This is a genomic window from Nonomuraea sp. B10E15, from assembly GCF_039871615.1.
Lineage (GTDB): Bacteria > Actinomycetota > Actinomycetes > Streptosporangiales > Streptosporangiaceae > Nonomuraea.
The window spans coordinates 1-110130 of sequence record NZ_JBDPMB010000023.1 but is presented as its reverse complement, the minus strand read 5'-3'; the positions used below and the strand labels follow the sequence as shown (position 1 = coordinate 110130).

The 110130-nt window shown below is 70.6% G+C and carries 113 protein-coding genes, 3 tRNA genes and 1 pseudogene (1 of these 117 only partly in view); 61 read left to right on the top strand and 56 right to left on the bottom strand.

Annotated elements, in window-relative coordinates; genetic code table 11:
* The 4 genes in view from ABGB14_RS40945 to ABGB14_RS40930 are tightly spaced (at most 51 nt apart) and all read left to right on the top strand, a layout consistent with a single transcriptional unit that may run on beyond the window.
* A protein-coding gene (locus ABGB14_RS40945; RefSeq protein WP_347649251.1) for a sugar ABC transporter substrate-binding protein crosses the window boundary here: on the top strand, window positions 1–88 show its 3' end. 1223 nt of this gene lie to the left of the window's left edge; 88 of the gene's 1311 nt are visible here — the last part of the coding sequence; its start codon lies beyond the left edge, outside the window; its stop codon occupies window positions 86–88.
* Window positions 85–999, top strand: a complete 915-nt coding sequence (locus ABGB14_RS40940; protein WP_347649250.1) for a sugar ABC transporter permease — start codon at window positions 85–87, stop codon at window positions 997–999. Before ABGB14_RS40945 ends, ABGB14_RS40940 begins: the two co-directional genes overlap by 4 nt.
* Window positions 996–1847 (top strand): carbohydrate ABC transporter permease, encoded by an 852-nt coding sequence (locus ABGB14_RS40935; RefSeq protein WP_347649249.1) that lies wholly within the window; start codon window positions 996–998, stop codon window positions 1845–1847. The genes ABGB14_RS40940 and ABGB14_RS40935 overlap by 4 nt, the downstream gene beginning before the upstream one ends.
* Window positions 1848–1898: 51 nt before the next feature.
* Window positions 1899–4013 (top strand): alpha-galactosidase, encoded by a 2115-nt coding sequence (locus ABGB14_RS40930; protein WP_347649248.1) that lies wholly within the window; start codon window positions 1899–1901, stop codon window positions 4011–4013.
* 30 nt (window positions 4014–4043) lie between these two features.
* On the opposite strand, the gene ABGB14_RS40925 is transcribed toward ABGB14_RS40930, so the two are convergent.
* Window positions 4044–5399, bottom strand: coding sequence for a serine hydrolase domain-containing protein (locus ABGB14_RS40925; RefSeq protein ID WP_347649247.1), 1356 nt, complete (start codon window positions 5397–5399; stop codon window positions 4044–4046).
* A 100-nt stretch (window positions 5400–5499) separates the two neighbouring features.
* Between ABGB14_RS40925 and ABGB14_RS40920 the strand changes: the two genes are divergently transcribed.
* Window positions 5500–6051, top strand: a complete 552-nt coding sequence (locus ABGB14_RS40920) for a helix-turn-helix domain-containing protein (RefSeq protein ID WP_347649246.1) — start codon at window positions 5500–5502, stop codon at window positions 6049–6051.
* Here the strand turns inward: ABGB14_RS40920 and ABGB14_RS40915 are convergent.
* A complete protein-coding gene (locus ABGB14_RS40915; protein ID WP_347649245.1) occupies window positions 6038–6841 on the bottom strand; it encodes an aminotransferase class IV family protein in 804 nt (267 codons plus the stop codon). The genes ABGB14_RS40920 and ABGB14_RS40915 overlap by 14 nt on opposite strands.
* A gap of 84 nt (window positions 6842–6925) precedes the next feature.
* Here ABGB14_RS40915 and ABGB14_RS40910 point away from each other — a divergent pair, with 84 nt between their 5' ends.
* Window positions 6926–7270: a MerR family transcriptional regulator gene (locus ABGB14_RS40910; protein WP_347649244.1), complete on the top strand. Its 345-nt coding sequence runs from the start codon at window positions 6926–6928 to the stop codon at window positions 7268–7270.
* Between the two features lies 1 nt (window position 7271).
* Here the strand turns inward: ABGB14_RS40910 and ABGB14_RS40905 are convergent, their stop codons facing one another.
* The gene (locus tag ABGB14_RS40905) at window positions 7272–8075 is read right to left on the bottom strand and encodes a class I SAM-dependent methyltransferase (RefSeq protein ID WP_347649243.1); all 804 of its coding nucleotides are present in this window, start codon (window positions 8073–8075) and stop codon (window positions 7272–7274) included.
* 75 nt (window positions 8076–8150) lie between these two features.
* On the opposite strand from ABGB14_RS40905, the gene ABGB14_RS40900 reads away from it, so the two are divergent.
* Window positions 8151–8750, top strand: coding sequence for a TetR/AcrR family transcriptional regulator (locus ABGB14_RS40900; RefSeq protein ID WP_347649242.1), 600 nt, complete (start codon window positions 8151–8153; stop codon window positions 8748–8750).
* A gap of 16 nt (window positions 8751–8766) precedes the next feature.
* Here ABGB14_RS40900 and ABGB14_RS40895 read toward each other — a convergent pair whose 3' ends face one another.
* Both ABGB14_RS40895 and ABGB14_RS40890 read right to left on the bottom strand, forming a co-directional pair.
* On the bottom strand, window positions 8767–9315 hold the full coding sequence (locus ABGB14_RS40895) for a dihydrofolate reductase family protein (protein ID WP_347649241.1): 549 nt from the start codon (window positions 9313–9315) through the stop codon (window positions 8767–8769).
* 77 nt (window positions 9316–9392) lie between these two features.
* Window positions 9393–10094: a helix-turn-helix domain-containing protein gene (locus ABGB14_RS40890; RefSeq protein ID WP_347649240.1), complete on the bottom strand. Its 702-nt coding sequence runs from the start codon at window positions 10092–10094 to the stop codon at window positions 9393–9395.
* A 139-nt stretch (window positions 10095–10233) separates the two neighbouring features.
* Here ABGB14_RS40890 and ABGB14_RS40885 point away from each other — a divergent pair, with 139 nt between their 5' ends.
* Window positions 10234–10734, top strand: a complete 501-nt coding sequence (locus ABGB14_RS40885) for a MarR family transcriptional regulator (protein WP_347649239.1) — start codon at window positions 10234–10236, stop codon at window positions 10732–10734.
* A 13-nt stretch (window positions 10735–10747) separates the two neighbouring features.
* Here ABGB14_RS40885 and ABGB14_RS40880 read toward each other — a convergent pair whose 3' ends face one another.
* On the bottom strand, window positions 10748–11131 hold the full coding sequence (locus ABGB14_RS40880) for a hypothetical protein (protein WP_347649238.1): 384 nt from the start codon (window positions 11129–11131) through the stop codon (window positions 10748–10750).
* A 149-nt stretch (window positions 11132–11280) separates the two neighbouring features.
* On the opposite strand from ABGB14_RS40880, the gene ABGB14_RS40875 reads away from it, so the two are divergent.
* A complete protein-coding gene (locus ABGB14_RS40875) occupies window positions 11281–11964 on the top strand; it encodes a flavin reductase family protein (protein WP_347649237.1) in 684 nt (227 codons plus the stop codon).
* Here the strand turns inward: ABGB14_RS40875 and ABGB14_RS40870 are convergent.
* Genes ABGB14_RS40870 through ABGB14_RS40860 form a run of 3 tightly spaced genes read right to left on the bottom strand, consistent with a single transcriptional unit; the run spans window position 11926 to window position 14120 of the window.
* Complete coding sequence (locus ABGB14_RS40870; RefSeq protein ID WP_347649236.1) at window positions 11926–12435, bottom strand: NUDIX domain-containing protein; 510 nt, start codon at window positions 12433–12435, stop codon at window positions 11926–11928. The two genes, ABGB14_RS40875 and ABGB14_RS40870, sit on opposite strands and share 39 nt — an antisense overlap.
* 19 nt (window positions 12436–12454) lie before the next feature.
* Complete coding sequence (locus ABGB14_RS40865) at window positions 12455–13198, bottom strand: ABC transporter permease (RefSeq protein ID WP_347649235.1); 744 nt, start codon at window positions 13196–13198, stop codon at window positions 12455–12457.
* Complete coding sequence (locus ABGB14_RS40860; protein ID WP_347649234.1) at window positions 13179–14120, bottom strand: ATP-binding cassette domain-containing protein; 942 nt, start codon at window positions 14118–14120, stop codon at window positions 13179–13181. The genes ABGB14_RS40865 and ABGB14_RS40860 overlap by 20 nt, the downstream gene beginning before the upstream one ends.
* Window positions 14121–14379: 259 nt before the next feature.
* Between ABGB14_RS40860 and ABGB14_RS40855 the strand changes: the two genes are divergently transcribed.
* From ABGB14_RS40855 to ABGB14_RS40795, 13 genes are all read left to right on the top strand, one after another.
* Entirely contained in the window at window positions 14380–14931 is a 552-nt protein-coding gene (locus tag ABGB14_RS40855; protein WP_347649233.1) for an AAA family ATPase, read from the top strand.
* Entirely contained in the window at window positions 14928–15932 is a 1005-nt protein-coding gene (locus tag ABGB14_RS40850; protein WP_347649232.1) for a lysozyme, read from the top strand. The genes ABGB14_RS40855 and ABGB14_RS40850 overlap by 4 nt, the downstream gene beginning before the upstream one ends.
* A 42-nt stretch (window positions 15933–15974) precedes the next feature.
* Window positions 15975–16517 carry an NlpC/P60 family protein gene (locus tag ABGB14_RS40845; RefSeq protein ID WP_347649231.1) on the top strand — a complete coding sequence of 181 codons (543 nt, stop codon included), beginning with the start codon at window positions 15975–15977 and terminating at the stop codon, window positions 16515–16517.
* A gap of 50 nt (window positions 16518–16567) precedes the next feature.
* A complete protein-coding gene (locus ABGB14_RS40840; RefSeq protein ID WP_347649230.1) occupies window positions 16568–16798 on the top strand; it encodes a transposase in 231 nt (76 codons plus the stop codon).
* 39 nt (window positions 16799–16837) lie between these two features.
* A tRNA-Thr gene (locus tag ABGB14_RS40835) sits at window positions 16838–16910 on the top strand.
* 880 nt (window positions 16911–17790) lie between these two features.
* Window positions 17791–18237, top strand: coding sequence for a hypothetical protein (locus ABGB14_RS40830; RefSeq protein ID WP_347649229.1), 447 nt, complete (start codon window positions 17791–17793; stop codon window positions 18235–18237).
* Between the two features lie 481 nt (window positions 18238–18718).
* Window positions 18719–18792, top strand: a tRNA-Met gene (locus tag ABGB14_RS40825).
* Window positions 18793–18862: 70 nt separating this feature from the next.
* Window positions 18863–19027, top strand: coding sequence for a 50S ribosomal protein L33 (rpmG, locus tag ABGB14_RS40820; RefSeq protein ID WP_019632658.1), 165 nt, complete (start codon window positions 18863–18865; stop codon window positions 19025–19027).
* Between the two features lie 189 nt (window positions 19028–19216).
* Window positions 19217–19666, top strand: coding sequence for a MaoC family dehydratase N-terminal domain-containing protein (locus ABGB14_RS40815; RefSeq protein WP_347649228.1), 450 nt, complete (start codon window positions 19217–19219; stop codon window positions 19664–19666).
* Window positions 19666–20094 carry a MaoC family dehydratase gene (locus ABGB14_RS40810; RefSeq protein WP_347649227.1) on the top strand — a complete coding sequence of 143 codons (429 nt, stop codon included), beginning with the start codon at window positions 19666–19668 and terminating at the stop codon, window positions 20092–20094. The genes ABGB14_RS40815 and ABGB14_RS40810 overlap by 1 nt, the downstream gene beginning before the upstream one ends.
* Before the next feature lie 54 nt (window positions 20095–20148).
* Entirely contained in the window at window positions 20149–21213 is a 1065-nt protein-coding gene (locus ABGB14_RS40805; RefSeq protein WP_347649226.1) for a hypothetical protein, read from the top strand.
* Between the two features lie 142 nt (window positions 21214–21355).
* Window positions 21356–22393, top strand: a complete 1038-nt coding sequence (locus ABGB14_RS40800; protein ID WP_347649225.1) for a UDP-N-acetylmuramate dehydrogenase — start codon at window positions 21356–21358, stop codon at window positions 22391–22393.
* Between the two features lie 223 nt (window positions 22394–22616).
* Window positions 22617–23183, top strand: a complete 567-nt coding sequence (locus ABGB14_RS40795; protein ID WP_347649224.1) for a TMEM165/GDT1 family protein — start codon at window positions 22617–22619, stop codon at window positions 23181–23183.
* Between the two features lie 65 nt (window positions 23184–23248).
* Here the strand turns inward: ABGB14_RS40795 and ABGB14_RS40790 are convergent, their stop codons facing one another.
* Window positions 23249–26110, bottom strand: coding sequence for an AAA family ATPase (locus ABGB14_RS40790; protein WP_347649223.1), 2862 nt, complete (start codon window positions 26108–26110; stop codon window positions 23249–23251).
* A 111-nt stretch (window positions 26111–26221) separates the two neighbouring features.
* Complete coding sequence (locus tag ABGB14_RS40785; protein ID WP_347649222.1) at window positions 26222–26368, bottom strand: hypothetical protein; 147 nt, start codon at window positions 26366–26368, stop codon at window positions 26222–26224.
* Between the two features lie 197 nt (window positions 26369–26565).
* On the opposite strand from ABGB14_RS40785, the gene deoC reads away from it, so the two are divergent.
* From deoC to ABGB14_RS40765, 4 genes are read left to right on the top strand one after another with little or no spacing between them, the layout of a single operon-like run.
* Window positions 26566–27495: a deoxyribose-phosphate aldolase gene (gene deoC / locus ABGB14_RS40780; protein WP_347649221.1), complete on the top strand. Its 930-nt coding sequence runs from the start codon at window positions 26566–26568 to the stop codon at window positions 27493–27495.
* A 2-nt stretch (window positions 27496–27497) separates the two neighbouring features.
* A complete protein-coding gene (locus ABGB14_RS40775; RefSeq protein ID WP_347649292.1) occupies window positions 27498–28925 on the top strand; it encodes an aldehyde dehydrogenase family protein in 1428 nt (475 codons plus the stop codon).
* Window positions 28918–29139, top strand: a complete 222-nt coding sequence (locus ABGB14_RS40770) for a hypothetical protein (RefSeq protein ID WP_347649220.1) — start codon at window positions 28918–28920, stop codon at window positions 29137–29139. The genes ABGB14_RS40775 and ABGB14_RS40770 overlap by 8 nt, the downstream gene beginning before the upstream one ends.
* Window positions 29132–29977, top strand: coding sequence for an aldehyde dehydrogenase family protein (locus ABGB14_RS40765; protein WP_347649219.1), 846 nt, complete (start codon window positions 29132–29134; stop codon window positions 29975–29977). Before ABGB14_RS40770 ends, ABGB14_RS40765 begins: the two co-directional genes overlap by 8 nt.
* A 71-nt stretch (window positions 29978–30048) precedes the next feature.
* Here the strand turns inward: ABGB14_RS40765 and ABGB14_RS40760 are convergent, their stop codons facing one another.
* Entirely contained in the window at window positions 30049–31491 is a 1443-nt protein-coding gene (locus tag ABGB14_RS40760; protein WP_347649218.1) for an amidase family protein, read from the bottom strand.
* 56 nt (window positions 31492–31547) lie between these two features.
* Between ABGB14_RS40760 and ABGB14_RS40755 the strand changes: the two genes are divergently transcribed.
* Window positions 31548–32726 carry a pyridoxal-phosphate dependent enzyme gene (locus tag ABGB14_RS40755; protein ID WP_347649217.1) on the top strand — a complete coding sequence of 393 codons (1179 nt, stop codon included), beginning with the start codon at window positions 31548–31550 and terminating at the stop codon, window positions 32724–32726.
* Window positions 32727–32823: 97 nt separating this feature from the next.
* Here the strand turns inward: ABGB14_RS40755 and ABGB14_RS40750 are convergent, their stop codons facing one another.
* From ABGB14_RS40750 to ABGB14_RS40730, 5 genes are all read right to left on the bottom strand, one after another.
* Entirely contained in the window at window positions 32824–33579 is a 756-nt protein-coding gene (locus tag ABGB14_RS40750; protein WP_347649216.1) for an ABC transporter ATP-binding protein, read from the bottom strand.
* Window positions 33576–36116, bottom strand: coding sequence for an ABC transporter permease (locus ABGB14_RS40745; protein ID WP_347649215.1), 2541 nt, complete (start codon window positions 36114–36116; stop codon window positions 33576–33578). Before ABGB14_RS40745 ends, ABGB14_RS40750 begins: the two co-directional genes overlap by 4 nt.
* Window positions 36117–36298: 182 nt before the next feature.
* A complete protein-coding gene (locus tag ABGB14_RS40740; protein ID WP_347649214.1) occupies window positions 36299–36988 on the bottom strand; it encodes a hypothetical protein in 690 nt (229 codons plus the stop codon).
* Entirely contained in the window at window positions 36985–39414 is a 2430-nt protein-coding gene (gene hrpB / locus ABGB14_RS40735; protein WP_347649213.1) for an ATP-dependent helicase HrpB, read from the bottom strand. Before hrpB ends, ABGB14_RS40740 begins: the two co-directional genes overlap by 4 nt.
* A 9-nt stretch (window positions 39415–39423) precedes the next feature.
* Window positions 39424–39801 carry a metalloregulator ArsR/SmtB family transcription factor gene (locus ABGB14_RS40730; protein ID WP_347649212.1) on the bottom strand — a complete coding sequence of 126 codons (378 nt, stop codon included), beginning with the start codon at window positions 39799–39801 and terminating at the stop codon, window positions 39424–39426.
* Between the two features lie 369 nt (window positions 39802–40170).
* Between ABGB14_RS40730 and ABGB14_RS40725 the strand changes: the two genes are divergently transcribed.
* Entirely contained in the window at window positions 40171–40488 is a 318-nt protein-coding gene (locus ABGB14_RS40725; protein WP_347649211.1) for a hypothetical protein, read from the top strand.
* Between the two features lie 48 nt (window positions 40489–40536).
* On the opposite strand, the gene ABGB14_RS40720 is transcribed toward ABGB14_RS40725, so the two are convergent.
* Window positions 40537–40797, bottom strand: coding sequence for a peptidase inhibitor family I36 protein (locus tag ABGB14_RS40720; RefSeq protein WP_347649210.1), 261 nt, complete (start codon window positions 40795–40797; stop codon window positions 40537–40539).
* Window positions 40798–41344: 547 nt separating this feature from the next.
* On the opposite strand from ABGB14_RS40720, the gene ABGB14_RS40715 reads away from it, so the two are divergent.
* Entirely contained in the window at window positions 41345–43906 is a 2562-nt protein-coding gene (locus ABGB14_RS40715) for a tetratricopeptide repeat protein (RefSeq protein WP_347649209.1), read from the top strand.
* 72 nt (window positions 43907–43978) lie between these two features.
* A complete protein-coding gene (locus ABGB14_RS40710) occupies window positions 43979–44443 on the top strand; it encodes a hypothetical protein (RefSeq protein WP_347649208.1) in 465 nt (154 codons plus the stop codon).
* Here ABGB14_RS40710 and ABGB14_RS40705 read toward each other — a convergent pair.
* Both ABGB14_RS40705 and ABGB14_RS40700 read right to left on the bottom strand, forming a co-directional pair.
* Window positions 44412–45242: an undecaprenyl-diphosphate phosphatase gene (locus ABGB14_RS40705; RefSeq protein WP_347649207.1), complete on the bottom strand. Its 831-nt coding sequence runs from the start codon at window positions 45240–45242 to the stop codon at window positions 44412–44414. The two genes, ABGB14_RS40710 and ABGB14_RS40705, sit on opposite strands and share 32 nt — an antisense overlap.
* 39 nt (window positions 45243–45281) lie before the next feature.
* Window positions 45282–46163: a MurR/RpiR family transcriptional regulator gene (locus ABGB14_RS40700; protein WP_347649206.1), complete on the bottom strand. Its 882-nt coding sequence runs from the start codon at window positions 46161–46163 to the stop codon at window positions 45282–45284.
* 111 nt (window positions 46164–46274) lie between these two features.
* On the opposite strand from ABGB14_RS40700, the gene ABGB14_RS40695 reads away from it, so the two are divergent.
* The 9 genes from ABGB14_RS40695 to ABGB14_RS40655 all read left to right on the top strand — a co-directional run bounded on the left by ABGB14_RS40695 (window position 46275) and on the right by ABGB14_RS40655 (window position 54214).
* Window positions 46275–47408 carry a C45 family peptidase gene (locus ABGB14_RS40695; RefSeq protein WP_347649205.1) on the top strand — a complete coding sequence of 378 codons (1134 nt, stop codon included), beginning with the start codon at window positions 46275–46277 and terminating at the stop codon, window positions 47406–47408.
* On the top strand, window positions 47405–49012 hold the full coding sequence (locus ABGB14_RS40690; protein WP_347649204.1) for an ABC transporter substrate-binding protein: 1608 nt from the start codon (window positions 47405–47407) through the stop codon (window positions 49010–49012). Before ABGB14_RS40695 ends, ABGB14_RS40690 begins: the two co-directional genes overlap by 4 nt.
* 3 nt (window positions 49013–49015) lie before the next feature.
* Window positions 49016–49933, top strand: coding sequence for an ABC transporter permease (locus ABGB14_RS40685; RefSeq protein WP_347649203.1), 918 nt, complete (start codon window positions 49016–49018; stop codon window positions 49931–49933).
* A complete protein-coding gene (locus ABGB14_RS40680) occupies window positions 49930–50772 on the top strand; it encodes an ABC transporter permease (RefSeq protein ID WP_347649202.1) in 843 nt (280 codons plus the stop codon). The genes ABGB14_RS40685 and ABGB14_RS40680 overlap by 4 nt, the downstream gene beginning before the upstream one ends.
* Window positions 50772–51713 (top strand): ABC transporter ATP-binding protein, encoded by a 942-nt coding sequence (locus ABGB14_RS40675; RefSeq protein ID WP_347649201.1) that lies wholly within the window; start codon window positions 50772–50774, stop codon window positions 51711–51713. The genes ABGB14_RS40680 and ABGB14_RS40675 overlap by 1 nt, the downstream gene beginning before the upstream one ends.
* A gap of 1 nt (window position 51714) precedes the next feature.
* Window positions 51715–52476 carry an ATP-binding cassette domain-containing protein gene (locus ABGB14_RS40670; RefSeq protein ID WP_347649200.1) on the top strand — a complete coding sequence of 254 codons (762 nt, stop codon included), beginning with the start codon at window positions 51715–51717 and terminating at the stop codon, window positions 52474–52476.
* Between the two features lie 60 nt (window positions 52477–52536).
* Window positions 52537–53457: an AraC family transcriptional regulator gene (locus tag ABGB14_RS40665; protein WP_347649199.1), complete on the top strand. Its 921-nt coding sequence runs from the start codon at window positions 52537–52539 to the stop codon at window positions 53455–53457.
* Window positions 53454–53960, top strand: coding sequence for an HAD domain-containing protein (locus tag ABGB14_RS40660; RefSeq protein ID WP_347649198.1), 507 nt, complete (start codon window positions 53454–53456; stop codon window positions 53958–53960). Before ABGB14_RS40665 ends, ABGB14_RS40660 begins: the two co-directional genes overlap by 4 nt.
* Window positions 53961–54022: 62 nt before the next feature.
* On the top strand, window positions 54023–54214 hold the full coding sequence (locus tag ABGB14_RS40655) for a PspC domain-containing protein (RefSeq protein ID WP_106243857.1): 192 nt from the start codon (window positions 54023–54025) through the stop codon (window positions 54212–54214).
* On the opposite strand, the gene ABGB14_RS40650 is transcribed toward ABGB14_RS40655, so the two are convergent.
* The 3 genes from ABGB14_RS40650 to ABGB14_RS40640 all read right to left on the bottom strand — a co-directional run bounded on the left by ABGB14_RS40650 (window position 54199) and on the right by ABGB14_RS40640 (window position 56462).
* The gene (locus tag ABGB14_RS40650) at window positions 54199–55074 is read right to left on the bottom strand and encodes a CPBP family glutamic-type intramembrane protease (RefSeq protein WP_347649197.1); all 876 of its coding nucleotides are present in this window, start codon (window positions 55072–55074) and stop codon (window positions 54199–54201) included. The two genes, ABGB14_RS40655 and ABGB14_RS40650, sit on opposite strands and share 16 nt — an antisense overlap.
* A 273-nt stretch (window positions 55075–55347) precedes the next feature.
* Window positions 55348–55917: a hypothetical protein gene (locus tag ABGB14_RS40645; protein ID WP_347649196.1), complete on the bottom strand. Its 570-nt coding sequence runs from the start codon at window positions 55915–55917 to the stop codon at window positions 55348–55350.
* The gene (locus ABGB14_RS40640) at window positions 55914–56462 is read right to left on the bottom strand and encodes a sigma-70 family RNA polymerase sigma factor (RefSeq protein ID WP_347649195.1); all 549 of its coding nucleotides are present in this window, start codon (window positions 56460–56462) and stop codon (window positions 55914–55916) included. Before ABGB14_RS40640 ends, ABGB14_RS40645 begins: the two co-directional genes overlap by 4 nt.
* A 119-nt stretch (window positions 56463–56581) precedes the next feature.
* Between ABGB14_RS40640 and lipB the strand changes: the two genes are divergently transcribed.
* Window positions 56582–57217: a lipoyl(octanoyl) transferase LipB gene (gene lipB / locus ABGB14_RS40635; protein ID WP_347649194.1), complete on the top strand. Its 636-nt coding sequence runs from the start codon at window positions 56582–56584 to the stop codon at window positions 57215–57217.
* Between the two features lie 6 nt (window positions 57218–57223).
* Here the strand turns inward: lipB and ABGB14_RS40630 are convergent, their stop codons facing one another.
* Together ABGB14_RS40630 and ABGB14_RS40625 are read right to left on the bottom strand one after the other, a co-directional pair.
* Window positions 57224–57547, bottom strand: a complete 324-nt coding sequence (locus tag ABGB14_RS40630; protein ID WP_347649193.1) for a type II toxin-antitoxin system VapC family toxin — start codon at window positions 57545–57547, stop codon at window positions 57224–57226.
* Window positions 57544–58632 (bottom strand): bifunctional NAD(P)H-dependent oxidoreductase/GNAT family N-acetyltransferase, encoded by a 1089-nt coding sequence (locus ABGB14_RS40625; protein ID WP_347649192.1) that lies wholly within the window; start codon window positions 58630–58632, stop codon window positions 57544–57546. The genes ABGB14_RS40630 and ABGB14_RS40625 overlap by 4 nt, the downstream gene beginning before the upstream one ends.
* A gap of 30 nt (window positions 58633–58662) precedes the next feature.
* Between ABGB14_RS40625 and ABGB14_RS40620 the strand changes: the two genes are divergently transcribed.
* Entirely contained in the window at window positions 58663–59127 is a 465-nt protein-coding gene (locus ABGB14_RS40620) for a MarR family transcriptional regulator (RefSeq protein ID WP_347649191.1), read from the top strand.
* Window positions 59128–59205: 78 nt separating this feature from the next.
* Here ABGB14_RS40620 and ABGB14_RS40615 read toward each other — a convergent pair whose 3' ends face one another.
* Entirely contained in the window at window positions 59206–60732 is a 1527-nt protein-coding gene (locus tag ABGB14_RS40615) for an amino acid permease (protein ID WP_347649190.1), read from the bottom strand.
* A gap of 156 nt (window positions 60733–60888) precedes the next feature.
* Window positions 60889–61431, bottom strand: coding sequence for a type 1 glutamine amidotransferase domain-containing protein (locus tag ABGB14_RS40610; RefSeq protein WP_347649189.1), 543 nt, complete (start codon window positions 61429–61431; stop codon window positions 60889–60891).
* Window positions 61432–61677: 246 nt separating this feature from the next.
* On the opposite strand from ABGB14_RS40610, the gene ABGB14_RS40605 reads away from it, so the two are divergent.
* From ABGB14_RS40605 to ABGB14_RS40585, 5 genes are read left to right on the top strand one after another with little or no spacing between them, the layout of a single operon-like run.
* A complete protein-coding gene (locus tag ABGB14_RS40605; RefSeq protein WP_347649188.1) occupies window positions 61678–63498 on the top strand; it encodes an ABC transporter substrate-binding protein in 1821 nt (606 codons plus the stop codon).
* Complete coding sequence (locus ABGB14_RS40600) at window positions 63495–64550, top strand: ABC transporter permease (protein WP_347649187.1); 1056 nt, start codon at window positions 63495–63497, stop codon at window positions 64548–64550. The genes ABGB14_RS40605 and ABGB14_RS40600 overlap by 4 nt, the downstream gene beginning before the upstream one ends.
* Window positions 64547–65428 carry an ABC transporter permease gene (locus ABGB14_RS40595; protein WP_347649186.1) on the top strand — a complete coding sequence of 294 codons (882 nt, stop codon included), beginning with the start codon at window positions 64547–64549 and terminating at the stop codon, window positions 65426–65428. The genes ABGB14_RS40600 and ABGB14_RS40595 overlap by 4 nt, the downstream gene beginning before the upstream one ends.
* A gap of 58 nt (window positions 65429–65486) precedes the next feature.
* Window positions 65487–66461, top strand: a complete 975-nt coding sequence (locus ABGB14_RS40590; protein WP_347649185.1) for an ABC transporter ATP-binding protein — start codon at window positions 65487–65489, stop codon at window positions 66459–66461.
* Entirely contained in the window at window positions 66458–67462 is a 1005-nt protein-coding gene (locus tag ABGB14_RS40585; protein WP_347649184.1) for an ABC transporter ATP-binding protein, read from the top strand. The genes ABGB14_RS40590 and ABGB14_RS40585 overlap by 4 nt, the downstream gene beginning before the upstream one ends.
* 34 nt (window positions 67463–67496) lie before the next feature.
* On the opposite strand, the gene ABGB14_RS40580 is transcribed toward ABGB14_RS40585, so the two are convergent.
* The 5 genes from ABGB14_RS40580 to ABGB14_RS40560 form a co-directional block, all read right to left on the bottom strand.
* Window positions 67497–68144: a response regulator transcription factor gene (locus ABGB14_RS40580; RefSeq protein WP_347649183.1), complete on the bottom strand. Its 648-nt coding sequence runs from the start codon at window positions 68142–68144 to the stop codon at window positions 67497–67499.
* Window positions 68145–68166: 22 nt separating this feature from the next.
* Window positions 68167–69300, bottom strand: coding sequence for a histidine kinase (locus tag ABGB14_RS40575; RefSeq protein ID WP_347649182.1), 1134 nt, complete (start codon window positions 69298–69300; stop codon window positions 68167–68169).
* Between the two features lie 84 nt (window positions 69301–69384).
* The gene (locus ABGB14_RS40570; RefSeq protein WP_347649181.1) at window positions 69385–70209 is read right to left on the bottom strand and encodes an NmrA family NAD(P)-binding protein; all 825 of its coding nucleotides are present in this window, start codon (window positions 70207–70209) and stop codon (window positions 69385–69387) included.
* Window positions 70210–70390: 181 nt separating this feature from the next.
* Window positions 70391–71029 (bottom strand): maleylpyruvate isomerase N-terminal domain-containing protein, encoded by a 639-nt coding sequence (locus ABGB14_RS40565; RefSeq protein ID WP_347649180.1) that lies wholly within the window; start codon window positions 71027–71029, stop codon window positions 70391–70393.
* 73 nt (window positions 71030–71102) lie between these two features.
* The gene (locus ABGB14_RS40560; RefSeq protein WP_347649179.1) at window positions 71103–71831 is read right to left on the bottom strand and encodes a nucleotidyltransferase domain-containing protein; all 729 of its coding nucleotides are present in this window, start codon (window positions 71829–71831) and stop codon (window positions 71103–71105) included.
* A 10-nt stretch (window positions 71832–71841) separates the two neighbouring features.
* Here ABGB14_RS40560 and ABGB14_RS40555 point away from each other — a divergent pair, with 10 nt between their 5' ends.
* The 3 genes from ABGB14_RS40555 (at window position 71842) to ABGB14_RS40545 (ending at window position 74127) form a co-directional block, all read left to right on the top strand.
* Window positions 71842–72609 (top strand): SDR family oxidoreductase, encoded by a 768-nt coding sequence (locus tag ABGB14_RS40555; protein ID WP_347649178.1) that lies wholly within the window; start codon window positions 71842–71844, stop codon window positions 72607–72609.
* A gap of 127 nt (window positions 72610–72736) precedes the next feature.
* Complete coding sequence (locus ABGB14_RS40550) at window positions 72737–73552, top strand: SDR family oxidoreductase (protein ID WP_347649177.1); 816 nt, start codon at window positions 72737–72739, stop codon at window positions 73550–73552.
* An 80-nt stretch (window positions 73553–73632) separates the two neighbouring features.
* Window positions 73633–74127, top strand: coding sequence for a hypothetical protein (locus ABGB14_RS40545; RefSeq protein WP_347649176.1), 495 nt, complete (start codon window positions 73633–73635; stop codon window positions 74125–74127).
* A 4-nt stretch (window positions 74128–74131) separates the two neighbouring features.
* Here the strand turns inward: ABGB14_RS40545 and ABGB14_RS40540 are convergent, their stop codons facing one another.
* Together ABGB14_RS40540 and ABGB14_RS40535 are read right to left on the bottom strand one after the other, a co-directional pair.
* Complete coding sequence (locus tag ABGB14_RS40540) at window positions 74132–75073, bottom strand: ribose-phosphate diphosphokinase (protein ID WP_347649175.1); 942 nt, start codon at window positions 75071–75073, stop codon at window positions 74132–74134.
* 33 nt (window positions 75074–75106) lie between these two features.
* Window positions 75107–75745: an HAD family phosphatase gene (locus ABGB14_RS40535; protein ID WP_347649174.1), complete on the bottom strand. Its 639-nt coding sequence runs from the start codon at window positions 75743–75745 to the stop codon at window positions 75107–75109.
* 126 nt (window positions 75746–75871) lie between these two features.
* On the opposite strand from ABGB14_RS40535, the gene ABGB14_RS40530 reads away from it, so the two are divergent.
* Entirely contained in the window at window positions 75872–77671 is a 1800-nt protein-coding gene (locus ABGB14_RS40530; RefSeq protein ID WP_347649173.1) for an alkyl sulfatase dimerization domain-containing protein, read from the top strand.
* A gap of 131 nt (window positions 77672–77802) precedes the next feature.
* Here ABGB14_RS40530 and ABGB14_RS40525 read toward each other — a convergent pair whose 3' ends face one another.
* Complete coding sequence (locus tag ABGB14_RS40525; RefSeq protein ID WP_347649172.1) at window positions 77803–80607, bottom strand: AAA family ATPase; 2805 nt, start codon at window positions 80605–80607, stop codon at window positions 77803–77805.
* Between the two features lie 133 nt (window positions 80608–80740).
* Between ABGB14_RS40525 and ABGB14_RS40520 the strand changes: the two genes are divergently transcribed.
* The gene (locus ABGB14_RS40520; RefSeq protein ID WP_347649171.1) at window positions 80741–81214 is read left to right on the top strand and encodes an SAM-dependent methyltransferase; all 474 of its coding nucleotides are present in this window, start codon (window positions 80741–80743) and stop codon (window positions 81212–81214) included.
* A gap of 293 nt (window positions 81215–81507) precedes the next feature.
* On the top strand, window positions 81508–82137 hold the full coding sequence (locus ABGB14_RS40515) for a pyridoxamine 5'-phosphate oxidase family protein (RefSeq protein WP_347649170.1): 630 nt from the start codon (window positions 81508–81510) through the stop codon (window positions 82135–82137).
* 3 nt (window positions 82138–82140) lie between these two features.
* Here ABGB14_RS40515 and ABGB14_RS40510 read toward each other — a convergent pair whose 3' ends face one another.
* Together ABGB14_RS40510 and ABGB14_RS40505 are read right to left on the bottom strand one after the other, a co-directional pair.
* Window positions 82141–83118 (bottom strand): proline dehydrogenase family protein, encoded by a 978-nt coding sequence (locus ABGB14_RS40510; protein ID WP_347649169.1) that lies wholly within the window; start codon window positions 83116–83118, stop codon window positions 82141–82143.
* An 85-nt stretch (window positions 83119–83203) separates the two neighbouring features.
* Window positions 83204–84382: a cytochrome P450 gene (locus ABGB14_RS40505; RefSeq protein ID WP_347649168.1), complete on the bottom strand. Its 1179-nt coding sequence runs from the start codon at window positions 84380–84382 to the stop codon at window positions 83204–83206.
* Window positions 84383–84427: 45 nt separating this feature from the next.
* On the opposite strand from ABGB14_RS40505, the gene ABGB14_RS40500 reads away from it, so the two are divergent.
* Window positions 84428–84946 carry a MarR family transcriptional regulator gene (locus tag ABGB14_RS40500; protein ID WP_347649167.1) on the top strand — a complete coding sequence of 173 codons (519 nt, stop codon included), beginning with the start codon at window positions 84428–84430 and terminating at the stop codon, window positions 84944–84946.
* Here ABGB14_RS40500 and ABGB14_RS40495 read toward each other — a convergent pair.
* The 3 genes from ABGB14_RS40495 to ABGB14_RS40485 form a co-directional block, all read right to left on the bottom strand.
* Window positions 84875–86464: a hypothetical protein gene (locus ABGB14_RS40495; protein WP_347649166.1), complete on the bottom strand. Its 1590-nt coding sequence runs from the start codon at window positions 86462–86464 to the stop codon at window positions 84875–84877. The two genes, ABGB14_RS40500 and ABGB14_RS40495, sit on opposite strands and share 72 nt — an antisense overlap.
* Window positions 86464–87381 carry an ABC transporter ATP-binding protein gene (locus tag ABGB14_RS40490; protein ID WP_347649165.1) on the bottom strand — a complete coding sequence of 306 codons (918 nt, stop codon included), beginning with the start codon at window positions 87379–87381 and terminating at the stop codon, window positions 86464–86466. The genes ABGB14_RS40495 and ABGB14_RS40490 overlap by 1 nt, the downstream gene beginning before the upstream one ends.
* A gap of 128 nt (window positions 87382–87509) precedes the next feature.
* A complete protein-coding gene (locus ABGB14_RS40485) occupies window positions 87510–87956 on the bottom strand; it encodes an SgcJ/EcaC family oxidoreductase (protein ID WP_347649291.1) in 447 nt (148 codons plus the stop codon).
* On the opposite strand from ABGB14_RS40485, the pseudogene ABGB14_RS40480 reads away from it, so the two are divergent.
* A pseudogene (locus ABGB14_RS40480) lies at window positions 87955–88314 on the top strand (helix-turn-helix domain-containing protein); the annotation flags it as partial. The gene ABGB14_RS40485 and the pseudogene ABGB14_RS40480 overlap by 2 nt on opposite strands.
* A 246-nt stretch (window positions 88315–88560) precedes the next feature.
* Here the strand turns inward: ABGB14_RS40480 and ABGB14_RS40475 are convergent.
* Window positions 88561–89028 (bottom strand): hypothetical protein, encoded by a 468-nt coding sequence (locus ABGB14_RS40475; RefSeq protein ID WP_347649164.1) that lies wholly within the window; start codon window positions 89026–89028, stop codon window positions 88561–88563.
* A gap of 73 nt (window positions 89029–89101) precedes the next feature.
* Window positions 89102–90550 (bottom strand): cytosine permease, encoded by a 1449-nt coding sequence (locus ABGB14_RS40470; RefSeq protein WP_347649163.1) that lies wholly within the window; start codon window positions 90548–90550, stop codon window positions 89102–89104.
* A 93-nt stretch (window positions 90551–90643) separates the two neighbouring features.
* Here ABGB14_RS40470 and ABGB14_RS40465 point away from each other — a divergent pair, with 93 nt between their 5' ends.
* Window positions 90644–92044 (top strand): MFS transporter, encoded by a 1401-nt coding sequence (locus tag ABGB14_RS40465; RefSeq protein ID WP_347649162.1) that lies wholly within the window; start codon window positions 90644–90646, stop codon window positions 92042–92044.
* A gap of 10 nt (window positions 92045–92054) precedes the next feature.
* Here ABGB14_RS40465 and ABGB14_RS40460 read toward each other — a convergent pair whose 3' ends face one another.
* Window positions 92055–93035 (bottom strand): NAD-dependent epimerase/dehydratase family protein, encoded by a 981-nt coding sequence (locus ABGB14_RS40460; RefSeq protein ID WP_347649161.1) that lies wholly within the window; start codon window positions 93033–93035, stop codon window positions 92055–92057.
* A gap of 209 nt (window positions 93036–93244) precedes the next feature.
* On the opposite strand from ABGB14_RS40460, the gene ABGB14_RS40455 reads away from it, so the two are divergent.
* Window positions 93245–94609 (top strand): HAMP domain-containing sensor histidine kinase, encoded by a 1365-nt coding sequence (locus ABGB14_RS40455; protein WP_347649160.1) that lies wholly within the window; start codon window positions 93245–93247, stop codon window positions 94607–94609.
* An 18-nt stretch (window positions 94610–94627) separates the two neighbouring features.
* Window positions 94628–94933 (top strand): pyrophosphatase, encoded by a 306-nt coding sequence (locus ABGB14_RS40450; RefSeq protein ID WP_347649159.1) that lies wholly within the window; start codon window positions 94628–94630, stop codon window positions 94931–94933.
* Between the two features lie 311 nt (window positions 94934–95244).
* Here the strand turns inward: ABGB14_RS40450 and ABGB14_RS40445 are convergent, their stop codons facing one another.
* Window positions 95245–97032, bottom strand: coding sequence for a bifunctional metallophosphatase/5'-nucleotidase (locus ABGB14_RS40445; protein WP_347649158.1), 1788 nt, complete (start codon window positions 97030–97032; stop codon window positions 95245–95247).
* A 108-nt stretch (window positions 97033–97140) separates the two neighbouring features.
* Here ABGB14_RS40445 and mshD point away from each other — a divergent pair, with 108 nt between their 5' ends.
* Complete coding sequence (gene mshD / locus ABGB14_RS40440; protein WP_347649157.1) at window positions 97141–98067, top strand: mycothiol synthase; 927 nt, start codon at window positions 97141–97143, stop codon at window positions 98065–98067.
* Between the two features lie 6 nt (window positions 98068–98073).
* Here mshD and ABGB14_RS40435 read toward each other — a convergent pair whose 3' ends face one another.
* The 3 genes from ABGB14_RS40435 to dcd form a co-directional block, all read right to left on the bottom strand.
* Entirely contained in the window at window positions 98074–99078 is a 1005-nt protein-coding gene (locus ABGB14_RS40435) for an inorganic phosphate transporter (RefSeq protein ID WP_347649156.1), read from the bottom strand.
* A gap of 5 nt (window positions 99079–99083) precedes the next feature.
* Entirely contained in the window at window positions 99084–99701 is a 618-nt protein-coding gene (locus ABGB14_RS40430) for a DUF47 family protein (RefSeq protein WP_106243913.1), read from the bottom strand.
* 251 nt (window positions 99702–99952) lie between these two features.
* Window positions 99953–100528, bottom strand: a complete 576-nt coding sequence (gene dcd, locus ABGB14_RS40425) for a dCTP deaminase (RefSeq protein WP_347649155.1) — start codon at window positions 100526–100528, stop codon at window positions 99953–99955.
* Window positions 100529–100627: 99 nt separating this feature from the next.
* Between dcd and ABGB14_RS40420 the strand changes: the two genes are divergently transcribed.
* A tRNA-Gly gene (locus tag ABGB14_RS40420) sits at window positions 100628–100698 on the top strand.
* A gap of 104 nt (window positions 100699–100802) precedes the next feature.
* On the opposite strand, the gene ABGB14_RS40415 is transcribed toward ABGB14_RS40420, so the two are convergent.
* The 9 genes from ABGB14_RS40415 to ABGB14_RS40375 form a co-directional block, all read right to left on the bottom strand.
* Complete coding sequence (locus ABGB14_RS40415) at window positions 100803–102131, bottom strand: site-specific integrase (protein ID WP_347649154.1); 1329 nt, start codon at window positions 102129–102131, stop codon at window positions 100803–100805.
* Window positions 102131–102337 carry a helix-turn-helix domain-containing protein gene (locus ABGB14_RS40410; RefSeq protein ID WP_347649153.1) on the bottom strand — a complete coding sequence of 69 codons (207 nt, stop codon included), beginning with the start codon at window positions 102335–102337 and terminating at the stop codon, window positions 102131–102133. Before ABGB14_RS40410 ends, ABGB14_RS40415 begins: the two co-directional genes overlap by 1 nt.
* Before the next feature lie 12 nt (window positions 102338–102349).
* Window positions 102350–103879, bottom strand: coding sequence for a replication initiator (locus ABGB14_RS40405; RefSeq protein ID WP_347649290.1), 1530 nt, complete (start codon window positions 103877–103879; stop codon window positions 102350–102352).
* A gap of 29 nt (window positions 103880–103908) precedes the next feature.
* Window positions 103909–104061, bottom strand: a complete 153-nt coding sequence (locus ABGB14_RS40400; RefSeq protein WP_347649152.1) for a hypothetical protein — start codon at window positions 104059–104061, stop codon at window positions 103909–103911.
* A complete protein-coding gene (locus ABGB14_RS40395) occupies window positions 104058–105467 on the bottom strand; it encodes an FtsK/SpoIIIE domain-containing protein (RefSeq protein ID WP_347649151.1) in 1410 nt (469 codons plus the stop codon). The genes ABGB14_RS40400 and ABGB14_RS40395 overlap by 4 nt, the downstream gene beginning before the upstream one ends.
* A gap of 88 nt (window positions 105468–105555) precedes the next feature.
* Window positions 105556–105858, bottom strand: coding sequence for a hypothetical protein (locus ABGB14_RS40390; RefSeq protein ID WP_347649150.1), 303 nt, complete (start codon window positions 105856–105858; stop codon window positions 105556–105558).
* Window positions 105855–106130: a hypothetical protein gene (locus ABGB14_RS40385; RefSeq protein WP_347649149.1), complete on the bottom strand. Its 276-nt coding sequence runs from the start codon at window positions 106128–106130 to the stop codon at window positions 105855–105857. The genes ABGB14_RS40390 and ABGB14_RS40385 overlap by 4 nt, the downstream gene beginning before the upstream one ends.
* A complete protein-coding gene (locus tag ABGB14_RS40380; RefSeq protein ID WP_347649148.1) occupies window positions 106130–106543 on the bottom strand; it encodes a plasmid replication, integration and excision activator in 414 nt (137 codons plus the stop codon). Before ABGB14_RS40380 ends, ABGB14_RS40385 begins: the two co-directional genes overlap by 1 nt.
* Window positions 106544–106799: 256 nt before the next feature.
* Window positions 106800–107531, bottom strand: coding sequence for a GntR family transcriptional regulator (locus ABGB14_RS40375; RefSeq protein ID WP_347649147.1), 732 nt, complete (start codon window positions 107529–107531; stop codon window positions 106800–106802).
* A 765-nt stretch (window positions 107532–108296) separates the two neighbouring features.
* On the opposite strand from ABGB14_RS40375, the gene ABGB14_RS40370 reads away from it, so the two are divergent.
* Both ABGB14_RS40370 and ABGB14_RS40365 read left to right on the top strand, forming a co-directional pair.
* Window positions 108297–109196 carry a DUF5919 domain-containing protein gene (locus tag ABGB14_RS40370; RefSeq protein ID WP_347649146.1) on the top strand — a complete coding sequence of 300 codons (900 nt, stop codon included), beginning with the start codon at window positions 108297–108299 and terminating at the stop codon, window positions 109194–109196.
* Window positions 109193–110023: an inositol monophosphatase gene (locus ABGB14_RS40365; protein WP_347649145.1), complete on the top strand. Its 831-nt coding sequence runs from the start codon at window positions 109193–109195 to the stop codon at window positions 110021–110023. Before ABGB14_RS40370 ends, ABGB14_RS40365 begins: the two co-directional genes overlap by 4 nt.
* Window positions 110024–110130 lie beyond the last annotated feature (107 nt).

Sequence of the window (110130 nt, the reverse complement as noted above, 5' to 3'; positions counted from 1 at the left end):
GACGCCGCTGGCCGACGCGCTGAAGAAGACGCAGCAGGCCGTGGTCGACGACATGAAGTCCACGGGATTCAAGGTCGCCGGCTCATGACCGCCGGCACCGGCGCCCGCCGCAGGACGCGGGCGCCGTACCTGTTCGTCGCGCCGGCCGTCCTGCTGTTCGTGGCCTTCCTGGCGATCCCCATCGGGTACGCGCTCTACCTCAGCGTCCGCGGCCTGCGGCTGACCGGCAAGGGCATCTTCGGCACGCGCGAGGAGGTCTTCGTCGGGCTCGACAACTACGCCAGGACGCTGACCGACCCGGAGTTCTTCGCCGGCTTCGGCAGGCTCGCCCTCTACGGGCTGATCAGCGTGCCGCTGACGCTCGGGCTGGCGCTGCTGTTCGCGCTCTTGCTCGACTACGCGGGTGCGCGCGGCCGCCGGTTCTCGCGTACGGCGATCTTCCTGCCGTACGCCATCCCGGGCGTGACCGCCTCCCTGTTGTGGGGCTTCATGTACCTGCCCTCGACCAGCCCCTTCAGCTTCGTCACCCGGGAGCTGGGACTCGGCGAGATCCCGTTCCTGGGCGCGGGCGTCATCTACCCGTCGCTGGCCAACGTCGCGGTGTGGGGCGGCGTCGGCTTCAACATGATCATCATCTTCACGTCGCTGCGCGGCATTCCCGCGGAGCTGTACGACGCCGCCCGCATCGACGGCGCCTCGGAATGGCAGATCGCCTGGCGGGTCAAGATCCCGCTGGTGGCGCCCGCGCTCGTGCTCACCGGCCTGTTCGCGCTGATCGGCACCCTCCAGGTGTACGGCGAGCCGACCACGCTCAGCCCGATGACCACGGAGATCTCCCAAGCGTGGGTGCCGCTGATGCAGATCTACCGTGACGCCTTCGTCCGCGACGACCTTCCGCTCGCCTCGGCCGCATCCGTCCTCCTGGCCGTGGGCACGCTCGTGGTGTCGGTCGTGCTGCTGAAGGTCACCCAGAGGCGGGCGTTCGGAGGGATGCAGTGAGGGCCGCCGCGCTCCCGCACCAGCGGGCCAAGCTCCTGCCCACCGTCGTGCTGCTGGTCGGGGCGTTCTACTGCCTGGTGCCGGTCGTGTGGGTGATCGTGGCCTCCACCAAGTCGAGCGCCGAGCTGTTCTCCACGTTCACCTTCGCGCCGGGGACGGGGCTGCTGGACAACCTGCGCGACCTGTTCGCCTTCGGCGACGGCCAATATCTGCGCTGGGCCGCCAACAGCGCGCTCTACGCGGGCGTCGGCGCCGCCGCGTCCACCCTGATCTCCACGCTGGCCGGCTACGGCATGGCGAAGTACGACTTCCGCGGCCGGAGCGTGCTGTTCTACGCGATCCTGGCCGGCGTGCTCGTGCCCGGCATGACCCTGGCGATCCCGCAGTACCTCATCATGTCGGAGACGAACCTGGTCGGCAGCCACTGGTCGGTCCTGCTGCCCAGCCTCATCTCCCCGTTCGGCATCTACCTGGCCCGCGTGTACGCCATGTCGTCGGTGCCGGACGCCACGCTGGAGGCGGCCAGGATCGACGGGGCGAGTGAATATCGCATCTTCGGCTCCATCGGGCTGCCCATGATGCTCCCCGGCATGGTGACGATCTTCATGCTGCAGTTCGTGGGCATCTGGAACAACTTCCTGCTGCCGTACATCATGCTGTCGGACCAGGGGAAGTTCCCGATCACCGTGGGCCTGTACACCCTGCTGGCCAAGGGCTCCTCCGAGCCCGCCCTCTACGGCCTGGCCATCGTGGGCGCCGCCGTGTCGGTGGTCCCGCTCGTCGCGCTGATGTTGTTCCTGCAGCGGTTCTGGCGGCTGGACCTGCTCAGCGGAGGGCTCAAAGGGTGATCACCGGCGCAGCCGCGCCCGACCTTCGCACCGCCTAGCAGAAAGCCGTTCATGCACCTGCATCACTTCAGAGCCGCCGGCGTGTCCGTGGTCCTGGAATGCCCGCCCGACGCTTTGCCCGCGCTCCTGTACTGGGGGCCGGATCTGGGCGCGCTCGGCGAGGACGCCCTCGGGCACCTCGCGGCCGAGTTGCGGCCTCGGGCCGACCAGACCGTGGAGGTTCCGGTGCGCACGGCGCTGGTCCCCGAGGGGCGTACCGGATGGATGGGCATGCCCGGTCTGTCCGGACATCACCAGGGGGAGAACTGGTCTCCCGCCTTCACCGCCGTCACCTATGAGCGGGCGGGCCAGGGCGTCACCGCGACCGCCACGGACTCCCGCGCCCGGCTCGACCTCACGATCACCGTCGAGCTCGACCCTTCAGGGTTGTTGCGCGCGCGGGCGGAGCTGCGTAACCGGCACGGGCTGCCGTACACGCTGGACGCGCTCAACCTCGTCCTGCCCGTGCCCGGCAACCCCACCGACCTGCTCGACCAGGCAGGACGGTGGTCCAAGGAACGTATCCCGCAGCGGCGGCCCCTGACCGTCGGCACCCACCTGCGCGAGAACCGGCGCGGCCGCACCGGAGCCGACGCGGCCACGGTGCTGCTCGCCACCACAGCGGGCACCGGCTTCCAGCGCGGCGAGGCGTGGGGCCTGCACGTCGGCTTCAGCGGCAACCACCGGCACTACGCCGAGCGCACCGCCACCGGCCGGACCATGCTCGGCGGGGGCGAGCTGCTGCTCCCCGGCGAGATCATCCTGCGGACCGGCGAGACGTACGAGAGTCCCTGGATCTACGCCACCTACGGCCGCGGTCTCGACGAGGCGGCCCGCCGCTTCCACGCCCACCTGCGCGCCCGCCCCTCCCATCCGTCCACGCCGCGGCCCGTCGTGCTCAACACGTGGGAGGCCGTCTACTTCGACCATGACCTGGACCGCCTGCTCGACCTCGCCGAGCGCGCGGCCAGGGTCGGGGCCGAGCGGTTCGTGCTCGACGACGGCTGGTTCACCGGCCGCCGCGACGACAGCGCCGGGCTCGGCGACTGGCACGTCGACGCGGACGTGTGGCCCGACGGGCTGCACCCGCTGGTCGAGCGGGTCAGGAAGCTCGGCATGGAGTTCGGGCTCTGGCTGGAGCCCGAAATGATCAACCCGGACTCCGGCCTGGCCCGCGCCCACCCCGAATGGATCCTGCAGACCGGCGACCGCCTTCCCCCGCCCGCCCGGCACCAGCAGGTCCTCGACCTCACCAACCCCGCCGCCTACTCCCACATCAAGGAACGGCTGCTCGCCCTGATCACCGAGTACGGCCTCGACTTCATCAAGTGGGACCACAACCGCGACCTCGTGGACGCCGGGTCCACCATCCGCGCGGGCCGCGCCTCGGTCCACGCCCAGACCCTGGCCGTCTACCGGCTGCTCGACGAGATCCGCGCCGCCCACCCCCGGCTGGAGATCGAGTCGTGCTCTTCCGGCGGCGCCCGCGTCGACCTCGGCATCCTGGAGCGCACCGACCGCGTGTGGGCCAGCGACTGCATCGACTCCGTCGAACGCCAGCAGATCATGCGCTGGACCGCCCAGCTGCTGCCGCCCGAGCTGGTCGGCAGCCACATCGGCGCCGGCCGCTCGCACAGCACCGGCCGCCGCCACGAGCTGTCGTTCCGCGCCGCGACGGCCTTCTTCGGCCACTACGGCATCGAGTGGGACCTCACCGCGCTCACCGACGCCGAGCTCGACGAGCTGGCCGGCTGGGTCTCCCTGCACAAGCGGCACCGGCACCTGCTGCACACCGGCACGATGGTCCGGCTGGACGACGCCCCGGAAGGCGTGCGGGCGCACGGCGTGGTCGCCCCGGACGCGAGCGAGGCCCTGTACGAGATCGCCGTGCTGGACCGCCCGGCCACCTGGCCGCCAGGGTTCATCCGCCTTCCGGGCCTCGACCCGGACACCGTCTACCGCGTCCGCCCGCTCGTGCCCGTGACCTCACGCGGGGCCGCGCCCGCCTGGCTGTCCGGCGGCGCCGAGCTGCCCGGCTCGGCGCTGGCCGCCGCGGGCGTCGCCGTGCCGCCGCTGTTCCCCGAGCAGTCCGCCCTCCTCCACCTCCAGGCCGTGCCCCCGGCGTAGGGACCGTGCCGCCGCTGCCTGGTGGCGGCGTCAGGAGATGCGCAACATCGCGCGGCTGTTGTGCAGGATCCGGAAGCGCCCGTCGGGTCCCGGGTCGAGGAAGACGACCTCAAGGCGCTCCCCGCCGTGCTGCCCGACCTCGACGAAGCGGGAGCCGTCGAGCGCGGCCAGCGTCGTGACCGGGTTCGTGACCAGGGATTCGACGTAGCTGGAACGCGGGATCGTGGTCATCGTCAACACGTTCCGCCCGTCATGGCCGATCCTGATGGTGGCCAGCCCCATGTCGAAGTCGCCGACGTACGGGCGGTGGTCGAGGGGCGTCCCGGCCTCCGGAGGGCCGGCCGGCGCGGGGGCGCGCACGCCGGCCAGCTCCTCCAGCAGCGGATGGACGAGGTCGGCGTGGAACGCGTCGGCGGCGCCGCCGTTGGTGAGCAGGGCCACGGCCACGTCCGCTCCGGGGACCATGCGCAGGTAGGCCTTCTGCCCGATCGTCGCCCCTGAGTGGCCGGTGACCGTGCCGCCGTCCCAGTCGTGCACCTCCATGCCCAGCCCGTACGAGCGGGGGAAGGCGGACAGCGGCGGCGGCGTCACCTGCGGCGTGCTCATGGCCTCGACGGCGGCGCGCGAGAGCAGGCGTGTCCCGTCGGGGGCGAGCCCGTGGTTCAGGTGCAGGCGCGCGAACTCCAGCAGGTCCGTGGCGCTCATGGCCAGCCCGCCGGCCGGATCGAGCGCGCGCGGGAGCGACCAGACGGGAGCCGGGCCCGTCTCGACGTGGCCGACCGCCGCGCGGTGCATGATTGCCTGCTCCGGCAGCGTGACGACGGTTCCCAGCCCCAGCGGAGCGGCCAGCTGACGCTGTGTCACCTCGCCCCAGGCGCCCTCCCGCAGCACCTCGACCAGGCGGCCGAGGACGACGAAACCGGCGTTGTTGTACGAGAACAGCGCGCCGGGCTCGGTCACCTTGGGCGCGCCGGACAGGTTGGCGACGAGGGCGGCCACGGCGTCCTCGTTCCTGCCGTAGTCGGCGAGGTCCTCTCCCGGGAATCCCGCGGTGTGCGTCAGCAGGTGGCGAGGGGTGACGGCCGCGGCGGCGCCCTCGTCGGCGAGCGCGAACTCCGGGAGGTGGTCGCGGATCGGCCGGTCGAGGTCCAGCCGTCCCTCGTCCACGAGCTGCATGACGAGCGTGGCCGTCCACGTCTTGGTGACGGATCCGATCTGGAAGACCGAGTCGGGGGTGGCCTCGACGCCGGTGCGGGTGTTGAGCACTCCTGTGGCCGTCTCGACGACGGCACCGTCATGCAGGACCGCGAGTGCGGCGCCGGGCACCCGGTGCCGGCCGGCCAGTGTGGCGAGGCGCTCGCGCAGGTCTGATGCGGTGATGGTCATGGCGATTCCCCCATGTCGATTGATCTCACATTTAAGACCATAGCCATAAATGGAGTCAATGGAGCGCTACGATTTCCGCGAGGACGATCGGAGGATGCCCGTGAGCGATGTCGGTGTGCTGCACCCGGTCCGGATCCGGCTGGCGCAGATCCTGGCCCTCGGCCCCCGCACCGGGACCCAACTGCGCCAGGCGTTGCCGGACGTCCCGTACAGCAGCCTCTACCGGCACATCCGGTGGCTGGTGGACGCGGGCGTCATCCGCGTCGTCGGCGAGCGCAAGGTGCGCGGAGCGGTCGAGCACACGTACGAGCTGGACGAGCGCGCCGTCCAGGGCGCGGTGCCCGATCCGGCGGGGTTGTCGACCGGCGACCACGAGCGGGCGGTGACCGCCTTCGTCACGGGCCTGATGGCGCAGGCGCACGCCTACCTGGAGGGCGACCCGGATGATCCGGTCGCCCAAGGACTGACCTACACGTCCGTCCACGTGTGGGTGGACGACGACGAGCTGGCCCGGCTCCGCGCGCGCCTGCGCGACCTGATCGACCCCCTCGCGCACGCCACCCCCGGGCCGGGGCGGCGGCAGATCACCCTCGGCGTCGTCGCGATCCCGCAGCCGGGCGGCGCCGAGCCCGCCGACCCTACGGCGCGGTGAGCGGTTCGGCCTCGTACGCCTCGTGCAGCACCTCCACGAAGGACGGCGCCTCGGGCAGGGGCACGGCACCGATCCGGTGCACGGCCAGCCCCGGCGTCCACGAGTTCATCACCACGGCGCCCGCCAGCGCCGGCAGGCCGGCGAGGGTGACCTCCTCGACGCGCTGGGGCACGCCGAGGCGGTCCAGCTGCCTGCGTACGATGCCCATCGTGGTCCCGGCCAGCATCTCGGCCTCGGGCCACACCACCGCCGAGCCGTCCCAGAAGGCCACGTTCCAGATCGAGCCCTCGCTGAGCCGCCCCCTGTGGTCGACGAAGGCGGCGTCGTCGAAGCCCTCGTCGACGGCCTGGCGCAGGTAATAGGTCTTGGCGGCCTCTCCGACCTGCTTCACGGCCGGCAGGAACCGTTCGTGCTCGATCGCCGCCAGGGCGAGCGGGCCCCGCGGGCCGGTCGAGGCGGGCCCGGTGCGTACGAGCAGCTCCGGCTCCACCTCGGGACCCGCCACGGTGAACTCGCCAGCCGGGGAGTAGACCGTGGCAGTCAACGAGAGGTCGGCCGGCCCCGCTTCGACCGCCGCCCGCAGGCAGGCGCGCACCCGGTCGTCGGGCAGGGCCCGGCCGAACAACGTGAGCGAGGCGGAGCGCAGCCGGTCCAGGTGGAGGTCGAGCCCCCGCACCCGGCCGCCGCGCACCTGCATGGCGGTGAAGTGGGCGTAGCCGGCGAAGGCGAGCGGCGCCAGATCGCCGGCACTCGCCGCGCGGCCGTCGCGTTGGACAACGAAGGAAGACATACGTCGCTCCAGCATGCTCATCAGGTGGAATGTCCGTTACCACGGTGACGTTAAGGCCTGACATCGATGGAAAGGTCAAACCGCATGCTGATCGGTGAGTTGTCCCGGCGCACCGGGGTCAGCGCGCGCCTGCTGCGCTACTACGAGGCCCAGGGGCTGCTCGACACCAGCCGGGGCCCCAACGGTTACCGCCACTTCGGCGAGGATTCCGTGGTCACGGTGCGGCAGGTGCGCGCCTTGCTGCGGGCCGGCCTGTCCACCGAGGTGATCCGGTCGGTGTTGCCGTGCGCGCGGGGCGAGCGTCCGGACATCGAGTGGTGCGCCGAGTTGTGGGACATCCTGAACGGTGAGCTGGCGACCATGGACCAGCGTATGGACGAGCTCCAGAGCAGCCGTGACGCTCTCGCCGGTCTCCTGGCGCGGCCCTGAGTCAGGCGGTTCGAGTCGCGGTGACCGCCACGGCGGTGTAGCTCATCGTGAAGGCGCCGCCCATCGCGTCGATCGCGGCGCCGATGGCCGACAGCAGCTCGTCCCGTTTGGCGGGCGGGAGCCGGGTGCCGCCTCCGTGCGTGGGCACCTGGTCCAGCCACGCGTCCCGGGTGTAGGTGTGCTCCCAGCCGATGTGCCACTGCTCCGGGTCGCCGAACGCGCCGGCCTCGCGCATCCCGTCCGCGGCCATGGCGCACATCGCGGTGTACGCCTCCGTGACCGGCTTTGTGTGGTCGTAGCCCGGCATCTCGGGTAGCACCTGGCGGTAGGCCGCGGCGAAGGCCTCGTTCAGGCCGGGCGGAGGCTGGAACGCGTTCCAGAACAGGGCCAGCCGTCCTCCGGGCCGCAGCACCTCCGCCGCTTTGGCCGCGCCGGTGACCGGGTCCACCCAGTGCCAGGCCTGCGCGGCGATGACCGTGTCGAAGGTCCGGCCCGCGGCGTCCCAGGCCTCGAACGTCGACACCTCGCATGCGACTCCGGTGCGCCGGGCCAGGCCGGCCATGCGCTCGTCGGGCTCGACGCCGAGCACCGTGCAGCCGGCGGCCCGGAACTGGCGGGCGGCGATGCCGGTGCCGCAGCCGACGTCGAGCAGGTCGGGCCCGGGGGCGGCGGCGACGATGCGCTCCACCAGGGCGTCAGGGTAGCGAGGGCGGGTGCGGTCGTAGCGTTCGGCGTCCGTGCCGAACGACTCGGCGACCTGGCGGAGCCGATGGGGCTGGTTGTTTTCCCGCAGGATAGTGGGCATGTGCCCACCATAGTGGGCGTCCGCCCACTCGTCTAGCCTGGGGGTGCCCGGCGACGGTTCGAGGAGGGACGCGCGGTGCCGACAGGGGTGGCCATGCGCGACGTGCGCGAGCAGCTGTTCAACGCCGCGGAGCGCATCCTGCTCCGGGCCGGGCCGAGCGGGCTGACCAGCAGGGCGCTCACCACCGAGGCCGGCTGCGCCAAGGGCGTGCTGCACCGCCACTTCGCCGACTTCGACGCCTTCCTCGCCGAGCTCATCCTCGACCGCATCGGCCGCATCGACGCTCAGGCGGCCGCCCTGCGCGCCTCCGCCGGCACCGGCACCGTCGCCGGCAACCTCACCGGAGCGCTGGCCGGGGTGTTCGAGTCGGTCGCCGTGGCGATCGTCGGCCTCATCACCTTCAGGGACGAGCTGCGGGCCCGGCTGCGCCGGACCCTGCCCGCCGGGATCCCGCTCCTGGCCGAGGCCACCACCATGATCGCCTCCTACCTCGCAGAAGAGCGCGAGATGGGCCGCATCGCCGCGGACGCCGACGTCGACACGCTCGCGCTCGCTCTTGTCGGGTCCGCGCACCTGCTGTACGCAGGCCGGGAAGGCGCCCCGCCGGAGGCCGGAGCCGTCGAGAGCGTCGTGACCACGGTCATGGCCGACGTCGTGCAGCGACGGCTGCTCTGACCCGCGTGGCAGGTGCTCAGCCGGCGTCGGGAACGTACGTCAGGTTGAGCACGCCGGTCTCGAAGGTCTCCGACTTGACCAGCTTCAGCGGGTGGGTCGGGGTGTCCTCGAACAACCGCTGGCCGCGACCCACGGCGATCGGGTGGACGAGCAGGTGGAGCTCGTCGAGCAGCCCGTTGGCCAGCAGCCACCGCACGGTCGTCGCGGAGCCGGACATCCCGATGTCGCCGCCGCTGACCTCCTCCTTGATCTCGCGCAGTCTGGCCGCGACGTCGCCGGAGACGATGGTGGTGTTGTCCCAGTCGGCCTTCTCCAGGGTGCTGGACACGACGAACTTGCGGGCGTTGTTCATCGACGCGGCCACTTCCGGGTCGGCGTCCGTCGTCGTCCAGTACGTGGACCACTCGTCGTACAGTTTGCGACCCATCAGCATCGCCGCCGCGCGTCGCATGCTCGCCTCGACCACGGCGCCCATCTCGTCGTTCCAGTAGGGGAAGTGCCATTGGTCCGGCGACTCGACCACGCCGTCCACGGAGATGAAGAAGCTCGAAATGATCTTAGCCATCGTTCGGTTCCTAGTCGTCGGAGGTGTTCACGGGATGGTGCGTACGCGCCGATGTGAAGGTTAGGCAGGAGGGGCGCTCACGTCTTGTACAGAAGCGACAGCGGCTCGTCCGGCTTCTGGGCGCTCAACTGCGTCGCGGTCCGCCCGACGTAGCGGGTCAGCGACCGCGCCAGGTGCGGCTGGTCGAAATAGCCGAGCCGGTGGATCACGTCGCCGACCGGCGTGCCCTCCTGGATCAGGACCGCCGCCTGCCTGGCGCGCGAGATCCGCTGGGCGGCGCCGCGCGTGAGGCCGGTCGCCGCCATGAAACGCCGCTGGACGGTGCGTTCTGACACGTCCGGCGCAGCGCCGCGCAGCACCGTGGCGACGATGGGGTCGCAGTCCACCACTCCCTCGCGCACCATCCGCCGGACGAACGCCTCGGCGTTGTCGTAGCCGGGAAGGCGCCAGGTGGAGCCCTTCAGCCAGAACGACCTGCGCGTCGCTCCGGGGATCTCCACGGCGCCGTTGACGAGCCGGCCGCTGGGCAGATGGGGCATGGACGTGCCGAGCGGGAACGTGATCCCGAAGAACGTCGCGTCCTCGGGCACGGGGGCGGTGCTCGCCGCCGTCTCGGGCCCTCGTACGGCCACGCTGACCTGACCGAGGTGTTCCCAGAGCACCAGCTCCCAATGGGCGGTCGCGATCGACGTCATCCGGGCGATGTCGTGGCTGCTGCTGCGCCACACCCGCTCGATGTACGGCGAATCGGATGGTCGGCTCTCGACGTGCAATCCCATCCTGGTCGTCCCCCTTCGCCGCGTATGGCACCCCTGAGCAGGCAGTCTGGCACGATTCCTGCCGGGCGTGTAGGGCACGGGACACCCGGATCGCCCAAGGAAATAACAGTACTTATATAAGAGCTGTTATAGTTGTCCCATGGCCGACCCCAACACCCCGGACCCCACCCGCGAGAGCCTCTGGCGGCCGCTGCGGGTCCTGCAGGCGTCGATGGACGCCGACATCGCCCGGCTCTACTCCGACAAGCGCATCGAAGGGCTCAAGCCGAGCTTCGTGATGGAGTTGCTCCGGCTCAACGCCCTCGGGCCGATGACCATCACCGAACTCGCCGAGTCGGTCGGGCGGACGCACTCGGCGCTGAGCCAGAAGGTGGCCGCCATGCGGGAGGCAGGCTGGGTCGAGACCGTGCCGGGTGACGACGCGCGCAGCAAGAAGGTGACGCTCACCGACCACGCCCGCGGCGTCGTCGGCCGCCTCGCTGCGGAGTGGCGGGCCACCGAGGCCGCCGTCGCCGAGATCGAGGCCGAGATCCCCTATCCGCTCACCCGGGTCGTCGCCGACATCGAGCAGGCCCTGGCCCGCAAGAGCTTTCACGACCGCATCGCCGAGAAGCTGGCGCACGACGCCGCGTGGGAGTGACGGGCGTGCCTGGTCAGGCCTGAGGGCCGCGGGGCAGGCCGGCGGTGTACGCCGCCCAGTCCGCCGGGTGCGCCATCCCCTTGCGCACGGGCACCTTCCTGGCCCTGCCCGCCTCGTCGACGACGATGCGGTTGCCCTCCAGGCGCGGGCTCCCGCCCGCGGGGATGGGGAATCTGCGTTCGGCCGGCCCGATCGGCGCGGCGAGAACGATGGCCTGCGGCTCGACCCGGAAGTACGGCCGCCGCAGGTAGACGACGCCGAGTCCGGCGACGATCAGCCCGACGACGATCGTCGGGCTGAACGCGCCGAGCAGGAGGAGCCAGAGCTGTAAGAGGACCAGGACGGAGCCCAGGATCAGGAACGTCCAGCCCAGCAGCGGGTTGTAGCGGATCTTCATGGGGATTGGTCCTTCGCCGACGGATGTGTGCCGGCTCACGATCCTCGCCGCCGGCGGTCCAGGGGGCAAGCGGGCCGAGCGGGGGCCGCCAACGAGAGGTCCGAAGGCCGCCAGCGCCCGGCCCTCGTCCGCCGCGAAAGTAGAGCACCATGAGCACTGTCACCGGCACCCACACCCTCATCGAGCCGAACATCCTCTACTTCGGCACCCCCGTGGTCCTCATCTCCTCCATGAACGAGGACGGCACCCCCAACCTGGCGCCCATGTCGTCGGCGTTCTGGCTGGGCTGGCGGGCGGTGCTGGGGCTGGCGGTGCGGTCCAAGACGTCGCAGAACCTGCTCAGGACCGGCGAATGCGTGCTCAACCTCCCGTCCGACGCGCTCGCGCCGGCCGTCGACCGGCTGGCGCTGACCACCGGGTCCGACCCCGTGCCCGAGCGCAAGCAGGTGCGCGGCTACCGGCACGTGGCGGACAAGTTCGGGCGGGCAGGGCTGAGCGCCGTCCCGTCCGAGACGGTGGCGCCGCCCCGGGTCGGCGAGTGCCCGGTCGCGATGGAGGCCGTCGTCGAACGCCACCACCCCGTGGGGGACGAGGGCGGGATCCTGGCGTTCGAGGTGCGGGTGCAGCGGGTCTGGGTGCACGACGGGATCCGCATGGCGGGCACGGACGACCACATCGACCCCGACGCCTGGCGCCCGCTGATCATGAGCTTCCAGAAGTTGTACGGGCTCGGCCCGCAGGTGCACCCGTCCACGCTCGCGCAGATCCCCGAGCGGCTCTACCGCGGCGCCGACCTAGAGCGGGCCCGCGCCGTCCACCAGAGCCAGCCATGAGCGGCCGGCGCAGACCCGGCTGATCTCCTCGAACGCCAGCCAGCCGGCGCCGGTGGCCTCCGACCCGGCGGGCGGCCGGGTCGGGGAGCCCGGCTCCGGGAGCGAGGCCCGGAACATCACCATGTACGTCAGCGGCGGATAGCGGTAGCCGTCGGGCGCCGGGGCGAGCAGCTCGATGCGCTGCCAGGCGAAGGCGGACAGCGCGGACGAGGGCAGGCGCAGGCCGGTCTCCTCGTACAGCTCGCGGACCGCGGCGCCGGCCGCCGTCTCGCCGGGTTCGAGGTGGCCGCCGGGGATGTCCCAGCCCCGCCCGTCCACGCGCGTCATGAGGGTGCGGCCCGCCCGGTCCGACACGAACGCGAACGCGCACGTGGTCTGCTCCACCGGCGGGATGGTCGCGGTGCGCATCAGGTCCATGCGGTGCGCCACGGGGACATAGGGGACCGTGCCGGTCAGGAGCAAATCTGTCATGTCTCCATCGTGCCCGCGATCACACGCCCCGGCGCATGGCCCGGTTGCCGAGGTGGAGCCCGACCGCGGCCACCGCGCAGGCGGCGGCGGTGCCGTACAGGATGGAGGGGCTCGCGAGGTGGCCGGCGAAGAGGGCTCGCTGGGCGTCGACGATGTACGTGACCGGGTTGGCGTACCCGATGGCCCGCAGCCAGGCGGGGCCGGTGTCCAGCGGGAGGAGCACTCCAGAGCACAGGAGCAGCGGGAAGAGGATCGACTGGCTGACGATGTAGAACAGGGTGCCGCCGGGCGCCGACTTGATGGCGAGGACGAACGAGAGGGAGCCCAGCCCGACCCCGAAGATCACCAGCAGCACGAGACCGGCCAGCACGCCCGCCGGATGGAGGTCGAAGCCGAGGGGCAGCGCCAGGAGGATGATCAGTACGGCCTGGGCCAGCAGGACGATCATCTCCTTCATGGTCCTGCCGACGAGCATCGCGGTGCGGTTGAGCGGCGTGACCATCAGGCGCTCCATCGAGCCGCCGATCAGCTCGACCAGCAGCGTGTAGCCGGCGCCCATCGGGCCGGTCAGGCACATCATGACCAGGATCCCCGGCACGAACCACTGCCACGACGAGCCGACCGCCCCGTCCAGCAGCGACCCGAACAGGAACAGGAACAGCAGCGGCTGCCCCATCTCGAAGAGGAGCCCGACGGGCTCGCGCAGGGCCGGCCTGGCCTCGCGCGAGAGGACGGTTGCGGTGTCACGCAGGAATGTCGTCATCGGTGAGGCTTCTCCCGGTAAGAGCGAGGAACACGTCGTCAAGGGTGGGGCGGACGGTCTCGGCGGTGGTGACCTTGATGCCGGAGCCGTCCAGGGTGCGGAGATAGTCGGGCAGCGCGGCGGCGGCGTTGGGCACCTGGAGGCGCACGGTGGTGCCGGTCGCGGTCCCTTTGCCGATGCGGGCGGCCGTCGCGGCCTCCTGCTCGGTGCTGGTGGTGATGGTGATGTGGTCGCCGGCGAGGTCGTTCTTGAGCTGTTCCGCGGTGCCGTCCGCGATGATCTTCCCGCCGTCGATGATGACCACGCGTTCCGCCATGGTGTCGGCCTCCTCCAGGTAGTGCGTGGTGAGGAAGAGCGTCGTGCCGAACGTCTCCCGCAGCCGGAGGATGTGCTGCCAGATGTCGGCGCGGCTCTTCGGGTCGAGGCCGGTCGAGGGCTCGTCCAGGAAGAGCAGGTCGGGGCGGTGGATGAGGCCGAGGGCGATGTCCAGGCGGCGGCGCTGGCCGCCGGAGAGGGTGCCGGGCTTGCGCCTGGCCAGCGACACGAGGTCGAGCAGGTCCAGCAGTTCGTCGGCGCGGGCGGCCGCGTCGCGGATGCTCAGGCCGTAGCAGCGGCCCTGGGTGATGAGCTCGTCGCGGACGAAGAAGTTCTCTCCCGCGCTGTTCTTCTGGCCGACGTAGCCGATGCGGGCGCGGACGGCGGCCGGGTTCTCGCCCACGTCATGGCCCGCCACCCTGGCGGTGCCGGAGGTGGGCGGCAGCAGTGTGGTGAGCATGCGCAGGGTCGTGGACTTGCCTGCGCCGTTGGGGCCGAGGAACGCCACGAGCCGGCCGGCCTCCACGTCGAGGTCGATGCCGCGAACGGCGGTGACGGTCTCCTTCTTGACTCTGAACTCTCGGGTCAGGCCCCGGGCGTGGATCATGGTCGGTCTCCTCTGGGCATGGCGAAGAAACCCCTGGTCGGGGCGGGCAATCCGGAATGGGACAAGTTTGTGCAGGGGAAACCGGGTTTGGCAAACGCGAATGTCACGTTCATGAACCGCTGTGACCTGCGGAAACGACGTCGTCGACGGCCGCTCCCACATAGGCGATTTCGGGGCTCTGAAGTGCGGGTTTCCGGATAGCGGAGAAGTTTTTCCCGACGAGCGCCCGGGGGCGGCGGTTCTGGCAGCATGTCGGGTCATGCGCAGACTTGCCGTGCTGGTGAACGGGCTGCCGGGAGCGGGGAAGAGCACGCTGGCCCGGGCGCTCGGCCGCGAACTCGGGCTGCCCGTGTTCTCCAAGGACGATCTCAAGGAGACGCTGGCCGACGTCCTCGCCAGGCCCGACGGCGTGGAGGCGAGGGAGTGGAGCAGGCGCCTCGGGATGGCCGCGGGCGAAAGCCTGTGGACGTTGCTGGCGAACTCCCCGCCGGGCGCGGTGCTGGAGAGCCCGTGGCTCGCGCCGCTGCGTCCCGTGGTGCTGGCCGGTCTCGACCGGGCGGGCGTCGCGCCGGCGGAGGTGCGGGAGGTCTGGTGCGAGGTGCCGCCCGGCGTGGCGAGGAGCCGGTACGAGCGCCGGGTGCGGCATCCGATCCACCATGACGCCGAGGTCGATGACGGGCGGTGGCGGCAGTGGGCGGCGGCGGCGCGGCCGCTCGCGCTGGGGCCGGTCATTTCAGTGGACACGTCGAAGAAGGTGAATATCGCCGAACTTGCACGTTCGTGTATGGCTCAGGAAGGATCTCCGGCGTGAAACGTCTGTGGTTATCAGCGGTCATTCTGGCGACGGGGATGACGGGAGTCGCCGAGGCCGCCGACGGCGTTCCCGGGGTCGACGTCAGCAACTGGACCGGTGACGTCGACTGGGAGAGCGTGTCCCTGGGCGGTGGGAAGTTCGCGTTCGTGCAGGCCACCGAGGGGGGCGACTACCGCAACCCGCGTTTCGAGACGCAGTTCGGCGGCGCTGCGGAGGCGGGGCTCTTCCGCGGTGCCTATCACTTTGCGCAACCGCACGAATCCGACGGGACAACTCAAGCCGACTATTTCCTTCAAAATGGCGGCGACTGGATCGGCGACGGCCAAACCCTGCCCGGGGTCCTCGATGTGGAGGACAATCCGTACAAAGACAAGAACGGCAAGAACTCCTGCTACGGCCTGTCGACGAAGGACATGGTCGGCTGGATCAAGGACTTCACCGTCCGATACCGCAGGGCGACCGGCCGGCACGTGATCATCTACACCACGGCGAGCTGGTGGCGGACCTGCACGGGAGACTCGGCCGCCTTCACGTCCAACCCCCTCTGGCTGGCCCGCTGGGGCAGCGAGCCAGGTGCGCTGCCGAAGAGCTGGAAGAGGCACACGTTCTGGCAGTCGGCGGAGAAGGGCGCGCTGGCCGGCGGCCAGAACGCGTTCAACGGCAGCGAGTCCCAGCTCAAGGCGCTGGCCAACCCGCCGGCCGAGGTGATGGTATCGGGCGAGGCCAGGAGCCGGACGTCGTACAGGGTCGTCGTGACGAACACGGGCCCGCACCCCGTCAAGGACATCAAGGTGTCGGGGCGCGCGTTCGGCGGGCAGCGGGTGGTCGAGGCGCCGGCGTGCAAGTTCAGCGGCACGGCGGTGTCGTGCCGGATCGAGGAGCTGCCGCGGGCGAAGAAGGTGTTGTTCGTGTTCACCACCAAGCCCAGGAAGGCGAAGGGCACGGTCGGCATGAAGGTCACCGTCGGTTCGGTGAAACTCACCCTGAAAGCGCGATAAGGCAGGATAAATCCCAAGTCCCGGTGTTAAAGGGGGTTTGGGATGAAGCGGCGGCTGGTTGTGGCGGTGGCGCTGATCCTGCTCACCACCACGGCCTCGGTGCCGCTCGGCCTGTCCCTGCCGCCCAGGATCGTCCAGATCGCCTACGAGATCGAGCGGTACGGCATCGCGTACTCGTGGGGTGGCGGCCACGCCGAGGAGCCCGGCCCGTCGAAGGGCACCTGCAGGGGTTACCGGGGCAGGATCAAGCCCTGCCCGGCGGCCAGGACGCGCGGCCTCGACTGCTCGGGGCTGGCCCGATGGGTGTACGCGCTGGCGCACGGCAGGGACGTGCTGGGGCCGGGCAACACCGACGCGCACGTACGGAAGATGCGCCGGGTGAAGTCCCCGAAGCCGGGAGACCTAGCCTTCTTCGGAAAGATCACCAAAAAGACCGTCAAAACCCATCATGTCGGCATCTACCTGGGCAATGGAACGATGATGAACGCACCCGAGACCGGGGCGATCGTGCGCGTCGACGACATGGCCGAGAAGGAGGATTTCGCCGGCTTCTACCGCTACCGCCCGCCGCGTACGGTCCGGTGACGCGTGTGGCGGCCGGAAATTGAGAGACCCGGTGGCTAATGTGTGCGGCTATGGACAGGCGATGGGTCGGCCTCGACGGCTACGAGATCCTGCCGGCCATCCGGGCCGGCCGGCAGGTGTTGCGCGTGCGCAGGCACGGGTGCGTGATCGCCGACTGCACCTCGGTCGCGCAGGTGGCCAGGCTCGTCGATCTGGCCGACCTGTGCGAGGTCATCGAGCTGCCCGCCCGGCGCCGCGCACAGGTCCCCGCGGAGGCCGGAACAAGTTCGCATCAGGGCTGAGCGCCGTGTATGGTTACACCTGTCCGCAGCGCCGGACAGGCCCCTATAGCTCAGTCGGCAGAGCGTCTCCATGGTAAGGAGAAGGTCAACGGTTCGATTCCGTTTGGGGGCTCCCACCTTGACCAGCCATAACGCCCGACCCGCCAGATAGCGGGCCCGGGCGTTTCTCCTTGAGTGCGACGAAAATGCGATGACCTTGGACGGTCACGCGTCCCGCACTCGCCACTCAACCACCTCGCCGCACGGCGCGATCGGCGTCTTGCGGCTGTCACGGAACGGAGCGCGCTTGCGGTGACCTCGGCCAGCCGCCACTGGGCCCACTCCGGCAGGACGTGGGCGCGAAACAGTAGGCGTAGGTGCCGCGCGAGCGTACCCATCGGTCAAGGCCGCCGTGGACGGACTGGTCGACGCCAGCGTTCCGGCCGACGACGACGCCGGTCACCTGGTCGGGCCGGACACGGGCTCGGCGACGTCACGCGCCAGCCGCAACTCGTGCTGCACATCCACCAGCTCGGCAAGGAGCGGCCGTGAGCGTGCGGGTCCGCATCGACGAGGCGGCGCTGTGTCGCATGGCCCACCGGCATGACAGCCCGGTGGCGGTGGCCGCAGCGCGCCCCCGAGGAAGTACTCCGTTGACCTGCGCGATCGTGCGGTTCGGAGGTCTTTGAGTTGCGTGAGCGGACCGGGATGATCGCCCGTGTCGCGACCAGCTCGGGGTGTGCACGACGACCGGGGAGGGTGAGGACTCCTGCGTGGTGCTGCGGCGCGGGCACGGCGGCCTGACCACTGAGTGCGAGGCCCGCGCTCGCGGGTGAGACGTTTCTGGGGCGCTGCGAGTGATGTGGTGGCGAGTGATGCGCCCTGCATGACAAAATGCTCACAATGTGGGTCAGAAGTGCCGTACTGGACTGTTCGGGTTTTCGGGATAAAAGGTGCTGGACGTCCTCGTGCGGTCGGACCGCTGTTTTGTGACACCTGTAGTCAAGTGAGGTATGAACGTGCTTGCTCGTACCAAGTTCACGGCCGTGGCGAGCGCCGCAGTGCTTGCGGCCGGGATCGTCTCCACGATTGCCGTTCCTGCCAGCGCGGCCGCCGTCGGCCCGTGTGGAAGCGGCTACAAGCTCGTGGGCACCTACAACATCAGCAAGGACGGGCAGAAGTACGGCGTCCTCGAGGTTCGGTGGAATGCCGGCACCGGGAAGAACTGCGCGTTGGCCTACGGCTCCGGATCGAACTATGGCCGAGCCGACTACAAGGCGGTGCGGATTCGATCGTCCGACAAGACGTCCTGGGCCGACACCGACTGGGGGAACTTCTCGAAGTACGCGGGTCCTGTCTACGTCGCCGCCAAGAACAAGTGCATCGATGTATCCGCCCACGTCGAAGGCAGGTCCGGGAAAAAGGGGTTCGTGTACAAGCGTGACGTCCACTGCGGATGACCAGCGCGGCGCTGTGGAGAGCGGGGCGGTGAAAGCGGTCGCCATGCCATAGCCCACGGCCGGGGACACTCGCTGGGCATCCGATGACGGGTGCCCAGCCTGTCCGTGGCCATGTGAAAGAGTCCCTTCACGGTCATGCTGGAGGAGTGGAGGAGAGCGGGGCAGAGGAGTTCGCGGTGACGATCTCGCAGGGGACTGGGGAGAACCGGAGGGACTGACCGGGCGGTGTGCGGGCCGCGCGCCGAGATGGCCACGCTGACCGAGCGACGCTCGGATGAGTCTCGGGCCGCGCGCCTCTCGTCGCACGGCACCTGGCGAGCGGTGGATCCGAGGTTCGTCGCCGAGCATGTCGGGCGCTCCGGATTTCGGTTGCCGGGGTTCCTGAGGCATACTGGAGAGACCCCGCCCGGTGGAGCGAGTTGCTGATGTGCTCGCCACGTCGGGTATTCTTTACGACGGCCGGTGTCGTTACCGGCTCAAAGGCGGAGTAGCTCAGTCAGGCAGAGCAAACGGCTCATAATCGTTGTGTCGCCGGTTCAAGTCCGGCCTCCGCTACTGCCCAATCCCAGGTCCACGGCCTGGGCACGGGTGTGTCCATGTCCCGAACGTAGAAAGGCACTCCCAAGTGGCTGCCACCGACGTTAGGCCGAAGATCACGCTGGCCTGCCAGGAGTGCAAGCACCGCAACTACATCACGCGGAAGAACCGGCGCAACGACCCGGATCGGCTTGAGCTGAAGAAATACTGCCCCAACTGCCGCTGCCACCGCGCGCACCGCGAGACCCGCTAGGTTCGCACCGGGCAGGGGCCTCGGCCCCCCACATACGCTCCATCGCACAGCCGGCGTCCCTTCGCAGGGCGCCGGTTCGTCGTGTCGGGCGGCACGGCAAAATCCGGGCCATCTCCCGCGACAGCCGAACGTTGTTCTGTTAGCGTCGCCCTCAGCAGCGCTCGGCTGGAGACCTACGAGGAGCCACTGATGGCCTTGAACCGTGACTTCGTGGGCCGGAGCTATCCGCCCAGCGCCCCATACGAGGTCAGCCGGGTGAAGATCAGGGAGTTCGCCACCGCGATCGGTGACAACAACCCTCTCTACCGCGACAAAGAGGCCGCGCAGGCCGCCGGCTACCCCGACGTGATCGCGCCGCCGACGTTCCCGATCGTCTTCAGCCTGCAGAGCGGCGGGGAGGCGCTCGCCGATCCCGGCCTGGGACTCAACTTCGCCATGGTCGTCCACGGCGAGCAGCGCTTCGAGTACGTACGTCCCGTCGTCGCCGGCGACGAGCTGGTCACGACCGCGACGATCACCGACATCCGCACCGCCGGCAGCAACGAGCTGCTGACCGTGCGCAGCGACGTGACGACCGTCGAGGGCGAGCCCGTCTGCGTCACCTACAACACGGTCGTCGAGCGCGGAGGGGCCGCCTGATGGCCGCCACGGTGAAGTACGACCAGGTCGAGGTCGGCCAGGAGCTCGCCCCGGTCGACTACCACGTGCGCCGCTCCAACCTGGTCATGTACGCCGGGGCCTCCGGCGACTTCAACCAGATCCACTGGAACGAGCGGTTCGCCAGGATGGTCGGGCTGCCCGACGTGATCGCGCACGGGATGTACACGATGGCGCAGGCCGGCCGGTTCGTCACCGACTGGGCGGGAGATCCCGGGGCGGTGGTCGACTACGGCGTGCGGTTCTCCTCGATGGTGGTCGTGCCCGATGACGACCGGGGCGCCACGATCACGGTCAGCGGCGTGATCGAGGAGAAGCTCGAGGACAAGCGGGTGGTCGTCGGGCTCGTCGCCAGGTCGGGGGAGGCACAGGTGTTGTCCAAGGCGCGTGCGGTGGTGCAGCTGACCTGAGCCTCGGCGGGCCGGGATGATAAGTCGGCCCGCTTTCGGGTACTCCGTGACGGTATGTCTGAAGCCGCGCGAGAAGTCTGGCCCACGGTCCGATCGATCCCCGTCTCCGCCGTCACCGACGCCAAGCCTCCTGGCCATCTCCGGCCCCCGCGCATCGAGGACGTGGCGGGCACCTCAGGCTCCGGCCGCGACACCGCGGGCGGCCCGGCGACCGGCTCTGGCACGGCAGCGACTGGCGTCGGCACGGCCGGGACCAAACCGCGCGGCACGCACGCACGCCAGAACCCCGCCGCCGAGCTGGGCTTCTCCGGCGACCCCGGCCAGCACGGCGACGACGAAGGCGACGGCATGCTGCACGCCCAGCGCACCTGGGACGCCTCGCTGGCCACCAGCCGCCTCGACGACCTGGGCGTCAACGCCGAGCGGCAGCGCGTCGAGACCGCGGACGTCACCACGAGCGTGGGCCTGCTCGTGGACGGCCGGCCCGAGGACGTGCAGCGGTGCGTGCAGTCGCTGATCGACCACACGAGGGCCCGCGTGCTCGCCCTCGACCTGGGCAACGTCGACGGCGCCGGCAACGTGCTGGACGACCTGGCCCGCCGCCGGCCCGACCGGATCGCCACCTGGCACGTCGCCGAGCGGCCGCACTGGCGCGGCGGCACCGCCACCTGGGGTGAGAGCCGGGCCAAGCTGCTGCGGCTCGACATGTCCGAGGTCCACGTACTGATGGAGACGACCACCGTGCTGCGCGGCGACGCGCTGACCCCGCTGATCGCGGCCATCACCGAAGGCGCCGTCGCGGCCGGCTGGTGGGGCGCGGAACCGCTCGGCGACGGCCGTAACTGGCGCGAGGCAGGGCCGGGCCGGGTGCGGGCGCTCACCGGAGACCTCATGGCGGTACGCCGGTCGGCGGCGCTCGGAGCGCTGCCCGAGGACGCCCGTCACGGCACGAACGCCGACCTGGAACTCTCGCTCGCCCTGCACGGCACCCTGGTCGTGCCCCGCGACCGGCCACCCGTGGAGCGCCTCGGCCGGCACGACGTGCCCGACGACTATCTGGAGCGGGAGTCGCGGCGCAACTATGACGGGGTGCTCCGCCTCCTGCACGCCTCCGCCTGACGGTTCTGCGGGTCGGGCCCGGCGGGAGTCCCGCTGCGGCCCGTGCCCTGGCGGGAAACGTGCCGCCCGGCCGCCGTCAGCGCCGGTTCGGGGCGCAGCGGCGGTCTGTCGGGCGGATCGCCCGTTAGTAAGCTGTGGGCCCATGGAGATGCTCGCGCCGTACACCACGTTGGGCCTGGGCGGGCCCGCCCGCGATTTCGCCGAGGCGTCCACGGCGGAGCAACTCGTCTCCCTGGTGGCCGAGGCCGACAGGAACGCCGTGCCCACGCTGGTGCTCGGCGGGGGCAGCAACGTCGTGGTGGCCGACGAGGGTTTCGACGGGCTCGTCATCAAGGTCGCCACCGAGGGCGTGTCCGTTTCGCGCGACGGCGAGCAGGTGCTGGTCACCGTCGAGGCGGGCGAAGACTGGGACCCGCTGGTCGCCCGCGCCGTGGCTGAGGGCTGGTCGGGCCTCGAGTGCATGTCCGGCATCCCGGGGCAGGTCGGTTCGACCCCCATCCAGAACGTCGGCGCGTACGGCCAGGAGGTCGCCCAGACCATCAGGTGCGTGCGCGCCTACGACCGGCGCACCCGGCAGGTGGTCGACCTGGAGGCGCGGCAGTGCGGCTTCTCCTACCGCGACAGCGTCTTCAAGCGGGATCTGGCGCGGCACGTGGTGCTCGCGGTGACGTACGCGCTGGACGTCTCCGAGTTGTCCGGCCCGCTGGCGTACGCGGAGCTGGCCGGCCGGCTGCGGGCCGAGCCGGGGGGCCGGGTGCCGCTCGCCCGGGCGCGTGAGGCGGTCCTGGAGTTGCGGCGGGGCAAGGGCATGGTGCTCGACCCGGGCGACCCCGACACGCGCAGTGCCGGGTCCTTCTTCACCAACCCGGTCCTGACGGCCGAGCAGGCGGAAGCGCTGGCGGCGCGCGCTCCCGGCCACCCGCAGTGGGACATGCCCGACGGATCGGTCAAGGTGCCCGCCGCCTGGCTGATCGAGCAGGCCGGCTTCCCGAAGGGTTACGAGCTCGGACCCGTACGCATCTCGACCAAGCACACGCTGGCCCTCACCAACCCCACGGGGAGCGCCACCACCGCCGACCTGCTGGCGCTGGCCAGGCACGTGCGCGACGGGGTGCGGGAGAAGTTCGGGGTCACGCTGGTCAACGAGCCGGTGCTGGTCGGCTGCGCCCTCGGGGAATAGCGGCCCGATCTGGTCTGTTATGGTGTCTCGGAGTTACCGAAGGGGAGTAGTCCCAATCGTGTGATCGACACACTGGCGCTTCACCGCGCCCGGTCGCACGGGCCTCACACGGGCGGACGAGACCTTCGGCCTGGCAGCCATGCGACAAGTCGCTGCCGGGCCGAAGCCGTGCCCGCATCTCCCCGGGTTCTCGCTTCCGGCCCGGTCGCGCGGAAGAGGACCGTTGGAAGCGTTCTGGATCAGTCTCGGCGTCATCTTCGTGGCCGAGCTCGGTGACAAGAGCCAGCTGATGGCGATGACGTTCGCGACCCGCTTCAAGATGTGGCCCGTGCTCCTGGGCATCACCATCGCCACGACCGTCGTGCACCTGTTCAGCGTCGCCGTGGGCGGCCTGATCGGCGACGCCCTGCCGACGACGGCCATCTCCGTGGTGGCCGGGCTGGCCTTCCTCGGGTTCGCGGTGTGGACGTTGCGCGGTGACGAGCTGACCGAGGACGAGGCGCAGAAGGCCCGGCGCACCACCAGGAACGCCCTGATCGCGGTGACGGTGGCGTTCTTCCTGAGCGAGCTGGGCGACAAGACGATGCTGGCCACGATCACGCTGGCGACGCAGCACGGCTGGGTCGGCACCTGGATCGGCTCGACGGTCGGCATGGTGGCGGCGGACGCGCTGGCCATCGTCGTGGGCCGGCTGATGGGCAGGCACCTTCCCGAGAAGGTCATCAGGTACGGCGCCGCCGCGGCGTTCGCGGTGTTCGGCGTCGCTCTCCTGGTCGAGCCGCTCCTCTGAGGCTGTCGTGTCCCTGGCCGAGCCGCCCCCGGAAGGCGTGTCCCCGGCCGAGCCGCCCCCGGAAGCTACGGTGCCAGCAGCGACCGCCGGTGGGCCGCCGCGGCCGCCTCGCCCCGGGTGGTCACGCCCAGCTTGGCCAGGATGTTGGACACGTGCACGCTCACCGTCTTCGCCGAGATGAACAGCTCGGCCGCGATGTCCCGGTTGGTGCGGCCCTGGGTGACCAGGCGCAGCACCTCCAGCTCGCGGGGCGTCAGCAGCTCCGACTGTTCCTGCCCCTGCGAGAGCCGGCCCACCCGGCGGGACAGCGCCTCGATCTCCTCGACGAGCGGCGTCGCGCGCAGCGCCTCGGCCAGCGGCAGCGCCGTCTTCAGCCGTGCGGCCGCCCCCTCGCGGTCGCCGCTGCGCGCCACCACGGTGGCCGCCTGCAGCAGCGCCATGGCCTGGTTGTGCGGGCGGTGGAGGCGCTCCCAGGCCGCCGCCGCGGTGTCGAACTCGCCCCAGTACGACAGCCGGTACGCCTCCACGACCGGCCCGATGGCCGACAACTCGGCCGCGACCTCGGCGGCCTGCCGGCGCACGGCGGCGATCCCCTCGGCGCCGGGTTCGGTGCTCTCGGCGGCGTCGCAGACCGTGCGCAGCAGGGAGAGCAGCCGCCAGCCGAGCATGGCCTTGCTCCACTGCTGCGGACGTGACAGCACCCGCTCGGCCACGCCCAGGGCGGCACCCGGCTCGCCCTTGGCGAGGTGCCAGCGGATGAGCAGGCGGGCGTTGTGGGTGACGTCCTGGACGAACTCCTCCGGGCGCTGCTTCAGCAGGCCGATCTCCGACAGGATGCCCTCGACCAGCTCCAGCTCGCCCCTGGCCAGCGCGATGTCGGCGCGCACCCGCAGCAGGGCGTACCGGGTGCGCAGGACGGGCCCGTGGCCGAGCGCGGTTTCGACGACCTCGACGGCCTCGTCCCAGCGGCCGAGCGACTCCAGCACCTCGGCCCGGTTGTTCAGGATGAACAGGCCGCTGCCGCGCAGCCTGCCGTACTGCTTGGCGAGCCGCCAGCCGTCCTCCGCCATGCGCAGGGCCTCGTCGTCGCGGCCCGTGTCGGTCAGGGCGTCAATGTTGTTGCCCATGGCCCTGGTGATGATGCGGCCGGCGTTCGCCGCCCTGCCGAGCTCCAGGGCCTGCTCGTTGACCATGATCGTGGACTCGAGCTCGCCGTTGAGCGAGTGGCCGAGCGCCAGGTTCATCAGCAGGTCGGCTTCGAGGCTGCGTTCGCCGTGCTCCCTGACCAGCCGCAGGCCGTCGGCGATCAGCTCGCTCGCCTCGCCGATCGCGCCTCTCAGCATGAGGTGGCGGCTCAGCGGCGTGACGACCTCGGCCCAGTCGACGCTGTTCTCGGGGACGAGCCGCAGCGCGTGCCTGAGGTCGTCGAGGACGCCCGGATGTCCTTTGCTGTTCTTGATGCCGGCCCGCCGCACGATCAGCTGGGCCACCCGCGCCGGCTCCGCGGCCTCGTCCAGCTCGCACAGCGCGCCCTTGACGAACTTGAGTGCCGCGTCGACGTCGCCGCCGGCGTTGGCGGCCTCGGAGGCCCGTTCCAGCACGGCGGTGTGGTCGGCGCCGATGAGCTCGGCCGCGTCGGGCACGCGGTCCCACAACATGAGGACGCGTTCGAGCAGGGGGACGGCCTCGGTGTAGGCGTACGCCTTGAACGACTTCTGCGCCGCCTCCCATGCGGAGATCAGCGCCCACTGGTCGTTGCGGGCGCCGTACCAGTGGTGGGCCAGCTCGACTGCGGCGCGGCCGGGCGGGACCAGCCTGCGGTCCTTGGAGATCTCCTCGGCGTACCTGGCGTGCAGCCGCTGGTGCTCGCCGGGCAGCAACTCGTCGTGGACGGCCTCGCGGATCAGGGAGTGGCGGAAGACGTAGGCGCGGTTGTCGGCGATCTGCAGCACGTTGCCCGCGATCGCGGGGCGCAGCGCGGTCTCCAGGTCGATGTCGGACAGGCCGCTCACGGCGGCCAGCAGGGCGTGGCTGACCCTGGTGCCGCCCGCCGCGGCGACGCGGAGCAGGCGCTGGGTCTCCTCGGGCAGGCGTTCGACGGCGCTGAGGATGAGGTCCTGCATGGAGTCGGGGACCGTGCAGTCATCGCCGCCGTCCAGCAGGGCCTCGACGAACAGCGGGATGCCCTCGCTGCTCTCGTAGACCTTCTGCACCTTGGCGTACTGGGGGATCTCGCCGAGGATGCCGGTCATCTGCTGGGCGACCTCGTCCCTCGACAGGCGGGGCAGGTCGAGCCGGTGCACGCCGTTGACCCGGCCCAGCTCGGCCAGCACGGGCCTGAGCGGGTGCTGGCGGTGCAGGTCGTCGGAGCGGTAGGTCATGACGATGAGGACCTGCGGCGTGTGCAGGTTGCGGCTGAGGAAGGCAATGAGGTCGCGGCTGGACCGGTCGGCCCAGTGGATGTCCTCGATGACGAGGATGGTGGGGCGGCCGGCCGCGAGGCGTTCGAGCAGGGTGAGGAACTGCTCGAAGAGCCGCGCGCGGCCGGCGTCGGTCTCGCCGTCGCCGTTGAACTCCCCGAACTCGGGCAGCAGCCGGGCGAGATCGCGTTCGGCCCCGTCGGGCAGCAGCCCGGTCACCGTGCCGGGCCCCCGCTCCCTGACGAGTTGCCGGAGCGCGGCGGTGAAGGGCGCGTAGGCCAGGCCTTCCGTGGACAGCTCGACACAGCCGCCGTACAGCACGTGCGCGCCTCCGGCGGCGCAGTGCTCGGCGAAGCGGTGGACGAGCCGGGTCTTGCCGACCCCGGCCTCACCGCCGATGAGGACGGCCGTCACCGTGCCCTTGAGCGCCTCGTCGAACGTCTCGGAGAGGGCCTTCAGCTCCTCTTGCCGCCCGACGAAGACGGGACTGACCGATCGTCCCCGCATGTCATCCAGCATGTCATGCCTTATCGGTTGTTTTCGACGTCTTTACGCTCGTTCATGGTGGTACGTAGGCCCGGCCACGAGGGAGGATGTGGCCGGGCACTCGTGGGGCGGTCATGAGGAGCGGCGCTTGCCGAAGATGGAGCGGCGCCCGGTCTTGTTCGCCCGCTCCGCCTCGCGTACGCGCCGGTGCTCGGCGGCCGTCCTGCGCAGCTCGCTGGCGTGGCTCTTCATGAGCTCGTACTCGATCTCGGGATTCACGGTGTCTCCTGCTTTTTCGTGCTTCTTCTTGACACCTTCAAGACTCGTGCTAAGGCCCCGCCCGCCACATCGGGTGGATGCCTTATCTCTGGCGCGCGGACACGCCAGGCGTACCTAGGACCTGGGGCACGATCGCCCTAAGGTGGTCCGGTTTGGAGCTGGCGGCCCTGGTCGGCGATGCTGTGATGGTGTCAACTGTGACTACCTCGCTCACGGACGTCGCTTCGTCCGACACCGCGTTGCGAGCATTCCTGCACGGCCTGCCCGGTGTCGACCGGGTCGGCGCGGACCAGCGGGCGGCGATGCTGGGCACCCGTTCGATCAAGACCACGGCCAAGGCGCGGGCCATCGACCTGGCCATCTCGATGGTCGACCTGACCACGCTGGAGGGGGCCGACACGGCCGGCAAGGTGCGCGCGATGTGCACCAAGGCCGTGCGGCCCGGCGGCGGCGCGCCCGAAGTGGCGGCCGTCTGCGTCTATCCCGACCTCGTCCCTGTCGCGGTCGAGGCGCTCGGCGGCGCCGGGGTCAAGGTCGCCTCGGTGGCGACCGCGTTCCCGAGCGGCCGCTCCTCGCTCGAGGTCAAGGTCGGCGAGACCGCGGCCGCGGTGGCGGCGGGCGCCGACGAGATCGACATGGTGATCGATCGGGGGGCGTTCCTGTCCGGCCGCTACATGAAGGTGTACGACGAGATCGTCGCGGTGAAGGCGGCCTGCGGGCCCGCCCACCTGAAGGTGATCCTGGAGACCGGAGAGCTGGCCACCTACGACAACGTCCGGCGGGCGTCCTGGCTGGCGATGCTGGCCGGCGCCGACTTCATCAAGACCTCGACGGGCAAGGTGTCGCCGGCGGCGACCCCGCCGGTGACGCTGATCATGCTGGAGGCGGTGCGCGACTTCCGCGACGCGACCGGCCGCCAGGTGGGGGTCAAGCCGGCCGGCGGCATCCGCACCACCAAAGACGCCATCAAGAACCTGGTGCTGGTCAACGAGACGGCCGGCGACGACTGGCTGACGCCGGAGTGGTTCAGGCTGGGCGCGTCGTCGCTCCTCAACGACCTGCTCATGCAGCGCCAGAAGCTGGCCACCGGCCGCTACGCCGGCCCCGACTACTTCACCCTGGACTGATGATGGCGATCTTCGAGTACGCCCCCGCGCCCGAATCGCGCGACGTCGTCGACATCAAGCCGTCGTACGGACTGTTCATCGACGGCGAGTTCGCCGACGGCTCCGGCACCCCCTTCAAGACCATCAACCCCGCGACCGAGGAGAAGCTGGCCGAGGTGGCCACGGCGACCTCCGACGACGTCGACCGGGCCGTGCAGGCCGCGCGCAAGGCGTTCGGGGTCTGGAGCGCGCTGCCCGGAGCTGAGCGGGCGAAATACCTGTTCAGGATCGCGCGCATCATCCAGGAGCGCGCTCGCGAGCTGGCCGTGCTGGAGTCGCTCGACAACGGCAAGCCCATCCGCGAGTCGCGCGACGTGGACGTGCCGCTGGTCGCGGCCCACTTCTTCTACTACGCGGGGTGGGCCGACAAGCTGGCCCACGCGGGGTTCGGCGGAGCCCGTCCGCTCGGCGTGGCCGGGCAGGTCATCCCGTGGAACTTCCCGCTGCTCATGCTGGCCTGGAAGATCGCTCCCGCGCTGGCCTGCGGCAACACGGTGGTGCTCAAGCCGGCCGAGACGACGCCGCTGACCGCGCTGGCCTTCGCCGACATCTGCCGCCAGGCCGACCTGCCGCCGGGCGTGGTCAACATCGTGACCGGCGCGGGCGAGACCGGCGCCGCCGTGGTGGGCCACCCCGACGTGAACAAGGTGGCCTTCACCGGCTCCACCGAGGTGGGCAGGATCATCGCGCGCGCGGTCGCGGGCACCGACAAGAAGCTGACCCTCGAGCTGGGCGGCAAGGCGGCCAACATCGTGTTCGAGGACGCCGCCGTCGACCAGGCCGTCGAGGGCATCGTCAACGGCATCTTCTTCAACCAGGGCCACGTGTGCTGCGCCGGGTCGCGGCTGCTGGTGCAGGAGTCCGTCCACGAGGAGGTGCTGGAGTCGCTGCGCAGGCGGCTGAGCACGCTCAGGCTGGGCGACCCGCTCGACAAGAACACCGACATCGGCGCGATCAACTCGGCCGAGCAGCTCGCGAAGATCCGCTCGCTGAGCGACCTCGGCGAGAGCGAGGGCGCGCGGCGCTGGTCGCCCGCCTGCGAGCTGCCGGACAAGGGTTTCTGGTTCCCGCCCACGGTCTTCACCGGGGTCGCGCAGTCGCACAGCATCGCCAGGGACGAGATCTTCGGTCCCGTGCTGTCCGTGTTGACCTTCCGCACGCCCGCCGAGGCCGTCGAGAAGGCCAACAACACCCCGTACGGGCTGTCCGCCGGCATCTGGACGGAGAAGGGCTCGCGCATCCTGTGGATGGCCGACCGGCTCAGGGCCGGGGTCGTCTGGGCCAACACGTTCAACAAGTTCGACCCGGCCTCGCCCTTCGGCGGCTACAAGGAGTCCGGGTACGGCAGGGAAGGCGGGCTGCACGGGCTGGAGGCGTACCTCGATGTGTGAGCGTGACCAACCGGGCCGTGGGCCCGGCTCCAGGTGCGGGCTGCGCCGCGCCCGCCGCGCGCAGCCCACGGACGGGCACGCCTTCGCCAGGGTCGGGCGCCCCGTGCGCACCGGCTGGTTCGCCCACCGCTGCGGCGTGAGCCGGTGCGGCCAGGTCTTCGTGCAGGTCCAGATGTCGCAGGAGTCCACGTGGAGGGGGCGCGGCGATGAGTAGGTTGTCCGTCAGAAAGACCTACAAGCTGTACATCGGAGGGGCGTTCCCGCGCTCGGAGAGTGGGAGGTCCTACCCGGTGACCTCGGCCAAGGGCGACTTCCTCGCCAACGCTTCGCGCGCCTCGCGCAAGGACGCCCGCGACGCCGTGGTGGCTGCCCGCAAGGCGTTCCCCGGCTGGTCGGGCGCCACCCCCTACAACCGGGGGCAGATCCTCTACCGCGTGGCCGAGATGCTGGAGGGCCGGCGCGGCCAGTTCGTCGAGGAGCTCGGCGGCGGCAAGCGGGCGGCGGCCGAGCGGGTCGACGCGACGGTCGACCGGCTGGTCTGGTACGCGGGATGGTCCGACAAGATCGCCGCCGTGCACGGCGCGGCCAACCCGGTGGCGGGCCCCTACTTCAACCTGTCGTCGCCCGAGCCGACCGGCGTGGTGGCCGCGGTGGCGCCCGCCGATCCGCTGCTCGGGCTGGTGTCGGTGGTCGCCCCGGTGATCGTCACCGGCAACACGTGTGTGGTGGTGGCCTCGGAGCCGTCCCCGCTCGCGGCGATCACCCTGGCCGAGGTGCTGGCCACCTCCGACCTGCCGGGCGGGGTGGTCAACATCCTCACCGGGTCGCAGGCCGAGCTGGCTCCCTGGCTGGCCGCCCACATGGACGTCAACGGGCTCGACCTGACCGGAGTCGACGACGCCGACCTCGCGCTGCGGTGCGAGCAGGCGGCGGCGGAAAACCTCAAGCGCGTGCTGCGGCCCGCGCCGGAGGAGTGGACGGCGGACCCCGGGCTCGGGCGGATGACCCGGTTCCTGGAGACCAAGACCGTCTGGCACCCGATCGGCATCTGAATCCCACAACGTCCCCCGGTCCAGGCCGGGGGACGTTGTGGTCCCCACGGGGCCTCCGGAAGGGCCGGCCGTCAGAAACCGAGACCCGGCGGGCGAAGCGGCGGGTGGGCGGCCTGCAACTGGGCCGCCAGGCCGAGCAGATGGGGCTCGCCGCCGGGCGGGGCGACGATCTGCACCGCGATGGGCAGCGCGGTCGAATGCGTGGCGATCGGCACGGTGATCGCGGGCCAGCCGCACATGTTCCACGCGCCGGTGGCGGGGGCGTACCTGACGTTGGTCACCGTGTTGCGCACGAAGCCGCGCCTGCCCCAGCGGTCGGCCATGGGCGGGATCGCGGCCAGGGCGGGCATGATCATGGCGTCGGCGTTGCCGAACCACTGGTCGGCGCCGTAGCCGCTCCAGCGCTCGCGACCGCTCGCGCCGTCCAGCTTGAGCGCGCCGAGAGCCCGGCCCGCGCGGCTCAGCGCCCGCGTACGCCGCTCCAGCCGGCCCCTGTCCAGGCCGTCCGCCGCAGCCGCGGTCCTGACCAGCCACGCCGCGACCGACGCCGGGCCCAGCCAGCCGGGCAGCTTGCGGGTGTGCTCGACCACCGTGTGCCCGGCCACGCGCAACGTCTCGCTCGCCGCGCGTACGGCGGCCTGGAACTCCTTGTCCACGGTCAGGCCCGCGGGCAGCGGCTGAGAGGCGTAGGCCACCCGCAGGTCGAACGGCTCCGGGCCGTCGGAGGGCGGCTGCGGCTCCCACACCTTGTCGTCGTCGGCCCAGACCGAGCGCAACATGGGCGGGCTCGGCTCCTCCCGCCGCCCCGACCGCCACGCCTGGGCCAGCGACGGGTCCCCGGCCAGCACCGACAGCGCCAGCGCCAGGTCCGGCGCCGTACGGGCCAGCGGGCCGTTCTCGCACAACCGGTCCCAGTCGTCGGAGGGCGGCGGCACCAGCCCGGTGCCCGGCTTGATGCCCAGCACCCCGCAGCACGCCGCCGGGATGCGTACCGAGCCCATGCCGTCGTTGCCGAGCGCCAGCGGCACCATGCCGGCAGCCACGGCCGCGGCGCTGCCCGCCGACGAGCCGCCGGGCGTGCGCGCCAGATCCCACGGGTTGCGCGCGATGCCGTAGGCGCTGTCGCCGAACGCGACCAGCCCCAGCTCGGGCAGGTTCGTCAGGCCGACGACCACCGCACCCGCCGCGCGCAGGCGCGCCACCGTCTCGTGATCCTGCCGCGCGGGCACGTCCGGCGTCGCCCTGGACCCGGCGCGCATGGCCGTGCCGGCCACCTCCAGGTTGTCCTTGACCGCCACCGGCACGCCGGCGAGCGGGAGCTCCGCGAGGTCGCGCCGCTTCTGCAACTCCCGTGCCTCGTCCAGCGCCTGCTCGCGGACCAGCCGGAACGCCCGTAATCTGGGATCTCGCTCCGAGATGGCGTGGAGATGCTCCTCGACGACCGTCGCGGCCGTGACGTCCCCGCGCCTGACGGCCGTCGCGATCTCGACAGCGGACCTGCCTGCCCACAACATGACTAGAGTGTGCAGCTTTTCCCATGCGGTTGCGAGTCTGATTAGAGTCGGTACGCGTGAACGGACCGTCTCTCGCCCGCCGCCAGCGCTCCCTCGGTGACCCCTCGGCCGAATATCCGCTGTTCCCGCCGCTGACCCGGGGCTGCCCTCGGACCAGCACCGCCGAGATCGCCTATCCACTCGACGTCGACTACGACTACGACCAGGTCGACCCGGGCCTCTTCGCGCAGGAGCCGGGCGCCGACATCGCCCGCTGGTCGCCGCTCCTGCCGCCGCTCGGGGCGCCCACGCTGGGGGAGGGCGGGACACCGCTGGTGGCGTTCGACGGCGTGCACGTCAAGGACGAGTCGCGCAACCCCACCTGGTCGCACAAGGACCGCCTCAACCGGGTCGCCGTCAGCGCCGCCCTCGCCTCGGGCGCGCCCGGCATCGTCGTGGCCTCCTCCGGCAACCACGGCGCTTCCGCCGCCGCCTACGCGGCCAGGGCCGGGCTGCGCGCGATCGTGCTGACCTCCGCCGCGTCGCCGCCCGCCGTCCAGGCGTTCGCACGGGCGTACGGGGCCAAGGTCGTGTCCGTGCCCGTCGAGGCGCGCTGGCCGCTGCTGCGCGAGGTCGTCGACCGGCTCGGCTACCACCCCGTCAGCAACCAGACCGTGACGCACACCGGGCACCCGTTCGGGCCCGAGGGTTACAAGACGATCGCGTACGAGCTGTTCCGGCAGCTCGGGCGGCCGCCCGCGGCCGTATTCGCGCCCACCGGCTACGCCGAGCTGCTCTACGGGGTGTGGAAGGGGTTCACGGAGCTGCGGCGGCTCGGGGTCGCCGAGACCCTGCCGCGGATGTTCTCCTGCGAGACCGCCGCGGGCGGCCCTCACGCCAGGGCGCTGGCCACCGGTGCGCCCGCCGCGATCGTCGAGCTCGGGCGGAGCGACGCGTACGGCATCGCCGGGCCGGTCGGCGGGCACCGCGGGGTGCTGGCCGTGCGGGACAGCGGCGGTGAGGCGGTGCTGCTGACCGACGAGGAGCTGCGCGCCGCGCAGCGCGACCTGGCCGGGCAGGGGATGTGGCAGGAGCTGTCGGGGGCGGCGGGCGTGGCCGGTCACCGGCGGCTCGGGCGTGACTTCGACGGGCCCGTGGTGTGCATCGCCACGTCGAGCGGGTTCAAGGACGTGGGGGTGGGGTCCGAGAGTTTCCCCGCCGTTCCCGACCCGACCCTGGACGACCTCATGGACTGACGGCTTGGGCTGCGGGATCGGGCCCATGCGGTGATCGTCGCGTACGAGGCGGGGCTCGTACGCCTGGCGACCACTCACGCTGGACCCGTACGACGCGTCAACTTCGGTGCGCGACGGCGGCGGCGACCATCTCGGTCGTCGGCGACTCCATGACGTCGACGAGCCGCCCGTCGCTGAGGACGAGAACCCGGTCGGCGCGGGAGGCCGCGGCGGGGTCGTGGGTGACCATGATGACGGTCTGCCCCAGGGCGTCGACCAGGAGACGCAGCAGGTCCAGGAGCTCCCGTCCGGACCTGGTGTCGAGGTTGCCCGTGGGCTCGTCGGCGAAGACCACCTCCGGGTTCGCCACCAGCGCGCGGCAGACCGCCACCCGTTGTTGTTGCCCGCCGGACAACTCGTGCGGCCGGCGATGGACGTGATCGGCGATACCGGTCCGGTTCACCAGCTCCTCCACCCAGCCTGGCCGCGCCTTCGTCCTGGCCAGCCGCAGCGGCAGCTCGATGTTCTCCTTCGCGGTGAGCGCGGGCAGCAGGTTGAACGCCTGGAAGACGAACCCGATCCGCTGCCCGTGCAGCCGGGACAACCCGGCCCCTGTCAACGTCGTGATGTCGGTGCCCCCCACGCTGACCGATCCCGACGTGGGGCCGGTGAGCCCGGCGGCGCACTGCAGCAGCGTGGTCTTGCCCGAGCCCGACGGCCCCATCACCGCCGTGAAGGAGCCGCGGGCGAAGTCGTGGCTGACCCCGCGCAGCGCGGTCACCGCCGAGGGGCCCGCGCCGTACACCTTGCCGACGCCGTCGAGGCGCACCGCCGGAGCGAAGCCGTCGTTCTCGCCGGATCGTGTCCGATTCATGCCAGGCCCTGCCTTTCGTTCTTCACGGCCACGCGGATGACCAGCAGCGATCCCGCCACAGCGGCCAGGAGCGCGCCGCCGCCGAGTGCGGCCAGCCAGCCGAAGGGAATGAACGACGATGTCGCGGCCGGCCCGCCGGGCTCGCCCGCGGCGTGCACGAGGGTCATCCAGGCGGTCGTGACCAGGGCGAGGACGAGGACGGGGACGATCGTGAGCGTGCTCTCCCAGCAGGCCATCCGCATCACCTGGCTCCGCCGCATGCCGAGGTGCCGCATGCCGGCGAACTCCCGCCTGCGGTCCACGAGCGCCAGGCACAGGTTGTTGACCGCGGCCACCAGGCAGAACAGCGCGACCAGGACGGACACGGACGGCATGAGGCGATTCTTCGCGGCGTTCGCCTCGCTCTTGCGCCACATGTACTCCTGCCTGGTGAGGGACTCGACGGCCGAGCGGGCGTCCACGACCCTTTCCGGGCCGGCCCCGCGCACGTAGATCCGCTCGTGCAGCTCCGACGACAGGTGGGTGCCGGCGAGGGCTCCGGCGGGCAGGAGCATCTCGCTGATCTCGGGAGCGTCGGTGTAGACCGTCCTCACCGTGAAGGAGGAGTCCACGGCCGCTCCGGGGAAGCGGACGCGCAGCCGCGACCCGAGCCCGGCCCCGTGACGAGCGGCCAGCGAGTCGCTGATGGCGACCTCGCGCGCGCCCAGGTCGCGCGGCGGCCGACCGCGTACGGACAGGTCAAGGACCTGGGCGATGTCGCCGGTGACCATGGTCGCGAAGAGGGGCGGCGGGCTCTGGTCCGGCGGCCGGCGCTCCGTCGGCTCTGCCGCCGGCCCGGCCGCGGACACGGCCGCCGGTACCGAGCCGACGCCGACCGCGGCGGACGTGCCGTCTCGTGCCAGGACGCGGCGCCGTAGGTCTTCCGACAGCGCGCCGGCTCCGGCGACGGGCTGCAGCACGTGGTCGGCACGGATGTCCTTGACGGCCGCCGCGGCCACTTTCCAGTTGTAGAAGAGTTGCGTGCTCATGACCACGCCCACCAGCGTCACGCCGAGCGCCAGCGACGCCACCGCGCCGCCGTACCTGCGGTGGTTGAAGACCACGCCGGAGACCGCGAGGTAACCGCTCACCCGTGACGCGCGGGCGACGCCGGGCCGTACCAGCCTTCCCGCGACCAGCACGCCCCACGGCGCGAGCAGCCCGACCGCGGCGACGGACAGGCCCAACGTGGCGAACTGGAGGAGCATCAGGCCGGGCCCGTCCAGCGCGAACAGGTCCCACAGAAGGGCCACGGACAGGCCGCCGGCGCCTGCCAGCAGCGTCAGTCCGGTCACCAGCCGGCCCGTGCCGAGCCGCCGGCCCTCCGCGGGAGCCTCACCCAGCGCGTCGCCAGGACGGACGCGCAGCGCATGGCGTACCGAGATCAGGCTCCCCGCCAGGGCCATGGCCAGGGTGAGCGCGAGCATCCACACCATGGGCTCCGGGCGGTAGCCGATCTCGAACGCCACGCTGAGCGCACCGGAGTCGCGGAAGCGCGCCGCGACGGCGGGAGCGACGAGCATGCCGAGCGGGACCGCCACGGCGGTGGCCACGACCGAGAGCAGCACTCCTTCGGCGATGAGCATGCGGCTGATCTGCCAGGGCCGGGCACCGATGGCCCGCAGGACGGCGATCTCCGTGCCGCGGCGCCGGATCGACACTCCGATGGCGGCGGCGATCATGCCGGTCGAGACCAGGGCCGTGATCCACACCGTGAACCACAGGGTGTTGAACCCGCCGGCGGGGGACACGAGGTTGTTCTCCTGCCCGCCGCGGTCCGCGCCGACGGCGACGGTCATGACCTGCGGGCCGTTCGCGTTGTACGGCTCGACCGCCCGCGCCACGGCCGCTCGCAGCGCCTCCGTTCCGACACCGGTCCGGGGGAGGACCCCGAGCGTGTCGGCGCCGCGCCGGCCCCCGAGCAGCTCCGCGACGCTGTCGTCGGAGAAGAACAGCGCCGACTGGAAACGCAGGGCCGGGCGGGCCGCGACCACGCCGACCACTTCGTGGGGACGGACGGTTCCCGCCACCGTGATCTCAACCCGGTCCCCGGCTCCGACCCGTGCGGCGGCGGCCACCCGCGTGTCGACCACCACCTCGCCTGGGGCCAGGGGCGGCCGGCCGTGCCGCAGCTCGAACGGCGTCAGCCGGGCACTCGACCAGCCATGTCCCCACGGCCACGGGTTCTGGTCTCCGGGCACCCGTACCGGAGTCCCGAGAACGGACAGCCCGGCGGGGAAGCTGTGCTCGGGAACCGTCGCCGCCACCTCCGGGAGCGCCTGCACCGCTGCGACCAGTCCGGGCGAAATCGCCCCTCCGGCCGTGCCGACCACCAGCGGGACGTCCGCGTACCGCTCCACCGGGGCCTTCTGCCGGTCCGTGGTGTCGACGACGAACCACAGAGCTCCGACAGCGGTGGCCGCGACGACCAGCGTGATCAGCGTGCCGACCAGACTCCCCGGATGCCATCTCAGCGTCCGCCACGCAAGCCACGTCATCCCGCGCCACCTCGCGCTCGTCGATCCACGCGTCCAGCGTCTCGCTCTCCCTGGCGTGGTTCTTCGTCTGCGGGGAGGATCGCCGTGTCAGACCCGGGTCACTCCGGACAGGCCGGAGAGGACCGTGGTACCGCTTCGGAGGATCTGACGGTCTGACGCCGCGGTTCGGCGGGCGGCCGTGTTCACCTCCTGAGCCACACCCGGAGGGGGCCGATCGGGGTGAAGCCGTGGCTCAGGGCGGCCTCCGGGTCGCTCTCGTAGCCGACCAGGGGGCGGCCGGGGAACAGGGAGGCCGCCATGGCGACCGTGCCCGCCCACGCGGCGTCCAGGTCGCAGCCGGAGGCGAACACGTTGGAGACGCCCGCCACCGCACCGCTCGCGGTGAGCACCGAGCCGCAGACGATCTCACCGTCGATCCGGCCGCACAGGATCTCCACGTGGTCGAGGAGCGAGGCCGGGAAGAGGCCGTGTACCTCGCCGAAGGCCGTCCGCTCCCAGTCGGCGAGCGTGGCCGCGTCGCCGACGACCTCCCACCCGATTCCCGCATCCGGGCGCTGCCGGGCCGCCGGGCCGGTACGGGCGGGAGCGGAACGCCACAACCACTGGGCTTCGAACAGCACGTCGAAGCCGGGCAGGTCGAGGGTGGCGAAACTGTCCTTGACCGAGGCGCCGGGGCCGGAGTCGATGCGGTCGAGCACGTCGGCCGCCGTCGCGGCGGGAGAGAGGGTGACGGCGTCCGGATAGAAGAGCGGGGTCCTGACGGCGTTCGTCCAGGCCCTGCCCGTGAACGTGCCGGGAGAACCGTGGACGCGGCACATCAGGTCGCACCACTCGGCGTTGTCCCGAACCGCCTCCGCCAGCCGGTCGATCACGCTCTGCTCCTCTTCGTGCGTCTGGTCGGTGGCGCGGTGAGCGGGTCCTCGGGCCACGGGTGCTTCGGGTAGCGGCCGCGGAGTTCGGCGCGTACGGACCGGTAGCCGTCCCGCCAGAACGACGCCAGGTCCGCCGTGACCGCCACCGGCCGGCCCGCCGGGGAGAGCAGGTGCACCAGGACCGGCACACCGGATATTTCCGGTGTCTCCTGCTGGCCGAACAACTCCTGCAGCTTCACCGCCAGCACCGGCTGCTCCCCCGAGTAGTCCACGCGGATGCGGGAACCGCTCGGGACCTCGACGCGTTCGGGAGCGGCTGCCTCCAGCCGCTCGCTCCACGGGATCAGGCGCCGCAGCGCCGAGGCCACGTCGATGCGTTCGAGGTCGGCGCGGCGGCGGGCCCTGGACAGCTCGGGTTCGAGCCACTGATCTGACAGGTCGAAGAGCGCGTCCATCGAGGGCCAGGGCGGGCCGATCGCGCGGTGGCAGAAGGCCAGGCGGTCTCTGAGATCCCCGGCCTGCTTCGTCCAGGTCAGTACGTCTTCCGTGCGCAGGCCGTACAGGATGGCCTCGCGGACGTCGGCGTCCTTGAGCGGGGTGGAGGAGAGCTCGATGGCTCCCAGGCGCTCCACCCGGCGGGCGGACACGTCACCGCGGCGCTCGCCCGGCGGGACCCGCCAGGCCACCTCGTCCTCCGTGGTGACGGGATGGGCCAGCCTGGCGGTGGCCTCGTCGATGACGACCGCCTGCCTGATGCGGGCCGAGGCCGCCCCGGCCGGGCGGTCGGCGACGGCGATGGCCAGCCAGGGGGCGGTGGCCAGCTTCGAACCCTCGGCGAGCTGGGCCCGCGTGCCTGACGCCATGAGATACCCGCCGCCCCGCCTGCGCGCCACCCGCTCGGGAAACGCCAGCGCCACGGCCACCCCCGCCAGCGCGTCATCCGCCCCCGAGGCTCGCGCGTGCGCGGACGGCCCCGCGGGTTCGTCGTGGGTGGGCGGGCCGGCCGTGGCGGCGGTGCGCCGGAGGCGGGCGGACTCCTGGCGCCAGCGGGCCGCGTACGGGGTGCCGCCGCGCCGGGCCGTACGCCAGAGCTCCACCAGGTCGTCGCCCGCGTCGCGCGGCGGCTGCTCCGACATCAGGGCCACCACCTCGGCGGCGCGCGGCCCGAGGTCGAGCAGGGCGCGGGCCAGGCGCGGGTGCACGCCGGCGAGCGCCATCCGCCGCCCCCGGCCGGTCACCCGCCGCCCTTCCACGGCACCGAGAGCCTCCAGGACCCGGGCGGCGGCGGACATCGCGGCGGCCGGCGGCGGGTCGAGGAGCGCCAGGCCGGAGGCGTCCGGCGTGCCCCAGCAGGCCGCCTGCAGCGCGAACCCGGTCAGGTCGGCCAGCACGATCTCCGGCCGCGGGTGGTCGGCGAGGCGCTCGTGGTCGGCGGCCGGCCAGCAGCGGTAGACCGCGCCGGGCGCCTCGCGGCCCGCTCGCCCGGCCCGCTGGTCGGCCGACGCCTTCGAGACCCTGACCGTGGTGAGCGAGCCGAGGCCGCGGGCGTGGTCGGTGCGCGGCTCGCGGGCCAGCCCCGAGTCGACCACCACCCGCACACCGGGGACGGTCAGGCTCGACTCGGCGACCGACGTGGCCAGCACCACCCTGCGGGCCGTGCCGGGCGACAGCACGGCGTCCTGGACGCGGGCCGGAGCCTGGCCGTGCACCTGCAGGACCTCCACCCCGGCACCCGCGAGCAGCCCCGCGACCTTCGCGATCTCGCCCACGCCGGGCAGGAAGCACAGCACGTCGCCGTCCCGCTCCGCGAGCGCCACGCGCACCGTCGCGGCGACGTGGGAGAGCAGGGCGGGATCGACGCGCAGGCCGTGCGGCGGGGTGATCGGGCGCGGCGGCGGCGCCCACACGGTCTCGACCGGGTGCGTGGCGCCGGTGGCCGCGACGACGGGCCCGCCGAGCAGCAGCGACCACGGGCCCGCGTCAGCGGTGGCGGACGTGGCCAGCAGCCGCAGGTCGGGCCGGAGCGTGTCGCGTACGTCGAGGAGGAACGCCAGCGCGGTGTCGGCGTCGAGGTGGCGCTCGTGGCACTCGTCGAGCATGACCGCGTCGACCCCGGCCAGCTCCTGGTCCCGCTGGAGGCGCTGGAGGAGCACGCCGGTGGTGACGACCTCGACCCTGGGGTCGGCGCCGGTGTGGCGCTCGCCGCGGATCGTGTAGCTCACGCCCATGCGCCGGGCCGCCGCGCGCACGGCCAGGCGCCGCGGCTCGGCCACCAGCACCCGCATCCCGGTCTCGGCCAGGGCCAGCGGGACGACCGTCGTCTTGCCGGTGCCGGGCGGGGCGGTGAGCACGGTGGCGCCGTGCCGGTCGAGCGTGCCGAGCAGCTCGGGCAGGACGTGGCGGATGGGCAGGTCGGGGCCGGTCATGCGGTCGGGTCAGCGCCGGCCGCGCTCGCCGGACGCGGTGAGGGCCGGATCGTCACCGGACGCTGCGGGGGCCGGCGCGTCGCGGGACGCGGTGAGGATCGAGTCGAGCAGGCCGGGGAAGCGGGCGTCGAGGTCGTCGCGGCGCACGCTGATGTATTTCAGCCGGCCTTCCTGCTCGGTGCAGACGACGCCGGCCTCCCTGAGGGTGCGGTGGTGGTGTGAGGTCGTCGACTTGTGCACGCCGAGGTGGTCGCCGGCCTCTCCGCAGGTCATCCTGCCGGCCGTGGCCAGCCGGGCGACGATCTTCAGCCGGATGGGGTCGGACAGCGCCCGCAGGACCTCGGTGAGCTCGATGTCCTCCGTCGCCGGGTGCGGGAGCAGGCGCATGGATCCCATCCTATCTCCGTCGCATTGTTTGACGACCGTAAAACAATGCGACAGTCTGCGTCCAACTGTGCAGACGGAGGCTCCCTTGAGCACACGGCTCTACCCGCTGGCCGCCGGAAATTTCGCGATCGGTACGGGCATGTTCGTCACCGCCGGCCTCTTGCCGCCCATCTCGGCGGACCTCGGCATCTCCACCGGCCAGCTCATGACCGTGTTCGCGCGGCGCCACGAGCCGGCGGGCCACGCTCTGGCTGGTCACCGGGCCCGGGATGGCCGGGCTCGCCGGGGTGGCCGCCCTGGTGCCCGACGTCGCGATCCCGATGCCGGGGCGGCTGAAGGAGCGGTTCGTGGCCGCTGGCCGACCGGCGGGTGCCGGCGCGCCTCACCGACGTGTACGGCCCGCGCCGCATGATCCTGAGCGCGCCGGTGGCCGGCACCGTGTTCCCGGCCCTCGTGCCCGTCGCGAACCTGGCGTTGCCCGTCGCGCTGGTGTGGGCGTTCCTGTGGAGCGCGCTCGGCTGGCTGCTCGCGCCCGCGCAGCAGTTCAGGACCGTCGCCGCGGTGCCGGACAACGTCTCAGCCGGGCTGGGCCTGCTGTCTTCGGCTCAGTATCTCGGGTTGCTCGATGGCCGGGCTGGCCGGCGGCGCGGCACGATCGCCGCCAAGGAGAGCTCGCCCGTCAGGTAGCGCTGGACGCCGGGTACGAAGCTCGGCGCGGTGCGGTTGCGATGCCGGTCATCCCCCCACCGACTTGAAGCCGCCCACCTGGTCGATCGCGGATCCGCTGGGCAGGTAGCGGTTGGCCCCGGTGCAGTCGGTGTTCTGCCAGAGACGCTGCGAAGCACCGGTACGGTTGTAGGCCGACCGGTAGGGGACGGCGGTCCACCTGCAACTCCCCGGCGCGGTCTCCGGTGCGACCATCTTGAGGCCGGTGAAGTTCGCCCCCTGCCACAGGCAGATACTGCCGACAGGACAGTCGAGGGCCTGTGCTTCCACGGGGGACACCGGCCTCGGTGCCGGATCGGCGTATGCCGCCTGCGAAGCTCCCACGGATGTCAGCGTGGCGACGATGGAGATCGTGGCCAGAGTCCTCATCGTGAGTTTCGGCGTTCTCAATGATCTGCTCCTTCTAGGTGAGTTGTTCGGCGGATTGACCCGCTGAAGCAGATCCTGCGTTGTCTCACCCTGGGCGCCCCAGGGCGATCGCCGGACATCCTCCGGACAGATTTCCGCTTACGCCCTGATGGCTCTCCGCCTCGCCCGCGAATCCACACCCGAGCCGGCGAAACACCTGACCACAGAGGGGTCCGTTCCCGCGCGGGAAGGTGGGCGGCGCGGCTCGTGCCCGGGCCGGTTCGTCCGGCTGCTGCTAGGGATCGGCGCGGGCGGCACGGGCGGGAGGCGGGCAGTACTCGCGCACGGCGTCGCCCGGCCCGTACGGTGTCCGTGACGGAGTGAACTTTCCGCCGTGCCGCCAAGCGTACGGCTGTCATATTTTGTTCTTCCGAGGACGCAGGTGTGGCCGACCGCAGGAGAGGTGCGCATGCCGCCGGCACCACGTGAGGATGGCGAAGAAGCGGCCGCCCTGCTGCGGGCCTGGCGCGAGCGGGCGTTGCTGACTCAGGAGCAGCTGGCGGAGCTGGCCGGGCTCAACGAGCGCACCGTGCGCCGGCTGGAGGCGGGCGAGCTGCGACGCCCGCGCAGCACGTCGATGCGGCTGATCGCCGAGGCATTGGAGCTGTCCGAGCAGGAGAGGGCGGCCCTCATCCGGGCCACGACGGGGGCGCCGGGCAAGCCCGGCCTCGGCCGGGTGCGACCGCAGCAGTTGCCGGCCGACGTGGCGATGTTCATCGGCAGGACACGGGAGCTGGCCGTGCTCGACGACGCGGACGGCGCGGCCACCGTCGTGATCACGGCCATCGACGGCATGGCCGGGGTCGGCAAGACCGCCCTCGCGGTCCGTGCCGCTCACCAGCTCGCCCCCCGCTTTCCCGACGGCGATCTCTTCATCGACCTGCACGGCCACACCCGTGACGTGGCCCCGGCAGATCCGGCCGACACGCTGGCGCGCATGCTCGGCGCGCTGGGGGTTCCGGGGGAGTCGGTGCCGCGCGATCTCGACGACCGGGCGGCGCTCTTCCGCACGGTGCTGGCCGGCAGGAAGATGCTGATCGTGCTGGACAACGCCGCCGACGAGGCGCAGGTGTGGCCGCTGCTGCCGGGCGCGGGCGAGTCCCTGGTCCTGGTGACGAGCCGGCGGCGGCTGGTCGGCCTCGACGGCGCGCGTACGGTGTCGGTGGACGTGCTGCCGCTCCCCGACGCGGTCGCCCTGTTCGTCCGGACGGCCGGGGCCGATCGGGTGGCGGGCGTGCCGGGCGAGGCCCTGGCCGAGGTGGTGCGGCGGTGCGGGCTGCTGCCGCTGGCCATCCGGCTGGCCGCCGCCCGGCTGAAGGCCCATCCGTCCTGGCAGGTCGATCACCTGCTCGCCCGCCTCGAGGAGCAGCGGCGCCGGCTGAGCGAGCTGCACGCCGGGCAGCGCAGCGTCACGGCCGCGCTGGAGCTGTCCTACCGGGAGTTGCCCGGCGACGTGCGCTGGGCGTACCGGTTGCTGGGCCTCGACGCCGGCACGGACATCACGGCCGACGCGGCCGCGGCCCTGCTGGACACGCCGGTCACGCGTGTCGGGCGGCTCCTCGACCAGTTGCAGGAGGTGCATCTCCTGCAGGAGCCGGTGCCCGGCCGCTACCGGTTCCACGACCTGGTCCGCGCGCACGCCGCGGCCACGGCCGAGGCGGAGGAGCCGGCGGACGACCGGCGCGAGGCGCTGACCCGGCTGCTCGACCACTACTGCCGGGCCGCCACGGCGGCGATGGACCACCTCTACCCCTACCACGCCGACCTGCGCCCGAGCCTCCCGACCGACGCCGCCTCGGACACCGCGCCCGGCACCGCACCAGCAGCCGGCACCGTGTCGATGCCCGACGCGGGCGCGTGGCTGGACGCGGAGCTGGCCAACCTGCTCGCGCTCGCTCAGCAGGCCGCCAGGCATGGGCTGCACCGGCATGTCCGGCACCTGTCGGACACCCTGCACCGGGGGCTGCGCACGCGCGCCCGGTTCGCCGACGCCGAGCACCTCCACACGGGCGCTCTGGAAGCCTGCCGCGCCGCCGGAGACCGCGTGGGCGAGATGGAGGCGCTCATCGGGCTGGGCGACATCGGCCGCCTGCGGACCCGTTACGACCAGGCCACCGAGGACATCACGCGTGCCCTCGACATCGCGCGGGCCATGGGGCATCGGGTGGGCGAACTGCGCGCGCTGAACGGGCTCGGCATGCTCTGCGCCAGCCGGGGACACTACGAACCCGCCATCGGCTACTGCGCGCGGGCTCTGGAGATCGCCGGCGCGATCGGCCACCGCAGCGGTGAGCTGGACGCGCTGATCGGCTCCGGCAACGTCCACCGGCTGATGGGGCAGCACGAGCAGGGCGCCGCCAACCTGGCCGGAGCCCTCGGCATCGCCCGCTCGATCGGCAATCGTACGAGCGAGTCGGCGGCGTTGATCGGGCTCGGCCACATCAACCTCGTCCGCGGCGCGTACGGACCGGCCACCGACTACCTCACCCAGGCCCTGACGCTGACCCGCCGCACCGGCCACCGGCTGAGCGAGATCAACTGTCTTACCGGCCTGGGCCACCTCTATCGCGTCCGCGGCCGGTACGAGCAGGCCCGCGACTGCTACCAGCAGGCCCTCGACCTCGCACGCGAGTTCGGCAACCGCAACTGGCAGTTCGAGGCCGTGCACGCCATGGGCCGGCTGGAGCACGACGGCGGCCAGGCGGACCGGGCGCTCGATCGCCACCGCCGGGCGCTCGACCTGGCGACGGAGCTCGGCCAGCCGAGCGACCAGGCACGCGCGCACGACGGCATCGCCCGCGCCCACGGCACGCTCGGCCGGCCCGACCTGGCCCGCCGTCACTGGTCGGCCGCGCTGGCCATCCTCACCTCGCTCGGCACCGACCGGACGGAGGAGAGCGGCGTCGACGTCGGGTCCATCCGCGCCCGCCTGGACGGGATGGCGGCCGGGGGCGAGATCACGGACGGGTGAAGCGGCGCTGCCGTTCGCGCCGCCCGCCTTCCGGGGCGCCGCCGCTCGGGGACGTCGGCCAGAATGGTTGCCGTGCCCGACGACAACGACCCCCGTGACGAGTCCGTGCCCGCCGGCGCCCCGGAGTCCGAAGGCGCCCCCTTACCGCCCGAGACCGACCCGCGTGACGAGCCCGCGCCCTTCGGGGCCGTCGTCCTGCTGACGGCCGGCTCCGCGGTGGCGGTCATGGTGATCTCCGCGTTCATGTCGGACCCGCCGGGGATGAGGTTCCTCCTCGGCGGCCCGATCGCCCTCGTGGTCTTCGAGGTGGTCGCCAACGAGGTCTGGTGGCGGCGCTGGTGGGGCGCGATCCCGGGCGCGATCGGCGGTCTGGCCTGCTATTTCGAGGGCCGCGCCGCGCTGTCCGACCTCGTCGGCGACGCCTGGAGCCACCCCGTCGCGTACGTCGCCGCCTGGACGTTGTTCGCCGCCGTCTTCGCCCTGTGCAGCCGCTATCCCCGCACTTTCAGCCGTTGGCCGGGATCCACCCCAACGTGACCGCCAGGATGACGAAGAACCCGAGGATGATCCGGTAGATCACGAACGGGGTGAAGCGGTGGGTGCTGATGTATCTCAGGAACCAGGCCACGGCCAGGTAGCCGACGGCGAACGAGATGACCGTGGCCAGGATGGTGGGCCCCCACGCGGGGGAGGGGCCTTCGCCGATCTCGCGGAGTTCGTACACGCCTGAGGCCAGGACGGCGGGGATCGCCAGCAGGAACGAGTATTTCGCGGCGTCCTCGCGTCGGTAGTCGAGGAGCAGGCCGGCGGTGACCGTGCCGCCCGAGCGGGACACGCCGGGGATCAGCGCGAGTGCCTGGGCGCACCCGTAGACGAGGGCGTGGGGCAGGCTCAGGTGCTTTTCCAGCGTGAGCTTGTTGCGGGCGGTGCGGTCGGCGAGCCACAGGATGCAGGCGAAGACGATCAGCGTGGTGCCTACCAGCCGCAGGTCGCGGAAGACGGTCTCGATCTGGTCCTTCAGCAGCACGCCGAGGATGCCGATGGGCAGCGACCCGGCGATGATGTACCACCCCATGCGGGCCGCCCAGTGGCCGCGCAGCTCCTTGACGAACAGGGAGCGGGTCCAGGTGGAGATGATGTCCCAGATCTCCTTGCGGAAGTAGATGAGCACGGCCGTCTCCGTGCCGAGCTGGATGACCGCGGTGAACGCCGCGCCCGGATCCTGCCAGCCGGCGAAAGCGGAGACCACACGGATGTGGGCGCTGGAGGAGATCGGCAGGAACTCCGTGAGCCCCTGGATCAGCCCCAGCACCACCGCTTCTAGCCAGCCGATCACGACGAAACCTTCCGAGAAAGCGGGACTGACGAGGTGAGGTTAGCGGAAACGGGGGCCGAGAAGTTGCTGGCGTAGCGCGCTCAGCTGGTGGGAGTGCTCGACCGAGCGGGTCTGGTCGAGGGAGTCGAGCGCCAGCAGCAGCGCGTCGGCCACGATGATGCCGGTCAGGGGCTCGCCGGTGATGCCCGTGGGCGTGTGCGGCGCCGCGAGTGCCGCGTCCACGCGGTCGGCGAACTCGCCGCCGAGCTCGTCGGAGATCAGGACGATGCCCGCCCCCACCGCGTGGGCCCGGTCGATGAGCACCGTGATCTCCTTCAGCCGGCGGCCCGGCTGGAAGATGACCAGCACGTCGCCGTGGCCCAAAGCGAGCAGGTCGTCGGCCAGCGCGAAGCCGGTCGCCGCGGTGGCGCGGGCGCGGTGGCCGCGGCGGCCCAGCTTGAGCGCCAGGTGGCGGGCGGCGGGGTCGGAGGCCCCGGTGCCGAAGACGAGCACGCCCGGCGCGTTGACCAGCAGCTCGACCGCCTTCCTGAACGGCTCCTCGTCGAACAGGCGCCGGCAGTGGTCGATGCGTTCGCGGGCCTCGTCGAAGACCCGCTCCCAGATGCCCGACAGGTCCTGCCCGACGTGGCTGATGCGCTGCTTGAGGCGTATGTCGGGGGCCACCGCCGAGGTGAACTCGGCCGCCAGCGCGCGCTTCAGCCCGGGCAGCCCGCCGAAGCCGAGCCGCTGCATCGTGCGCACGACGGTGGCGTTGCTGGTGCCGGTCGCGGCGCCGAGCTCCTGGGCGCTGGCGAACAGGATCTGCTCGGGCGAGGCGGACACGAGGAACTGGCACACCGCCCGCTCGGCCGGTGACAGCTCGTCCCACAACTGCCTGACCTTGGCTCTGAGCTGCTCGACCGGACCGTGTGTATTTTCCATTACGGCTATTGACTCCTCTGTAGCGATCATTACCCTGTCTTGGAAACGACCGCTACAGACTCGCCGCTTCCTGAAATGAACGTTACAGGCCGGTCGGTCCAAGGAGCACCATTGAGCCTCACATCCCTGCCTCTCGTCGAGATCTCCGGCGCTCCGCGCGAGCGGGGACGCCAGTACGGCGAGCAGGCCCGTGACCGCGTCCAGCGTGCGATGGCCTACTACGCCGAGGCGTTCGGGCACTCCAGCGGCCTGACCTGGGATCAGGTCGTGCAGCGCGCGGCCCGCTGGGTGGAGCCGAGCAGGGCGTTCGCGCCCGACCTGGTCGAGGAGATGGAGGGCATCGCCGAGGGCGCGGGAGTCGGCTTCCTCGACGTCCTGGCGCTCAACGCGCGCGGCGAGATCATCTACGACACCACGTTCAGCTCCATGGAGCCCGACGGGTGCACGTCGTTCGCGCTGATGGGCGAGGCCGCCGGCGACGGCCACGTCTACGCGGGCCAGAACTGGGACTGGCGCGACGGGGTGTCCGGCACGCTGATGGTGCTCAGGGTGGTCCAGCCGGGCAAGCCGACGGTGATCATGCATGTGGAGGCGGGGCAGGTCGGGCGGCAGGGGGCCAACTCGGCGGGCATCGCGCTCAACGCCAACGGGCTCGGCGGGCGCTTCGACGACTCGGTGGGCGTGCCGCAGACGCTCATCAGGCGCAGGGTGCTCGACAGCGACAACCTCAACGCCGCGCTGGAGGCGCTGACCAAACCGCGGGCCCACATCGCGAGCAACGCGCTCGTCACCCACCGCGAGGGCTTCGCGATCGACCTGGAGACCACCCCGGGAGCGGTCGGCTGGATGTACCCGACCGACGGGCTGCTCGTCCACGGCAACCACTACCAGGCGTTCGTGCCGCCGCAACTGGCCGCCTCCTACCGGCCCGGCTCGGCCGACTCGCTGTTCCGGGTGCCGAGAGCCGAAGGCGGGCTGCGGGCCGTGGCCGAGGCGTCCGGCACCGACGAGGCGCGCAAGCGCATCAGGCTCGCCATGTCCGACCACCTCGGCTACCCCGAGTCCCTCTGCACCCACCCCGACCCCGCCCAGCCCGCCGTCAAGCGGTGGGCGACCCTGCTGTCGAGCTGTGTCGACCTCACCACCGGCGACTACCTGATCGCGGCGGGCACGCCCTGCGACCACGAGTACGAGCGCGTGCCCTGGAACCTCTACGACGGACCGCATGGAGAAGTGACCCCGTGAAGAAGACGCTCGCCCTCCTAGGGCTCATCGGTCTCACCGCGGCCTGCGGCGGCCCCGCCGCGACCACCAAGCCGGCCGACCCGGCCAAGCTCACCCTGGTCGACCGCACGGCCAAGGCGGCGGGCCCGCTCGACTCCGCCGTCTGGCTGATCGACGAGGAGCCGGGCACCCTCGACCTCGACACCGACGGCGGCACCAGCAACCGCACGATCATGGCCAACGTCTGCGAGCGCCTCATGCAGACCCAGCCCGACATGACGGTCGAGCCCTGGCTGGCGGAGAAGGCCGAGCGGCCCGACCCCAGGACCATGGTGCTCACACTGCGCCAGGACGCCACGTTCCACGACGGCTCGCCGGTCACCGCCGACGACGTCGTGTGGAGCCTCGAACGGCACGCCGGCGAGGGCATGGACGAGTCCGACGAGTTCGAGGACGTCGAATCCGTCACCAGGACCGGCGACCACGAGGTCACGATCGCGTTCAAGAAGCCCAACTCGCTGTTCGACCAGGCCATCGCGGGCGGTGCCGGGATCGTGCTGAACAAGGAGGCCGTCGAGAAGCAGGGCAAGGAGTTCGGCACGCCGGGCCACGACGACGCCTGCAGCGGGCCGTACGAGGTGGCGGAGTGGAAGTCGGGCAGTCACCTCACGATCACCCGCCACGACGCGTACTGGAACAAGGACGTCAAGCCGCTCACCAGGAGCGTCACCTTCAAGTGGGCCGAGGACACGGCGCTGGTCAACAGCCTGGTCACCGGCGAGGCGCAGGGGGCCTACCTGTCCGACACGGGGCCCGCGGTCGCGCTGCAGGCCAACCAGGCGGTCAGCGTCGCCTACGGGGCCACCACGCGCGTGTACGTGCTGCTGCCCACCGACCGCGGCGTGATGAAGGACCCGAAGATCCGCCGGGCGCTGTCGCTGGCCGTCGACCGCGCGGGCATCGCGAAGTCGGGCTTCGCCGGGCTGGCCAGGCCGTGGAAGGTGCCGGTCGGGGCCGGCGCCTGGTCGTACGAGAAGGAGGCGTTCCAGGCGGCCTACGACCAGCTCCAGGGCGCCCCCGACACGCCCGACCTCGAGGCGGCCAGGAAGCTCGTGCAGGAGGCCGGCGCGCCCAAGGAGCCGATCATCGTGGCCACCAACGGCGAGCAGTCCCGCACGGTCATCGCCAACGCGGTGGTCGACGCGGCCAAGAAGATCGGGCTCACCGCCCAGATCAAGACCGTGCCCGCGTCCGAGTTCGGCAGCTTCTACACCGACAAGTCGCTGCGCGCCCAGGTCGACCTGGTGCCCGACGACTGGTACATCACCAAGTCCGACCCGATCGGCTTCTACGACAACGGGCTGACCGGCTCGGCGAACAACTGGGTCAAGTTCAGCTCCCCCGAGTACGACGAGCTCGTCGCCAGGGCGCTGGAGACCACCGACGACGCGGCCCGCGCCAAGGACGTCATCGAGCTGCAGCGCCGCTTCACCGCCGACATGGTGTGGATCTCGCTGGTCGAGGTGCCCAACGCGGTCGTGCTCGGCGGCAAGGTCACCGGACCGCCCGCCTCGCAGGTCCACATGAGCTACCCGTGGGCGGCCGACCTCGGGGCCAAGGGCTGAGCCGTGGCGGTCCGCAAGCTGGCCGGGCTGGTCGCCACGCTGCTCGCCACCTCGTTCGTGATCTTCGGGGCGTCGTACGCGGCGCCCGGCGACCCGGTCACGTTCCTGGCGGGCGGCAAGGAGAACCTCACCCCCGAATACCTGGCCGCCATCCGCGCCCAGTACCACCTGGACGACCCGTTCCTGGTGCAGTACGCGCGGTGGCTGGGCGACGCCGTGACCGGCGACCTCGGGCGCTCGATGCAGTACAACGACCAGGTCTTCGACCTGATGCTGGCCCGGCTGCCGAGCACGCTCGGGCTGGTGGCGTACGCGTCGGTGCTGTTCGTGGTGTCCGGCGTCGCCCTCGGGGTGCTGGCGGCGGTCCGCGGCGGCCGCACCGACTCCGCCGTCGTCGCCGGCACCACGCTGGCCACCTCGGTGCCGTCGTTCGTCACCGCCGCCGTGCTGATCTCGCTGTTCGGCGTGCAGCTCGGCTGGTTCCCCGTCATGGGCGGCGGGTCGCTGTGGCACCTGACGCTGCCCGCCGTGACGCTCGCGCTGGGCGCCCTCGCGATCATCAGCCGGGTGACCAGGCAGGCCATGGTCGAGCAGCGCGAGCTCGACCACGTGACCGTGGCCCGCGCGTCGGGGCTGGCCGAACGGCTGATCGTCACCAGGCACGTCCTGCGCGGCGCGCTCGGCCCGATCGTGACCATGTGCGGGCTGGTCACCGCCGGCATGCTGGCGGGCACCGTGGTCGTCGAGACCGCGTTCAGCCTCAACGGGATCGGCTCGCTGCTGGTCAAGGCGATCAACACGCACGACTTCCCCGTGACCCAGGCGGTGATGTTGTTCATGGTGGCCGCGTACATCGTGGTGACCACGCTCGTCGAGCTGCTGCAGCCGCTCATCGACCCCAGGGTGAGGAGGCGGGCGTGACCACCGTCGTCTCCGCGCTCTCGCCGGGGCCCGCGCGGCCCCTCGGCTACTGGCTGGCCGGCGGTTTCCTCGGGCTGGTCGTCGCGGCGGCACTGCTGGCGCCGGTGGTGGCGCCGTACGAGCCCGACGCGGTCGACTTCGCCGCCACGCTCGCGCCCATGTCGCCCGGGCATCCGCTGGGCGCCGACCAGTCGGGTCGCGACCTGCTCACCCGGGTCCTGTACGGCGCCCGCACCTCGCTCGTCGGCCCGCTGCTGCTCCTCGCCATCGCCTCCGTCCTCGGCGTCGCGCTCGGCACGCTGGCCGCCTGGCACCGCGGCTGGGTCGACACCGTCGTGGCCCGGCTGACCGACGTCATGTACGCCTTCCCCGGCCTGCTGTTCGTCGTGCTGATCGTGGCCGTCTTCGGCAACGGGATGACCACGGCCGTCGTCGCGCTCGGCCTGGCCTACACGCCGACGATCGCCCGCTACACGAGGAGCGTCGCGCTGGGCGAGTGCGCCAAGCCGTACATCGACGCCTACCGGGTGCAGGGCATGGGCGGCTTCACCATCTGCGTGCGGCACCTGGTGCCCAACATGGCGCGCTCGATCGTCGGCTACCTGGTCGTGCTGTTCGGGGAGGGGCTGATGAGCCTGGCCACGCTGAGCTTCCTCGGGTTCGGGGCGCAACCGCCGTCCTCCGACTGGGGGCTGATGGTCAAGGAGGGGCAGCCGGCGATCGTGCAGGGGGCGTTCCTGCCGGTGCTGGTGCCGGGCGCGGCCATCGCGCTCGTGGTCGTGTCGTTCAACGTGATCGGCGTGCGCCTGGCCGACCGCATGGGCGTGAGGGGGACGTGATGGTGTTGTCCGTCGAAGGGCTGACGATCGGGGCGGGCGGGCGGCGGCCGATCCTCGGCGACGTCTCGCTCACCGTCGGCCGGGGCGAGATCGTCGGCCTGGTCGGCGAGTCCGGCTCCGGCAAGTCCACCCTCGCCCGCTCGGTGCTGCGCCTGCTGCCCCAGCACGCGACGGTGTCGGGGCGGGTGCTGGTCGCGGGCGACGACGTGCTCACGATGGACCCGGGCACGCTGCGCGACCTGCGCGCCACGCAGGTGTCGATGATTTACCAGGACCCGCGCTCGTCGCTCAACCCGGTCCGCAGGATCGGCGACTTCCTCACCGAGCGCATGGTGCACACGCTGGGCCGGCCCAAGGCCGAGGCCCGCGCGCGGGCGCTGGAGCTGCTGGCCGCGGTCGGCCTGCGCGAGCCGGAACGGCACCTGCGGCAGTACCCGCACGAACTGTCGGGCGGCATGTTGCAGCGCGTGGTCATCGCCGCCGCGCTGGCCGCCGACCCGGCGCTGCTCCTCGCCGACGAGGCGACCAGCGCGCTCGACGTCACCACTCAGGCCGAGACGCTCGCGCTGCTGCGCCGGGTGCAGGCCGAACGCGAGCTCGGCATGTTGTTCATCACCCACGACCTGCACCTGGCCGCCGCCTTCTGCGACCGGGTGCACGTGTTGTACGCGGGCACGGTCGTCGAGTCGCGGCCGGCCAAGGAACTGTTCGAGGACCCGCGCCACCCGTACACCGCGGGGCTGCTGGCCTGCACGCCCGAGCTCGACGACCCCCGCCCGATCCGCCCGATCCCCGGCCGGCCGCCCTCGCTGGACGACGTGTTCACCGGCTGCCCCTTCGCGGCCCGGTGCCCGCACGCCACCGGCGCCTGCGAGGAGTGGCGGCCGGAGCCCGTGACCGTGCCAGGCGGCTGGGCCGCCTGCCGCCTGGTGGAGGCCTGACATGCTCGCCGTACACGCCCTGTGCAAGTCGTACGACGGCGCGGTGGCCGCCGCCGACGTCTCCTTCGAGCTGGCCGCGGGCGGCTCGCTCGGCCTGGTGGGGGAGTCGGGGTCGGGCAAGACCACGATCGCCCGCATGCTCGTCGGTCTGGTCGCCCCCGACTCGGGCACGATCACCGTGGACGGCAGGGCCCGCACCCTCAAGGAGCGCGGCAGGGCCGCCAGGCTGCGCAGGGCCCGCGAGATCCAGATGGTGTTCCAGGACCCGTACGTCTCGCTCGACCCCCGGCTCACCGCGGCCGAGTGCCTGCGCACGGCGCTCGGGCTGCACGGCAGGGACCGCGCACGCGCCGGCGAGCTGCTCGACCAGGTCGGGCTCGGCGCCCGCGAGGCCGGGGCGCGGCCCCACCAGCTCAGCGGCGGCCAGCGCCAGCGCCTGGCCATCGCCAGAGCCCTGGCGGTCGAGCCGTCGGTGCTGGTGCTGGACGAGGCGGTGGCCGCGCTGGACGTGTCGATCCAGGCCCAGATCCTCGAACTCCTCGCCCAGGTGCGCCGCGACTCGGGCGTCGCCCTGCTGTTCGTCAGCCACGACCTGGCCGTGGTGCGCCACCTCTGCGACGACACGCTCGTCCTGCACCGGGGAGTGGTGGTCGAGCAGGGGCCGGTCGCGCGGGTGCTGGCCGAGCCCGAGCACCCCTACACCAGGCTGCTGCTCGACTCGGTGCCCCGGCCCGGATGGGACCCGGCCAGGGTCGTCCGCTGACGATATCCGTACGGCTGCCCGTGGTTGAGATGCGCAATCCGCTATGCGATCGTCTGACCCATGGACCAGCTCGCGGCGCTTCTCGACGGCCCGCGTGCCCGCGGCGCCTTCCTGCTCCGCTCGGTCCTCGCCCCGCCCTGGTCGCTGCGCATCGAGGACGAGGCCCCGCTGTCGGTGATCGCCCAGGTGTCGGGCGAGTCGTGGATCGTGCTCGACGCGGGCGCACCCGCACGCCTGCGGCCGGGTGAGGTCGCGGTCGTCCGGGGGCCGGAGCCGTACACCGTGGCCGACTGCCCCGGCACCGAGCCGCAGGTCGTCATCCACCCCGGCCAGCACTGCGCGACGCCCGACGGGCGGCCGCTCGCCGGGACGATGGACCTGGGCGTGCGCACGTGGGGCAACGACCCCGACGGCGGCACCGTCATGCTGACCGGCACCTACAACCTGGAGGGCGCGGTCAGCAGGAGGCTGCTCGAAGCGCTGCCCCGGCTGATCGTGCAGCCCGGCGGCCCGATCATCGCGCTGCTCACCGACGAGATCGTCAAGGACGAGCCCGGTCAGGAGGCCGTGCTCGACCGGCTGCTCGACGTGCTGCTCATCGCGGTGCTGCGGGCCTGGTTCGCCACCCACGAGGCGCCCGGCTGGTTCCGTGCCATGGGTGACCCGGTGGTGGGCCGGGTCATGCGGATGATGCACAACGACCCCGCCCACCCCTGGACGGTGGCCGGGCTGGCCGCCGAGGTGGGCGTGTCCAGGGCGTCGCTGGCCAGGCGCTTCACCGAGCTGGTCGGCGAGCCGCCGATGGCCTTCCTCACCGGCTGGCGGCTGGCCCTGGCCGCCGACCTGCTGCGCGAGCCCGACACCACGATCGGTTCGGTCGCCAGGAAGGTCGGCTACGGCAGCCCGTTCGCGCTGAGCGCGGCGTTCAAGCGGGTCCACGGCGTCAGCCCGCAGGAACATCGGGCGGGAGCCCCGCTGTGAAGCCGCTGCTGCTGCTCGACGTCGACGGCGTGCTCAACCCCATGGGCCGGCCGACGCCCGACTACCGGCGCTACCGGTGCACGATCGGGGGCGAGGTCTACACCGTGCACCTCAACCCCAGGCACGGTCGCAGGCTGCTCGACCTGGCCATCGCCACCGGGTCCGAGCTGGTCTGGGCGACCACGTGGGAGCAGCACGCCAACGACTGGATCGCGCCCAGGATCGGCCTGCCCTCGCTCCCCGTCATCCCGCTGACCACCGACCCCCCGAGCGAGCACGGCGAGATGTTCAAGACCCCGCACGTGGCCGCCTACGCCGGGCGGCGGCCGTTCGTGTGGTTCGACGACCAGGTGTGGGCAGAGGACGAGGACTATCTCAGGGTGCGTCAGGGGCTGACCGACTTCCTGCTCATCCACGTGGACCCGATGCGGGGCCTGACCAGCCGACATCTGGGCATGGCCCGTGAGTGGCTGACCCTTACAGGGTTTTCTCAGGGTTCCTGACGGGAGTCCGTCGGGCTCCTCGTCCGTTGTACGGGTAGGTCGTAACCACACGGAGGCATAGCATGTACCGCTCAAGAGAGCACAGGATTCTGGCCGGCGTCTGCGGCGGTCTCGCCGACAAGATGGGCCTTCCTCCCACCCTCGTCCGGATCCTCTGGCTGCTGCTCTCGCTCATCCCGGGGCCGCTCTGGGTGGTCTACGTGGCGATGTGGATCCTCGTCCCCGAGGAGCCGAAGGGCTACCGGGCGGCGTAACCCTCGGAGCGCCGGTCGTCGGTTCCGGGGGCGCCGATCTCGCGCCGGTGGCGTCCGTAACTGAGGCGTCCCCGAGTGGCCGCGATGACGACCAGCGCCAGGGCGATCTGCAGGGGCGCGCGGACCTGGCCCAGAGCGCCGAGTACGTCCGCGCCGGCGAAGAAGCCCTGCATCACGAAACCCACGCAGTTGGCGGTCGCGTGGTGCAGCATCGCTATGAGCAGGCTGCCGCGCGTGTTGTTGAACAGCCACGTGAAGGTCACCGCCCCCGCGGTGACGCCGGCCGTGAACCACGCGAACACGACGAGCATGCCCGGCAGGTCCGTCGGGCTGCCGTTGTAGCCGGGAACCAGCAGGAAGACGGGCAGGTGCCAGATGGCGTGCAACGCCCCGAGCAGCAGCGATCCGAGCAGAGGACCGATGCGCTCCTGAAGGCCCGGCAGAGCGAAGCCGCGCCACCCCGGTTCCTCTCCGAGAGGGCCGCCGAGCACGAGGATGTGCGCGAAGGCGCCCAGGTACGTCAGGCCGAACCCCAGGGCGGGAGCTCGCAGGACGTCGAGCGTGCCGGCATGAGCCAGAACGGCGGCCACGACGAGCAGGGGCCAGCCCAGGAGGACCGCGACGTACCACAGCGGGGAGACCCGCCACAGGACGAACCGCCTCAGGAGGCGGAGCACGCCCGCCCTGCCCTGCGTGACCGCCGTCATGACGAAGGCGGACAGGCACGGCCCGATCAGCGGTCCCAGGGTTCCGCCGACTCCCATCATGGGGAGCCGCAGAACGCCGAACGCCAGGGCCATCCAGCACCAGGACAGGGTGAAGGTCATGAGGAAATAGCCGGTGAGGGGATGATCCCTCATGAGCCGGGCCACTCGGTGCCAGGATCCTCGTCCGCTGTGACGGACTTCAGCGTCTTCAGCGCTGGGCGGGTGTTCCATCTGGCTGCTCCTTCCGTCCGGCTCCCTTCCGAGGGGCCGGTGTCGAGGAGGCAGTCTTCTGAGGTCGCGCTAACAGCGGCGTAACAGCCGGGCGTTCACGGCGTGGTGGCCCGGCTCCGATCAGAGCCGGGCCACCACCGCGCCGGGCCGGAACCCTCGGCCCTCCCTTTCGACGCGGTTCCCGTGAAGCGTCCGTTACGGCGTGACGTTCCAGTCGACGAGGGTGCAGGGCTTGACCGGACCGGCGATCACCTGAGCCTTGAAGCGCGCGGTGATGTCCGGCCTGCCGGAGCTCTCCTTGTTCTCGGCGAACTCCATCACGAGGGTCTGGCCCTGGGCGACGTACCGGGGGTGGATGTCGACGCCTCCGGTCCGGACGCGGGCGGCCTTATAACTCACGGACTTGCGGAACTCATCGATGCCGCCCGGTTCCCCGCCGACGACCGCTCCGCGCCCCGGCTCGCACTGCTTGCCGATCGGCACGTAGCTGACGTCGGCCTGGACGCCGGCCTCGTGGAGGTCGGCCTCCAGCTTGTCGGCGTCCCTGAACTCGTTGATCTCGACGCTGATCGTGCCGTCGGTGTTCGTGCTCACGGCGTACGCGGGTGTCCCGGTGCCGGTCAGCAGGGGTACGGCGACGGCGGCCACGGCGGCCATTCCGGCCACTGCGAGCACGGACCGGGTGCGGGTGAGGCGGCGACGCCGGTCGGCGCGGGCGGCGATCTCGGTCTTCAGATCCATCAGCAACTGCTCCTCGAAGCTCATCGTGCTCCATCCATGACGAAGGGCAGGTTCCGTAGCGTCCGGCGGGCGCGGTGCAGGCGTACCTTGGCGGCGCCCTGACGGATACCTAGGGCGTGCGCCGCCTCCGTGACCGTGAGCTGGTCGATGGCGACCAGCTCCAGCATGGCGCGCTCCCCTTCCGGCAGTTCCTCCATGGCCGCGAAGGCCGTCCTGGCGTCCCGCTCCGCGTCGATGCGCTCTTCGAGCCTGGCGACGTCGTCGGCGGCCAGTTGCCGGCGGCCGTTCATCCGGTCCGTCAACTGGTGCTGCCGGTAGACCCGCCGTCGCTCGGCTGAGATCGTGTTGCGGGCCACGCCGTACAACCAGGCGATCTCCGTGCCCAGGTCGGCCCGGTAGGTGTGGGCCGAGTCGAGCACCGCGACGAACACCTCGGCCACCAGGTCCGCGACCGTGTGCGGGTCGTCGACGCGGCGGGCGAGGAAGCGGGTGACGGCATCGACATGTCGCCGGTAGAAGGCCTCGAAAGCCGCAGGGTCCGTGGCGATCTTCGGCTGTTTGCGACGCACCGGCCATGCTCCCTTCGTCGATTGACACCCCTGCTTGGTGAGAAGTGGCCGAAGGGTTACAAGAGTGGTCGTTCGGGGCGCGTGCTGTGTGGCTTCGGCGGCGGCTTATCCTCGAAGTCATGAGGGCTAGGCCGCTGACGCTCATCGAGGATGAGCTCGTCGACTACGACAAGGCTATGGAGCGCATGACCGACCTGGTCGGGCAGCGCCAGCGGGACGAACGACCGGACACACTCTGGCTGCTGAGCCACCCCTCCGTCTACACGGTCGGCCGCCGCACCCCGCTCGACCACCTGCCCGACCCGGCGCGTGGCATCCCCGTGGTCGAGACCGGGCGCGGCGGGCAGCTCACCTACCACGGGCCCGGGCAGCTGGTCGGCTACCTGATCGTCAAGCTCGACGACGACCAGGGCATCGTCGACTACGTCCGCGAGGTGGAGCTGCGGATGGTGGAGGCGCTGGGCAAGCTGGGCCTGCCGGCCGAGCGCCGCGACACTCCGCCCGGCTCCGAGCTGCTCACCGGCGTCTGGACGGCCGGGACCGGCCGCAAGGTCGTCTCCATCGGGATGCGGCAGAGCCGGGGCGTCACGAGCCACGGGTTCGCGCTCAACGTCGACGGCGACCTCACGCCGTGGGACTGGGCGGTCGCCTGCGGGATGCCCGACGTCGACATGACCTCGCTCAGGCGCGAGCTGGGCGCGGCTTCGATGGCGGACGTCCGCGCGGCCGTGGCCGCCGCTTTCGAGGCCTCCTGAACGGGGTCAGGCGCGCGGAAACACCTGCACGTCGGCGTTGTGCCCGCTTCCGACCAGCTTGCCGTCACAGGTGAGGAGGGGAGCCTCGAATGCCTCGGCCAGCGCGAGACAAGAGGCGTCGTACGCGGTGTAGTTGTGCCGCAGCTCCCAGACCCGATCCGAGATGCCCCTGGTTTCGTAACGCGAGATGCTGAGGGCGAGATAGTCGGCCCGTGCCTGCTCTGCCGCGATCGGCGCGTAGTTGACCGACGTCCAGGTGAAGCCCGGGTTGCCGGGCACGCCCTCCGGCGAGAACGGCATGACAAAGTTGCCGGGCGGCGGTTCCGTCACCTCGCCCCGGTCGGCTCGCGGACGGCGCCGTTCGCGGTGGCGGGCTTGGCGAGGAAGGCCGTGGCGCCGTCGGAGGACTCCGTGCGGTATCCCTGAGCATGGTAGAGGTTGAGGTTGCGCCGGCTCCGGGCGCCGGTGGCCAGCACGATGCGGCGGCAGGAGGCGTCGGCCGCGGCTTCGGCCTCGCGGAGCAGCCAGCGCCCCACGCCCTGGCCGCGCAGATCGGGGACGACGCCGAGGCGGCTCACGTGCCAGTCGTCGTCCACGCGGCGCGTGCGCACCATGCCCAGGAGGCGGCTGTCCCGCCACAGGCCCGTGGCCTGCCAGGTGGCCAGCCACGCGCGGACCTGGTCCAGCGACTCCTCCAGGGCGGGGATGGCCAGGGTGTCGTTGGCCAGCGCCTCCTCCAGCCAGCAGCAACGCTGGAGCACCAGGACCTCCGGGGCGTCGTCCGGGGTCAGCGCTCTCACGTACGACCCCGGCACCGGCCCAGGATCTGAGCGGGTCCGCTCGCGCATCGGGCGCAGCGCGTGGGCGAGGCGGGCGAGCTCGTCCAGGACGCCGATGGCGGCCCGGTCGCGGCCGGCGTCCGGGCGCACCCGTCCGTCGTCGAGGGCGTCGGCGATGCGCAGGGCGACCGTGGCGCCCAGCGGTACCAGCCGCAGCGTGGTCACCACCTGCTTGGCGTGCTGGACCGACCGGGTGCCCGCCGAGGTGTTGCCGTAACTGACGAACCCCATCGGTTTCCACGCCCACTCCCGGCCCAGGTAGTCGAGGGCGTTCTTGAAGGCCGCCGGCATGCCGTAGTTGTACTCGGGGGTGACCGCGATGAAGCCGTCCGCCGCGTCCACCATCGCGCTCCACCTCTTGGTGTGCTCGTGCCGGTAGAGGCCGGACGCCGGCTCTTCCTCCTCGTCCAGGAACGGCAGGGCGAGGTCGCCGAGGGCCACCGGCAGCAGCTCCACGCCCAGCTCCGTCGCCCGTGGCGTGATGGCGTCGACCAGCCACTGGCCGACCGCCGGGCCGAGGGCGCCGGGACGAGTGCTGCACATGAGGACGAGGACCCGCAGCGGTTTCGTTGACATGGAAATGAAGCTAGCTGGTAACTTGTTTACATGTCAAAGAAAAGCTCGGGAGAGACCGTGCGCTGGCTCGACGCGGACGAGGAACGCGCCTGGCGCGCCCTGCGCCGCATGATGATCGCGATCCAGTCGCGCACCACGCACGACCTGGCCGCGATCGGCCTGTCAGAGCCCGACTACGAGGTGCTCAGCACACTTTCCGAGCGCCCGGGCCGCACCAGCGCGCTGCACGAGCAGGCCGCCAAGATGGGCTGGTCGCGCAGCCGCCTGTCGCGGCACGCCACCCGCATGGAGACCCGCGGTCTCGTACGGCGCGAGCCCGACCCGGACGACGGCCGGGGCTGTTATCTGGTCCTCACCGAGCACGGCATGGAAACGCTCGAGGAGGCCGCCCCGGCCCACCTGGAATCGGTCCGCCGCCACGTCATCGACCGGCTCTCGCCCGCGGACCTGTCCGCGCTGGAAGGCATCGCCCGCAAGCTGGAGGAACCCGCGTGAGCAGCGCCGGAGAGAGCGGGCCGCGCCGCTGCGCCGAGTCGTGGGTACGGCCCGCGCGAGCCGTACCCACGGTGAGCGTCAGGGGACGGGGACCTCGTCGATCGTGCGGCGGGGGCCCGTGAACCAGTGGCGGGCCGACAGCACCCACCACAGCGCGATGCCGATCAGCACCACGCCCACCGCGATCGGCGCGTAGTTGACCGACGTCCACGTGAAGTCCGGGTTGCCGGGAACGCCCTCCGGAGAGAACGGCATGACGAAGTAGATCGAGACGATCACGATCTCGACGCAGGCGATCCAGCACAGCGCCTTGTACTTCCTGCCGAGCGTCCACGGGCCGGGGGTGAAGGCGTCGCCCATGCGCAGGCGGAGCCAGATCGGGATGAGGAACGCCAGGTAGAGCCCGATGACGGCGATCGACACGACCGCGTAGAACGCGACCGGCGTGGTCAGGCCGGGAGGGGCGTAGAGGGCGGGCAGGGTGATCAGCGCGGCGGTGACGCAGCCGCCGAGGATGGCGTTGACCGGGGTGCGGTTGCGGTCGACCCGTGACCACAGCCGCCAGCCGGGGATCGCGCCGTCACGAGCGAACGCGTACGTCATCCGCGACATCGACGTCACGCAGCTCATCCCGCAGAAGAACTGGCCGACCGTGGAGATCGCGAAGATCGCGGTGGCCAGCGGTGACGACAGCGCCGTCTCGAAGATGGCGCCGACGAAGCCGCCCTGCTCGTTGAGCGCGTCCACGTTCGTCGCGGCGAACAGGAACGACAGCAGCAGGATCCATCCGCCGATGGCCGAGTAGAAGATCGACTGCCACAGCCCGCGAGCGGCGCTCTTGGCCGCGCCCTGCGTCTCCTCCGACACGTGCGCGCAGGCGTCGAAGCCGGTGATCGTGTACTGGGTGAGCAGGAAGCCGAGCGGCAGCACGTACAGCCAGAAGGGCAGCCCTTCTGAGCCGGTGCCGAAGGAGCTGTCGTTGGTGCCGCCGAAGACGAAGCCGAGCGACTGGTGGTCGTCCGGCGCGAAGATCAGGATGGCGACGATGATCGCGGCGCCCGCCACGTGCCACCAGACGGAGACGTTCTGCAGCAGCGAGATGAGCCGGTGGCTGTAGATGTTGATGAGGGCGTGCAGTGCGAGGACGATCACGAACAGCAGGAACGCCTGCGGGAGCGTGCCCTCCCATGCTCCGCCGGTCAGCCGGTTGATGGTGATGTTGAGGAACGTCGCGCAGCCGTAGTCGACGGACGCGGTGACGGCGATGAGGCCGATCAGGTTGAGCCACCCGGTGAACCAGCCGTGGATCGGCTTGCCCAGCTTGGCGGCCCACCAGTAGATGCCGCCCGCCGTCGGGTACGCCGACACCAGTTCCGACATGCAGAAGCCGATGATCAGGATGAACACGGAGATCAGCGGCCAGCCCCAGGAGATGGCGATGGGGCCGCCGTTGTTCCAGGCCTGTCCGAAGGTGGTGAAACAGCCGGCGAGGATGGAGATGATCGAGAAGGAGATGGCGAAGTTCGAGAATCCGCTCCAGGTGCGGGCAAGCTCCTGCTTGTAGCCGAGTTCGGCGAGTCGCCTGGAATCCTCTTCAGTGGTCACTGAGGTCTCCCTGGGGGGCATGGAGGACGCTCCATTTGGTCTACATCTAGACCATTTCTCTCCAGGGGACAAGGCGTTGACGCCGGTTCGACGACGCTTCGACGGAGAGGGCGGGCCCCAGGTGCGGCGCCCTCCCTCTCCGTCGGTTCCGCGCTCCTATCCGAACGCGTCGGTCGCGGCCTGGCAGAAGGCCTTCAGATCGTCCGGCTTGCGGCTGGTGACCAGCATGTTGGGCCCGGCGGTGCACACCGCGACCTCCTGGTCCACCCAGGTGGCGCCGGCGTTGCGCAGGTCCGTCTGCAGGCTCGGCCAGGACGTCAGCGTGCGGCCGCGTACGACGTCCGCCTCGACCAGAGTCCACGGCGCGTGGCAGATCGACGCCACCGGCTTGCCCGCGTCGAAGAACGAGCGCGCGAACTGCACGGCCCGCGGCACCGTACGCAGGAAGTCGGGGTTCGCCACGCCGCCGGGGAGCACGAGCCCGTCGAAGGATCCCACGTCGGCGTTGTCCACCGTGTCGTCCACGGCGAACGTGTCGGCCTTGTCCAGGTGGTTGAACGCCTGGATCTGGCCGGGCGCGGTGGAGATCAGCCTGGGCGTGCCGCCCGCCTGCTTGACCGCCTTCCACGGCTCGGTGAGCTCGACCTGCTCGACCCCCTCAGGAGCGACGAGGAACGCGATGGTCTTGCCCTGCATCATGCGATCTCCCCCTTGGTTTCGGCTGTTTCCCGCCCCCTATCCGGTGGGTTCGGGAGTATGCGGTCGCGTGCCAGGAAGGGCCGTCGTAGGGTGGGAGGCCAGGTCACGGGTGTGCAAAGCCGGTTGAAAATTTACACCGCCGAAAGAAACGAAGATGAAACAATTTTCCGCCACGCGTTGACACACGGTCTCCGTATGGTGTGCCTTTCTCTACACAGGAACCCCCCGCCTGAAGGTGAGGCACGTATGAGGAAATGGGTCGCACGCCTGGCTGCGCTGGGCGTCGCGCTATTAGTAGCAGGCCAGGGCACGACAACGGCCCTTGCCCAGGAACCGACGGCGGGGAAGAAGATCGTTCGCGTCGGCGCCACGCAGTCCATGGACTCCATGAACCCGTTCCTGGCGGTCCGCCTGGTCTCCACGTCGATCCACCGCTGGATGTACGGCTTCCTCACGGTCCCCGACTCCAAGACGCTCCAGCCCAGCGCCGACCTGGCCGAGTCGTGGGAGGCCTCGGAGGACGGGCTCACGTGGACGTTCAAGATCCGTGAGGCCAAGTGGTCCGACGGCAAGCCGATCACGGCCGAGGACGCCGCCTGGACGTTCAACAAGATCATGACGGACGAGGCGGCCAAGACCGCCAACGGCCCGGCCGTGGAGAACTTCGAGAGCGTCACGGCCAACGGCCAGGAGCTGACGATCAAGCTCAAGTCGCCGCAGGCGTCCATGCTGGAGAACCCCGTCCCGATCGTGCCCAAGCACGTCTGGGAGTCGGTCACCGACATGGCCAACCACGACGCCGAGACGTACCCCACGGTGAGCAGCGGCCCGTACTTCGCGACCGAGCACAAGAAGGACCAGTACGTCAAGCTGCAGGCCAACCCCAACTACTGGCGGGGCAAGGCCAAGGTCGACGAGCTGCAGGTCATCTTCTACGACAACCCGCAGGCCGCGATCGCCGCGCTGCAGAAGGGCGAGATCGACCTGATCGGCCGGCTGGACCCGCCGGAGTTCAAGGCCATCCAGAACGACCCCAACATCGAGGCGTGGAACACCGACGGCCGGCGGGCCAGCTACCTGCAGATCAACCACGGCGCCACCACCACCGACGACAAGCCCCTCGGCGACGGCCACCCCGCGCTGAAGGACGTCAAGGTGCGCCAGGCGCTGCACTACGCCATCGACAAGCAGAAGCTGGTCGACGAGGTGTGGGACGGCCTGGCCAAGCCCGCCGACGGCTCGATCGTGCCGCCGATGTACAAGGACTTCTTCTGGGAGGCCACCGGCGACACCAAGGTCACCTACGACCCGGCCAAGGCCAACCAGATCCTCGACGACGCCGGCTACAAGAAGGGCTCCGACGGCGTCCGCACGATGCCCGACGGTGACCGCAAGCTGGAGTTCCGCTTCAGCATCCACACCGACACCCCGCTCGAGGACAAGCTCGCCGAATACCTGACCGGCTTCTTCAAGGAGATCGGCATCACGCTGACCACCAAGAAGCTCGAATCCAGCAAGTTCACGGAGGAGACGGGCTACACCGGCCTGTTCGACATCGCGATCAGCGGCTGGTCGGTCAACCCCGACCCCGAGGAGGTGCTGGCCACGCACCTGTGCTCGCGCCGGCCCACCAAGGACGGCGAGGGCGGCGGCACCGAGTCGTTCTACTGTGACGAGACCTTCGAGAAGCTCTACAAGGAGCAGCTGACGGAGCTCGACCGGCCCAAGCGGGCCGAGATCATCAAGCAGATGCAGGAGCGCCTCTACACCGACGCCCCGGTCATCGCGATCTACTACACGAACGACCTCGAGGGCTACCGCAAGGACCGGATCACCAGCATCACCCCCATCCCCGAGGACAAGGGCCTGCTCTACGGCGGCAGCGGCTACTGGCCGTTCTACACCGTCGACGTCAAGGCCACGGGGGCGGGAGCCGCCGCCGGCGACGGCGGCGGCGGATCGAACACCGGCATCATCGCCGGTGTCGTCGGCGCCGTGGTGGTCATCGGAGTGGGCGGCTTCCTCCTGAGCAGGCGGCGCAAGAGCGTCGCAGACGAGCGCGAATGACCGCTCCGCTCGAAGCGGCAGAGCCCGCCGCCGCGCAGGCGGCGGGCCCTGGTGACGAGCGCCCCACCCGCGGCGGCACGCTGCGCTACGCGCTGTCGAAGGCCGGTGGGGCGCTGTTCAGCATCGCCATGGTGATCGTCGGCACGTTCTTCCTGTTCCGGATGTTGCCCGGCGACCCCGTACGCAGCCTGGCGCAGGGCCGCAACATGACCCCGGCGCAGCTCGACCTCGAACGCAGCCGCCTCGGCCTGGACAAGCCGCTGATCGAGCAGTTCTTCAAGTTCGTCGGCGACACCCTCCGCCTCGACCTCGGCATGTCGTACGAGTACAAGCGGCCCGTCCTCGACCTGATCGGCGAGCGGCTCGGCCCGACCCTGCTGCTCGCGGGAACGGGCCTGGTCATCGCGGTCAGCCTCGGCATCTGGCAGGGCACGCGGGCCGGCTGGCGCAGCGGCAGCACGTTCGACCGCTTCTCCACCGGCACGTCCCTGTTGCTGTGGTCGGTGCCGACGTTCTGGCTCGGGCTGCTGCTCATGATGGTCTTCGGGGTGGGCATCGGGCCGATCCCCGGCATCTTCCCGTTCCGCGGCATCGAGAGCGTGGACGCGCCCGACGGGTTCGCCTACGTGCTCGACGTGGCCTCCCACATGGTGCTCCCGTGCCTGACGCTGGTCGCCGTGGTCTACGCCCAGTACCTCCTGGTCATGCGCTCGTCGCTGCTGGAGGAGGTCGGCCAGGACTACGTGACCGTGGCCAGGGCCAAGGGGTTGCGCGACGACGACGTACGCCGCCGCCACGCCGTGCCCAACGCCCTGCTGCCCACGGTGACGCTCGTGTTCATGCGTGTCGGGTTCGTGGTCGGCGGCGCGGTCACCGTCGAGACGATCTACACCTGGCCGGGGCTCGGCCAGCTGTTCTACGAAGCGATCAGCGTGCCCGACTTCACGCTCATGCAGGGCACGTTCCTGCTGATCACGGTGGCGGTCATCGTCATGAACACGCTGGCCGACGTGGTCTACCACATGCTCGACCCGAGAGTGAGGTCGGCATGACCAGTGTCGCCACGACCCGCAGGCGGCAGGCGCTGAGCCGCTTCCTGGCCGATTTCCGCAGCCACCGGGCCGGCGTCGCCGGCGTGGTCGTGCTCGTCGTCGCCGTGGTGCTCGCGCTGATCGCGCCGCTGTTCATCGACGAGAGCGTGACCGGCGTCGTCGACGCCCCCGGCGACGACTTCGACGCGCCCAGCCTGGCGTTCCCGTTCGGCACCGACGAGTCCGGCCGCTCCATCCTGCTGATGGTCTGGTGGGGCTCGCGCACGTCGCTGCTCATCGGCTTCCTCGCCGCCCTGCTGAGCATCGTCATCGGCATGGTCGTCGGCATCGCCGCCGGCCACTTCCGCGGCTGGCTCGGCGCCGTGCTCATGCGCGTCACCGACTGGTTCCTCGTCCTGCCCTCGCTGGTCACCGCCCTCGTGCTGGCGGCCATCCTGGGCGGCAGCACGTTCACGATCATCATGGCCATCGGCATCACCACCTGGCCGTCGACCGCCCGGCTGATCAGGGCGCAGACGCTGGCCGTGGAGTCCAGGCCGTACATCGAGCGCTCCAAGGCGCTCGGAGCCGGCCACTGGCACATCACGACCCGCCACGTGCTGCCCAACGTGGCGCCGCTGCTGCTGGCCAGCACCACGCTGGAGGTGGCCAGCGCCATCGTGACCGAGTCGACGCTGGCCTTCCTCGGCGCCAGCGCCAACAAGACCTCGTGGGGGACCATGCTGCGCGGCTCGTACGACTTCGGCGCGGCCAACGAGGGCGCCTGGTGGTACATCCTCATCCCCGGTCTGGCCATCCTCGCCGTCGTCATGGCGTTCACCCTGGTCGGCCGGGCCCTGGAGGCCGTGCTCAACCCCCGGCTGAGGAGGGCTTCGTGAGAGAGCCGAGCGAACGAACCATGGACACGGCAGTCCGGCGGCCGACGGGGGAGGCCGCATGAGTCTCCTCGAACTCGACGACGTCTCGGTGACCTACCGCATCGCCTCCGGCGAGGTGCCGGCCGTACGCGGGGTGTCGCTGACGCTCGACCCCGGAGCGGCGCTCGGAGTCGCCGGCGAGTCGGGGTCCGGCAAGTCGACGCTGGCCATGGCGCTGCTGCGGCTGCTGCCGCGGGACGCCCGCGTCGGTGGCCGGATCCTGCTCGACGGCGAGGACGTGCTCACCATGAAGTGGGGCCGCATGCGGGCCGTACGCTGGGCCGAGGCCTCGATCGTGTTCCAGGGCGCGCAACACGGGCTCAACCCGGTGCGCAGGATCGGCGACCAGGTCGCCGAGCCGCTGCTGGTCCACGGCCAGGCCAGGCCCGAGGCGGCCCGCAAGCGCGTGGCCGAGCTGCTCGACCAGGTCGGCCTGCCCACCTGGCGGGCCCGCAGCTACCCGCACGAGCTGTCGGGCGGGCAGCGGCAGCGCGTGATGATCGCGATGGCCCTGGCCTGCTCGCCCCGCCTGATCATCGCCGACGAGCCGACCACCGCGCTCGACGTCATGGTGCAGGCCCAGGTGCTGACCCTGATCAAGGACCTGGTCGCCGAGCACGGCATCTCGCTCATCATGATCTCGCACGACCTGTCCGTCCTGGCCGACGTGTGCGACCGGCTCGCGGTCATGTACGCGGGCCGCATCGTCGAGCAGGGCCCGTCGGGCGAGGTGTTCCACGACGCCAGGCACCCCTACAGCAAGGCGCTGGCGGCGGCGTTCCCGACGGTGGGCGACCCGGCCGCGCGGCTGGCGCCGAAGGGCCTCGGCGGCGACCCGCCGGACCCGATGCAGCTCCCGACCGGCTGCTCGTTCCATCCACGCTGCCCGGTCGCGCTCGACGAGTGCGCCACCCTCGACGTGGAGCTGTGGCCGGCCGGCGAGCGCCGCACGGCCGCCTGCGTCCACGTCAGGGCGAAGGAGGAGGCGTCATGACGGAGACGCAGACCACGAAGGAGAAGGTCTTGACCGCGGGGCAGAGCCTGCTGGAGGCCCGCGACCTGCACGTGGAGTTCGTCGCGCGCGGCCGCCGCGCCCGCGCGGTCGACGGCGTCAACCTGTCGATCGGCGAGGGCGAGATCGTGGCCCTCGTCGGCGAGTCCGGCTGCGGCAAGACCACGCTGGCCCGCACCCTGCTCGGCCTCGAACGGCCCACCTCGGGCGAGGTCCGCTACGGCGGCACGGCGCTCGACTACGGCTCCAAGGCGCTCAAGGCCTACCGCAGGCAGGTGCAGCTCGTCCTGCAGGACCCGACGGGCTCGCTCAACCCCCGGCACACCGTCTACGAGGCGGTGGCTGAGGGGCCGCGCATCCACGGCCTGGCCGACGAGGAGAGCGTCGTCGCCTCCGCGCTGTCCAGGGCCGGGCTGCGGCCGCCCGAGCGGTTCTTCCTGCGCTACCCGCACGAGCTCTCCGGCGGCCAGCGGCAGCGCGTGGTGATCGCCGGGGCCCTCGCGCTCAACCCGCAGGTGCTGGTCGCCGACGAGCCGGTCGCCTCGCTGGACGCCTCCGTACGCGGCGAGATCCTCGCCCTGATGCTCAAACTCAGGGAGGACCTCGGCCTGTCGGCGCTGGTCGTCACCCACGACCTGGGGCTGGCCTGGAACATCGCCGACCGGGTCGCGGTCATGTACCTCGGCAGGATCGTCGAGTCGGGACCCGTCGAACAGGTGCTGACCGCGCCGCGCCACCCGTACACGCAGGCCCTGATGTCGGTGCTGCCGGAGTCGCCGGAGCGGGTGGTGCTGACCGGCGAGCCGCCCGACCCGACCAGGATCCCCGGCGGCTGCCGCTTCCACGTCCGCTGCCAGGTGCTCGCCTCCGGCAAGGCGGCCGAGGCGGGGGTCGACGGCAGGTGCCGCTCGGAGCTCCTCGACATCCTGCCGGCCGTGCCCGGGGCCCAGGCCGCCTGCCACTACGCGAACGTCGCCGGCTAGCCACGGCCGGGCGCGCGTGGACCGGCACGCGGCTCTAGCTGAGGTCGGCGTCGTGGACCAGGATGGCGGCCTGGACCCGGTTGGCCAGGCCCAGCTTGGCCAGCAGCCGGCTCACGTGCGCCTTCACCGTGGCCTCCGTCAGGCGCAGCTCGCGGCCGATCTCGGCGTTGGACAGTCCGCGGGCCACGGCCCTGACCACGTCCTCCTCCCGCCCGGTGAGCCCGGCGAGCTGCCTGCGCGCGGCCTCGGCACGTGAAGGGGCACGATCCACGTACGACGCCAGCAGTCGCTTGGTCACCGACGGGGACAGCATGGCCTGGCCGCCCGCGACCGTACGCACGGCGGCTGCCAGCTCCCTCGGCGGGGTGTCCTTGAGCAGGAACCCGACCGCGCCCAGGCGGAGCGCCTCGTGCACGTACTCGTCCAGGTCGAACGTCGTCAGCATGACCAGCTTGGGCGGGTCGGGCACGGCCAGCAGCCGGGCGGCGGCGGTCAGGCCGTCCATGCCGGGCATGCGCACGTCCATCAGCACCACCTCGGGCCGCAGCCGCCGCGCCGCCGCCACGGCCTCGGCGCCGTCGCGCGCCTCGCCGGCGATCGCGATGTCGCCGGCGGCCTCCAGGATCAGCCGCAATCCCGACCGTACGAGCTCCTCGTCGTCCACGATGAGCACCCGGATCACCGGAACCTCCATGTGCCGCGGGTCATGCCGGGATCCTGGCGCTCACCAGGAAGCCGCCGCCGTCCTGGGCGTTGGCGCGCAGGGTGCCGCCGAGCAGCTCGACACGTTCCCGCAGCCCGATCAGGCCCCAGCCCGCGCCGGGCAGCTCCTCGTGCGGCGCGCGCGGCGCCTCGTTGCTCACCTCCACCTCCAGCGCGTCGGTCCTGAAGCGGATGCGCACGTCCGCGCCGGCGTTCCCCGCGTGTTTGTGCACGTTGGTGAGCGCCTCCTGGACCACGCGGTACGCCGTCCGCTCCACGCTCGCCTCAACCGGCCGCGTCTCGCCCTCGTCGTGCCTGGTCACCGCGATGCCCAGGGCACGGCTCTGGTCGAGCAGCCGGTCGAGGTCGTCCAGCGTGGGCGGCGGCCGGCGCGCGCCGCCGGTGTCCTCGCCCAGCAGCTCGTGCGGAGGCGAGCGCAGAACGCCGAGCACGTCGCGCAGGTTGGCCAGCGCCTCCCGCCCGATCCCCGCGATCATGGCGGCCGACCGGGCGGTGTCGTCGTCGGCCGCACGCATCTCCATCGCCCCCGCGTGCAGGACGATGAGCGAGACCCGGTGCGCGACCACGTCGTGCATCTCCCTGGCGATCCTGGCCCGCTCCTGCGCCCTGGCCTGCTCGGCGCGCATGACCTGCTCGCGTTCCAGCCGCTCGGCCCGCTCCCTGGCCGCTTCCAGGACCTCGCGGCGGGCGCGTACCCAGAGGCCGAGCGCCAGCGGCAGCCCGATCACGGCCAGCGCCGTGGCCACCGCGTTGGCCGGGCTCGCGGTGGCGAGCCGGTGAGGGCCGTCCTGCCACTCGCCGACCAGCGCGGAGATCCCGCACACCGCCAGGCAGCCGCCGAGGTAGGCGGCTATGCCGCGGCTCCTGCTCAGCGTGAGGCCCGCATAGTAGGACGCGACCATCAGCGGCGGCCACATCACCAGCCAGGCGTACCCGACGGCCCCCACGACGGCCAGCGGCCACCAGGACCGCCTGACCTGCCAGGCGGCCACGCCCGCGGCGGCGGCGATCGCGGCCAGCACCGGGAGGGGCAGGTTCGACGGCACCCCCACCTGCCCGTGCACCACGAGCAGTGAGGCCGCGAACACACCACAACCGAGCAGGACGAACCGCATATCCACAGCGTAGGAGGTGTTAGGCGGGATGAATGACGACGAAAGTAGTAAGTTCCGCCTGCACCGGCGCGGGGAGGGTGTGGATCACTCGCGGAAGGCGTCGGCGTTCTCCGAGGCCCACTGAGCGAAGCCACGCGCCTCCCGGCCGGTGATCTCGCGCACGGTCGGCACCACCGTGTAGCCGATCTCGGGGGTGTTGCCGAGCGCGTCGATCAGGAACGCGATGGTCTGCTCGCCCATGCCGTCCGCGGCCCACTTCGCCCTGGCCTCGTCGGCCGTCAGCTCCACGAACGTGACGTCCTTGCCGATCGCGGACCCCAGGATCGCCGCCTTCTCCTTGGCCGTGATCGCCTCAGGGCCCGTCAGCGTGTACGCCTTACCGCCGTGTCCCCCTTCGGCCAGCACCTTCGCGGCCACGGCGGCGATGTCGCGCTCGTGCACCAGCGCGCTCAGCCGGTCGCCGAACGGCTCCTTGACGACGCCTTCCGTCCTGACCGAGCGGGCCCACCACTGCAGCGTGTTGGACATGAACTCGACCGGGTTGAGCAGCGTCCACTCCAGGTCGCTCGCGGCGAGTGCCTGCTCCAGGGTGCCGTCCTCGCGTCCGCCGAGCACCGTGGCCCGCCGTACGCCCGCCTTGGCGGCCAGGGCGACGAGCTCGGCGCCGTCGGGCAGGGCGGCGTAGTCGTCGCCCGCGAAGTTGATGAAGTGCACGCCGGTGACGCCGTCGAAGACGCCGCCCAGGGAGCGGGGATCGGCGAGGTCTCCGGCGACGACCTCGACTCCTTCGGGGAGTGCGGCCTTGGCGGGGTTCCTGGTGAGGGCCCGAACCTGCCGGCCGGCTTCGAGGAGCTCCTCGACGACGTGACGGCCGACGGTCCCGGTGGCCCCGGTGACGAGCATGGTCATGCGAACCCCTTCGACGGAACGGAACGTTCTGCTCTTATGTTAACAGAACGGAATGATTCATTCCAATACGCTGCCGTCGGCGCGCCGACGAAGTCGGGTTCCGCATCGTCAGCACCAACGGCAACGGCCCCGGCACGCCGGTTGCCGGCGTGCCGGGGCCACAGGCTCGTGCCGACCTCGGTCAGAAGGCGCTTATCGCCGCCGGTGCGCGCTCGGCCCGGCTCAGGGTGCGGATGACCGCGGTGGCTCCGTGGCGGTGCACGGCCAGGCGGGCCAGCAGGTCCACGACGGGCTCGATGACGGCCGGCGGCAGTTCGGGCGTGTCCACGCCGACGCTGGCCGCAAGGTCGTCGGAGTGCACGACCAGCTCCACCAGCCGGGTGAGCAGGAAGTCGTCCAGCCGCAGGCACCAGCCGGCCCAGGGCAGCAGCACCACCCGGTCGGCCGGCTCGGCGGGCAGCGCGGCGCTCAGGTGGTCGAGCAGCGCCTGGGCCTTGTCCGCCAGCGCCGCGGCCCCGCAGGCCGCGGCCGCCTCGCCGCCGCGCCTGATGCCCACGTTGCTCTCGTGGTCGAGGCCGGCCTGCACCCACGGAGAGCGCGAAAAGTGCTCGATGAGGTCGACGGGTTCCTGGACCTCGCCGTCCGCGGGAAGCACGTCACCTACCCTGACGAGCTGGTGAGCCAGGTGCCCGGCCAGTCCCGCGACGCCGAACTCCGTCAGCGCGCTCGGCTTGTCCCACGACGCGCCCACGGCGGGGTGGCGCAGGAGCGACACCGCCGACGTCGCGGCCACCAGATAGGACTGCCTGATCTCCCCCATTTGCCGCCCTTTCCCCAAATCAGGTGGTACGCGCCAACACTATCCGTTCACCACGCGGCGGATATGGCCATCCTCAGGCCAGGGCCTTCCTGATCGCCGACCTGACGAACGCCCGCGCCAGCCGTGCCCTCCTGAACCGGCTCAGGACCGGAGGCGGGGCGCCGTACCTGCGGGCGCGGATGTCGGCCACCAGGGTCTCCGGCGCTCCCAGCCCGGCCGCCACCTCCAGAGCCTCCCGCTTGCTGATCAGGCGACCCTCCCGCAGGGTCACCGTGGCCCTGGCGACCGTCAGCACGCCCAGGTCCACCCAGACCTCCTGCAGCCAGCGCCGCCGCGCCCGGGTCTTGGCCAGCCAGAAGTCACGCAGGTCCGACCGGATGAACGCCTCCAGCTCCGCGTCCGACACCGGCGGCAGCACCTCGCCGGGCGGCGGGCCGTACAGCCGCAGGGGCGCCGTGTGCAGCTCGCGCCGCGTGACGGCGGTGACGGGACGGCGGAAGATGCGCTCGTGCGCCCACGTCACATGCTCGGCAGCGAGATCGTCCAGCTCCTGCCGGGGCATGTACGAGCAGTGCAGCAGGCCGGCGAGCGGCTGGTCGAGCGAGCGGTGCACGGCCTTGATGTCGCGCCACTGCTGCATCGTCACGGACGAGTCGAGCACCGCGACCAGGTCGAGGTCGCTGCGGCCAGGACGGTAGTCGCCGGCCCCGAGCGAGCCGTGCGCCCAGAGCGCGACCAAGGGGACGGCAGGTCCGATCCGGTCGAGAGAATCCTTCAGCAGGCGTTCGGTCGCTGCGTGCATGATGGCCACTATGATCCATTCACGGCGGGCAGGAAAGGTCGCGCTGATCACAGGTGTGGGCCGCACCGTCGGCATCGGGGCGGGGATCGCCCGGCGGCTGGCGGCGTCGGGCTGGGACATCGCCTTCTCCCACTGGTCCCCCTACGACGAGCGCATGGCCTGGGGCGTCGAGCCGGGCGCGACCGGCACGATCACCGCGGCACTCGCGGACACCGGCGCGGCCTCGGTGGCGATCGAGGCGGATCTCTCCGACGTGACCACCCCAGCCAGGATCTTCGACGAGGCGGAGCAGGCGCTGGGCAACGTCACCGCGCTGGTCATGTGTCACTGCGAGTCGGTCGCCTCGGGCCTGCTCGACACCACCGTGGAGAGCTTCGACCGGCACTTCGCGGTGAACGCGCGGGCCACCTGGCTGCTGATCCGCGAATACGGCCTGCGTTTTCGCGGCACCCACGGAACCGGCCGGATCGTCGCCCTCACCAGCGACCACACCGTCGGCAACCTGCCCTACGGCGCGAGCAAGGGCGCCCTCGACCGCATCACGCTGGCGGCCGCGCACGAGCTGGCCCACCTCGGCGTCAGCGCCAACGTGGTCAACCCCGGGCCGGTGGACACCGGGTGGATGCCGGACGAGGTCCGCGAGCAGTGCGTACGCCAGACGCCGCTCGACCGTCTCGGCACGCCACAGGACACCGCGCACCTCGTCGACTTCCTCTGCTCGGAGCAGGGCCAGTGGATCAACGGCCAGGTGCTCATGAGCAACGGCGGCTTCGGCTGAGGGGGTCAACGGCCGGTTCGCTGATGAGCATCGTCCCAGGCCGGCGGTGTCCCGGCGGGGGCGCAGCCGGTGCGCACCGCCGGAAAAAGCTTGGCGCCCGTCCGGCCGCCGCGGGCATGATGGCGACATGATCGATCCACGCCTCGCCGGGAGGGTCGCGCTGATCACCGGCGCCAACCAGGGCATAGGCGCCGCCACCGCGGTCGCGCTGGCCGCCGAGGGCGTCGCCGTCTTCCTCACCTACAAACGGCTCGCCCCCCTGAACGATCCGGCCACTCCACCCGCGTACGACCAGGCCCGCGGCTCCGACGCCGGCGAGGTGCTGCGGCGCATCCGGGAGGCGGGCGGCACCGCGGAGGCCGCCGAGGCCGACCTGGCCGACCCGCGGACCCCGAAGGTCCTGTTCGACCAGGTGGAGAAGGCATTCGGCCCGGTGGAGATCCTGGTCAACAACGCCAGCGGCTGGCTGAGCGACACCTTCTCTCCGGCGGGCCGTGACGCCATCGGGCGCCCGCTGCGGCCGGTGGACGCCGAGACGCACGAGCGGCAGTTCGCGGTCGACGTGCGCGCACCCGCGCTGCTCATCTCGGAGTTCGCCCGGCGCCACGTCGAGCGCGGCGCGACCTGGGGCCGCATCGTGGGCCTCACCTCAGGCGGCCCCGACGGCTTCCCGACCGAGGTCTCCTACGGCGCGGCCAAGGCGGCCCAGGAGAACTACACGATGTCGGCCGCGCACGAGCTGGGCGCGTACGGCATCACGGCCAACATGGTCTATCCGCCCGTGACCGACACCGGCTGGGTCAACGCGGAGGTGGAGAAGCTGGTCGCGCAGAGCGGCGTGCTGCGCGAGGTGGCCCAGCCCGAAGACGTCGCCGAGGTCATCACTTTCCTGGCCTCCCACCAGGGCAGGAAGGTCACCGCTCAGACCATCAGGATGTTCTGAGCGGTGACCCCCGGCCGGCTGGGGGCGCACCGGCCTTCGCCTACATCGAACGTGAAGCGCCGATGCCTACCGTCAGGCACATGCACAGCGACCAGAGTCTCCTGCAGCGCAGAGTCGAGCAGGCGGTGTGGGGAGTCGCCATCGGCGTCTCGATGTTGTTCGCGACGGCCCTTCCCTGGGCCGTCACGTATGAAGACGTCGGGATGAAAAGGCTCGCCACGGCGCGCTCGCTGGTGGATCTCGCCCTCGCCGGATGGGAAGAGCATGATCGTGCCCTACCCGTCCTGATGTTGATGATGTGCGTCGCGACGACGCTCGCCGCGTGGTTCGGCGCCGCGAAGCCGCACTATTTCGGGTTGGCGTCGCTGACGGGTGTCGTGACCGCGGTGATTCCCGTCGCGATCTCCTTATGGGATCCGGGTGAGACGAACAACGTCACCCCCGAAGCCCTCACTCCCGCCTACGGCATGTTCGTGGCCGTGATTCCCATCCTCGCCCTGCTCGTCGCCACGATCAGAGCCCGCGTCTTCCGCGGGGCGGGAGCCCCCGCGGTCGACCGCCCGGTGCTCAGGTGAGCTCTCACGGGCCGGTGTCGAAGAGCGCGCTCACCGACTCGCCGTCGTGGATGCGGCGCATGGCCTCGGCCAGGGCGGGCGCGATCGACAGGACGGTGAGCTTGTCGCAGGGCTTGGGCGGCGGCACGGTGTTGGTGCAGACGATCTCCTCGACCTCCGGCAGCGCACCCAGCCGTTCCAGCGCTCCGGCCGAGAACAGCCCGTGCGTGCAGGCCACGCGGACCGATCTGACGCCCCGCTCGCGCAGCCGGTCGAGGAGCTCGATGACCGTGGAGCCCTTGGCGATCTCGTCGTCCAAAATGATCACGTCCTTGCCGGCCACCTCGCCGATCACGGAACTGATCACCACGCGGTCGTCGCTGAAGCGCTGTTTGGCGCCCATGGCGACGTCGGCGCCGAGCAGGCGGGCGAAGGCGGCGGCCTCCTTGGCGTTGCCGAGGTCGGGGGAGACGACGACCGTGTTGGACAGGTCGTACCGGCGGAAGTGGGCGGCCAGCTCGCGCAGGGCGTGCAGGTGGTCGACGGGGACGCTGAAGAAGCCGTGCACCTGCGGCGAGTGCAGCGTCATCGCCAGCACCCGGCTGGCCCCGGCGGACACCATCAGGTCGGCGACCAGCCGGCCGCCGATGGAGATGCGGGGGGCGTCCTTCTTGTCGCTGCGCGCGTAGGCGTAGTGGGGCATGACGACGGTGGTCCGGGCGGCGGAGGCGCCGCGGGCGGCGTCGAGCATCAGCAGCAGCTCGACGAGGTTCTCCTGCGTCGGCGGGACTAGCGGCTGGATGAGGAAGACGTCACGCTCGCGGCAGTTGGCCTGCAACTGCACTTCGAGCACGTCGTTGGCGAACCGGTGAACCTGGACTGGGTGCAGGGGAGTGCCCAGGTGGGCACAGATCTCCTCCGCGAGCTCGGGGTGGGCGCTGCCGCTGAAAACCGTGATGTCTCGCACGATTCCGTGAGCTTAGCAACCCCGCCCGGGCGTTCATGAGAGCAGCTCGGGGGTGAGCGCGTCGAGGTTGGGCAGGACGCGCCAGGCCAGGGCGAGCGCGTCGGGCGCCGGCGGGTAGCGCGGGTGGGGTACGGCGATCACGTGCATGCCGGCGGCGTGGGCGGAGCGCAGCCCGTTGCTGGAGTCCTCGACCGCCACGCAGCCGCGGGGGTCGACGCCCAGCCGCCGGGCCGCCTCCAGGTAGCCGTCGGGGGCGGGCTTGCCGCGCGCGACCTCCTCGGTGGACACGGTGGCGGCGAAACACTCCTTCAGGCCGGCCGCGTCCAGCACCACGTCGATCAGCGTGCGCGGGGACGAGCTGGCCAGCCCCAGCGTGTTGCGCTCGGCCAGGCGCCGCACCGCCTCCACCGCCCCCGGCAGCAGCGGCACCCCGTCGCGGTAGCGGGCGGCCATCTGGTCGACGACGCCGCGGGCGATCTCGGCGGGCGGCCTGCGCACTCCGAGCTCGTGCAGGTAGGCGGCCCACTCGGCGGTGCTCATGCCCATGAGCCTGGCCTGCGTGTCCGGCTGCCAGGCGCCGCCGTGCTCGGCCACGAACGTCCGGCGCACCTCCTCCCACACGGGCTCGGAGTCCACCAGCACGCCATCGAGGTCGAACACGCAAGCTCTCACGACCGCGAGAATACGCGAATGGCGACCGGCGAGGCTCTGCTGTCATATGTCCTTATTGCCCGAGATTCATGCTATTAGGGAAGTCTGTTGAGCTATGGGGAGTGATTCCCGGGCATGCCACACGGCATGGCAGACCTTCCACTTCACGACCAGGGCGACTTCGCGGACGCCGACCGCGGCTTCATCGCGAAGCTCAGCCCGGCGGTGGTCAGAACGGCGGACGGCCGGGTCGTCTGGGACGGCGACTCCTACGACTTCCTCCAGGAGGACTGCCCGGAGACGGCCCATCCCGGCCTCTGGAGGCAGAGCCGGCTCTGCGCCAGGCAGGGACTGTACGAGGTCACCAGCGGCGTCTACCAGGTGCGCGGCCTGGACCTGTCGAACATGACGCTGGTCGAGGGCGATCGGGGCGTCGTCGTGATCGATCCGCTGATCTCCACAGAGTGCGCCGCCGCGGCGCTGAAGTTGTACCGCGCCCACCGCGGCGACCGCCCGGTCACCGGCGTCATCTACACCCACACGCACGTCGACCACTTCGGCGGCGTGCGCGGCGTGACCGACGGCGGCGTGCCGATCCTGGCCCCGGCCGGGTTCCTGGAGCACGCCGCGTCCGAACGGGTCTACGCGGGCCACGCGATGACCCGCCGCGCCGTCTACCTGTACGGCCGGGCGCTGCCCCGCTCACCCGAGGGGCAGATCGGCTGCGGCCTCGGCATGACCGCCTCGACGGGCACCGTGTCGCTCATCCCGCCCACGCTGGACCTCACGCGTACCGGCCAGGAGGAGACGGTCGACGGCATCCGCATGATCTTCCACCTCACGCCGGGCGCCCAGGCTCCCGCGGAGATGAACCTGCTCCTGCCCGACCACCGCGCCCTCTGCCTGGCCGAGAACGCCACCCACAACCAGCACAACCTGCTGTCCCTGCGCGGCGCCGCAGTGCGCGACGCCCGCGCGTGGGCGCGCTACCTGACCGAGGCGGTCTCCCTGTTCGCCGACCGGGCCGACGTCGCCTTCGCCTCGCACCACTGGCCCACCTGGGGCGGCGAGGCCATCGTGCGCTTCCTGGAGCAGCAGCGCGACATGTACGCCTACCTGCACGACCAGACGCTGCGCCTGATCAACAAGGGCCTGACGGGCCCCGAGATCGCCGAGGCCATGACCATGCCGCCCCAGCTGGAGCAGGCCTGGCACACCCACGGCTATCACGGCTCGGTCTCCCACAACGTCAGGGCCGTCTACCAGCGCTACCTGGGCTGGTTCGACGGGAACCCGGCCCACCTGTGGGAGCATCCGCCCAGGGAGAGCGCCATCCGCTACGTCGAGTGCCTGGGGGGCGCCGCCGGCGTGGTGGAGTTCGCCCGGCGCTACATCGGCGAGAACGACCTGCGCTTCGCCGCCCAGCTGCTCAACCACGCGGTCTTCGCCGACGAGGGCAACAAGGAGGCTCGGGATCTGCTCGCCGAGGTCTACACGAGGCTGGGCCACGGGGCCGAGAACGCCACCTGGCGCAACTTCTACCTCATGGGCGCCCTGGAGCTGGGCGACGGCATCGTGCCCGCCACCATGGACGTCACCTCTCCTGATCTGCTCGCCGCGCTGAGCGTCGAGCAGATCTTCGACTCCATCGCCATCCGCGTCGACGGGCCGCGCGCCTGGCACGAGCGGCTGGCCATCGACTGGCACCTGACCGACCTGGGGGAGCGGCACCGTACGACGTTGAGCAACGGCGTGCTCGTCCAGCAGCGCGACCCGCGCGACGCCGCCGCCGACCTGACCCTGCGGCTGACGAAGGAGCAGCTCGTGGGGTTGCTGGCGGGCAAGGGCGTCGAAGGGGTCGAACGCGAGGGCAACACGGCGGCGCTGCAGCGGCTGGTCGCCGTACTGGACCGGCCGGTGCCGGACTTCGCCATCGTGACGGCCTGACCGGGACTCCTCGCGAGCTGGACCCGGCCCACCCGCGCCCCACGACCGCGTAGGGCATCTCACCGGGTTCACTGCGGACGGCCTCCCACGAGGTGCGCACTCCTCTGGCCGGGTTTCGGCGTTTCCCCTTGCTACGCGTCGTGCCGAATCCGGTCACCGGTAGGACCGAAGTCGATGCCCGCCAGTTCGGCCCGCGACGAGACGCCCAGCTTGGGATAGGCCTTGTAAAGGTGGAAGCCCACGGTTCTGGGGCTGAGGAAGAGCTGGGCGCCGATCTGCCGGTTCGTGGCCCCGGTGGCGGCGAGCCGCACCACCTGCAGTTCTTGAGGGGTCAGGGTGTCGAGCGGCGCGGTGTCGGCGCGGGGGTTCGGCGCGGTGGCGGGGACGCCGGTCGCGGCCAGTTCCATGCGGGCTCGCTCGGCCCAGGGCGCGGCTCCCATCGTGGTGAAGTCAGTCAAGGCGGCGCTGAGTTGCGCGCCGGCGTCGGCGCGGCGCCGTGCCCGCCGCAGCCATTCGCCGTACATGAGCTGAGTCCTGGCTCGTTCGAAAGGACGTCCGCCCCGGGCGTGCAGGGCGAGCGCCGAGCCGAAGTGCGCCTCGGCTTCGTCGCGAGGGGCGAGCAGGGCGTGGCAACGGTGGGCGACGGCCGCCGCCCATGGCCGGCCGCTGGCCGCTGCCCAGGCGTCGAACCGGGCGAATGCCGAGGTCGCCCGGTGGGGCTCGTTAAGGCGGGCACACGCCTCGACGTGGTCGGCGATGGCGAAGGTGACGATCACAGTGTGGCCGAGCGGCCCGTCAAGCACCCGTGCCATTCGCTCGGCCACCGCGTCGTAGCGCGTTCGTACGAGGTCGAGCAGGGTGAGCGCGCATCCGCCCCACCCGGAGCCGTTGCGCTCCTGGGCGGTGCCCTCAGCCTGGCGGGCGAGGCGGAGGCATTCCTCGTCCTCGCCTCGGATGGCGGCCAGGCGCGCCAGGATGCCGTGAAGGTGCACCAGCCGTCCCGCCTGTCCGGTGTCGTGCGCGATCCGCCAGGCTTCGGCGCCGGATTCGGCGGCCTCGGCGTGCCTGCCGCACAGGATCTGCGCCTGGGTGAGGAGTTGCAGCGCGTGTGGCAGGGCTCCGATGAGCCCTTGATGGCGGCAGGCTTCCACCCGGGCGGCGGCCAGTTCCCTGGCCGCGTCGTCGTCGCCGGTCATCAGGGCGCTGAAGACGGCGTACGCCCCGGCGGCAGGGTCGGTGGCGATGCCCCAGGCCGTCGAGGTGTCCGGGTCGGTCTCGGTGGCGTCGGCCGCGGGAATGGCGGAACGCAGAAGCGGCAGGCCCGCGGCCGGGTCGCCGGCGGACACCCGCTCCATGCCGCGTACGGCCGCGACCACGGGGGTCAGACGGGCCTCGACGCCGGAGCCGAGAGATTCCAGGAGATCGGCGGCCTGCCCGAGTGCGGTGTGGTCCCCGGCGAACCAGGCCTCGCCGGCGGCCGTGGCGAGCAGCGACGCGGCTTCGGCGGGCGCGGCCTGCACGACGCCAGCGCCGGCGACGGTGATCAGCATGTGGGCGGCCTGTGCCGGGTCGCCCTGCTCGGTCTCGACCGCGGCCCGTACGGTGGTCAGCCGGGCCAGCAGCACGGGGTCCGTGGTCAGGCGTCGGCTCCTGTCGGCGGCGGCACGGGCACGGGGGAGCTGACCGGCGCCGAGTGCTGCCTGTGCGGCCGCCGCCAGCCAGCGGGCGCGCCTGTCCCGGTCGACGGTGAGTTGCGCCGCCCGCTCGTAGGCGGTGGCGGCCGACGTGTTGCCGCCGAGCCCGCGGGCACGCTCGCCGGCGGCCGCGAGGATGGTCGAGATTTCCTCGTCGGGCTCGAGGGCGGCGGCTGAGAGATGCCAGGCCCTGCGGTCGGCGTGTTCGTCGTCGACGAGGAGGTCGGCCAGCACGCGGTGGGCGGCCACGCGGCGGGCGAGAGGCGCCTCGTGGTAGGCGGCGGCCTTGATCAGCGGATGCCGGAAGCGCAGCCGGCCGTCGGAGACCTCCACGAGGGCGGCCTGCTCGCAAGGTTCCAGGTCTTCCGGCGTGGCACCGAGTGCCTGTGCCCCCTTCAGGACGAGCGGCAGACTCCCCGATCCGTCGGCGGCGGCGACGAGGAGCAGCAACCGGGCGCGTTCGGGCAGGCGCCGGATCGCGGCGCGCAGTGACTGCTGCAACCGCCCGGCGAGGGAAGGCCCCGGCGGCTGAAGGGGAAGCGGCGGAAGGCGTCCGGCCCGTTGCTCGGGGGTCAGGCTCCCGGCGAACTGCAGGAGCGCCAGCGGGTTGCCCTCGGCCTCCTCGATGACGCGATCGCGCGCCTCGGGCGTGAGATCGTCCGCGCGCTCGGCCAGCAGCCGCGCGCAGTCATCCATGGCAAGAGCGGTGAGCCGCAACTCCGGGACGCCGGGCAAGGTCGGATCCGTGTCGTCACGGCCGGCGAAGATCATGGAGATGCGCTCGGCCGCCAGCCTGCGCGCGGCGAACAACAACGCGTCCACCGACGCGCGGTCCAGCCACTGCACGTCGTCGACGAGACACAGCAGCGGACGCTGCTCGGAAAGGTCGGCCAGCAAGGTCAGCACCGCGAGCCCGACGAGGAAACGGTCCGGAGTGTCCCTCTCGTCCTCTCCGAACGCGCCGCGCAGCGCCGCCCGTTGTGCGGCGGGAAGCTGGTCCACGAGGTGACGAGCCGGTCGCAGCAGCAAGTGCAGGGCGGCGAAGGGCAGCTCGGACTCGGCCTCGACGCCGGTCGCCCGCAGCACCAGCACGTTGTCGGGTGCCGTGCTCGCGAGGTGCGCCAGCAGGGCCGACTTGCCGATCCCGGCCTCGCCGTACACGGCGACGGCGTTGCCCTGCCCGGCGCGGGACTCGGCGATCAGGCCTCCGAGGAGGGCAATCTCCGCGTTCCGCCCGATCACGGTACCCGACCTTACCTAACCGGCCGGCGGCCCCCGCGGGCCGGTCGGGTAGACACCGGTCACCGTGACTGATCCAGCCGTGGCCGCCGGGCCGTACGGTCGGGTGCGACTGCCCCGATGACTGGAGGAAACCTTGAACGACGCGACGGCCATCGTCGTGGAGCCGGTGGGAACGGTCGTCGGCGGGCGCGCAGAGGCGTTCGACGATGACTGGAACACCGAGCAGGCGCTGATCCGCCTCGACGGGACGAGTTTCGGGCCGGACTCCCTCGCAGGACTGGAGACGTTCTCACACCTGGAGGTGGTGTACCAGTTCCATCTCGTGCCTCCCTCCTCCGTGCACACCGCCGCCCGCCGCCCTCGCGGAAACCCCGACTGGCCGGAGGTCGGCATCTTCGCCCAGCGGGGCAAGAACCGCCCGAACCGGCTGGGCGTCTCCCGTTGCCGGCTGCTCGCCGTGGACGGCCTCGACATCCACGTACGCGGTCTGGACGCCATCGACGGCACGCCGGTGCTGGACATCAAGCCCTACATGACCGAGTTCGGCCCGCAGGGCGAGATCGTTCAGCCGCAGTGGTCGATCGAGCTGATGCGGGCCTATTACTAAGGAGGCAAAGGTATGCACGAGGTGATCGTCGTAGGAGCGGGGCCCACCGGGCTCCTGCTCGCCGGGGACCTCGCTCATCCGCCCGGACGGCTACGTCGGCTGGGCCGGTGCGGAAGCCGCCGAACTGCGCGAGGCCCTGTCCCGGCTGGCAGGCACTCCCAGCCTCCACCGTTTCGAGGCCATCGAACGGAACGCCTTGTGACAGCGGCGGGGCAAGGCTCGGGTCGCGCTGACCGGCGCGCTCGGCACGGGTACGAGGACTACATGATCCGGAGCTCTTGGGAGGATGCGTCATGGTCGCTGAGGGGATAGAGGAGATCACATCAGAGGAGGAGATAAACGAACTTCTCGGGACGCCGTTGAAGCGCGTTGCGACGAAGGTGCGCTCTTGCCTGCACGAGCACGACAAGCAGTGGCTCGCGGTTTCCCCCTTCTGCCTGGTGTCCACCTCTGCCGCCGACGGCTCCTGCGACGCATCGCCCAAAGGCGACCCGGCGGGGTTCACTCTGGTCCTCGACGACACGACCATCGTGATCCCGGAACGTCCCGGTAACCGGCGCGCCGACGGTTTCCGCAACGTGCTGAGCAACCCCCAGGTGGGCCTGCTCTACGTGATCCCCGGCCGCGGTGACACGTTGCGCATCAACGGCCGCGCCCGGATCCTGCGCGAGGCCCCGTTCTTCGACCGGATGATCGTCAAGGGCTACCGTCCTCGGCTCGCCCTCCTCGTTGAGATCGAGGAGGTCTTCTACCACTGCTCCAAATCCTTCCTTCGCTCCTCCCTCTGGAAGCCCGAGACGTGGACTCCCGACGCGGCCCCCTCCAGGGCCCGCATCGCCAAATCCCTGGAACGTCCCGACGAGGAGCTGGAAGACCTGGAGGTCTACTACGGCCCGCAGTACGGCCGGCACTTGTACGGCTGACCGTCACTCCACTCCTGTCATCGGATCGGATGCGGGATGACCGCCGTGCCGGGTGGCGTCCACCAGAGCCTGGAACAGGCGGAGCGGGTCCTCGGCGACGCGGTTGCATACGTACAGCCACCACTGGGTGCCGAACACGATGTACTCCCTGACCGGATGCCCGCGATCCCGCATCGTCGGCAGCTGATCGTCGCCGAGTCCGAGCAGCATCTCGACCTCGTAAGCGCCGGAGTCCCGCCGCATATGCGGCTGCAGCTCATCGAGAAGGTCCAGGTCGTGGGTGGCGATCGAGCAGAGGTGGCCGCTGTCCAGCAGGAGGGTCGCGTACGCGAGGAAGGCCGCCCGCAGCTCGTGGCTGTCACGGGGGTGGGCGATGGACTCGTGTTCAAGGAAGGAGCCCTTCACCAGGCGGATGCGGCCGGGCAGCCGCAGCAGGCGGGTCAGGTCATCGGCCGTCCGGTGCAGACGGGCCTGGATGGTGACGCCGACGTGGTCGAAACGCTCGCAGAGACGTTCGTGGGTCCACAGGATGAGATCCGTACGAGCGGAGCCCTCCGCCGAGATCATCATCTCCTGGCCCGCGGCGGCCGTGGCCTCGGCTAGCCGGGTGGCGTTGGCGAGCCCCAGCTCCCGGTCCACCACCGAGCCGATATGGGAGAGATCGAGGGACACCGAGCAATTCGTCCCGCGGGCTGCGGCCTGCCGTGACAGGTCGAGGAATATCTCGGTTTCGGCCGTGGCCAGGCCGGCGTCCCGGCAGCTCTCCCCCATGTAGTCAAGGGTGGCGGACCTGCCCTCCGCGTTCACCAGGGCGGCCCGGGCGAGCGCCTCGGCAACGGTCTGGCCACCGACGTAGCGTTCGGCCACCCGCCAGGCCAGCTTGCGTAGTGCGGGGTCTGCGGCGACGTGGTCCTTGAGGACCTCGTCAAGGGCCAGTGCTCGCATCGCCTCGGCAGCCTGCTCCATTACGGTCATCATCATCCTTTCACCCGAGAGCCGGAACTCTATCGCCAATGGAGATTTTTTTAGAAGGTACTAGCTCCCCGGTGAAGGCGGTAGTGGCTTTCTAGAAGGCGACCGGCAGGCGGTGCACACCGTAGATCGCCATGTCCGTACGGATCGGGATCTCCTCGTCGGGAGCGGCCAGCCGGAGGTCGGGGAACCTGCGGAACAGGGCCGGGTAGGCGACTCTCATCTCGATCCTTGCCAGCTGCTGGCCCAGGCACTGATGGACGCCGTGGCCGAAGCCGAGGTGCCCGGCGGCGTCCCCGGCCAGGTCGAACGTGTCCGGATCCGGGAATTTCGCGTGGTCGCGGTTGACCGCGGGGATCGAGACGACCAAGGTCTGACCTGCGCGGATCAGCGTGCCGTCCAGCCAGACGTCTTCCAGAGCGGCGCGCTGCGCGCCGAACTGGATGATGGACAGATACCGCAACAGCTCCTCGACCGCGTTGTCGATCAGCGTCGGGGCGGCGCGCAGGGCAGCCAACTGCTCCGGATGGCGCAGCAGCGTCCAGGAGCCGAGCGCGAGCATGTTCGCCGTCGTCTCGTGCCCCGCCACCAGCAGCAGCATCCCGATCGCCCGCAGCTCCTCGTCGGTCAGTTCGCCGCCCGCGATGAGGCCGCTGAGGAGGTCGTCGCCCGGCTCCGCGCGCTTGGCGGCGACGAGCCGTACGAAGAACTCGTGCAGCTTGGTGAGCGCGGCGATGACATCGTGCTTGTCCGCGTCGAGCTTCAGCACGGTGGCGGTGGTGCGTTGGAACTCCTCCCTTTCCCGGTACGGCACGCCGAGCAGCTCGCAGATGACCATGGACGGGATCGGTAGTGCGAAGTCCTGGACCAGGTCGGCGGGGGAGCCGGCCCGTGCCATCGTGTCCAGGTGCTCTTCGGTGATCTGCTGGACCCGGGGGATCAGCCGGTTGATCCGCCGCACGGTGAACTGGCCGGTCAGCAGCCGCCGGTAGCGGGTGTGCTCCGGAGGATCCATCCGGATGAACCAGCCGGGTATGGCGGGTGCGAACGACTCCTGACCGAGCGGATGGGGATACGGCATATGACGCAGTTCCTGCCGGGCGCTGAAGCGCGCGTCACTCAGCACAGCCCGAGCCGTCGCCATGCGGGTCACCACCCAGCCGACGTGGCCGTCGGGGAAGGCCAGCGGGTGCAGTGGGCCGTCGGCGGCCAGCCGCCTGAGCGCGGCGGGCGGGTCGAAGGGATGGTCTCGGACGGTCGGCAGCAGATCCATGCGGCGCTCCTTCATGCATTTCGTGAACTGTGTAAAATCACTCGGATGACACTCGACGACCAGGAGTTCCTGGAGCGGTTCGCGATGATCATGTCCGAGTCCGGCTATCCCCGGATGGCGGCCAGGGTCTTCGCCGCGCTGCTCGTCTCCGACGACGGCCGGCTCACCGCCGCCGAGCTGGCCGACCGGCTCCAGGTGGGCCCGTCGGCGATCTCCGGCGCGGTGAAATACCTGATGAACGTCGGAATGGTCGCCCGCGAGCGTGATCCGGGCGAGCGGCGTGACCGTTACCGGGTAGATCAGGTGGCGTGGTTCACGGCGGCTCTGGCTAGCGACCACGTCTACCGCCGTTTCGAGGAGGGCGCCCTGGAGGGCCTTGCGGTGTTCGGCCGGGACACGCCGGTAGGGGCGCGACTGGAGGAGACCCGGCGGTTCTTCGCCTTCCTTCGCAGGGAGGTGCCCATGCTGATGCACAAGTGGCTGGAGCAGGAGTCAGGCGATGTCGCGCCGGTGCAGGCCGGCCAGCCCGACGGCGCCCAGGGCGGCGGCGACCGCGCTCAATAGCACCAGGGGTGCCACTGTCACCTGCCCGAGCACGACCCAGGGCACGTGCACGAACGGGATGACGACCAGCACAGACTCGTCGACCTGCCCCAGCATGCCGAATACGTCGAGCAGGATGAACACCACCCAGATCCCCCACGCGGCCATCGACAGGCGCGGCAGCAGGCCGGCCAGGAGGACCGCGATCCCGGTCATCGCCCACACAGCGGGCAGATAGGCCAGCGCGGCTCCCAGCACCAGGGGCAGCTTGCCCAGGTCGCCGCTGCTCGCGCCGTATGCGAACCCGGCGCCCGCGCCGAGCGCGATGAGCGCCGCGGCTTGCCCGGTCACCGCCATGACCAGATGGCCGAGCGCCCACCGGACGCGGCTCGTCGGGGTCGCCAGCAGCAGGTCGGCGCGTCCCTCCGTCTCCTCCGTCCGCAGCCGCAGCGCGGACAGGATGCCGTAGGCGGCGACGATCCAGGCGAGCATGGACAGCAGGTAGTTGACGAAGAAGTCGACCGGCTCGGCATCGCCGGCGCCCACCCTGGCGATCATCTCCATGATCTGCGGAGCCTCGATCTGCTCCTCGATCTCGCCAGAGACGGCGCCGCCCAGGGCAAGGCCGCCCACCGCGAAACCGGCGGTCCAGCCCAGGAGCTGGCCGCGGTGCAGCCGCCAGGCCAGGGCGAGGGCGCTGCGCAGGCCGGGCGCCGCCGCGGACGGCCCGAGCCGCGCGGGCAACGACCCGGCGGCCAGGTCACGGCGGGCCGACAGGCGGTAGGCGATGCCTGCCAGCAGCACGACCAGGGCCAGCAGCAGCAGGAGAACCCACCAGCGTTCGTCGGCGAACGCTCGTGTCCGAGCCGTCCAGCCCAGTGGTGACATCCACGACAACCAGGCCGCACCGCCCACGTCGCCGACCGCGCGGATCAGGAAGAAGGCGATGAACACGGCGACGCCCATCCCCCTGGCCGCCACCGCGCTCTGCGTCAGTTGCGCGGTGACGGCGCCGACCGCGGCGAACGTCCAGCCGGCGGCGGCCAGTGACAGGGCCAGAGCGCACGACCCGGAGGCGGGCAGCCCTGCGCCAATGAGAGCCCCTGCCATGAGGACGGCGATCACCAGGTTGGCGGCGAGCACCACGGCCAGCACCGCGGTCAGCGGCGCGTGCCTGCCCACCGCCCCCGCGCCGACGAGCTCACGGCGGCCCGATTCCTCCTCGACCCTGCTGTGCCGGATCACCAGAAGCATGCTGACCAGCCCGAGCAGCATGGCGCCCGCACTGGACACGGTGTACGCGGTCAGCCCGCCCACGCTCGCCTCGAACACGGGGCCGCGGGTGGCCACCTGCGAGAGGTTGGCCGTCGCCGCGTCGGCCGCGCCGTGCAGATCCTCAGCGGTCGGATAAAGGGCGGCCGTGCTGGAGGCGATGCTCGCCGGGTAGACCGCGGCCAGCAGGCCCCAGACGGGTAGGAGCAGTCGGTCGCGGCGGACGATGAGCCGGGCGAGCGCGCCGGTCCCGGTCAAGACGCTCATCAGGCAGCCACCCTCCGGGGCCGCGCGCCGCTGCTCGCCGTCTTGTAGTGCCGTATGAACAGGTCCTCCAGCGTCGGCGGCGCCGCCGTGACGCCGCGCAGCCCCAGCGCGGCCAACCGGTCGAACAGCGCGTTGAGATGGCGGGGCTCGACCTGGCAGGCGATCTTCAGGCCGTCGATCCGCAGATCGTGTACGCCGGGCAGACCGGCCAGGTCGGCCGGCGAACTCGCCACCTCCGCGACCACGGACGTACGGCTCAGGTGGCGCAACTCCGCCAGCGTGCCCGACTCCACGATGCGCCCCGCCCTGATGATGCTCACCCGGTCGCAGAGCGCCTCCACCTCCGACAGGATGTGGCTGGACAGCAGCACGGTACGGCCGCGCGCCTTCTCCTCCGCCACGCTGTCCCTGAAGACCGCCTCCATCAGCGGGTCCAGGCCGGAGGTCGGCTCGTCGAGGATGAGCAGTTCCACGTCGGAGGCGAGCGCCGCGACCAGCGCCACCTTCTGCCGGTTGCCCTTGGAGTAGGCCCGGCCCTTCTTACGCAGGTCCAGCTCGAACCGGTCGACGAGGCTCGCCTTGCGCCGCTCGTCCACTCCTCCGCGCAGCCGGCTCAGCAGATCGATCACCTCGCCGCCGGTGAGGCTGGGCCACAGGGTGACGTCGCCCGGCACGTAGGCCAGCCGGCGGTGCAGCTCGGTGGCGTCGGCCCAGGGATCGCCGCCAAGCAGGCGAGCCTCGCCCGCGTCGGCGCGCATCAGGCCGAGCAGGATCCGGATGCAGGTGGATTTGCCTGCTCCGTTGGGGCCCAGGAAGCCATGGACCTCGCCGCTTCGGACGTCCAGTTCGAGACCGTCCAGCGCACGTGTCCGGCCGAACGTTTTGACGAGGCCGGACACGGAAATCGCGTCTGTCATGGCTCGAAGCTACACTAGTTTCACAAATTTTGTGAAACATGTGAAAGATTGCAAATGTCAAGATCGAGAGACCGCACGGGCTGCGCACATGCTTCGAAGTCAGGTTGCCAGGGCCCGCCGAGAGCCACTCACTCCGGTTGCGGGACCAGGGTGTTGTGCCGGGCCACCGCCCACCAACGGCCGTTCTCTTTGACAAGCACGTAGAGGGCGACCATGACATGCTCGCGGTCGATGAGCTCACCCTTGTCGTTTGCTGCGCGAGCTCCCTTGTGGGCAATGGCGACATCCGGACGAAGGAACACGACGTCGAGCACGTCGTATCGCACGTACTCATCCTTCAGGAACCCGGCGAGTCCGGCCCGGCTCGCCTCGAGCACCACGTCGCGACCGTGAGCCAGCATGCCGACGGCGTTGCCCATGATGGCATTGCTTGCCAGATCTGACACCATGAGCTCGGCGTCGTTGGTGTTGTAGGCAGTTTCGACATTCTTGATGATCTGCGCGATGGCCTCGCGGTCGGCGCTGTGATCGACGCTGGAGTCCTCGATAACCGGTGCTTGGACGTTTGTGTGCATGCGGAACACTCAAGCACCTCAACCAAACTTGGGGTCAACACCGGCAGTATGTGTTGATAATCACGTCGTTTGGCCTGCCAGTAGTCGTCGACCTGGCGCTCCAAGCCGAAACCCCGTTGACGTAGCAGCAGGGCGGCCATGCTTCTCGCAAGGCGGCGGCCCGCCTCGGCTTTCTGGAGGCGCAGCGTGCAACGGGAGGGGCGCAGCCGCGGCGTTCGGCCTTCCGCCTTCCCGTCAGGGCGCTGATCGCCGTTCTCGCACGGCCTGGCCGATCGAGGCCACCACGGTCGCCGACATCTGCGCGGCAGCCGAGATCTCCCCCGCGACGTTCTTCACCTACTTCCCCGCCAAAGAAGACCTGGTCTTCGCTGACCAGCCGGATCAGGTGGAGACGGTCAACGAGCTACTGGCCGGGCGGCGGCCCGGCGAATCCATGCGCGAGGTGCTCACGCGCGTCTCGACATCCAGGCCCAGTGGGCAGAAGCCCTCGAGGTGGCCTTTCCCGACGAGCTCGACGACACCGAGGCGCACGCGATCATCGGCTCACGGGCGCGGTGATCGCTGCCGCCATGGCCAACCTCCGCCGCGGCGACGCCGCGCTGCGCTAGGTGCGGGCCGCCTCCGCGTGCAGCGCCTCGCAGGCCAGCCCGAGCAACGTCACCAGCACCGCCGCGAACACCGGTCCCAGCGTCAGCGGCGCCGTCAGTTCGCCCGCGTGCCAGGCCGCCGCCGCGACCGCCGCCGACGTCAGCACCGTCACCCCGAACATGGCCGCCCACAGCGGCAACATCCGCAGGTAGGCGAAGAGCAGCCCGAACACCGGCCACACGAACGGGGACGCCGCCACGGCCAGCGCGGCCCAGCCGCCCGTCACCAGGCCCAGCCAGACGAGCGCCGGGATGGGCCGGCGTTCGATCACCGGGCCGGTGGAGTGGACGAGGCCGAGCAGCACACCTCCGGCGGCCACGGCCACGAGGCCGTCGCGCAGCACGGTGACGATGGCGATGAGCAGCAGCCCGCACGCCGTGACGTGCGTCGCCCACTGCAGCAGCCGCAACGGAAGGTTGCCCATGTCCACTCAGCGTAACGCCGGGTGCGCGCCGGGTCAGCGCGTCCCGCGGCCGCCACGCCGGGTGAACGCCAGGTCAGCGTGTTCCGCGGTCGCCACGCCGGGTGAACGCCGTCAGCAGGTAGTACAACGCGCCGGCCACCACGAGGGCGACCACCACGCCGATGTTCGCCGCCCCGAACGTGCCGGTCCGCAGTGCGTCGCTCATCAGGAAGCCGACGAGCGCGGCGATGTTCTCGTCGGCCGAGGTGATGAGGCCGAGCCCGACGATCGACGCCACGACCAGCGACGCCAGGCCCGGCCAGTGCAGCGCCGGCGCCCCTGGGCGCAGCAGCCGCTCCCGGTCGGCCCCGTCGGCGGGTTGGCGCCGCCCGCCGTACGAGCGGCCGCCCTCCCGCAGCCGCCACATGTCCACCAGGAAGACCGCGGCCCAGGCCGCCATCACCACGCCGATGATCGCCAGGAACGCCTGGAAGGTGGCGAGGAAGCTGGTGGAGACGAACAGCAGGTAGTAACCGCCCAGCACCATGAGCAGCCCGTCGATCAGCACCGCGTAGTGCCGCCTGATCGGTACGCCGAGCGCCAGCATCGACAACCCCGACGAGTAGATGTCCATGATCGCCCCGGCCAGGAAGCCGCCGATGGCGGTCAGCAGGTACGCCAGCAGGAACCAGGTCGGCAGCGCCCCGGCCAGCGCCGCCACCGGGTCGCCGCCCGCGGCCTCGGCCAGCGTCGGGTCGCCGCCTGCCAGCAGCACGCCGAACACGAGCAGCACCATGGGCGGCAGCGCGCCGCCGAGCATCGTCCACAGGGCCACCGAGCGCGGGCGGGATCGCGACGGCAGGTAGCGGGAGTAGTCGGCGCCGCAGTTGACCCAGCCGAGGCCGAGCAGGGTCATGGCGAAGATGATCCCGCCGACCCAGCCGCCGGGGCCGGCCGTGGTCTCCAGCGACACGCCGAGCCGCGGAGCCATGAGGATCATGTAGACGACGGTCAGCACGACGAACGCGTACGTCAGGTAGCGCTGCACCACCATGATCATCGCGTGGCCGTACACGCCGACCGCGATCACCACCACGGCCGCGACGGTGAAGCACGCGGCGGTGGCCGTCGTGGGCGCGAGGCCGGGCGCGAGCCGGCCCAGGATGGCCGCGCCGCTCTGCGCGGCCAGCGTGACGAGCACGATCTCCCAGCCCACGTTCGACAGGTACGACAACGCCGCGGGCAGCTTGTTGCCCTGGTAGCCGAACGGCGCCCGGCCCAGGGTCATGGTCGGCACGCCGGACCTGGCGCCGGCGATCGCGACCAGGCCGACCAGCAGGAACGACAGCGCGTACCCGATGGCTCCGGTGATGATCGCGGGCACCACGCCGAGGCCCAGGCCGACGATGTAGACACCGAACGCGACGCCGAACAGCGACAGGTTCGAGCCCGCCCACGGCCAGAAGAGATCTCTCGGCCGCCCGTGCCGCTCGGACTCGGGTACCGCGTTGATGCCGTTCTGCTCCACGGCCATCGTGTCCATGATCGGACGTTACTCGCCTTATGCGAAGAAGCGAACCCTTACCTCTGGTACGGGGGCACGTTTCCGCCGCTGATCTGCGGTGAGACTGCCGTGATGAGGCCATTGGGGGGTGACACGCGCAAGCAGGCGCTGGCCATCTGCCTGGTCGCGGCGTTCATGAGCGGGCTGGACGTGAGCATCGTCAACGTCGCCGTCCCGTCGATCCGCGAAGCGCTGGACGCCTCGGAGGACGGGCTGCAGTGGACGGTGTCGGGGTACGCGCTCGCGTTCGGGCTGCTGCTGGTCCCCGCCGGGCGGCTGGGGGACGCCAGGAGCCGGCGCACGATCTTCATGACGGGCGTGGCGCTCTTCACCGCCTCCAGCGCGGCGTGCGGGCTCGCCGCGGACATGAACGTGCTGATCGCGGCCAGGTTCGTGCAAGGGCTGGCGGCCGGCACGCTCAACCCGCAGGTGTCGGGGCTGATCCAGCAGATGTTCCGCGGGGCCGAGCGGGGGCGCGCGTTCGGGGCGCTCGGCGCCACCATCGGCGTGTCCACGGCCGCGGGGCCGCTGATCGGCGGCCTGCTCGTCGGCCTGGCCGGAGCCGACCAAGGGTGGCGGTGGGTGTTCCTGGTGAACGTGCCGATCGGGATCGCGCTGCTGCCGCTGGCCTGGCGGGCGCTGCCGGCCCGGCCGGGGACCGGGCGGCGCGAGAGCATGGACCCGGTCGGCGTGCTGCTGCTCGGCATGGGCGTGGTGGGACTGCTGCTGCCGTTCATCCAGCGGCACCAGTGGGAGGGCAACACGAAATGGCTGCTCATCCCGGTCGCGCTGGTGGTGCTGGCCGCCTTCGTGCTCTGGGAGCGGCGCTACCCGCGCGAGCCGCTGGTGAACCTGGCGCTGTTCGGCAAACGTTCGTACAGCCTGGGGACGGCCATCGCGCTGTTCTACTTCGCCGGCTTCACGGGGATCTTCTTCATCTTCACCCTCTACCTGCAGGTCGGGCTGCACTACAGCGCGCTGATGGCCGGGCTGGCGATCACGCCCTTCGCGCTCGGCTCGGCGTCGGCCTCGGTGGTCGGCGGGCGGCTCGTGTCGCGCGCCGGCCGGCGCGTGGTGGCGGTGGGCCTGACGATGGTGATCGCCGGGCTCTGCGCGACGATGCTGGCGACCGTGCTGGTGCCCGGGCGAGCGGTGGGCCTGGCGACGGTGCTGCCGCTGTTGCTGGCGGGCATGGGCAGCGGTCTGGTGATCTCGCCCAACCAGGCGATCACGCTGTCGGAGGTGCCGCCAGAAGGCGGGGGGAGCGCGGCGGGCGTGCTGCAGACGGGGCAGCGGCTGGGGTCGGCGATCGGGATCGCCGTGGCGGGCTCCACGTTCTTCGGCGCGCTGGGCCAGGGCTGGGCGACCGCCTTCCGCCACGGCCTGATGGCGGTGCTGATGTCGGTCGTGATCGCCCTGGTGGCCGCCGCGTACGACCTCGTCCGCACCCGCGGGGAAGCCCGCCGCCCGTGACCTCGGCGGCTCATCCGGCCAGGACGCGCGCCTCCGTCTCGGGGTCGAGGCCGACGGCGGGGCGGTCGGGCCGCATGGGCGCCACGCCGCCGATGCTCCGCAGCCAGGCCCACGTGTCGGCGACCGTCTCCTCGACCGGGCGCACCCGCAGCCCCGCCGCCACCGCCCTGGACACGTCGGCCCCGTGCATGAAGTCGTGGAGCTCGCCCGTCAGCCAGATCGGCAGGTCGGTCCACGGCTCGATGCCCGCTCCGAGGACGCGCGCCTCCGGCGTCCAGCGCAGCTCGGCGTCGGACCCGGTCACCTTCACGCACGTTTCGAGCAGTTCCCGCATCGTCGTGAACCCCGGCGGGCTCACCACGTTGTACGCCCCGCCCAGCCCCTGCTCGGCCGCGCGCAGGCACCACACGGCGAGGTCGCGGGCGTCGATGTACTGGACCCCGAGGTCGCGGGGCTCCGGAGCGAGCACCGGCCCCCCGCGCGCGATCCTGGTGAGCCACCACGGCAACCGCCCGATGTTCTCGTAGGGGCCCAGGATGAGCCCCGCCCTGGCCAGCAGCGCCCGGTCGCCGAAGGCGGCGACGGCGGCCAGCTCCGCCCCGGCCTTGTTCTTCGCGTAGTCGCCGTCTCCGTCGTCGGCCGACCCCGTCACGACCGGCGCGTTCTCGTCGGCGCCGAACGGCGCGGGGAAGGTGTGGACGGACCTGCTGGACACGTAGACGTAGTGGCCCGCCCGGCCGGCCAGGAGGGAGGCGGAGTCTCTCACCGCTGACGGCGACCACGACCACGTGTCGATCACGGTGTCCCACTCGCCGTGCGCCAGCGCCGCGAGGCCGTCAGGAGCCGACCGGTCGCCGCGCAGCGCGGTCACGCCCGGCACGGGGTCATGGGTGCCCCGGTTGAACGTCGTGACCTCCCACCCCAGGGCCCGCGCCTCCTCGACGACGGCCCGCCCGACGAACTCCGTGCCGCCCAGTACGAGAAGTCTCATGGAGCTCACCCTGGCCGCCGGAGTCCGCGGGCGACAGGGGGTCATGCTCTCGGCGGAATCGCCGTGAGCGTATCCGCTGCACCGTGCGTAACCGGATCACTGTTCGCCTGATGTGTGGGCAGGGTATAGCAGCAGATCAGGGTCCTTAATGGTGCGATTGCCTCATATGGGCAAATGTCACCTATAGTGACATAGGAGTTTATGCGCTAGTGATACGTCTTTTTCCCCGCTCGATCCGGGCGCGCCTGACCGCGATCGCGACCGCGATAGCGGCGCTGGTCCTCTTCGCCACATCCACCTTCATGCTCGTCACCGTCCCCGACAGCCTGCGCGACGTCGTCCGGGACAGGGTCGAGGTGTCCGTACGCAGGATCGCGAGCGACGCCAGAGCCGGAGATCTGTCCACGGCCCTCGAAGCCCCGGCGCGCGTGCACTTCCTGGAGGTGGTCACCCCGCGAGGCGACGTGCTCGCCGCCACCACCGGCCGCCACGTCGACCGGAAGCTCAGGGAGTTCCGGCCCTCCGAGCTCGACAAGCTCTACATCTCGGAGACGTGGGCGCGGCAGGAGCAGAACGGCGACGAGACCCACTTCCTGGTGATGTCCATGACGGTGTCGACCCCGGACGGCCCTGTCACCGTGTACGGCGCGTCGTCGCTGGCCGACGTCGACCGCGCCATCACCTGGTTCGAGGCCCAGACCTTCGTCGTCACCCCGCTGATCCTGGCGAGCGTCGCGGGCATCACGTGGCTCGTGGTCGGGTTCGCGCTGCGCCCGGTCGAGCGCATCCGCGCCAAGCTGGCCGAGATCACCGGCCACGACCTCAGCAGGCGCGTCCCCGTGCCCGACACCGGAGACGAGATCACCGACCTGGCCACCACCACGAACGACACCCTCGACCGCCTCGAACGCTCCGCCGAGACCCAGCGGCGCTTCGTCGCCGACGCCTCGCACGAGCTGCGCAGCCCCATCGCCGGCCTGCGCACCCAGCTCGAGGTGGCCAACGCCATCCCGGACGAGACCGACTGGCCCGCCACGGGAGCGGTGGCGCTGACCGCCGTCGAACGGCTCACCGGCATCATCGACGAGCTCCTGATGCTGGCCAGGCTCGACGCGGGCACGGTCGCGCCCCGCCGCGTGGTGGACGTGTGCCGGCTGTGCGTCGATCAGGTACGCCGCCGTGGGGACTCCAGGGTGGTCATCGTCCCCGACCTCTGCGCGTCGGCCCCCGTGTACGGCTCGCCCGTGCAGATCGACCGGCTCCTGACGAACCTGCTGGACAACGCCACCCGGCACGCCGACACCAGGATCGACCTGGAGGTGGCGGTGACGGACGGCCAGGTGGTGGCGACGGTGACCGACGACGGCGAGGGCATCGCCCCCGAGGACAGGGAACGGGTCTTCGAGCGGTTCACCAGGCTGGACAGCGCCAAGGCGAAGGACCAGAGCGGAAGCGGCCTCGGCCTGCCCCTGTCCAGGGAGATCGCCCTGTCCCACGGCGGCACGCTCACCATCGCCGACCATTCGCCCGGCGCCCGCTTCGTGCTCGTCCTCCCCCTCTACAAGGGCTCCTAGCGCTCTACACTCGCGGCCATGAATCTACGCCGGCTCTCCGACGAGGTCGAGTCCGTCTCCCAGCGTTATGCGGACAAGCTGGGCATCGAACGGGACGACGTCTGGTTCCTGCTCAAGCTGCAGGAGGAGGTCGGCGAGCTGACCCAGGCGTTCCTGATGCGCTCCGGCCGGGCCAGGACCAAGGGGCGCACAGAGGACGAACTCGACGCGGGCTACCGGGCCGAGCTGGCCGACGTGCTCTGCCACGTGGTGCTGCTGGCCCGCCACCACGGGGTGGACCTGCAGGTGGAGATCGACCGGAAGTGGCTCGTGCACAACCGCTGACAGACACGAGTCCGGCCCGCCGGCCGAAGCCTTCGCCGTCCTGTCTGACCTCGGCGGCTCCGTGCCCCTGGTGTTGTGGCAGACCGGGCCGGGCCGCGCGAGGAGTGTCGCCGGGGAAGAGGTCGGGCCGCGGCGGGCCGGCGGGGCGCCGTCGCGGTGGCCGGCCACGTGCGGGTCAGATCGCGTCTCCCTGGAGGCCCCCGGCCGCGTGCGGCGGGTGGGTGCCGTCGGCGCCGCCGTAAAGGATGGGGTTGTGGACGGAGGCCCGCCCCCCGAGGAGGGACGGGCCTCGAACGGACAGGAGAGAACGGTCAGCCGGCCACGGTGATGCGGCCGGTCGCGGGCGGCGCGATCGGGTTGTCCTTGCCGAGGTGGTCGACGAAGGCGTCGATGTCCAGCGGCCCGCTCCACAGGTCGGTGCCGTCCCTGAAGGCGAGGAACGCGTCGCCGCCTCCCACCAGGAAGTTGTTGGCCGCCACCCGGATGGTCTGCGCGTCGGTCACCGGAGTCCCGTCGATCTTCATCTCGGAGACCTTCGAGCCCCAGGGCGCGCTGTTGTCGTAGGTGTAGGTGAAGTTCGCCGAGGGCTGCAGGATCTTGGTGAACGCTTGGTTGTTGGGCCCGCCGGTGAACTGCTGCTCCAAAACCGTCTTGAGCTGGGCGCCGGTCAGCGTGACGACCTGCATGAGGTTGTTGAACGGCTGCACGGTGAAGGCCTCACCATATGTGACGACCCCGTCGCCTTCGCCGGCCGGTGACGACGCGTGCGACAGCGAGGCCCGCACCCCACCCGGGTTCATCAGCGCGATCTGCGCGTTGCCGCCGGTCCTGGTGGCGGCGAGCTGGGCGTCGGCGATGAGGTTGCCGAGGGGTGACTCGCCGGAGGGGCCGGCCGTGTTCGTGATGTCGGCGGTGATCGTGCCGACGGCCTTGTTGGCGACGGGGGCGACGCGCTCCTTCCACGTCTCCACGAACGCCGAAATTTCGGGATCTGCGGTGACTGTCCGGGTCACCACGTGGTTGTCCGCCACGATCGAGGCGCGGTCGATGTCCCGCGTCCTGGCGTTCACCTTCAGGTCCACCTGCGTGATGACCCGCCCGAACGAGCCGCCCTGCGAGAAGAGCCGGTCCTTGCCCGCCGGGTCCTTCACGGTGCACACGTACGCCTGGTGCGAGTGGCCGCTGAGCACCACGTCGATCTCCGGGTCCACCTGCGTCGCGATGCGGTTGCCCGCCCCCGGGACCGCGCTGCACGCGTCCGGCGACTGGCCCTGGGTCACCTGGTCGCCCTCGTGCACGAGCACGACCTGGGCCTTGACGCCCACGAGCTTGAGCAGCTTGGAGGCCACGTTCGCGGCCTTGACCTCGTCCGCGAACGTGAGGTTCTTGATCCCCTCGCTGGACACGATGCCCGGCGTCGTCTGCGTGACCAGGCCGATGAAGCCGATCGGCACGCCGTTCATCCACTTGACGCTCACCGGCGGCAGCGCGGGCACGCCCCAGCCGGACAGCGCCTGCCTGACCTTCGCCGCGTTCGCGCCGCCGAGCGCCGCCAGCGCGTCGGTCTTCTCGTGGCGGTTCTTGAACAGGACGTTCGCACCCACGTAGTCGAACTTCGCGCCCTTCCACTCGCCCGCGGGCGAGCAGCCGTCCACCGGGTGGCAGCCACCCTTCATGATCCGCCGCAGCTCGGCGTAGCCCTCGTCGAACTCGTGGTTGCCGACCGCGGCGACCTTGAGCCCCAGCTTGCCCAGGAACTCGACGGACGGCTCGTCGTGGTAGGCGGCCGAGATCAGCGGTGTCGCCCCGATGAGGTCGCCCTGGGCCACCGCGATCGTGTTCTTGTCGGCCAGGGCCTTCATGTGGGTCGCGACGTAGGCCGCGCCGCCGGCGTCGACCGTGTTGCCGTGCTCGTCGACCATGCGGCCGGAGGAGCCGGTCGGCGGCTCGAGGTTGCCGTGGAAGTCGTTGAGGGCGAGCAGCCGTACGGGGACCGTACGCGATGGTCTGCTCGCGTCCGCCGGAAGGGCGGCGAGCGTGACCGCTCCCGAGGCGACGGCTGCGGCCAGCGCCAGCCGGAGGAAGGAACGAGACGTCATGGCCCAAGACGTTACGACCGTTGCCCGTGCAGCCGATGTCGCAAAGGTAACGATTTGCCGGGTCGTCCCATGGCGTTATTTGCCAGTCATAGGCCTAGAGTGCGTTCTGTGAGTGTGCACGTGGAAGTTCAGCAGGTGCTCGATGACCAGGAGATCGCTGACGTGCTCGGCCTGGTCCAGGCGGCGACGGAGACCGACGGCGTGCGGCCGCTCAACGAACACGTGATGCTCCACCTGCGTTACGGCGGCGACCCGCAGGCCCGCTCCCTCCTGCTCATGGAGGACGGCGCCCTGGCGGGCTACGCCCACGTCGACCCCACCGACGAGGTCGAGGGCCCCAGCGTGGAACTCGTCGTCCACCCCGCCCACCGCCGGCGCGGGAACGGCGCGCGGCTGCTGACGTCCGTGATGGAGCTGACGGGAGGCCGGCCGCGCCTGTGGGCCCACGGAGGGCATCCGGGGGCGGGGGCGCTGGCGGCCGCGTTCGGCTTCGAGCGGGTGCGCTCGCTCTGGCAGATGCGCCGCTCCCTGTTCGCCCCGCTGGACCCCCTCGCCCTGCCACCGGGCCTCACCCTGCGCACGTTCGTGCCCGGCCGGGACGAGGAGGCGTGGCTCAAGGTCAACGCCGCGGCCTTCGCCCACCACCCCGAGCAGGGCGCGTGGACGATGGACGATCTGCTGCGGCGCGAGCAGGAGCCCTGGTTCGACTCCGAGGGTTTCTTCCTGGCCTTCCACGGCGACCGGCTGGCCGGCTTCCACTGGACGAAGGTGCACGGCTCGTCCGAGCACGGCCACGAGCCCCTGGGCGAGGTGTACGTCGTCGGCGTCGACCCCGCGCAGCAGGGCACCGGCCTCGGCAAGGCCCTCACCCTGGCCGGCCTGCACCACCTCCGCGCGCGCGGCCTCGCCCAGGCGATGTTGTACGTGGACGAGGCCAACACGGCGGCGATCAGGTTGTACGAGTCCCTCGGCTTCAACCGGTGGGACGTGGACGTGATGTACGCGGCTCCCGAGGCCGGCGCGCCGGGTTCCTAGAGGCGCCTACTCCACGATCGCGTGAAGGACGAAGTAGGAGACGGACGCCACGAGGGCCGCCGCCGGAATGGTGAGGATCCACGCCGTCACGATGTTGCCCGCGACCCCCCACCGCACGGCGCTGAGCCGCTTGGTGGCACCCACTCCCATGATCGCTGACGTGATCGTGTGCGTGGTGGAGATGGGCGCCCCGAACCCGATGGCGGCCCCGTAGAGCACTGTCGCCGCCGCCGACTCCGCGGCGAAGCCCTGGGGCGGGTCGAGCGCGATGATGCGCCGGCCCAGCGTACGCATGATGCGCCAGCCGCCGGCGTACGTGCCCAGCGAGATCGCCCCCGCGGCGGCCAGGATGACCCACTGGGGGATCGGGTCGTCCTGCTCGGCGAAACCGCCGACCGTCAGGGCCAGGAAGATCACACCCATCGTCTTCTGCGCGTCCTGCAGCCCGTGCCCGAGCGCCATGGCGGCGGCCGAGACGGTCTGCGCGTAGCGGAAGCCGCGGTTGGTCTTGCCCGGCTGGCTGTTGCGGAAGATCCAATAAATTGCGATCATGATCGCGGCGGCGAGGCTGAAGCCGACCAGGGGCGAGAAGATCATCGGAATGACGACCTTCTCCAGGACGCCGTCCCAGTGCACCACGCTGGCCGAGGCCAGCGCCGAGCCCACCAGGCCGCCGATGAGCGCGTGACTGGAGGAAGAGGGCAGGCCGAAATACCAGGTGATCAGGTTCCAGACGATCGCGCCGATGAGCGCCGAGGCCACGATGACCAGACCGTGCGAACCGTCAGGCGCGTCGATGATGCCTTTGCCGACCGTCTGCGCGACCTGGGTGCCCAGGTGGGCGCCGATGAAGTTCATGGCCGCGGCCATGAACAGCGCGGCCCTGGGGGTGAGGGCCCGGGTCGAGACGGAGGTCGCGATGGCGTTCGCCGCGTCGTGGAACCCGTTGGTGTAGTCGAAGGCCAGTGCGATGACGACCACGCCGATGACGAGGCCGAGCGTGAGGTCCACCGGGCTTAGCTTTCCTTGACCGCGATCGACTCGACGGTGTTGGCCACGTGCTCGAAGGCGTCGGCGGCCTCTTCGAGAGCGTCGACGACCTCCTTCATCTTCATGACCGTGAGGGCGTCGTACTCGCCGCTGAACAACTTGGCCAGCAACCTCCGGTAGACCTGGTCACCCTGGTTCTCCAGGCGATTGACCTCGATCCAGTACTCGTTGAGGTTCTTCATCGAACGCAGCCGCGGCATGGCCTCCGCGGTCAGCTCCGCGGCCCGCTCCAGCACCTCGACCTGCCTGACGACGTCTTTGGGCAGGTGGTCGATCTGATACAGCACGATGAGGTCGGAGGCCGCCTCCATGGCGTCCATCACGTCATCGAGGTTGGAGGCGAGCCGGTAGATGTCCTCGCGGTCGAAGGGGGTGATGAAGCTCTCGTTGAGCCGGTTCATGATCGCGTGAGTGCGTTCATCGCCGGCGTGCTCGCAGGCACGCATCTTCTCGGCCAGGGCCTCCCTGTCCGATCCGTCGCTGATGATTTCTACCAGTAGCCGGGATGCGGTGACCAGATTGTTCGCCGAGTCGGCGAACAGGTCGTAGTAGCTGTCCTCACGTGGCGTGAGACGCAGGCGCACGTCGTTCTCCAGATGTGCGGGGATGGTCCGTGGAAGAGGGTACGGGTAGCCAGGCGAAATACGAACTTCATGTCCCCTTCGCCTAATGGCTACCCGGAGCAGGTTGTATGACACCGGAAACCCCGGTAGTTTGGGCGCTTTTTGCAGCTCCAGCTGACCTTAAACGGCCCGTCCGGATCGCCTCGATCCGGGGTGCCCCCATCACGTGTACCGACATGTTCCCCGACTGTTCATCTGATGTTCACCTTTAATTAGATCTTGGTCCGATGGAAGTTGCGGAACGATCGTGACGGCGTCGGCCCCCGCTGCCCCTGATAGCGCGACCCGTACTTGTCGGACCCGTACGGATGCTCGGCAGGAGAGCTGAGCCTGAACACGCACAACTGCCCGATCTTCATCCCCGGCCACAACTTGATCGGCAACGTCGCCACGTTCGACAGCTCCAACGTCACGTGCCCGCTGAACCCCGGATCGATGAACCCCGCCGTCGAATGCGTCAGCAACCCCAGCCGGCCGAGCGAGCTCTTGCCCTCCAGCCGCGACGCCAGATCATCGGGCAGCGTGATCATCTCGTACGTGGACGCCAGCACGAACTCCCCAGGATGCAAGATGAACGGCTCGTCCCCGGCCGGCTCCACCATCCGCGTAAGATCCGGCTGCTCCACGGACGGGTCGATGTGAGGGTAACGATGGTTCTCGAACACCCGGAAGAACCGGTCAAGCCGCACATCGATGCTGGACGGCTGGATCATGTCCTGGTCGAAAGGATCGAGGACGAGCCGGCCGGCGTCGATCTCGGCGAGGATGTCACGGTCGGATAGCAGCACGCAGAGCAACCTACCGTCCGAGGTGAAAGTCTGCGGGGCGGGGATTGCTGATCCGGGGCAAGTTTCCGCTACAGTGGGGGACGCGACTTCGGGTCGCACGCGGGTGTAGTTCAATGGCAGAACATCAGCTTCCCAAGCTGACAGCGCGGGTTCGATTCCCGTCACCCGCTCTCATCGCGAAGGCCCAGGTAGGGACATGGATCCCGACCCGGGCCTTGATTGTTTCCGGGCTGGTTCGATCTTCGCGGGCCATTAACGGGCCATTAGCTCATGATCACCCTGCTGGCACCAGGACGCCTGCCGTGCCCTCGTCGTCGTCATCGTCACGTGCTTCGAGTTGCCGATCGATGGCGTTGGTGATCGCCTCGTCGGCTCCTCTGACCGCGTGCTGGTAGATCATGGCCGCCCGGACGTTGTCGTGTCCCATGCGAGCCATGAGGTCTTTGAGGCCCGCGCCGGACTCGGCGGCCAGCATGTTGCCCGTGTGCCTCAGATCGTGGAAATGGAGCCCCGCCAGGCCCATCTCCGAGACGACGTCCACCCACCGCGTGCGGGTATTGAAGCCACTCCGGCGTATCGGGCCGCCCTTGGCCGCTGGGAACAGGAGGGCGCCCGGCTCGTCCTGGACGTAGGTGTCCATGTGCTCCTGAAGGACGGGGACGATGCTCTGCGGGATGCCGACCGTTCGGCGTCCGGCCTTGGACTTGGGAGGCCCCAGCACCAGTCCGCCCGCAGAGCGCTCGACGAAGGCGACCCGGACGCGGACCGTACGCGCCTGGAGATCGACGTCCATCCGGCGTAGCGCGCTGACCTCACCCCAACGCAGGCTCGCGAACGTGGCCAGAAGCACCATCGCGCGGAACCGCCGGTCCTGGGTGGAGTCGGCCTTCCCCTCCATGGCCATCTTCCACAGTGCACGCTCGGCTCCCGCACGCGCGTGGAAGATCTCCGGATGGGTCCGCATCGCGCCGTGCCGTTGGAATCGCAGCCGGTACGCCCCGTCCTTGATCTTGCGGACATTGCCGATCGGACGTAGCCCTACTCGGTCGGCCAGCTCGAACACCTGGGAGACGGTGAGCACGGGACGTTCTTGTGCGTGCTCGTCGCCGGCCCCGCGGATCCGGCACGGGTTGTGCGGGATAACGCGGTCGTCAGCAGCGGTCATCAGTACGGCTCGCAGCAGCCGATATGCCTTGGCCGCCATGCTCACCGATACTCCGTTGCCGAGCAGATCGGCCCGCCATTGCCGAACGGTCGAAGTGCTGATCTTGGCTATCTGGACGTTGCCGAGATGCGGCGTGATGTGCTTCTTGAGCAGCCAGCGGTAGAGGTCGACCGTCCGGGGGCGCAGACCAGGGCGTTGAGTGATCCAGGTCTCGGCGTAGTCCCGCAACTTGACTTTGCCGCGTTCTGGATCGTTCCATTCGCCCTTGATGATCTGTGCCTCGATGAGTGACAGCGCTCGTTCCGCGTCGGACTTGCGTTCGTAGGTGTCGGTGCCCGTACGCATCCGGCCGTCCGGTGCGGGATAGCGGATCTGGTACCGTCCCGACTCCCGCTTGCGGATGTTGCCGAAACGGCGGTGGTTCTCCTTGTTCGCCATCAGGCGGCCCTCCCGGTTGCGTCGAAGGTCGTCATGGGTGCGACGGTCCCGGCGACGACGAAGGCGATCAGTGCGGACTCACGGATGCGGACGTGCCGCCCGACCTTCACGAACTCGATCCGGCGTTCGGCGATCAGTCGGCGGACGAAGCGAACCGAGGTGCTGAGCAGGTCAGCGGCTTCGGGGACGGTGAACAGTTGGTCCAAGATCTCCTCCTCTCAGGCTGCCTGCGGAGTTGCCGAAAGTTCTTCGAGGCGTCTCAGGTGAGCGCGCCATCGCTGGCGTTCTGCGATGGATCGAAGGAGCCGGACGCCGATCGGAGCGACATCGGGATCGCCCGGCTTGACTGGTTGCCAGATGTAGCGGTGCGGGTCGGTGGGTTCGTCGGCCTGGCCGAGGGCTTCCAGGACCCACGTACGGCGGTCCTGCTTGTGTTCGGCGAGGGTCTTGTTGCTCCACTTGCGGGAGACGAGGACCCGGCGACCGGCGTAGCCGAGGTGTTCGGGCTTGTGGGCTTTGGACCGGCAGCGGCCGGGGACCAACCCGGACTTGGCGTTCTTGGGCTGTACGCCATAGCGCAGCCAGTTCGGGCAGGTCGGCGAGCAGGGCTCGTAACGCAGGGCATCGACGAAACGGGCCGCGTGCTCTCGCTGGGCCTGACCGTCTAAGGTCTCGCCCAGGCTCTTCGTGAGGTACTTGGACAGGTACCGGATGCACTGATCGGCGTCCGGCGACCCGGCGAGCACCCCCTTGACGTCCACCTGATCACCGAAGCGGATCACGTGCATGGGCTCGTCGCCGAGCTGGTCGAGAGCTTCGTCCCAGGTGGGCAGCACCTCGCCCGTGTCGGGGTCCACGTAGCCGTCGTTCCATATGGGCAGGTGGTCACCCTCGAAAAGGGCTTCATCCGCCTGGGGCCACCAGACCTGGTGATAGGTGGCCGCCGCGATCTGCTTCATCTCGGCGCGCGGCAGGGTGCCCCGGATGGCCATGTGCAGATGCGGGGCAAGTCGCTTCTGAGGCTCCACCGTGGCGAAGTACTGCACGTCGTAGCCAGCGACCCGGCGAAGGTTCTGCACGAACCGGTCCACGAGCTTGGAGAAGTGCAGCGCGTCACGAGCCGCCCGAACGTAGTCGTAGGTGTCCGGATCGACGGGAGCGCCGTTCATGATCCTGCCGTAGCCCGGCAGAGTGAGCGTGACGAACAGGGAAGGACGGTAGGTCCTGCCGTCCGGCGCCTCGAAAGTGCGCCCCAGGGTGGTGCTGGACATCTTCCGTTTGGGCAGGTCCGGTGCGTCCTGACGCCGCTTTGTCGAGCGGACCCGCTTGGAGCCGGTACGACCCAGCACGTTCCCGCGCATCCCGGCCTCGTTGATCTCTATGTCGAGCCCAGTGAGCACGGCGTCCAAGTCGGAGGGGTCGCCGCCGGCCTTTTCCTCCTCGTCGCGCTTGGCCTGCATGTCGGCCCGGAACTCGACGAGCCAGCGCTGCCCATTGGTCGTCTCGTCGGGCGTGGTGATCGGTTCCTCGTCGAGGTGCCAGCCTTCGCGGCACTGCGCCATCCGGATTTGTCGGTTGCGCTTGGCGCACGGAGGACACTTGCTCTCCAGTGGTGAGCCGCACGGGACATCGACGACCTCTGACTTCCCGTTCGTCATGTCGAGCCGCTTGAGAGCGATGGGCCGGATGCAGACGCCGTGAAGCTTGGCGATCTCCTCGGCCACGTCGCGGGCGAGCGGTTGAGCCATGCGGACGGCGCGCGGAGTCTTGCGGTCGTTCAACGAACCTCCTCTCCGATCTCAGGGAACGTGAGCGCGGTCTGTCCGCACTCGGAGCACTCGACCAGGCCCCGCACCGAGTCGAGCCAGAGGACATTCAGCACCCCGCACGAAGCGCAGCGGAGGCCGTCGAGGAAGTGAGCCAGCGTCATCGGACCTCACCGACCATCGCCCGGATGTCGTCGTCGCAGACGTACGCGGCGCGGACGCGAATGGGATCGGGACTGGTCTCCAGCCGCACATATCCGATGCCCGCGCCCCGTTCCGGATGAGGAGAGATGCGGTCAGCCAGCGCGCCGCGATCTCGTGCCCCGTCACCGAGCACCATGTCCACCTGCTCCGACTCGTCCAGCCGTAGAGCGATCTTGTCCGGGAAGAGGTTGCGGATGTTCATGACCTCCTTGCGAGGGTCTTGGAGCGCCGCCAGGACGCCGACGCCGACCGCGCGCCCTTGAGTGGTCAGCGTGGCCAGGGCAGCCGAGATGCGTTGCCTGAGCTGCCTGTCGGACTGGTAAGCGGTCAGGAACGCCACCTCATCGACCACGACCAGAACGAAGGGGTCGTCGAGGGTGGGTGTGTGCGATCGCTGCACCCCGGCGAAGCGGGCCGCCCGCTTGTGCATGACGCTCACGGCCTCGTCGAGCAGGTCAGCGCAGTCAGCGGGATCGGCCGCGTACCGACCGCCGAAGAGAGCCTTGCCGTACGACAGCTCCATCAGCTTCGGGTCGAGCGCCCAGACCTCGACCAGGCCCGCATGCATGGCAGGCATAAGGCCACGAATCGCTGACCAGATGATCGAGCCCTTGCCCGCCCCAGTGGCCCCGGCGACGAGGACATGAGTCCCATGCAGCCGGAGAAGCCACGGCGAGCCGTCTTCTTGCCTGCCGATCTCGACCGGCCCGACAGTCGGTGTATCCGGAATCGGAAGCGCTGCTATCGGCGTCGCCAACGGATCGTGACGTGGGAAGGTCAGCACGAGCTGGCCGGGCTTGGCCACCGAGACCCGGCACGTCTCCGACCCGAAGCCGTGGGACAGGTTCTCGAACCTGTCGGACCAGTCCTTGACCGCCTGGCCGTCGAGCATGCGGACGGTGAGCCTGTCGGCCCAGGAGTCGGAGGTGACCTTGACCAGCCGCGGAATGTACTCCCGTCCGCGTATGTGCCGAGCCAGTCCGGCGACGGCCATGACCGGTTGCCAGTGCCGCCTATAGATCCAGAACCAGCGGCCGAAGGCGAGCAGCCGCCAGCCGATCCACCGCGCGAACGTCGGCCTGTCGAGGATCGCCCAGGCGCCCATGGCCACGAGAGCCGGAACGACGAGCAGCAGCGCGACGCGCCAGCCGTACACGAGGCAAAGCCCAGCGGGAACGGCGATCGTGGCCAGTGCGACGGGATGCCGCCAGACGAGGCGGAAAAGGCCGGCTACGAACCGGGCGATGAAGATGACCAGAGTGATGATGGCCGGGGTCTGCACCACGGCCGGTTTGAAGACCACCGCCGTATCAGGGGTGGTGGAAACGATGCGGTGCGGCTCGTCGCCGGGCATCCTCTTGAACATTAGGGTGAAGTCCTTCCATGCATGTCGCGTGTGTGCGGAAGACCGAGGGGCCGCCGGAAGTTGCCGCTTCCTGCGGCCCCGCTGAGCATCAGGCCGCCTCGCTGTCAGTGGCCTTGTCTGACTCGCCGGAGGACAGCCGCTCACAGTCGGCCAAGTACCGAGCGGCGGCGTTGAAGATCTCGCGAGCAACGGTCAGGTCGTCGTCGGTCACCGGCCCCGAGGTCGAGACGGTCACCGAGGCGTCCGAGGTGTCGAGGTCGAAGCAGGGCTTGCCGTTCTCCCCGAGCCAGGCGCGCGCCCGCAGCTCTGCCGAACAGAAGGCGACACTGAACCGCGACGGCTGATCGGGACGCATAGAGACGGTGACGTAGGTATACGGGCTGAGCGTCATCGACCCGCCACCCCCAGCCCGTTCGGCAGGCCGTGGAACATGCGCTCCACCGCACTGGCGAACATGGCGGCCTCACGCGCCAGATTCCGAGCGAACCTGACGTCGTCGAGAGTGACGTGATCGTTGGCCGACGTGGTGACGAGCACTTGCGTGCCGCCGAAGACGAGCCCCAGGACCGGCGACCGCTGCGGATACGGATGGTTCCGCACATCAGCGCCCTGGCCGACCTTGAGAGCGATCGTGCTGGCCGGACGGGCCTTCTGCCGCCCCATCACGCCGCGTCCTTGGCAGCGGTCGTCGCCTTACCGGCCGGACGAGGGGCACGCATCTCGCGAACCTTGATCGAGTACGCCAGCCGCCCGGCCTGGTTGACGTACGGCGTTGCGGTCATGTGGTCGAACTCGACCGGCGTGAACGGCAGTCCGGCCATCGGAGCCGGAGGAACCGGCTGGGTCGGGCTGAGCAGCTTGACGGAGACGGTCTTCTGAGCCGCCTTGAGCGTGGGGTCGGCGTCCATGACGCTGACCTGCCAGACGAGTTCTCCGCTCTGCTTGTCGCGGCTCTGGACGAAGCGTCCATTGGTCGAGGCGTCGAAATCCTTGACGGGCTCGACGTCGCCCACGATGTAGCAGCCGTGCGGGAAGACCATGTCGAACGTGACGGGGATGGGACCTTGCAGTGCCATGAGGCTTACTCCTAGCTAGTCGTCTTGTCGCTAACTCGTCTTGTCGAGCTGTCATGAAGGTACCCGCAGGTCAGGGACTTGACAACACGAGTTAGCGAGATTTCTTCAAGATCTTTTGCAGGCGAGGAGAAATCGGGCCATAAGTCATGCGGCAAATAGGGCCAATTCATGACATGGCGAGAAAAAGCCAAAAGCGAAGAATGTCGAGATTAAGGCCAAATGCCTGGAATGGTTGCGCAGTGGAACGGCCCCTGGACTAGAGCGAGTAGGAGTCTTCCAACTCGTGAAGGTCGCCGGGCAGTACCAGGTCCACCACGAGCACGGGCCGCCCTCCGCCATTGAAGACGCTGGCCAGCACTCCGAGAACTGGCGAACTCTTGCGTATCTCCATGAGCTTGGCTTCGTCCGCGGAAGGGTGCCGGGCGCTCAGCCGTTCGACGACGTGTTGCAGCTTGAGGCCCTTGCTCTCTCGGAGATGTTCCCTGATGCCGGCAGGAAGAGGCTCCGCCTCACCGAGTTGCGTCCCCTCGGCCTGATGCATCGGACACCACACGGTGAACAGGTCTGTAGTTCGCTCGTCATCGCGGAAGAGAACACGGCGCCGTACGACCGTGGATCCCTCCGGCACGTTCAACAGCTTGGCGACTGCCGCAGTGGCTGCCACGGATCCGGCGTCGATGACCGTGCTGTTCTCGTCGGCTTCCACACGGTCCAGGACGGCACGTCCCGGACGGGGATTCTGATTGGACGCGCCCGGCGGGGCCGCCTTCACAAAGGATCCCTTGCCATGTTCCCGCTCGATGACGCCACGGAGCTGGAGGACTTGGAGGGCCCGGACGACCGTTGGACGGCTCACCTTGAAGTCTCGAACAAGCTGCGTCTCGGAGGGCAGCAGGGAGCCAGGCGGATAGGTCCCGTCCGCGATCTTCTGCCTGATCGTCTGCACGATCTGGGCGTACTTCGGTGGCGCGAACTCTTCAGACGACATGACGACCATCCAACAACTCGACTTGTCGTAAAGCCTAGTTCGAGTTGGACGGCCTGTCTCTCCCTCAGCTATAGGAAGCGTACGAGTTGGTGGAGGAACCATCTGACTGCGCACCAGACAGCCCCTCCACCAGCGCCAAGACGCGACGGCGGCACCCCTGTACTCGCCAACCGCCGCGCCCGTCTACCGAGCCTCACCATTGAGGAGGGCAATCCAGACGTCTTGCGTCTTCTTGGACCGCCAGCGATATGTCTCGTGAACCTGCTGTACTACTCCATCGAGACGCGTAGTTCGACGGATGTAGGCAAGGCCACCCTCGCGACACCGTTCGTAGACCGTGTCCTCGCACTCGCAGGTGTACTCGATCACGCGTGGTGGACCCTGCTCGCGGACTACCTCTCCCCAGACCAGGCGCATGTGGTTCGGCCGAGGCGGACCAGCGTGAGGCGCAAAGCAGCCGACGTAAATGTTCACAGCAGCGCACCCGCCCGTCCGGTCCCGCTGCACCGCCAGCAGTCATCGCGGTGTCGCTCATCGGGAGCGACGGCGCCTGAGTTGTTCTCGGCCACCACCACGGCGCGGCGGAGGCTGATGTATTTCCAGCCTCGCCCTGAGCAGGAGTTACACGGCGCAGTCATGCAACGAGGATTGCCCGAGGGCCTGTCACGTCTCGATCACTCCCGAGTACCGTCTGTAATCGACTCGTCTCTTTTCGTCTCCTCTTTGTCTCGTCCGAGCCCGTCTCTGTCGCTAACCTGGGCCTATATGGCACCCCAGCCCGAGGCGCGGATCATGACTGACCAGCCGATCCTGTTGAAGACTCTCCTGACGCAACGCCACTGGCAGACCTACAGCACGTTCTGTAAGGAGTACGACAAAGCCGCTAAGAAGGTAGACCCGTCGTTGCAGGGCGGTTGGCCGAGCCGAGCACAGCTCCACCGATGGCTGAACGGGGAGCTCAAGGGCTTGCCGTACTCGGGCCACTGCCGCGTTTTGGAAGCGATGTTCCCGGACAGGTCGGCAGGCGAGCTGTTCACCGCGACCTCTGTCGAGATCCCGGCACAGAGGACAGACCCGGAGCCAGCCAGAAGCGCCGGCCCCGACACCGCAGCCTGCCCCATGCCGCAGATGGCCGACGTGACCGCTGTCTTCGGTAGCCGTTCAGCCTTCTCCTCCGCCTACCCGGCCTCGTCGATGTTCGACGACGCGAAGGAGATCAACGCGGCAGGTCTATCACTCAACATCCTCTGCCAGAGCTACCCCGACCATCAGCTCAGGCGTCTCCTGGACTCCGGCACACGCATCCGCTGCCTCTTCCTCGACCCGAAGGGCCACGCGATTCGCGCCCGCGAGGCAGAAGAGGGCTACACCGACAGCACCTTGACCACCCTGACGGCGCTCAACATCACCATGCTGACCAGACTGCGTGACCGCCTTGATACTGCCTCAGCCCAGCGCCTGGAACTGCACGTCTACGACGAGACGATCCGCTTCAACCTGCTGATCGTTGATCGAGCGCTCTGCGTGGTCCAGCCGTACCTACCGCAGGCCCGCGGAGTCGACTCGCCGACGCTGGTGATCAAAGACAACACTGCCGCAGAGGGGCTGTTCCCCGTCTTCGACCAGGTGTTCAGGGATATGTGGGAGCGGAGCAAACCTGTATGACCATCGACGCCCGAACGCTTCTCCCCATCGCCGAACGCGCCGTATCGATCGCCGGTGAGATCATCAAAACCAAGGCTCCCGGCGTCGTCACCGCCAAGGGCGACCGCGACATGGCCACCGAGGTGGACTACGCCGTAGAACGCGCCGTAAGGGAATTTCTGTCGCGCGAAACGCCTGAGATCGGGTTTCTCGGCGAGGAAGAAGGCGTCAGCCGAACGAGTGACGGCCTGATGTGGGCACTGGACCCGTTGGACGGTACGGCCAACTTCCTCCACGGCCTCCCACTGTGCGGGGTCTCCTTGGGCCTGGTCGACAGAGACATGCCCACTCTCGGCATCATCGACCTGCCGTTCCTCCACCTCCGCTACACGGCCGCAGAAGACTCCGGTGCCCAAGCCAACGGATCTCGTATCCAGGTGAGCAACACCCGCGATCTGCAAACCGCCATTGTCGCCCTCGGTGACTACGCCGTGGGGGAGAAGGCGCAGGAGCGCAATAGGCCGAGACTCGCGCTCACTCAGGAATTGGCCGCGCGCGTCCAGCGCATCCGGATGTTCGGCTCGGCCGCGATCGACCTCGCGTGGGTGGCAGACGGCAAGATCGATGCCAACATCATGCTGAGCAACAATCCCTGGGACACCGCCGCAGGCGTCATCATTGCCCGCGAAGCCGGAGCCACGGTCATTGACCTCGACGGCAGCCCGCACAGCATGAGCGCCCAAGCGACCATCGCCGCCAGCCCCAAGCTGGTAGCCGACCTCGTAGAACTCATCACCGAGGCCCGCAACGCTGCGGATTTCAACCAGCTGTCTAGTCCCACGACATGATTGACAGTTCTGTCCCACCACATGCTTGACGGGCACCCTAGGAAACATGACCGGCCTTGCGGGGCCGGGCCGCTTTGATACTGCGGACTGGCTGGGTGGTGGTTCGG

Excerpts from the sequence above, each read along its gene's own strand:
- ABGB14_RS40940 (WP_347649250.1), top strand. The coding sequence starts at position 85 with ATGACCGCCGGCACCGGCGCCCGCCGCAGGACGCGGGCGCCGTACCTG.
- ABGB14_RS40930 (WP_347649248.1), top strand. The coding sequence starts at position 1,899 with ATGCACCTGCATCACTTCAGAGCCGCCGGCGTGTCCGTGGTCCTGGAA.
- ABGB14_RS40925 (WP_347649247.1), bottom strand. The coding sequence starts at position 5,399 with ATGACCATCACCGCATCAGACCTGCGCGAGCGCCTCGCCACACTGGCC.
- ABGB14_RS40915 (WP_347649245.1), bottom strand. The coding sequence starts at position 6,841 with ATGTCTTCCTTCGTTGTCCAACGCGACGGCCGCGCGGCGAGTGCCGGC.
- ABGB14_RS40910 (WP_347649244.1), top strand. The coding sequence starts at position 6,926 with ATGCTGATCGGTGAGTTGTCCCGGCGCACCGGGGTCAGCGCGCGCCTG.
- ABGB14_RS40905 (WP_347649243.1), bottom strand. The coding sequence starts at position 8,075 with ATGCCCACTATCCTGCGGGAAAACAACCAGCCCCATCGGCTCCGCCAG.
- ABGB14_RS40895 (WP_347649241.1), bottom strand. The coding sequence starts at position 9,315 with ATGGCTAAGATCATTTCGAGCTTCTTCATCTCCGTGGACGGCGTGGTC.
- ABGB14_RS40890 (WP_347649240.1), bottom strand. The coding sequence starts at position 10,094 with ATGGGATTGCACGTCGAGAGCCGACCATCCGATTCGCCGTACATCGAG.
- ABGB14_RS40885 (WP_347649239.1), top strand. The coding sequence starts at position 10,234 with ATGGCCGACCCCAACACCCCGGACCCCACCCGCGAGAGCCTCTGGCGG.
- ABGB14_RS40880 (WP_347649238.1), bottom strand. The coding sequence starts at position 11,131 with ATGAAGATCCGCTACAACCCGCTGCTGGGCTGGACGTTCCTGATCCTG.
- ABGB14_RS40875 (WP_347649237.1), top strand. The coding sequence starts at position 11,281 with ATGAGCACTGTCACCGGCACCCACACCCTCATCGAGCCGAACATCCTC.
- ABGB14_RS40870 (WP_347649236.1), bottom strand. The coding sequence starts at position 12,435 with ATGACAGATTTGCTCCTGACCGGCACGGTCCCCTATGTCCCCGTGGCG.
- ABGB14_RS40865 (WP_347649235.1), bottom strand. The coding sequence starts at position 13,198 with ATGACGACATTCCTGCGTGACACCGCAACCGTCCTCTCGCGCGAGGCC.
- ABGB14_RS40860 (WP_347649234.1), bottom strand. The coding sequence starts at position 14,120 with ATGATCCACGCCCGGGGCCTGACCCGAGAGTTCAGAGTCAAGAAGGAG.
- ABGB14_RS40855 (WP_347649233.1), top strand. The coding sequence starts at position 14,380 with ATGCGCAGACTTGCCGTGCTGGTGAACGGGCTGCCGGGAGCGGGGAAG.
- ABGB14_RS40845 (WP_347649231.1), top strand. The coding sequence starts at position 15,975 with ATGAAGCGGCGGCTGGTTGTGGCGGTGGCGCTGATCCTGCTCACCACC.
- ABGB14_RS40840 (WP_347649230.1), top strand. The coding sequence starts at position 16,568 with ATGGACAGGCGATGGGTCGGCCTCGACGGCTACGAGATCCTGCCGGCC.
- ABGB14_RS40830 (WP_347649229.1), top strand. The coding sequence starts at position 17,791 with ATGAACGTGCTTGCTCGTACCAAGTTCACGGCCGTGGCGAGCGCCGCA.
- ABGB14_RS40815 (WP_347649228.1), top strand. The coding sequence starts at position 19,217 with ATGGCCTTGAACCGTGACTTCGTGGGCCGGAGCTATCCGCCCAGCGCC.
- ABGB14_RS40810 (WP_347649227.1), top strand. The coding sequence starts at position 19,666 with ATGGCCGCCACGGTGAAGTACGACCAGGTCGAGGTCGGCCAGGAGCTC.
- ABGB14_RS40805 (WP_347649226.1), top strand. The coding sequence starts at position 20,149 with ATGTCTGAAGCCGCGCGAGAAGTCTGGCCCACGGTCCGATCGATCCCC.
- ABGB14_RS40800 (WP_347649225.1), top strand. The coding sequence starts at position 21,356 with ATGGAGATGCTCGCGCCGTACACCACGTTGGGCCTGGGCGGGCCCGCC.
- ABGB14_RS40790 (WP_347649223.1), bottom strand. The coding sequence starts at position 26,110 with ATGCGGGGACGATCGGTCAGTCCCGTCTTCGTCGGGCGGCAAGAGGAG.
- ABGB14_RS40775 (WP_347649292.1), top strand. The coding sequence starts at position 27,498 with ATGGCGATCTTCGAGTACGCCCCCGCGCCCGAATCGCGCGACGTCGTC.
- ABGB14_RS40770 (WP_347649220.1), top strand. The coding sequence starts at position 28,918 with ATGTGTGAGCGTGACCAACCGGGCCGTGGGCCCGGCTCCAGGTGCGGG.
- ABGB14_RS40765 (WP_347649219.1), top strand. The coding sequence starts at position 29,132 with ATGAGTAGGTTGTCCGTCAGAAAGACCTACAAGCTGTACATCGGAGGG.
- ABGB14_RS40760 (WP_347649218.1), bottom strand. The coding sequence starts at position 31,491 with ATGTTGTGGGCAGGCAGGTCCGCTGTCGAGATCGCGACGGCCGTCAGG.
- ABGB14_RS40750 (WP_347649216.1), bottom strand. The coding sequence starts at position 33,579 with ATGAATCGGACACGATCCGGCGAGAACGACGGCTTCGCTCCGGCGGTG.
- ABGB14_RS40745 (WP_347649215.1), bottom strand. The coding sequence starts at position 36,116 with ATGACGTGGCTTGCGTGGCGGACGCTGAGATGGCATCCGGGGAGTCTG.
- hrpB (WP_347649213.1), bottom strand. The coding sequence starts at position 39,414 with ATGACCGGCCCCGACCTGCCCATCCGCCACGTCCTGCCCGAGCTGCTC.
- ABGB14_RS40730 (WP_347649212.1), bottom strand. The coding sequence starts at position 39,801 with ATGCGCCTGCTCCCGCACCCGGCGACGGAGGACATCGAGCTCACCGAG.
- ABGB14_RS40715 (WP_347649209.1), top strand. The coding sequence starts at position 41,345 with ATGCCGCCGGCACCACGTGAGGATGGCGAAGAAGCGGCCGCCCTGCTG.
- ABGB14_RS40700 (WP_347649206.1), bottom strand. The coding sequence starts at position 46,163 with ATGGAAAATACACACGGTCCGGTCGAGCAGCTCAGAGCCAAGGTCAGG.
- ABGB14_RS40675 (WP_347649201.1), top strand. The coding sequence starts at position 50,772 with ATGGTGTTGTCCGTCGAAGGGCTGACGATCGGGGCGGGCGGGCGGCGG.
- ABGB14_RS40670 (WP_347649200.1), top strand. The coding sequence starts at position 51,715 with ATGCTCGCCGTACACGCCCTGTGCAAGTCGTACGACGGCGCGGTGGCC.
- ABGB14_RS40665 (WP_347649199.1), top strand. The coding sequence starts at position 52,537 with ATGGACCAGCTCGCGGCGCTTCTCGACGGCCCGCGTGCCCGCGGCGCC.
- ABGB14_RS40655 (WP_106243857.1), top strand. The coding sequence starts at position 54,023 with ATGTACCGCTCAAGAGAGCACAGGATTCTGGCCGGCGTCTGCGGCGGT.
- ABGB14_RS40650 (WP_347649197.1), bottom strand. The coding sequence starts at position 55,074 with ATGAGGGATCATCCCCTCACCGGCTATTTCCTCATGACCTTCACCCTG.
- ABGB14_RS40645 (WP_347649196.1), bottom strand. The coding sequence starts at position 55,917 with ATGAGCTTCGAGGAGCAGTTGCTGATGGATCTGAAGACCGAGATCGCC.
- lipB (WP_347649194.1), top strand. The coding sequence starts at position 56,582 with ATGAGGGCTAGGCCGCTGACGCTCATCGAGGATGAGCTCGTCGACTAC.
- ABGB14_RS40625 (WP_347649192.1), bottom strand. The coding sequence starts at position 58,632 with ATGTCAACGAAACCGCTGCGGGTCCTCGTCCTCATGTGCAGCACTCGT.
- ABGB14_RS40620 (WP_347649191.1), top strand. The coding sequence starts at position 58,663 with ATGTCAAAGAAAAGCTCGGGAGAGACCGTGCGCTGGCTCGACGCGGAC.
- ABGB14_RS40610 (WP_347649189.1), bottom strand. The coding sequence starts at position 61,431 with ATGATGCAGGGCAAGACCATCGCGTTCCTCGTCGCTCCTGAGGGGGTC.
- ABGB14_RS40605 (WP_347649188.1), top strand. The coding sequence starts at position 61,678 with ATGAGGAAATGGGTCGCACGCCTGGCTGCGCTGGGCGTCGCGCTATTA.
- ABGB14_RS40600 (WP_347649187.1), top strand. The coding sequence starts at position 63,495 with ATGACCGCTCCGCTCGAAGCGGCAGAGCCCGCCGCCGCGCAGGCGGCG.
- ABGB14_RS40595 (WP_347649186.1), top strand. The coding sequence starts at position 64,547 with ATGACCAGTGTCGCCACGACCCGCAGGCGGCAGGCGCTGAGCCGCTTC.
- ABGB14_RS40590 (WP_347649185.1), top strand. The coding sequence starts at position 65,487 with ATGAGTCTCCTCGAACTCGACGACGTCTCGGTGACCTACCGCATCGCC.
- ABGB14_RS40585 (WP_347649184.1), top strand. The coding sequence starts at position 66,458 with ATGACGGAGACGCAGACCACGAAGGAGAAGGTCTTGACCGCGGGGCAG.
- ABGB14_RS40575 (WP_347649182.1), bottom strand. The coding sequence starts at position 69,300 with ATGCGGTTCGTCCTGCTCGGTTGTGGTGTGTTCGCGGCCTCACTGCTC.
- ABGB14_RS40570 (WP_347649181.1), bottom strand. The coding sequence starts at position 70,209 with ATGACCATGCTCGTCACCGGGGCCACCGGGACCGTCGGCCGTCACGTC.
- ABGB14_RS40565 (WP_347649180.1), bottom strand. The coding sequence starts at position 71,029 with ATGGGGGAGATCAGGCAGTCCTATCTGGTGGCCGCGACGTCGGCGGTG.
- ABGB14_RS40560 (WP_347649179.1), bottom strand. The coding sequence starts at position 71,831 with ATGCACGCAGCGACCGAACGCCTGCTGAAGGATTCTCTCGACCGGATC.
- ABGB14_RS40555 (WP_347649178.1), top strand. The coding sequence starts at position 71,842 with ATGATCCATTCACGGCGGGCAGGAAAGGTCGCGCTGATCACAGGTGTG.
- ABGB14_RS40550 (WP_347649177.1), top strand. The coding sequence starts at position 72,737 with ATGATCGATCCACGCCTCGCCGGGAGGGTCGCGCTGATCACCGGCGCC.
- ABGB14_RS40545 (WP_347649176.1), top strand. The coding sequence starts at position 73,633 with ATGCACAGCGACCAGAGTCTCCTGCAGCGCAGAGTCGAGCAGGCGGTG.
- ABGB14_RS40530 (WP_347649173.1), top strand. The coding sequence starts at position 75,872 with ATGGCAGACCTTCCACTTCACGACCAGGGCGACTTCGCGGACGCCGAC.
- ABGB14_RS40515 (WP_347649170.1), top strand. The coding sequence starts at position 81,508 with ATGGTCGCTGAGGGGATAGAGGAGATCACATCAGAGGAGGAGATAAAC.
- ABGB14_RS40510 (WP_347649169.1), bottom strand. The coding sequence starts at position 83,118 with ATGATGATGACCGTAATGGAGCAGGCTGCCGAGGCGATGCGAGCACTG.
- ABGB14_RS40505 (WP_347649168.1), bottom strand. The coding sequence starts at position 84,382 with ATGGATCTGCTGCCGACCGTCCGAGACCATCCCTTCGACCCGCCCGCC.
- ABGB14_RS40500 (WP_347649167.1), top strand. The coding sequence starts at position 84,428 with ATGACACTCGACGACCAGGAGTTCCTGGAGCGGTTCGCGATGATCATG.
- ABGB14_RS40495 (WP_347649166.1), bottom strand. The coding sequence starts at position 86,464 with ATGAGCGTCTTGACCGGGACCGGCGCGCTCGCCCGGCTCATCGTCCGC.
- ABGB14_RS40490 (WP_347649165.1), bottom strand. The coding sequence starts at position 87,381 with ATGACAGACGCGATTTCCGTGTCCGGCCTCGTCAAAACGTTCGGCCGG.
- ABGB14_RS40485 (WP_347649291.1), bottom strand. The coding sequence starts at position 87,956 with ATGCACACAAACGTCCAAGCACCGGTTATCGAGGACTCCAGCGTCGAT.
- ABGB14_RS40475 (WP_347649164.1), bottom strand. The coding sequence starts at position 89,028 with ATGGGCAACCTTCCGTTGCGGCTGCTGCAGTGGGCGACGCACGTCACG.
- ABGB14_RS40470 (WP_347649163.1), bottom strand. The coding sequence starts at position 90,550 with ATGGACACGATGGCCGTGGAGCAGAACGGCATCAACGCGGTACCCGAG.
- ABGB14_RS40465 (WP_347649162.1), top strand. The coding sequence starts at position 90,644 with ATGAGGCCATTGGGGGGTGACACGCGCAAGCAGGCGCTGGCCATCTGC.
- ABGB14_RS40460 (WP_347649161.1), bottom strand. The coding sequence starts at position 93,035 with ATGAGACTTCTCGTACTGGGCGGCACGGAGTTCGTCGGGCGGGCCGTC.
- ABGB14_RS40450 (WP_347649159.1), top strand. The coding sequence starts at position 94,628 with ATGAATCTACGCCGGCTCTCCGACGAGGTCGAGTCCGTCTCCCAGCGT.
- ABGB14_RS40445 (WP_347649158.1), bottom strand. The coding sequence starts at position 97,032 with ATGACGTCTCGTTCCTTCCTCCGGCTGGCGCTGGCCGCAGCCGTCGCC.
- ABGB14_RS40415 (WP_347649154.1), bottom strand. The coding sequence starts at position 102,131 with ATGGCGAACAAGGAGAACCACCGCCGTTTCGGCAACATCCGCAAGCGG.
- ABGB14_RS40405 (WP_347649290.1), bottom strand. The coding sequence starts at position 103,879 with ATGGCTCAACCGCTCGCCCGCGACGTGGCCGAGGAGATCGCCAAGCTT.
- ABGB14_RS40400 (WP_347649152.1), bottom strand. The coding sequence starts at position 104,061 with ATGACGCTGGCTCACTTCCTCGACGGCCTCCGCTGCGCTTCGTGCGGG.
- ABGB14_RS40395 (WP_347649151.1), bottom strand. The coding sequence starts at position 105,467 with ATGTTCAAGAGGATGCCCGGCGACGAGCCGCACCGCATCGTTTCCACC.
- ABGB14_RS40390 (WP_347649150.1), bottom strand. The coding sequence starts at position 105,858 with ATGACGCTCAGCCCGTATACCTACGTCACCGTCTCTATGCGTCCCGAT.
- ABGB14_RS40385 (WP_347649149.1), bottom strand. The coding sequence starts at position 106,130 with ATGGGGCGGCAGAAGGCCCGTCCGGCCAGCACGATCGCTCTCAAGGTC.
- ABGB14_RS40380 (WP_347649148.1), bottom strand. The coding sequence starts at position 106,543 with ATGGCACTGCAAGGTCCCATCCCCGTCACGTTCGACATGGTCTTCCCG.
- ABGB14_RS40375 (WP_347649147.1), bottom strand. The coding sequence starts at position 107,531 with ATGTCGTCTGAAGAGTTCGCGCCACCGAAGTACGCCCAGATCGTGCAG.
- ABGB14_RS40370 (WP_347649146.1), top strand. The coding sequence starts at position 108,297 with ATGGCACCCCAGCCCGAGGCGCGGATCATGACTGACCAGCCGATCCTG.
- ABGB14_RS40365 (WP_347649145.1), top strand. The coding sequence starts at position 109,193 with ATGACCATCGACGCCCGAACGCTTCTCCCCATCGCCGAACGCGCCGTA.